This window comes from Pseudoxanthomonas sp. GW835-FHT14C01 (assembly GCF_058793715.1).
Genome location: NZ_JBXAGB010000002.1, coordinates 986451 through 1100634, shown reverse-complemented (window position 1 = coordinate 1100634; position 114184 = coordinate 986451). Strand labels below are relative to the sequence as shown.

Annotated in this window: 101 protein-coding genes (1 of these 101 running past the window's edge); 50 read left to right on the top strand and 51 right to left on the bottom strand. The window is 67.4% G+C overall.

All coding sequences use genetic code 11. From position 1 onward, the window contains the following. Nucleotides 1–3 precede the first annotated feature (3 nt). The 5 genes from AC1Q5B_RS12010 to AC1Q5B_RS11990 form a co-directional block, all read right to left on the bottom strand. The gene (locus AC1Q5B_RS12010; protein ID WP_492631888.1) at nt 4–912 is read right to left on the bottom strand and encodes a 5'-nucleotidase; all 909 of its coding nucleotides are present in this window, start codon (nt 910–912) and stop codon (nt 4–6) included. 43 nt (nt 913–955) lie between these two features. Then, nucleotides 956–1444 carry a hypothetical protein gene (locus tag AC1Q5B_RS12005; RefSeq protein ID WP_492631887.1) on the bottom strand — a complete coding sequence of 163 codons (489 nt, stop codon included), beginning with the start codon at nt 1442–1444 and terminating at the stop codon, nt 956–958. A gap of 119 nt (nt 1445–1563) precedes the next feature. After that, the gene (locus AC1Q5B_RS12000) at nt 1564–2331 is read right to left on the bottom strand and encodes an NAD kinase (protein ID WP_492631886.1); all 768 of its coding nucleotides are present in this window, start codon (nt 2329–2331) and stop codon (nt 1564–1566) included. 29 nt (nt 2332–2360) lie between these two features. Then, complete coding sequence (locus tag AC1Q5B_RS11995; protein WP_492631885.1) at nt 2361–2966, bottom strand: hypothetical protein; 606 nt, start codon at nt 2964–2966, stop codon at nt 2361–2363. Between the two features lie 74 nt (nt 2967–3040). Beyond that, a complete protein-coding gene (locus AC1Q5B_RS11990; protein WP_492631884.1) occupies nt 3041–8116 on the bottom strand; it encodes an NAD-glutamate dehydrogenase in 5076 nt (1691 codons plus the stop codon). A 310-nt stretch (nt 8117–8426) separates the two neighbouring features. Here AC1Q5B_RS11990 and AC1Q5B_RS11985 point away from each other — a divergent pair, with 310 nt between their 5' ends. The 5 genes from AC1Q5B_RS11985 (at nt 8427) to AC1Q5B_RS11965 (ending at nt 18177) form a co-directional block, all read left to right on the top strand. After that, nucleotides 8427–9134: a TetR/AcrR family transcriptional regulator gene (locus AC1Q5B_RS11985; protein ID WP_492631883.1), complete on the top strand. Its 708-nt coding sequence runs from the start codon at nt 8427–8429 to the stop codon at nt 9132–9134. Further along, complete coding sequence (locus tag AC1Q5B_RS11980; RefSeq protein ID WP_492631882.1) at nt 9131–10312, top strand: efflux RND transporter periplasmic adaptor subunit; 1182 nt, start codon at nt 9131–9133, stop codon at nt 10310–10312. Before AC1Q5B_RS11985 ends, AC1Q5B_RS11980 begins: the two co-directional genes overlap by 4 nt. Before the next feature lie 12 nt (nt 10313–10324). Continuing rightward, nucleotides 10325–13492, top strand: a complete 3168-nt coding sequence (locus AC1Q5B_RS11975) for a multidrug efflux RND transporter permease subunit (protein ID WP_492631881.1) — start codon at nt 10325–10327, stop codon at nt 13490–13492. 341 nt (nt 13493–13833) lie between these two features. Next, nucleotides 13834–14979 carry an efflux RND transporter periplasmic adaptor subunit gene (locus tag AC1Q5B_RS11970; protein ID WP_492631880.1) on the top strand — a complete coding sequence of 382 codons (1146 nt, stop codon included), beginning with the start codon at nt 13834–13836 and terminating at the stop codon, nt 14977–14979. A gap of 12 nt (nt 14980–14991) precedes the next feature. Further along, a complete protein-coding gene (locus AC1Q5B_RS11965; RefSeq protein ID WP_492631879.1) occupies nt 14992–18177 on the top strand; it encodes an efflux RND transporter permease subunit in 3186 nt (1061 codons plus the stop codon). A 147-nt stretch (nt 18178–18324) separates the two neighbouring features. Here the strand turns inward: AC1Q5B_RS11965 and AC1Q5B_RS11960 are convergent, their stop codons facing one another. Continuing rightward, nucleotides 18325–18708 carry a winged helix-turn-helix transcriptional regulator gene (locus AC1Q5B_RS11960; protein WP_492631878.1) on the bottom strand — a complete coding sequence of 128 codons (384 nt, stop codon included), beginning with the start codon at nt 18706–18708 and terminating at the stop codon, nt 18325–18327. A gap of 128 nt (nt 18709–18836) precedes the next feature. On the opposite strand from AC1Q5B_RS11960, the gene AC1Q5B_RS11955 reads away from it, so the two are divergent. Continuing rightward, nucleotides 18837–19739, top strand: a complete 903-nt coding sequence (locus tag AC1Q5B_RS11955; RefSeq protein ID WP_492631877.1) for an SDR family oxidoreductase — start codon at nt 18837–18839, stop codon at nt 19737–19739. A gap of 57 nt (nt 19740–19796) precedes the next feature. Here AC1Q5B_RS11955 and AC1Q5B_RS11950 read toward each other — a convergent pair whose 3' ends face one another. Both AC1Q5B_RS11950 and AC1Q5B_RS11945 read right to left on the bottom strand, forming a co-directional pair. Then, nucleotides 19797–21674 carry a DUF885 domain-containing protein gene (locus tag AC1Q5B_RS11950; protein WP_492631876.1) on the bottom strand — a complete coding sequence of 626 codons (1878 nt, stop codon included), beginning with the start codon at nt 21672–21674 and terminating at the stop codon, nt 19797–19799. Nucleotides 21675–21835: 161 nt separating this feature from the next. Further along, entirely contained in the window at nt 21836–22984 is a 1149-nt protein-coding gene (locus tag AC1Q5B_RS11945) for an acyl-CoA dehydrogenase family protein (protein WP_492631875.1), read from the bottom strand. 126 nt (nt 22985–23110) lie between these two features. On the opposite strand from AC1Q5B_RS11945, the gene AC1Q5B_RS11940 reads away from it, so the two are divergent. The 4 genes from AC1Q5B_RS11940 (at nt 23111) to AC1Q5B_RS11925 (ending at nt 29352) form a co-directional block, all read left to right on the top strand. Beyond that, on the top strand, nt 23111–24040 hold the full coding sequence (locus tag AC1Q5B_RS11940) for an ArsR/SmtB family transcription factor (protein WP_492631874.1): 930 nt from the start codon (nt 23111–23113) through the stop codon (nt 24038–24040). Continuing rightward, the gene (locus tag AC1Q5B_RS11935) at nt 24037–25122 is read left to right on the top strand and encodes a homocysteine S-methyltransferase family protein (RefSeq protein WP_492631873.1); all 1086 of its coding nucleotides are present in this window, start codon (nt 24037–24039) and stop codon (nt 25120–25122) included. Before AC1Q5B_RS11940 ends, AC1Q5B_RS11935 begins: the two co-directional genes overlap by 4 nt. After that, nucleotides 25119–27806 (top strand): methionine synthase, encoded by a 2688-nt coding sequence (gene metH / locus AC1Q5B_RS11930; protein ID WP_492631872.1) that lies wholly within the window; start codon nt 25119–25121, stop codon nt 27804–27806. Before AC1Q5B_RS11935 ends, metH begins: the two co-directional genes overlap by 4 nt. A 328-nt stretch (nt 27807–28134) precedes the next feature. Next, nucleotides 28135–29352, top strand: a complete 1218-nt coding sequence (locus AC1Q5B_RS11925; RefSeq protein ID WP_492631871.1) for an MFS transporter — start codon at nt 28135–28137, stop codon at nt 29350–29352. Here the strand turns inward: AC1Q5B_RS11925 and AC1Q5B_RS11920 are convergent. The 6 genes from AC1Q5B_RS11920 to AC1Q5B_RS11895 form a co-directional block, all read right to left on the bottom strand. Further along, the gene (locus AC1Q5B_RS11920; RefSeq protein ID WP_492631870.1) at nt 29282–30040 is read right to left on the bottom strand and encodes an alpha/beta fold hydrolase; all 759 of its coding nucleotides are present in this window, start codon (nt 30038–30040) and stop codon (nt 29282–29284) included. The genes AC1Q5B_RS11925 and AC1Q5B_RS11920 overlap by 71 nt on opposite strands. Beyond that, nucleotides 30037–30666, bottom strand: coding sequence for a DUF2058 domain-containing protein (locus AC1Q5B_RS11915; RefSeq protein ID WP_492631869.1), 630 nt, complete (start codon nt 30664–30666; stop codon nt 30037–30039). The genes AC1Q5B_RS11920 and AC1Q5B_RS11915 overlap by 4 nt, the downstream gene beginning before the upstream one ends. Nucleotides 30667–30701: 35 nt before the next feature. Continuing rightward, complete coding sequence (locus tag AC1Q5B_RS11910; protein ID WP_492631868.1) at nt 30702–30938, bottom strand: SlyX family protein; 237 nt, start codon at nt 30936–30938, stop codon at nt 30702–30704. Continuing rightward, entirely contained in the window at nt 30928–32280 is a 1353-nt protein-coding gene (locus AC1Q5B_RS11905; RefSeq protein WP_492631867.1) for a UDP-glucose dehydrogenase family protein, read from the bottom strand. Before AC1Q5B_RS11905 ends, AC1Q5B_RS11910 begins: the two co-directional genes overlap by 11 nt. A 40-nt stretch (nt 32281–32320) precedes the next feature. After that, nucleotides 32321–33256, bottom strand: coding sequence for an FKBP-type peptidyl-prolyl cis-trans isomerase (locus AC1Q5B_RS11900; RefSeq protein WP_492631866.1), 936 nt, complete (start codon nt 33254–33256; stop codon nt 32321–32323). An 82-nt stretch (nt 33257–33338) separates the two neighbouring features. Then, on the bottom strand, nt 33339–33902 hold the full coding sequence (locus AC1Q5B_RS11895) for a glutathione peroxidase (RefSeq protein ID WP_492631865.1): 564 nt from the start codon (nt 33900–33902) through the stop codon (nt 33339–33341). A 135-nt stretch (nt 33903–34037) separates the two neighbouring features. Here AC1Q5B_RS11895 and AC1Q5B_RS11890 point away from each other — a divergent pair, with 135 nt between their 5' ends. The 8 genes from AC1Q5B_RS11890 to AC1Q5B_RS11855 all read left to right on the top strand — a co-directional run bounded on the left by AC1Q5B_RS11890 (nt 34038) and on the right by AC1Q5B_RS11855 (nt 39543). Then, nucleotides 34038–34292, top strand: coding sequence for a hypothetical protein (locus AC1Q5B_RS11890; protein ID WP_492631864.1), 255 nt, complete (start codon nt 34038–34040; stop codon nt 34290–34292). A 3-nt stretch (nt 34293–34295) separates the two neighbouring features. Beyond that, nucleotides 34296–34658, top strand: coding sequence for a GntR family transcriptional regulator (locus tag AC1Q5B_RS11885; protein ID WP_475495988.1), 363 nt, complete (start codon nt 34296–34298; stop codon nt 34656–34658). Next, nucleotides 34658–35533, top strand: a complete 876-nt coding sequence (locus AC1Q5B_RS11880; RefSeq protein WP_475495987.1) for an ABC transporter ATP-binding protein — start codon at nt 34658–34660, stop codon at nt 35531–35533. Before AC1Q5B_RS11885 ends, AC1Q5B_RS11880 begins: the two co-directional genes overlap by 1 nt. Continuing rightward, nucleotides 35530–36528, top strand: a complete 999-nt coding sequence (locus AC1Q5B_RS11875) for an ABC transporter permease (RefSeq protein ID WP_492631863.1) — start codon at nt 35530–35532, stop codon at nt 36526–36528. Before AC1Q5B_RS11880 ends, AC1Q5B_RS11875 begins: the two co-directional genes overlap by 4 nt. 58 nt (nt 36529–36586) lie before the next feature. Continuing rightward, on the top strand, nt 36587–37249 hold the full coding sequence (locus AC1Q5B_RS11870) for a YggN family protein (protein ID WP_492631862.1): 663 nt from the start codon (nt 36587–36589) through the stop codon (nt 37247–37249). Between the two features lie 62 nt (nt 37250–37311). Next, entirely contained in the window at nt 37312–37986 is a 675-nt protein-coding gene (locus AC1Q5B_RS11865) for a hypothetical protein (protein ID WP_492631861.1), read from the top strand. A 57-nt stretch (nt 37987–38043) separates the two neighbouring features. After that, on the top strand, nt 38044–38880 hold the full coding sequence (locus AC1Q5B_RS11860) for a hypothetical protein (RefSeq protein WP_492631860.1): 837 nt from the start codon (nt 38044–38046) through the stop codon (nt 38878–38880). 18 nt (nt 38881–38898) lie between these two features. Then, nucleotides 38899–39543 (top strand): YggN family protein, encoded by a 645-nt coding sequence (locus tag AC1Q5B_RS11855; RefSeq protein ID WP_492631859.1) that lies wholly within the window; start codon nt 38899–38901, stop codon nt 39541–39543. A 7-nt stretch (nt 39544–39550) separates the two neighbouring features. Here the strand turns inward: AC1Q5B_RS11855 and AC1Q5B_RS11850 are convergent, their stop codons facing one another. Continuing rightward, nucleotides 39551–41002, bottom strand: a complete 1452-nt coding sequence (locus AC1Q5B_RS11850) for a class II fumarate hydratase (protein ID WP_492631858.1) — start codon at nt 41000–41002, stop codon at nt 39551–39553. A 138-nt stretch (nt 41003–41140) separates the two neighbouring features. Between AC1Q5B_RS11850 and purB the strand changes: the two genes are divergently transcribed. The 12 genes from purB to pilH all read left to right on the top strand — a co-directional run bounded on the left by purB (nt 41141) and on the right by pilH (nt 54714). After that, nucleotides 41141–42508: an adenylosuccinate lyase gene (gene purB, locus AC1Q5B_RS11845; RefSeq protein WP_492631857.1), complete on the top strand. Its 1368-nt coding sequence runs from the start codon at nt 41141–41143 to the stop codon at nt 42506–42508. Nucleotides 42509–42530: 22 nt separating this feature from the next. Continuing rightward, entirely contained in the window at nt 42531–42929 is a 399-nt protein-coding gene (locus AC1Q5B_RS11840; protein WP_492631856.1) for a VOC family protein, read from the top strand. Next, nucleotides 42926–43831 carry a subclass B3 metallo-beta-lactamase gene (gene bla, locus AC1Q5B_RS11835; RefSeq protein WP_492631855.1) on the top strand — a complete coding sequence of 302 codons (906 nt, stop codon included), beginning with the start codon at nt 42926–42928 and terminating at the stop codon, nt 43829–43831. Before AC1Q5B_RS11840 ends, bla begins: the two co-directional genes overlap by 4 nt. Before the next feature lie 85 nt (nt 43832–43916). Next, nucleotides 43917–45164 carry a ribosomal protein uL16 3-hydroxylase gene (locus AC1Q5B_RS11830; RefSeq protein WP_492631854.1) on the top strand — a complete coding sequence of 416 codons (1248 nt, stop codon included), beginning with the start codon at nt 43917–43919 and terminating at the stop codon, nt 45162–45164. Then, the gene (locus AC1Q5B_RS11825) at nt 45161–46072 is read left to right on the top strand and encodes a GNAT family N-acetyltransferase (RefSeq protein ID WP_492631853.1); all 912 of its coding nucleotides are present in this window, start codon (nt 45161–45163) and stop codon (nt 46070–46072) included. The genes AC1Q5B_RS11830 and AC1Q5B_RS11825 overlap by 4 nt, the downstream gene beginning before the upstream one ends. A gap of 180 nt (nt 46073–46252) precedes the next feature. After that, complete coding sequence (locus AC1Q5B_RS11820; protein ID WP_492631852.1) at nt 46253–49081, top strand: 2-oxoglutarate dehydrogenase E1 component; 2829 nt, start codon at nt 46253–46255, stop codon at nt 49079–49081. 50 nt (nt 49082–49131) lie between these two features. Beyond that, nucleotides 49132–50355, top strand: a complete 1224-nt coding sequence (gene sucB, locus AC1Q5B_RS11815; RefSeq protein ID WP_492631851.1) for a dihydrolipoyllysine-residue succinyltransferase — start codon at nt 49132–49134, stop codon at nt 50353–50355. 101 nt (nt 50356–50456) lie between these two features. Continuing rightward, nucleotides 50457–51893, top strand: a complete 1437-nt coding sequence (gene lpdA / locus AC1Q5B_RS11810; protein WP_492631850.1) for a dihydrolipoyl dehydrogenase — start codon at nt 50457–50459, stop codon at nt 51891–51893. Between the two features lie 98 nt (nt 51894–51991). After that, entirely contained in the window at nt 51992–52585 is a 594-nt protein-coding gene (locus AC1Q5B_RS11805) for an LOG family protein (RefSeq protein WP_192268412.1), read from the top strand. Nucleotides 52586–52819: 234 nt separating this feature from the next. Beyond that, complete coding sequence (locus AC1Q5B_RS11800) at nt 52820–53113, top strand: GIY-YIG nuclease family protein (RefSeq protein WP_492631849.1); 294 nt, start codon at nt 52820–52822, stop codon at nt 53111–53113. A gap of 110 nt (nt 53114–53223) precedes the next feature. Beyond that, nucleotides 53224–54219 (top strand): YhdH/YhfP family quinone oxidoreductase, encoded by a 996-nt coding sequence (locus AC1Q5B_RS11795; RefSeq protein WP_492631848.1) that lies wholly within the window; start codon nt 53224–53226, stop codon nt 54217–54219. Nucleotides 54220–54321: 102 nt separating this feature from the next. Beyond that, nucleotides 54322–54714, top strand: a complete 393-nt coding sequence (pilH, locus tag AC1Q5B_RS11790) for a twitching motility response regulator PilH (RefSeq protein WP_055942820.1) — start codon at nt 54322–54324, stop codon at nt 54712–54714. A gap of 67 nt (nt 54715–54781) precedes the next feature. On the opposite strand, the gene cfa is transcribed toward pilH, so the two are convergent. Genes cfa through AC1Q5B_RS11775 form a run of 3 tightly spaced genes read right to left on the bottom strand, consistent with a single transcriptional unit; the run spans nt 54782 to nt 57111 of the window. Further along, a complete protein-coding gene (gene cfa, locus AC1Q5B_RS11785) occupies nt 54782–55900 on the bottom strand; it encodes a cyclopropane fatty acyl phospholipid synthase (protein WP_492631847.1) in 1119 nt (372 codons plus the stop codon). Between the two features lie 5 nt (nt 55901–55905). Further along, complete coding sequence (locus AC1Q5B_RS11780; protein WP_492631846.1) at nt 55906–56754, bottom strand: DUF3298 and DUF4163 domain-containing protein; 849 nt, start codon at nt 56752–56754, stop codon at nt 55906–55908. 60 nt (nt 56755–56814) lie between these two features. Then, nucleotides 56815–57111: a GNAT family N-acetyltransferase gene (locus AC1Q5B_RS11775; protein WP_492631845.1), complete on the bottom strand. Its 297-nt coding sequence runs from the start codon at nt 57109–57111 to the stop codon at nt 56815–56817. Nucleotides 57112–57309: 198 nt separating this feature from the next. Here AC1Q5B_RS11775 and AC1Q5B_RS11770 point away from each other — a divergent pair, with 198 nt between their 5' ends. Then, nucleotides 57310–57513, top strand: a complete 204-nt coding sequence (locus AC1Q5B_RS11770; protein ID WP_492631844.1) for a hypothetical protein — start codon at nt 57310–57312, stop codon at nt 57511–57513. Nucleotides 57514–57658: 145 nt separating this feature from the next. On the opposite strand, the gene AC1Q5B_RS11765 is transcribed toward AC1Q5B_RS11770, so the two are convergent. From AC1Q5B_RS11765 to AC1Q5B_RS11755, 3 genes are all read right to left on the bottom strand, one after another. Further along, the gene (locus AC1Q5B_RS11765) at nt 57659–58354 is read right to left on the bottom strand and encodes a hypothetical protein (protein ID WP_492631843.1); all 696 of its coding nucleotides are present in this window, start codon (nt 58352–58354) and stop codon (nt 57659–57661) included. Between the two features lie 80 nt (nt 58355–58434). Beyond that, entirely contained in the window at nt 58435–59049 is a 615-nt protein-coding gene (locus AC1Q5B_RS11760) for a rhomboid family intramembrane serine protease (RefSeq protein WP_492631842.1), read from the bottom strand. A 9-nt stretch (nt 59050–59058) separates the two neighbouring features. Then, on the bottom strand, nt 59059–60675 hold the full coding sequence (locus tag AC1Q5B_RS11755; RefSeq protein ID WP_492631841.1) for a POT-type proton-dependent oligopeptide transporter: 1617 nt from the start codon (nt 60673–60675) through the stop codon (nt 59059–59061). A gap of 118 nt (nt 60676–60793) precedes the next feature. On the opposite strand from AC1Q5B_RS11755, the gene AC1Q5B_RS11750 reads away from it, so the two are divergent. After that, nucleotides 60794–62578 (top strand): M14 family metallopeptidase, encoded by a 1785-nt coding sequence (locus AC1Q5B_RS11750; RefSeq protein ID WP_492631840.1) that lies wholly within the window; start codon nt 60794–60796, stop codon nt 62576–62578. Nucleotides 62579–62690: 112 nt separating this feature from the next. Here AC1Q5B_RS11750 and AC1Q5B_RS11745 read toward each other — a convergent pair whose 3' ends face one another. Both AC1Q5B_RS11745 and AC1Q5B_RS11740 read right to left on the bottom strand, forming a co-directional pair. Beyond that, a complete protein-coding gene (locus AC1Q5B_RS11745) occupies nt 62691–63443 on the bottom strand; it encodes a glutathione S-transferase family protein (protein ID WP_492631839.1) in 753 nt (250 codons plus the stop codon). A gap of 51 nt (nt 63444–63494) precedes the next feature. Beyond that, entirely contained in the window at nt 63495–64376 is an 882-nt protein-coding gene (locus AC1Q5B_RS11740) for a ZIP family metal transporter (protein WP_492631838.1), read from the bottom strand. Nucleotides 64377–64831: 455 nt separating this feature from the next. On the opposite strand from AC1Q5B_RS11740, the gene AC1Q5B_RS11735 reads away from it, so the two are divergent. From AC1Q5B_RS11735 to dbpA, 5 genes are read left to right on the top strand one after another with little or no spacing between them, the layout of a single operon-like run. After that, nucleotides 64832–65023: a hypothetical protein gene (locus AC1Q5B_RS11735; protein ID WP_492631837.1), complete on the top strand. Its 192-nt coding sequence runs from the start codon at nt 64832–64834 to the stop codon at nt 65021–65023. Between the two features lie 38 nt (nt 65024–65061). Continuing rightward, the gene (locus tag AC1Q5B_RS11730) at nt 65062–65841 is read left to right on the top strand and encodes a YbaY family lipoprotein (RefSeq protein ID WP_492631836.1); all 780 of its coding nucleotides are present in this window, start codon (nt 65062–65064) and stop codon (nt 65839–65841) included. A 7-nt stretch (nt 65842–65848) separates the two neighbouring features. Beyond that, the gene (locus tag AC1Q5B_RS11725; protein WP_492631835.1) at nt 65849–66421 is read left to right on the top strand and encodes a guanyl-specific ribonuclease; all 573 of its coding nucleotides are present in this window, start codon (nt 65849–65851) and stop codon (nt 66419–66421) included. After that, nucleotides 66418–66852 (top strand): barstar family protein, encoded by a 435-nt coding sequence (locus tag AC1Q5B_RS11720; RefSeq protein ID WP_492631834.1) that lies wholly within the window; start codon nt 66418–66420, stop codon nt 66850–66852. Before AC1Q5B_RS11725 ends, AC1Q5B_RS11720 begins: the two co-directional genes overlap by 4 nt. A 41-nt stretch (nt 66853–66893) precedes the next feature. Then, complete coding sequence (dbpA, locus tag AC1Q5B_RS11715; protein WP_492631833.1) at nt 66894–68270, top strand: ATP-dependent RNA helicase DbpA; 1377 nt, start codon at nt 66894–66896, stop codon at nt 68268–68270. 182 nt (nt 68271–68452) lie between these two features. On the opposite strand, the gene AC1Q5B_RS11710 is transcribed toward dbpA, so the two are convergent. Further along, nucleotides 68453–68662: a cold-shock protein gene (locus AC1Q5B_RS11710; RefSeq protein ID WP_055942770.1), complete on the bottom strand. Its 210-nt coding sequence runs from the start codon at nt 68660–68662 to the stop codon at nt 68453–68455. Nucleotides 68663–68973: 311 nt separating this feature from the next. On the opposite strand from AC1Q5B_RS11710, the gene AC1Q5B_RS11705 reads away from it, so the two are divergent. From AC1Q5B_RS11705 to AC1Q5B_RS11695, 3 genes are all read left to right on the top strand, one after another. Then, on the top strand, nt 68974–69531 hold the full coding sequence (locus AC1Q5B_RS11705; RefSeq protein ID WP_492631832.1) for a YaeQ family protein: 558 nt from the start codon (nt 68974–68976) through the stop codon (nt 69529–69531). Between the two features lie 4 nt (nt 69532–69535). Next, entirely contained in the window at nt 69536–70717 is a 1182-nt protein-coding gene (locus tag AC1Q5B_RS11700; RefSeq protein ID WP_492631831.1) for a BaiN/RdsA family NAD(P)/FAD-dependent oxidoreductase, read from the top strand. A 69-nt stretch (nt 70718–70786) separates the two neighbouring features. After that, nucleotides 70787–72397 carry a carboxylesterase/lipase family protein gene (locus AC1Q5B_RS11695; RefSeq protein ID WP_492631830.1) on the top strand — a complete coding sequence of 537 codons (1611 nt, stop codon included), beginning with the start codon at nt 70787–70789 and terminating at the stop codon, nt 72395–72397. 117 nt (nt 72398–72514) lie between these two features. Here the strand turns inward: AC1Q5B_RS11695 and AC1Q5B_RS11690 are convergent, their stop codons facing one another. From AC1Q5B_RS11690 to AC1Q5B_RS11670, 5 genes are all read right to left on the bottom strand, one after another. Further along, a complete protein-coding gene (locus AC1Q5B_RS11690; RefSeq protein WP_492631829.1) occupies nt 72515–73498 on the bottom strand; it encodes an LLM class flavin-dependent oxidoreductase in 984 nt (327 codons plus the stop codon). A gap of 87 nt (nt 73499–73585) precedes the next feature. After that, nucleotides 73586–74842: a threonine synthase gene (locus AC1Q5B_RS11685; protein WP_492631828.1), complete on the bottom strand. Its 1257-nt coding sequence runs from the start codon at nt 74840–74842 to the stop codon at nt 73586–73588. 91 nt (nt 74843–74933) lie between these two features. After that, nucleotides 74934–75605, bottom strand: a complete 672-nt coding sequence (locus tag AC1Q5B_RS11680) for a glutathione S-transferase (protein WP_492631827.1) — start codon at nt 75603–75605, stop codon at nt 74934–74936. 186 nt (nt 75606–75791) lie between these two features. After that, complete coding sequence (locus tag AC1Q5B_RS11675) at nt 75792–77351, bottom strand: protein adenylyltransferase SelO (protein ID WP_492632092.1); 1560 nt, start codon at nt 77349–77351, stop codon at nt 75792–75794. A 5-nt stretch (nt 77352–77356) separates the two neighbouring features. Continuing rightward, complete coding sequence (locus AC1Q5B_RS11670; RefSeq protein ID WP_492631826.1) at nt 77357–78106, bottom strand: sulfurtransferase; 750 nt, start codon at nt 78104–78106, stop codon at nt 77357–77359. Nucleotides 78107–78156: 50 nt separating this feature from the next. Here AC1Q5B_RS11670 and AC1Q5B_RS11665 point away from each other — a divergent pair, with 50 nt between their 5' ends. Then, entirely contained in the window at nt 78157–78555 is a 399-nt protein-coding gene (locus tag AC1Q5B_RS11665; protein WP_492631825.1) for an ArsR/SmtB family transcription factor, read from the top strand. Continuing rightward, nucleotides 78552–79019 (top strand): SRPBCC family protein, encoded by a 468-nt coding sequence (locus tag AC1Q5B_RS11660; protein WP_492631824.1) that lies wholly within the window; start codon nt 78552–78554, stop codon nt 79017–79019. The genes AC1Q5B_RS11665 and AC1Q5B_RS11660 overlap by 4 nt, the downstream gene beginning before the upstream one ends. 25 nt (nt 79020–79044) lie before the next feature. Here AC1Q5B_RS11660 and AC1Q5B_RS11655 read toward each other — a convergent pair whose 3' ends face one another. Continuing rightward, entirely contained in the window at nt 79045–79407 is a 363-nt protein-coding gene (locus AC1Q5B_RS11655) for a DUF6164 family protein (protein WP_492631823.1), read from the bottom strand. A gap of 83 nt (nt 79408–79490) precedes the next feature. On the opposite strand from AC1Q5B_RS11655, the gene AC1Q5B_RS11650 reads away from it, so the two are divergent. Next, nucleotides 79491–79925: an FKBP-type peptidyl-prolyl cis-trans isomerase gene (locus AC1Q5B_RS11650; RefSeq protein ID WP_492631822.1), complete on the top strand. Its 435-nt coding sequence runs from the start codon at nt 79491–79493 to the stop codon at nt 79923–79925. Nucleotides 79926–80081: 156 nt separating this feature from the next. Here the strand turns inward: AC1Q5B_RS11650 and AC1Q5B_RS11645 are convergent, their stop codons facing one another. Continuing rightward, nucleotides 80082–81680: a serine hydrolase gene (locus tag AC1Q5B_RS11645; RefSeq protein ID WP_492631821.1), complete on the bottom strand. Its 1599-nt coding sequence runs from the start codon at nt 81678–81680 to the stop codon at nt 80082–80084. 97 nt (nt 81681–81777) lie between these two features. Here AC1Q5B_RS11645 and AC1Q5B_RS11640 point away from each other — a divergent pair, with 97 nt between their 5' ends. Then, entirely contained in the window at nt 81778–83040 is a 1263-nt protein-coding gene (locus tag AC1Q5B_RS11640) for a TIGR03862 family flavoprotein (RefSeq protein ID WP_492631820.1), read from the top strand. Nucleotides 83041–83215: 175 nt separating this feature from the next. On the opposite strand, the gene AC1Q5B_RS11635 is transcribed toward AC1Q5B_RS11640, so the two are convergent. The 3 genes from AC1Q5B_RS11635 to AC1Q5B_RS11625 are packed head-to-tail and all read right to left on the bottom strand — an operon-like array spanning nt 83216 to nt 84467. Beyond that, the gene (locus AC1Q5B_RS11635) at nt 83216–83428 is read right to left on the bottom strand and encodes a hypothetical protein (protein WP_492631819.1); all 213 of its coding nucleotides are present in this window, start codon (nt 83426–83428) and stop codon (nt 83216–83218) included. A 2-nt stretch (nt 83429–83430) separates the two neighbouring features. Further along, complete coding sequence (locus tag AC1Q5B_RS11630) at nt 83431–83775, bottom strand: RidA family protein (protein ID WP_492631818.1); 345 nt, start codon at nt 83773–83775, stop codon at nt 83431–83433. Between the two features lie 29 nt (nt 83776–83804). Further along, entirely contained in the window at nt 83805–84467 is a 663-nt protein-coding gene (locus tag AC1Q5B_RS11625; protein ID WP_492631817.1) for a DUF998 domain-containing protein, read from the bottom strand. A gap of 173 nt (nt 84468–84640) precedes the next feature. Here AC1Q5B_RS11625 and AC1Q5B_RS11620 point away from each other — a divergent pair, with 173 nt between their 5' ends. Next, nucleotides 84641–85729 (top strand): diguanylate cyclase, encoded by a 1089-nt coding sequence (locus tag AC1Q5B_RS11620; RefSeq protein ID WP_492631816.1) that lies wholly within the window; start codon nt 84641–84643, stop codon nt 85727–85729. Nucleotides 85730–85738: 9 nt separating this feature from the next. On the opposite strand, the gene AC1Q5B_RS11615 is transcribed toward AC1Q5B_RS11620, so the two are convergent. The 5 genes from AC1Q5B_RS11615 to trxC form a co-directional block, all read right to left on the bottom strand. Next, the gene (locus AC1Q5B_RS11615; RefSeq protein WP_492631815.1) at nt 85739–87550 is read right to left on the bottom strand and encodes a tetratricopeptide repeat-containing diguanylate cyclase; all 1812 of its coding nucleotides are present in this window, start codon (nt 87548–87550) and stop codon (nt 85739–85741) included. Between the two features lie 51 nt (nt 87551–87601). Further along, nucleotides 87602–87877: a hypothetical protein gene (locus tag AC1Q5B_RS11610; protein ID WP_492631814.1), complete on the bottom strand. Its 276-nt coding sequence runs from the start codon at nt 87875–87877 to the stop codon at nt 87602–87604. A 138-nt stretch (nt 87878–88015) separates the two neighbouring features. Beyond that, complete coding sequence (locus AC1Q5B_RS11605) at nt 88016–88819, bottom strand: SAM-dependent methyltransferase (protein ID WP_492631813.1); 804 nt, start codon at nt 88817–88819, stop codon at nt 88016–88018. Further along, nucleotides 88816–89364 (bottom strand): GNAT family N-acetyltransferase, encoded by a 549-nt coding sequence (locus AC1Q5B_RS11600; RefSeq protein WP_492631812.1) that lies wholly within the window; start codon nt 89362–89364, stop codon nt 88816–88818. Before AC1Q5B_RS11600 ends, AC1Q5B_RS11605 begins: the two co-directional genes overlap by 4 nt. 61 nt (nt 89365–89425) lie before the next feature. Next, nucleotides 89426–89866, bottom strand: a complete 441-nt coding sequence (gene trxC / locus AC1Q5B_RS11595) for a thioredoxin TrxC (protein ID WP_492631811.1) — start codon at nt 89864–89866, stop codon at nt 89426–89428. A gap of 86 nt (nt 89867–89952) precedes the next feature. Between trxC and AC1Q5B_RS11590 the strand changes: the two genes are divergently transcribed. Continuing rightward, nucleotides 89953–91026, top strand: a complete 1074-nt coding sequence (locus AC1Q5B_RS11590; RefSeq protein ID WP_492631810.1) for a tetratricopeptide repeat protein — start codon at nt 89953–89955, stop codon at nt 91024–91026. A gap of 9 nt (nt 91027–91035) precedes the next feature. On the opposite strand, the gene thpR is transcribed toward AC1Q5B_RS11590, so the two are convergent. The 4 genes from thpR to AC1Q5B_RS11570 form a co-directional block, all read right to left on the bottom strand. Then, on the bottom strand, nt 91036–91620 hold the full coding sequence (gene thpR / locus AC1Q5B_RS11585; RefSeq protein WP_492631809.1) for an RNA 2',3'-cyclic phosphodiesterase: 585 nt from the start codon (nt 91618–91620) through the stop codon (nt 91036–91038). Between the two features lie 75 nt (nt 91621–91695). Then, entirely contained in the window at nt 91696–91881 is a 186-nt protein-coding gene (locus tag AC1Q5B_RS11580) for a hypothetical protein (RefSeq protein ID WP_492631808.1), read from the bottom strand. An 89-nt stretch (nt 91882–91970) separates the two neighbouring features. Then, nucleotides 91971–94097 carry a M13 family metallopeptidase gene (locus AC1Q5B_RS11575; protein ID WP_492631807.1) on the bottom strand — a complete coding sequence of 709 codons (2127 nt, stop codon included), beginning with the start codon at nt 94095–94097 and terminating at the stop codon, nt 91971–91973. A 200-nt stretch (nt 94098–94297) separates the two neighbouring features. Beyond that, entirely contained in the window at nt 94298–100321 is a 6024-nt protein-coding gene (locus AC1Q5B_RS11570; RefSeq protein WP_492631806.1) for an autotransporter domain-containing protein, read from the bottom strand. A 332-nt stretch (nt 100322–100653) separates the two neighbouring features. On the opposite strand from AC1Q5B_RS11570, the gene AC1Q5B_RS11565 reads away from it, so the two are divergent. Continuing rightward, nucleotides 100654–102726, top strand: a complete 2073-nt coding sequence (locus AC1Q5B_RS11565) for a putative bifunctional diguanylate cyclase/phosphodiesterase (protein WP_492631805.1) — start codon at nt 100654–100656, stop codon at nt 102724–102726. Nucleotides 102727–102742: 16 nt separating this feature from the next. On the opposite strand, the gene AC1Q5B_RS11560 is transcribed toward AC1Q5B_RS11565, so the two are convergent. Both AC1Q5B_RS11560 and AC1Q5B_RS11555 read right to left on the bottom strand, forming a co-directional pair. Next, nucleotides 102743–103333: a DUF6151 family protein gene (locus AC1Q5B_RS11560; protein ID WP_492631804.1), complete on the bottom strand. Its 591-nt coding sequence runs from the start codon at nt 103331–103333 to the stop codon at nt 102743–102745. Nucleotides 103334–103440: 107 nt separating this feature from the next. Further along, complete coding sequence (locus AC1Q5B_RS11555; protein WP_492631803.1) at nt 103441–104379, bottom strand: HDOD domain-containing protein; 939 nt, start codon at nt 104377–104379, stop codon at nt 103441–103443. Between the two features lie 204 nt (nt 104380–104583). Here AC1Q5B_RS11555 and AC1Q5B_RS11550 point away from each other — a divergent pair, with 204 nt between their 5' ends. Then, the gene (locus AC1Q5B_RS11550; RefSeq protein WP_492631802.1) at nt 104584–105039 is read left to right on the top strand and encodes a PA2169 family four-helix-bundle protein; all 456 of its coding nucleotides are present in this window, start codon (nt 104584–104586) and stop codon (nt 105037–105039) included. 94 nt (nt 105040–105133) lie between these two features. Here the strand turns inward: AC1Q5B_RS11550 and ligD are convergent, their stop codons facing one another. From ligD to AC1Q5B_RS11525, 5 genes are all read right to left on the bottom strand, one after another. Further along, nucleotides 105134–107671, bottom strand: a complete 2538-nt coding sequence (gene ligD / locus AC1Q5B_RS11545) for a DNA ligase D (protein ID WP_492631801.1) — start codon at nt 107669–107671, stop codon at nt 105134–105136. A 72-nt stretch (nt 107672–107743) separates the two neighbouring features. Next, nucleotides 107744–108352, bottom strand: a complete 609-nt coding sequence (locus tag AC1Q5B_RS11540; protein ID WP_492631800.1) for a GIY-YIG nuclease family protein — start codon at nt 108350–108352, stop codon at nt 107744–107746. 24 nt (nt 108353–108376) lie between these two features. Continuing rightward, a complete protein-coding gene (gene ku / locus AC1Q5B_RS11535) occupies nt 108377–109297 on the bottom strand; it encodes a non-homologous end joining protein Ku (protein WP_492631799.1) in 921 nt (306 codons plus the stop codon). 86 nt (nt 109298–109383) lie between these two features. Continuing rightward, nucleotides 109384–109650 carry a DksA/TraR family C4-type zinc finger protein gene (locus AC1Q5B_RS11530; protein ID WP_492631798.1) on the bottom strand — a complete coding sequence of 89 codons (267 nt, stop codon included), beginning with the start codon at nt 109648–109650 and terminating at the stop codon, nt 109384–109386. 96 nt (nt 109651–109746) lie between these two features. Next, a complete protein-coding gene (locus tag AC1Q5B_RS11525) occupies nt 109747–110673 on the bottom strand; it encodes a M14 family metallopeptidase (protein ID WP_492631797.1) in 927 nt (308 codons plus the stop codon). Nucleotides 110674–110803: 130 nt separating this feature from the next. On the opposite strand from AC1Q5B_RS11525, the gene AC1Q5B_RS11520 reads away from it, so the two are divergent. Next, nucleotides 110804–111646 (top strand): class I SAM-dependent methyltransferase, encoded by an 843-nt coding sequence (locus tag AC1Q5B_RS11520; RefSeq protein ID WP_492631796.1) that lies wholly within the window; start codon nt 110804–110806, stop codon nt 111644–111646. A 9-nt stretch (nt 111647–111655) separates the two neighbouring features. On the opposite strand, the gene AC1Q5B_RS11515 is transcribed toward AC1Q5B_RS11520, so the two are convergent. Then, nucleotides 111656–112246: a hypothetical protein gene (locus AC1Q5B_RS11515; protein ID WP_492631795.1), complete on the bottom strand. Its 591-nt coding sequence runs from the start codon at nt 112244–112246 to the stop codon at nt 111656–111658. Between the two features lie 304 nt (nt 112247–112550). Here AC1Q5B_RS11515 and AC1Q5B_RS11510 point away from each other — a divergent pair, with 304 nt between their 5' ends. Further along, nucleotides 112551–114184 carry the 5' portion of an extracellular catalytic domain type 1 short-chain-length polyhydroxyalkanoate depolymerase gene (locus AC1Q5B_RS11510; protein ID WP_492631794.1) on the top strand. 193 nt of this gene lie beyond the right edge of the window, so 1634 of the gene's 1827 nt are visible here — the first part of the coding sequence; it begins with the start codon at nt 112551–112553; its stop codon lies off the right edge, out of view.

Below are 114184 nucleotides of genomic sequence, written 5' to 3'. Positions count from 1 at the left end.
ATGTCACGGATTGGCGACGCCGTGCGGAACATGGCCGGCGGCGACGTGGTGTCGCGCGCTGTCGATGTTGTGTTGCGAGTCGTCGAAGAAGATGTCGGCGCCGAAGGCTTCCAGGAACGGCCCCTTGTGCCGCCCGCCCAGGAACAGGGCCTCGTCCAGGCGCACGCCCCATTCGCGCAGGGTACGGATCACCCGCTCGTGCGCAGGCGCGGACCGCGCGGTGACCAGCGCGGTGCGGATCGGCGACCGTTCGTCGGCAGGGAACACCTGCTGCAACTGGTGCAGGGCCGAAAGGAAGTTGCGGAAAGGGCCACCGGACAGCGGTTCGCGCGCGCGCTCCTGCTCATGCTTGCCGAACGCCTCCACGCCCTGTTCGCGCGAGATGCGCTCGCTCTCGTCGCCGAAGATGACCGCGTCGCCATCGAAGGCGATCCGCAGCTGGTGTTCGTGGCGCAGCTGCGGTGCCCCGGCGGGCAGGATGGTCGCCGCCGCGATGCCGTGTTCGAGCGAACGCCTCACCGATTCCGGATTGGCCGACAGGAACAGGTCGGTGCCGAACGGCTTGACGTAAGGCCAGGTGGGCTCGCCCGCCGTGAAGGTGGCGCGCACGATGCCCAGGCCGTAGTGCTGGATGGAGTTGAAGATGCGCAGGCCGGTGTCGGCCGAGTTGCGCGACAGCAGGATCACTTCGACCCGGGGTGCCTCCGGCGAGGCGCCCGCATTGAGCGCCAGCAGCTTGCGTACCACCGGATAGGCGATGCCCGGCGCCAGCACGTCGTCCTCGTGATGGCGCTGGTAGTCGCTGTACGCCTTCACGCCCTCGCGCTCGTACAGGGCGTGGCTTTCTTCCAGATCGAACAGGGCACGCGAGGTGACGGCGACCGTCAGGAGGCGGGGGGTGTTGTCAGCCATGCGCACAGTATCGGTGATCCATGGCGCAGGAGGCGAGACGGGGCTAGCCGCCCGGCGCAGCGACGATGCGCAGTTGCGCGGGCGGTCCACGGCGGTTGTCCGCGGTCACCGCGCGGACTTCCACGATCAGGTCGATGGCTACCTGCCGGGAGGGCGGCCCATCCGTCCACAGGAAAACGAACTCGCTCCGATGGCCATCCACCCTTCCTGCCACGGGCGCGCGAGGGAAGATCGCCAGCGCATCGTCCCCGATCACGCGGAATTCGAAGCCGAGATCGCGCAGCCTGACATCGGTGCCGCGCGGCCATTCCACATTCAACGTCAGCAAGCCACTGGCGTCGCAGGCGGCACGACCATCCACGCCACGGGTCAGGCTGACCAGTTCGAGCACCGGCGGCTTCAATCCGGCGTCGTCGACGGCGGACGTTCCCTGGCCTCCGGCGAAGGGCGTGATGCCGGTAGACAGGTTGCAGGTCGGCGCATCGGCCATGACCAGCAAGGCGCATAGCGCCACGGCGCACTTCAATGGCATCGAAACCCCTCCTTGGGTGGATGCGAACCGAACCGCTACGGGGCGCTGGATAACATGCGTGACATGACGGAGCAAGCCGCAGCGCGGCGAAGCCACGCTGTCTTCCGGGACATTGCGACTCAGGTCATGAACTGCTCGCTGAGGATGCGCTCTTCGAGATTGTGTTCGCGATCGAACAGCAGGGTAACCGTGCGGTCGCGCGATTCTCGGATGGTCACCTCGACCACGTCGCGCACCTCGTGCGAGTCGGCGGTAGCGCTGACGGGACGCTTGTAGGGGTCCAGCACGCGGAAGCGCACTTCGGTATCCGCCTTCAGGATGGCGCCACGCCAGCGGCGCGGCCGGAATGGCGCGATCGGGGTCAACGCGATGGTGTGCGAGCCGAGCGGCAGGATGGGACCATGCGCGGAGAAGTTGTACGCGGTGCTGCCGGCGGGCGTCGCCGTCAGCACGCCGTCGCAGATCAGTTCGTCCAGGCGGGTTTCGCCATTGAGGTCGATGCAGAGATGGGCGGCCTGCCGCGTCTGCCGCAGCAGCGACACCTCGTTGTACGCCAGCGACGAGGTGGTCGTGCCGGACTCGGTCAGCACCTGCATCTCCAGCGGACGCAGTTTGGCCGGTTCGGCGGCGGCGATGCGCTCGACCAGATCGTCGGAGCGGTAGTGGTTCATCAGGAACCCGACGGTTCCCAGCTTCATGCCGAATACCGGCTTGCCCAGCGCCCCATGCCGGTGCAGCGTCTGCAGCATGAAACCGTCGCCCCCGAGCGCGCACAGCACGTCCGCCTGATCGGGCGCATGCGCGCCGTGTTCGCGTTGCAGCGTCGCCAACGCTTCCTGCGCTTCGGGCGTGGGACTGGCGAGAAAGGCGATGCGCGGGTCGGACATCCGTGGCTCCAGGTCGGCGGCGCGGGCGATCAGGCGGGACAGCGGGCGATCGATGATGTCACGTCGAGGGCCTCCGCGATCCTGCCGGGGTCGGTGATCATGAACGCGCCGTGGTCGCGGGTCCAGTAGTCATAGGCCAGCGCCCTGACATCGGGGTCGGTGATGGCGAACCGCCCTTCCGCCTCGCGTGCCTCGATCATCCTGCGCATCGCGTCGAACGCTTCGACGCTGGCCTGCTGGAACAGCAGGCGTCCACCGCCGTAGGCGTCGTACAGGTACTTCTGCAGTTTCACGTTGCCCACCAGCATCGTGAGCACCGCGTCCTTCTGCGCGGTATCGTCGGGCAGCGTGTAGCCATTGCCGCTGCACGCCGCATACGCGGCGATCGCCGTCGCGGCGCGCTGCTTCTCCGCTTCCGTTGGACGGGTCGCATCGCCGTGTTCCCGCATCCACTGGCGCACGACCGGCGCGATGAACACCTCGCTCGCGCTGTCCGCGCGCGCCTGCGGACTGCTCCCCACGATCTGGTCGGCATAGACCGCCTGGCCATCGACCTGTCCGATCTGCCGGCGTGGCTCCGCCGCATTCGCCACGAGCGCCCACGACATCAGCACCAGTCCTGCGATCCTGCGCATATCCGGTTCTCCACGAAAAGAAAAAAGGCGGCCACGGGGGCCGCCTCGATTCTAGCCAGCTTCCGGCGCCTGCATCAGCCTTGCGACGCGAGCTGCCCCAGGCGCTGCACCGCCACCGACGCAGTCGGGTAGTCCAGCGTCTTCTGCGCCGCCAGTTCGTTGAGCATGCTCAACGTGAAGCGCAGGCCCGCATCATCGCGGCCCAGCCATGCCTTGACCTTGGCATCGGCGTTGGCGCCCGGCAGCGACAGCACCTGGTCGGCCAGCGTGCGCTGGTGCGCGGCGAGTTCGTCGCGCAGCACGCCACGGGCCACCGCGTGCCAACGGCCATCCACCTTCAGGGCCTCGATCTGGTCCTGCAGCCACGGCAGGTGCAGGGCCTCGCCCAGGCGGTAATGGACCTTCGACACCTCGACCGGCTTGAGCTTGCGCGCGCGCGCCAGTTCGATGATGTCGCAGGACGGTTCCAGATACGGCAACGCCGCGATCTGGCCGGCCAGTGCGGGCGGCAGGCCCTTGTCCTTCCACTGCTGCAGGGCGGCGTTGTACGCCGGGCGCAGCGAGTCCGGCAACACGCCTTCGGCGGCGCGGATCTCGTTGAACCCGTCGTGGTAACGCTCCACTGCGGTGGCGATGGCGGGGATCGGTCCCTGCCGGGTCAGCAGCCAGCGGGTGAAGTTGCGCTGCACCTGCCAGATCACCTGCAGGGCATCGATCTGCACCGACTCCGGCACCTGGCCGTCCAGCGCGTCGATCTGGTTCCACAACGCCCGCGCATCCAGTGTCTCGCGGGTGATGGTGAAGGCCTTGGCCACTTCCGCCGGCGAACGGCCGGTGTCTTCCTGCATGCGCAACAGGAAGGTGGCGCCCATGCGGTTGATGGTGGTGTTGGTCACCGCCGTGGCGATGATCTCCCGCTTCAGGCGGTGCTTCTCCATCTCCGAGGCGTACTTCTTCTGCAGCGGCTGCGGGAAGTAGCGCTGCAGCTCCTTGGACAGGTACGGATCCTCGGGGATGTCGGACTCCAGCAGCTGCTGGAACGCCACCAGCTTGGAGTACGACAGCAGCACCGACAGCTCCGGCCGCGTCAGGCCCTGGCCGCGCGCCTTGCGTTCGGCCAGTTCGGCGTCGGACGGCAGGAACTCGATCTGGCGGTCCAGCAGGCCCTGCGATTCCAGCGTCTGGATGAAGTGCTGCTTGGAGCCCAGGCGCGATACGCTCATGCGCTCCATCAGGCTGATGGCCTGGTTCTGGCGGTAGTTGTCCCACAGCACCAGGTCGGCGACTTCATCGGTCATGTCCGCGAGCAGCTTGTTGCGCGCGTCCATCGACAGCTTCTTCGCCTGCACCACGCCGTTGAGCAGGATCTTGATGTTCACCTCGTGGTCCGAGGTATCCACGCCGGCGGAGTTGTCGATGAAATCGGTGTTGAGCAGCACGCCATGCTGGGCGGCTTCGATGCGGCCCAGTTGGGTCAGGCCCAGGTTGCCGCCCTCGCCCACCACCCTGCAGCGCAGGTCGCGGCCGTCGACGCGCAGGCCGTTGTTGGCGCGGTCGCCGACGTCGGCGTGGGTCTCGCTGGCGGCCTTGACGTAGGTGCCGATGCCGCCGTTCCACAGCAGGTCGACGGGCGACTTCAGGATGGCGCTCATCAGCTCGTTCGGCGTCATCGACTTGACGCCATCGGCGATACCGAGCGCGGCGCGCACTTCCGGCGTGATCTCGATCGACTTCGCGCTGCGCGGATGGATGCCGCCGCCCTTCGAGATCAACGTGGCGTCGTAGTCCGCCCAGCTGGAACGCGGCAGCTTGAACATACGGGCGCGTTCCTTGAACGACCTGGCCGCATCCGGATTCGGATCCAGGAAGATGTGGCGGTGGTCGAAGGCGGCCAGCAGGCGGATGTGCCCGGACAGCAGCATGCCGTTGCCGAACACATCGCCCGACATGTCGCCGATGCCGACGCAGGTGAAATCCTCGCGCTGGCTGTCGCGGTTCATCGCGCGGAAGTGGCGCTTGACCGACTCCCATGCGCCGCGGGCGGTGATGCCCATGCCCTTGTGGTCGTAACCGACCGAGCCGCCCGAGGCGAACGCATCGCCCATCCAGAAACCGTGCGCGATGGCCAGGCCGTTGGCGATGTCGGAGAACGTCGCCGTGCCCTTGTCGGCGGCGACCACCAGATACGGATCGTCCTGGTCATGGCGCACCACGTCGACCGGCGGCACGATCCTGTTGCCGACGATGTTGTCGGTGATCTCCAGCAGGCCCTGGATGAACAGCTTGTAGCAGGTGATGCCCTCGGCAAGCACGGCATCGCGGTCGCCGCCCACCGGCGGGCGCTTGACGAAGAAGCCGCCCTTCGCACCGACCGGCACGATGACGGTGTTCTTCACCATCTGCGCCTTCACCAGGCCCAGCACCTCGGTACGGAAATCCTCGCGGCGATCGGACCAGCGCAGGCCGCCGCGGGCGACGGGACCGAAGCGCAGGTGCACGCCTTCCACGCGCGGACCATAGACGAAGATCTCGCGGTAGGGACGCGGCTTCGGCAGGTCGGGCACCTTGGCCGAATCGAACTTGAAGCTGATCGTGTGCGCCGGCTGACCATCCTTGCCGGTCTGGTAGAAGCTGGTGCGCAGGGTCGCTTCGATGGCCCCCATGAAACCCCGCAGGATGCGGTCTTCGTCCAGGCTGGAGACGCGGTCCATCAGCTTCAGCAGCGCCTGGTGCGCCGCATCGACCTGCTGCTCGCGCTTGCCGCCGCGCGCGCCGACCAGCGCAGCCAGCGTCTTCTGCGCCGCCTCGTCGCTGCCGGCCAACGGCTTCAGCTGCGCCGCGAAGCGCTCCTGGCCTTCCTTGATCTGCGCCTTGCTCTCGCTGCCGGTCGCCGGATCGAAGCGCGCCTCGAACAGTTCCACCAGCAGGCGGGCGAGCAGCGGATAACGGTTGAGCGTTTCCTCGACATAGCTCTGCGAGAACGGCACGCCGGTCTGCAGCAGGTACTTGCAGTAGCCGCGCAGCAGCGCGACCTGCCGCCAGGCCAGGCCCGCACCCAGCACCAGCTTGTTGAAACCGTCGTTCTCGGCATCGCCGTGCCACACGCGGGCGAACGCGTCTTCGAACGTGGGCGCCAGGCGCTCCACGTCGAAGTCGCCGCCTACCGGCTCGACTTCGAATTCCTGGATGTAGCGCGCACCCTGCGCCGTCTCCAGGCGGAACGGATGCTCAGAGATCACGCGCAGGCCCATGTTCTCCATCAGCGGCAGCGCGTCGGACAGCGGGATGTCGGACTCCTGCTTGTACAGGTTCAGACGCAGGCGCCCCTGGCCGGGACGCTTGCGGCGCGACTCGTGCAGGCTCAGGCGCAGGTCGTCGGCGCCGGACAGTGCGGCCAGGTGTTCGACGTCGCGCGCGGCGCCTTCCGGCGACACGACTTCGATGTAGCCCGCCGGCAGCGCGCGGCCATAGCCCCCGGCCAGCAGCAGGCCCTTCGATTCGCCATGGCGGCCGATCAGGGTCTCGCGCAGGTCGTCCTGCCAGTTGCGCAGCAGGTGCGCGATGTCGCCTTCCAGCGCCGAGGTGTCGACTTCGACCTGCTCGCCGGCCTTCGGACGGATGGTGATGTGCAACTGGGCCAGCGGCGATTCGCCGAGCAGCACGCTGCTGTCGACGTACTCGCCGCGCATGGCGTCCTTCAGCAGCGACTCGATGCGCAGGCGCACGTCGGTGTTGAAGCGTTCGCGCGGGATGTACACCAGCGCCGAGTAGAACCGGCCATAGCGGTCGCGGCGCAGGAACAGCTTGCTGCGCACGCGCTCCTGCAGGCCGAGGATGCCCATCGAGGTGCGGAACAGTTCCTCGTCACTGGACTGGAACAGTTCCTCGCGCGGCAGCGTCTCCAGGATGTGGCGCAGCGCCTTGCCGCTGTGGCCGCTCGGCGACAGCCCGGACTTCTGCATGACGTACTCGTGGCGCTCGCGCACCAGCGGGATCTCCCACGGGCGGCGGTTGTACGCGCTGGACGTGTACAGGCCGATGAAGCGCTGCTCGGCGATCGGATTGCCCTGCGCGTCGAACTCCAGCACGCCGATGTAATCCATGTTGCCCGGGCGGTGCACGGTGGAGCGGCGGTTGGTCTTGGTGAGGATCAGCGCGTCCACCGACCCACCCTGCGGCAGGTAGTGCGCGGCCAGCGTCTTGATGTTGCGCGGCGGCGTGGTGTCGCCTTCGCGCAGCAGGCCCAGGCCGCTCTCCTCGACGGCGGCGAGGATGCCGGTGCCCTTCTCGACGCGGTACTCGCGATAGCCGAAGAAGGTGAAGTGGTCGGCGGCGGCCCAGCGCAGGAACTCCTGCGCTTCGCGGCGTCCGTCGTCGTCCACCGGCATGCGGCGGGTGGCCATGTCGTCGGCCAACGCCAGCATCTTCTCGCGCATGCTGGACCAGTCGCGCACGATGGCGCGGACTTCCTCCAGCACGGTGCGGATGCGCTTCTCGACCTGCGCCATGTCCTCCGGCGGCAGGCGGTCGATCTCCAGCAGCATCAGCGACTCGTGCTTGCCCTCGCCCACCGCGGAGACCTTGCCGGCCTTGTCGCGGGTGAAGCGGACCAGCGGATGGCCGAGTACGTGCACGCCCACGCCCATCTCGGCCAGCGCCATGCTCACCGAATCGACCAGAAACGGCATGTCGTCGTTGACGATCTGCAGCACGGTGTGGGGCGATTCCCAGCCGTGGGTCTTCTGCGAGGCGTTGAAGATGCGCACGTTGGCGGTGCCGGACTTGCGCGTGCGCGCGAACGCCAGCGTGTCGGCGGCGATCGCCGCCCAGCCGTCCGCGCTGTGATGCGGGTACTCGTCCTCTTCCATGCGCTTGTAGAACGCTTCGGCGAACGTCCGTGCCTCCGCCTGGGCGGTGGCGCCGGAGACCCGCTTGCGGATCGCATCGAGGATGGGCGACAGCGAGAACGCCTCACCCGCCTTCACTACCTGCTTGCCCTGCTGCACCCCCGCGGCCTTCGCCGCCTTCTCCGGTCGGGCCGCCACCTTCTTGGTCGGCGTCGCCTTCGGGCTCACCGACTTGGCGGCCTTGGCGGCTTCCGGTTTGGACGACGGTTTCGGGGCTTTTTTCGGGCTGCGTGCAGCGTTCATGCAGGAAGTGACTCAACGATTGGTAGTCGAATGGTCATTGTATCTCCCGACGCCACGACAAAACTTGCTGCGAGGCGTCATTGGCATGGCTTGCAATCGCATGCGGGATTGTCTAGCGCGAGCGCAACGGAGCGCCTGTCGTGATGCCGCTCGGCGGATCGACGAGAACCGCTGCAACATTCGGCAGCGCACGGAACAGCACAGGGTTTCGTCACGCGCCCTTTACAAGTACGCCGCCGGCTTTGTACACGGAAATGCCGTGTTTTCAAGCCTGTCAAAATTCTGAACTGGACGGTATAGTCCAAATCCGATGTGTCCGTCCCCCGCCCTCTCCGCATCCGACCAGCGTCGCGCGCGCGTCCACCAGGCCGTGCGCGAACTCATGTCGGAACAGGGGTTCCGCATGAGCATGGACACCGTCGCCGCGCGCGCCGGCTGTTCCAAGCAGACGCTGTATGCGCATTTCGGCAGCAAGCAGGAACTGCTGCGCAGCGTGATCGCCGAACACCAGGACCTGGCCACCGTGCCCCTGTCGCCTGTCGTGGAAGATCCGCGTGCCGCCCTGCTCGCCTTCGCCATGGAGCACCTGCGGCACCTCGGCGATCCCGTCATCGTGTCGACCAGCCGCCTGCTGACCGCAGAAGCGCACCAATTTCCCGATGAAGCACGCGATCTGTTCCAGCAAGCCTGCGATACTCTCGTCCGGCGCCTCGCCACCTGGCTGCAGCACGCGATGGACCAGGGCCAGCTGGGGCATGACGATCCGCACTACGCCGCGGAGCTGTTGCTCAGCATGATCGTGGGAATGGACTTCGACCGTCAGCGTTTCGGCGTGGCCCACCGCGCAGGCGACCGTGCGCGCCGCCGCTGGGCCGAATTCGCGGTCGACGCGTTCCTGAAAGCCTTTGCACCCCGCCCCGACGACGGCCCGCCGCCCGCCGCGCCTGCGGGCCGCCGCATCCGCTCACCCCTTTCCTCTCCCACGTCTCCAAGAAAAAGAAACGGAGCTTCCCCATGACGTCCCCCGTCCGTTCCCTCGCCCTGGCCAGTGCGCTGCTGGCGATCCTCGCAGCCTGCAGCAAATCCGAACCGCAGCAGATGCCGCCCCCCGAAGTGGTGGTGCAGAGCGCGACGCCGCAGGACGTACCGCTGCAGCGCGACCTGGTGGGCCGCCTCTCGCCCATCCGCAGTTCCGACGTGCGCGCCCGCGTGCCGGGCGTGGTGCAGAAGCGCGTCTACAAGGAAGGCAGCGACGTCAAGGAAGGCCAGACGCTGTTCCTGATCGATCCGGCGCCGCTGCAGGCGTCGCTGAGCGGGGCGCAGGCCACGCTGGCATCGGCGCAGGCGACGTACGCCAATGCGAAGGTCGCGGCGGATCGCGCACGCCAGCTGGCGCCACAGAAGTTCGTCTCCCGCTCCGACCTGGACAATGCCGAAGCCGCCGAGCGCAGCGCGGCCGCCGCCGTGCAGCAGGCCCGCGCCAACGTCGAGAGCGCCCGCATCAACCTGGGCTACGCCTCCGTCACCGCACCGATTTCCGGCCGCGCCGGCAAGCAGCAGGTCACCGAGGGCGCGCTGGTCGGCCAGGGCGACGCGACGCTGCTGACCACCATCGACCAGATCGATTCGCTGTACGCCAATTTCTCGATGAGCTCCAGTGAGCTGCAGACCCTTCGCCAGGCCCAGGGCGATGGCAAGGTGCAGCTGGCCGGCGACGGTCAGCGCACGGTGCAGGTGATCCTGCCCAACGGCCAGGCCATCGACCAGACCGGCACGCTGGACTTCTCCGACACCGTCGTCGATCCGGCGACCGGCAGCGTCTCGCTGCGCGCCACCGTGCCGAACGCGGACCGTACGCTGCTGCCGGGCACCTTCGTCACCCTGCGCGCGACGCTGGGCGAACAGAAGGGCGCGTTCCTGATCCCGCAGGGCGCCATCCAGCGCGACACCGTCAGCGCCTACGCGATGGTGATCGGCAAGGACGGCAATGTCGTGCGCAAGAACGTCACCACGCAGCAGGCGATCGGTGCCAACTGGCTGGTCACCGACGGCCTGGCGGCGGGCGACCAGGTCATTGTCGAAGGCCTGCAGAAGGTCAAGGAAGGCGCGCCGGCCAAGGGCATCACTGCCGAACAGGCCGCTGCGGCCAAAGCCCAGCAGGCCAAGGCCGCGCCGGCGCAAGGCAAGGCCGAGTAAGGACCCTTCCCCATGCCCAAGTTCTTCATCAACCACCCGATCTTCGCCTGGGTCGTGTCGATCCTGATCTCGCTCGCTGGCGTGATCGCGATCCTCAACCTCGGCGTCGAATCCTATCCTTCCATCGCGCCCCCGCAGGTCACCGTCAGCGCGACCTACCCCGGCGCCAGCGCCGAGACCACCGAACGATCGGTCACCCAGGTGATCGAGCAGCAGCTCACCGGCATCGACAACCTGCTGTACTTCAGTTCCAGCTCCAGTTCGGCTGGCCAGGCGTCGATCACCCTGACCTTCCAGACCGGCACTGACGCCGACATCGCCCAGGTGCAGGTGCAGAACAAGGTGTCGCTGGCGACGCCGCGCCTGCCCAGCGAAGTCACCGCACAGGGCGTGGTGGTCGCCAAGGCCAACGCGGGCTTCCTGATGGTGGTGGGCCTGCAGTCCGACAACCCGAGCATCGACCGCAACCGCCTGAACGACATCGTCGCCTCGCGCGTGCTGGACCAGATCTCGCGCGTGCCCGGCGTCGGCAGCACCCAGCACTTCGGTTCCGAGTACGCCATGAACCTGTGGCTGGACCCGGGCAAGCTGCAGGGCTACAACCTGTCGGCCACCGAAGTGCTGACGGCCGTGCGTGCGCAGAACGTGCAGTTCGCCGCCGGTTCGGTCGGTTCCGATCCTGCGCCGGAAGGCCAGGCGTTCACCGCCACCGTATCGGCCGAGGGCCGCTTCACCTCGCCTGAGCAGTTCGAGCAGATCATCCTGCGCGCCAACAACGATGGCTCCACCGTGCGCCTGAAGGATGTGGCCCGCGTCGAGTTCGGCGCGCAGAACTTCGGCTTCGACACCCAGTTCAACGGCAAGCCGGTCGGCGCCTTCGCCATCCAGCTGCTGCCGGGCGCCAATGCGCTCAACGTGGCCGAGGCCGTGCGCGCCAAGATGGACGAGCTGGCGCCCAGCTTCCCGCCGGGCGTCAGCTGGTTCTCGCCGTACGACACCACCACCTTCGTCAAGATCTCGATCGAGGAAGTGGTCAAGACCCTGATCGAGGCGGTGATCCTGGTGTTCCTGGTGATGCTGGTGTTCCTGCAGAACTTCCGCGCCACCATCATTCCGACACTCGTCATTCCGGTTGCCCTGCTGGGCACGTTCTGGGGCCTGAGCCTGATCGGCTTCACCATCAACCAGCTGACGATGTTCGCCCTGGTGCTCGCGATAGGCATCGTGGTGGACGACGCCATCGTGGTGATCGAGAACGTCGAACGCATCATGGCGGAGGAAAAACTGCCGCCGCGCGAAGCGACGATCAAGGCGATGGGCCAGATCACCGGCGCGGTCATCGCGATCACCGTGGTGCTGGCGGCGGTGTTCATCCCGTCGGCGTTGCAGGGCGGTGCCTCCGGCGAGATCTACAAGCAGTTCGCGCTGACCATCGCCATCTCGATGGCCTTCTCGGCGTTCCTTGCCCTGGGCTTCACGCCGGCGTTGTGCGCGACGTTCCTCAAGCAGCACGAGCACGACAGCCACGAGAAGAAGAACATCGTCTTCCGCACGTTCGAGAAGTACTACGGCAAGATCGAGAAGACCTATGTCGGCCACATCGGCTCGGCCATCAAGCATGCGCCGCGCTGGATGATCGTCTTCGCGTTGCTCACCGTGCTGGCGGGCTTCCTGTTCACCCGCCTGCCCAGCAGTTTCGTGCCCGAGGAAGACCAGGGCTACGCGCTGGCCATCGTGCAGCTGCCGCCCGGCAACTCGCTGCAGAAGACCAAGGAGGTGTTCAACCAGGTGCGCGGCACGCTGCAGCAGATGGACGGCTTCGACGGCGTGATGGAGGTGGCGGGCTTCAGCTTCCTGGGGCGCGGCGAGAATGTCGGCATGGCCTTCATCCGGCTCAAGCCCTGGGACGAGCGCGACATCACCGTACCGGAGTTCATCCAGCAGGCGAACCAGCGTTTCTACGGCATCAAGGGTGCGCAGATCTTCGTGGTGAACCTGCCGACGATCCAGGGCCTGGGCCAGTTCGGCGGCTTCGACATGTGGCTGCAGGATCGCGCCGGCCTGGGCGAGGACGCCCTGATGGCGGCGCGCAACCAGTTGCTGGGTGCGGCGGCGCAGGACAAGAGCCTGATGGCCGTGCGTCCCAACACGCTGGAGAACGCACCGCAGCTGCAGCTGCACGTGGACCGCGTGCAGGCGCAGTCGATGGGCATGTCGCTCAGCGACATCTACAACGGCATCCAGCTGATGCTGGCGCCGGTGTACGTCAACGACTTCTTCTACGAGGGCCGCATCAAGCGGGTGAACATGCGCGCCGACGCGCCGTACCGCACCGGCGCGGAGTCGCTGGCGAGGATCTACTCGCCCAGCAGCCAGCAGACCGACGCCAGCGGGGGCCGCGCGATGATCCCGCTGTCGAACGTCGTGCAGTCTTCGTGGTCCTCGGTACCGCCGTCGCTGTCGCGTTACAACGGCTACTCCGCGGTGAACATCAACGGTTCCGCCGCACCCGGCAGTTCGTCCGGCCAGGCGATGACGACGATGGAGAACATCGTCACTGGACAGCTGCCGCAGGGCTTTGGCTACGACTGGAGCGGCATGTCGTACCAGGAGATCCTGGCCGGCAACAGCGCCACGCTGCTGATGGTGCTGTCGATCGTGGTGGTGTTCCTCTGCCTGGCGGCCCTGTACGAGAGCTGGTCGATCCCCGTGGCGGTGCTGCTGGTGGTGCCGTTGGGCGCCCTGGGCGCGGTGCTGTTCACGATGCTGCGCCCGGGCCTGTCGAACGACCTGTTCTTCAAGATCGGCCTGATCACCATCATCGGCCTGGCCGCGAAGAACGCGATCCTGATCGTCGAGTTCGCCGTCATGGAGCGCAAGCAGGGCAAGACCCTGCGCGACGCCGTGATCACCGCATCGCACCTGCGCTTCCGCCCGATCCTGATGACCTCGTTCGCCTTCATCATGGGCGTGCTGCCGATGGCGATCTCGACCGGTGCGGGCGCCAATGCCCGCCACGCGATCGGCACCGGCGTCATCGGCGGCATGTTCTTCGCCACCTTCCTCGGCCTGCTGCTGATCCCGGTGTTCTTCGTGGCGGTGCGCCGCGTGCTGGGCGACAAGATGGACGAGCCCTCGAAGGAATACCTGCTGGAACAGGAAAAACCGGCGTCCCGCTGAGCCGGGCCGCGATCCCGCACCTTCAACAGCCCCGACCGGTGTCGGGGCTGTTTTCGTTTCGGGCCGCATCCTGCATCGCCACCACAGCAGCGTAACGGAAGTTTCGCCGGCACCCGGGTTCGGGCGAGGCCGGAAACGACGTTTACCCACCGGTCTCTTGGCCACGCAAGGGCCTGATCGCACTACTGGCCCGCGTCTCAAACCGTGATAATCGTCCGCGACATGCTGTCGAACCGGCGCCTGCCCGCTCGTCGCTCTCCCGACTCCCCCGCATCGAAGACCCACCGACCATGACACGGAAAGATCCCCTCGCACGGAAAACGCCCTCCACCACCAAACGCATGATCCTCATGCTGATTGCGGTCGTCGTGATCTTCGGCGGCGTGTTCGCCGTCAAGGCGATCATGAGCAAGGGCATGAACGACTTCTTCGACACCATGCCGCAGCCGGCCGCCGCCGTGACCGACTGGACGGCCAAGCAGGAGGAATGGGTCGATGCGCAGCAGGCCGTGGGTACGTTCGTGGCCATCAACGGTACCGACGTCACCACCGAGGCCGGCGGCGTCGTGCGCAGCCTGTCGATCGACGTCGGCAGGCCGGTCAAGGCCGGCACCGTGCTGGCCCAGCTCAACACGGCCAATGAGCTGGCGGTGCTGAAGTCGCTGGAAGCCTCGTCGAAGCTGGCCTCCGTGCAGCGCGACCGCTGGCAGGCGCTGGCGCGCGACAAACTGGTCTCGCAGGCCGAAGCCGAGGAGCGCGCCACGGTGGCCGCGACCTCGCTGGCGCAGGTCGAGGCGCAGCGCGCCCTGATCGCGCAGAAGACGATCCGCGCGCCGTTCGACGGCGTGCTGGGCATCCGCAGGGTCAACCTGGGCCAGTACCTCAGCCCGGGCGACGCCATCGTCAGCCTGCAGGCGCTGGACCCGATCTACCTCGACTTCACCCTGCCCGAGCAGCGCGTGGGCCAGGTGCTGCCGGGCGCGAAGATCCGCGCGACCGTCGATGCCCTGCCCGGCCAAGTATTCGAGGGCGAGGTCACCGCGGTCGAGCCGCAGGTCGACCCCGCCACCCGGAACTTCAAGGTGCAGGCGACGCTGGCCAATGGCGAGTACAACCTGCGGCCGGGCGCGTTCGCCCACGTCGGCTTCGACACCGGCGATGCGCGCAAGGTCGTGGTGGTGCCGCAGACCGCGATCAGCTTCAACCCCTACGGCAATGCGGTGTACGTGATCCAGGAGGTCGATCGCGCTGCTGGCGAGAAGGACATGCAGGGCAAGCCGCTGACCGGCAAGAAGCTGATCGTGCGCCAGCGCTTCGTCAAGACCGGCGCCACCCGCGGCGACCTGATCGCGGTCACCGAGGGCCTGAAGCCCGGCGAGCGCGTGGCGACCAGCGGCCTGCTGAAGCTGCGCAACGATGCCGAGGTGACGGTCAACAACAAGGTGCAGCCGGTGACCGAGGCGCAGCCCAAGCCCGAAAACCGTTGACGGAGCGCCGGCATGAAATTCACCGACATCTTCATCAACAAACCGGTGCTGGCGATCGTCGTCAGCCTGTTCATCCTGCTGTTCGGCCTGCGCTCGTTCACCGAATTGAACGTGCGGCAGTATCCCGAACTGCGCAACGCCGTGGTCAACATCAGCACCACGTATTACGGCGCGGACGCCGACCTGATCCAAGGCTTCATCACCACGCCGCTGGAACGTGAAGTCGCCAGCGCCGAGGGCATCGAATACCTCAGCTCGACCAGCTCGGCCGGCGTCAGCATCATCCAGGCCTACATCAAGCTGGACCAGGATCCCAACGAGGCGCTCACCCAGATCGCCGCGAAGGTCAACAAGATGCGCGGCCAGCTGCCGCCGGAATCGGAAGACCCGGTGATCGACCTGCAGCAAGGCCAGCAGATCGCGGCGATGTACGTGTCGTTCGCCAGCGAGACGCTCGACAACAACCAGATCACCGACTACCTGACCCGCGTGGTGCAGCCGAAGCTGGTCACCGTGTCCGGCGTGCAGCGCGCCGACATCCTCGGTGCGGGCACGTTCGCGATGCGCGTGTGGCTGAAGCCGGACCGCATGACGGCGCTGCAGGTCACCGCCAGCGACGTGTCGACGGCACTGTCGTCGAACAACGTGCTGGCCGCGGTCGGTTCGACCAAGGGCCAGATGGTCGCGATCGACATGACCGCGCGCACCGACCTGCGCAGCGCCGAGGAATTCCGTCAGCTGATCATCCGCGAGCAGTACGGCGCCATCGTGCGGCTCGGCGACGTCGCCGACGTGCAACTGGGCTCTGAAAGCTACGGCACCTCGGTGCGCATCAACGGCGAGGCGGCCACGTTCATGGGCATCTTCGTGTCGCCGGACGCGAACTCGCTGGACGTCATCAAGAACGTCCGTGCCCTGTGGGACGGCGAGATCGTGCCGCAGCTGCCGGAAGGCATCAAGGCGACCATCCCGTACGACAGCACCGAACAGATCCAGGACGCCATCGACGAGGTGGTCAGCACGATTGTCGAAGCGGTGATCATCGTGATCGTGGTGATCTTCCTGTTCCTGGGTTCGCTGCGCAGCGTACTGATCCCGGCGGTGACGGTCCCGCTGTCGCTCGTGGGCGCGCTGTTCCTGATGCTACTGATGGGCTTCACCATCAACCTGCTGACCCTGCTGGCGATGGTGCTGGCGATCGGCATCGTGGTCGATGACGCCATCATCGTGCTGGAGAACATCCACCGGCACATCGAGGAGGGCATGTCGCCCTACGAGGCAGCGATCAAGGGCGCGCGCGAACTGGCCTGGCCGGTGGTCGCCATGACCACCACGCTGGTCGCGGTGTACCTGCCGATCGGCTTCCAGGGCGGCATGACGGGCGTGCTGTTCACCGAATTCGCCTTCACCCTGGCCGGCTCGGTGCTGCTGTCGGGCGTCATCGCGCTGACGCTGACGCCGATGATGTGCGCCAAGATCCTCAAGCCGCATGGCGACGGCGGCAAGGGCAAGCTGGAGAAGTGGCTGGACGAGCGCTTCGACAAGCTCAACGCCGGCTACCAGCGCCGCCTGCACGGCACGATGGAAACCAAGGCGGTCGTCGGCGTGTTCGGCATCCTGGTGCTGGTCGCGTGCGCCTTCCTGTACATGACGGCCCCCAAGGAGCCGGCACCACTGGAAGACGAGGGCTTCATCTTCTCGGTCGCCAGCGCCGATCCCTACTCCACACTCGACTACGTGGAACGCTACACCGAAGAAGTCACGTCGATCGCCAAGGGCGTGCCGGAAGTGCAGGACTACTTCCTGTTCAACGGCGGTTTCGGCGGCAGCGGCGGCGGCGCCAGCCCCAGCGCGATGGCCGGTTTCGTGCTGAAGCCGTGGAGCGAGCGCGACCGTTCGACCAACGCGGTACTGCAGCAGGAACTGCAGCCGAAGATGAGCCAGGTCAGCGGTTTGAACATCTTCGCGCTGGTGCCACCCTCGCTGCCCAGCGCGGGCGGCGACGGCGGCGGCGGCGAGTTCGTCATCGGCGGCGTCGGCGAACTGAGCCAGCTGAACGAGCTGGCCGAGCAGATCGTCGTGAAGGCGATGGAGAGCAAGCGCTTCATCTTCCTCGACAAGGACCTGAAGATCGACAAGCCGCGTATCGAGGTCAACATCGACCGCGAGAAGGCTGCCAGCCTCGGCATCGACATGCGCACGCTGGCCGCCGACATGGCGGCGATGCTGTCCGGCGGCTACACCAACCGCTTCGCGATGCAGAACCGTTCGTACCTGGTGATCCCGCAGGTGCAGCGCAGCGACCGCCTCAACGCCAGCGACCTGGAGAACTACTACACCCGCACCCGCGACGGCGAGCTGATCCCGCTGTCGACCCTGGTGACGCTGAAGGAAACCGCACAGCCGCAGTCGCTGAAACGGTTCCAGCAGCTCAATGCAGTGTCGATCATGTTTGCGCCGCGCCCCGGCGTGAGCAAGGGCGAAGCGCTCGCGATCCTCGACCAGGCCGCCAAAGAGGTCCTGCCGCAGGGCTATTCGGTGGACTACGCCGGCGAGTCGCGGCAGTTCAAGCAGGAAGGCGCCGCCATGCTGGTGACGCTGGCGCTGGCGCTGATCGTGATCTTCCTGGTGCTGTCGGCACAGTTCGAGAGCTTCCGCGATGCGCTGATCATGCTGCTGACGGTACCGATGGCGATCTGCGGCGCACTGCTGACGGTCAACGTGCTGGCGATCCTCAGCGGCATCCTCGGCATGATGCAGATCGAGGCCTTCCCCGGCATGAGCATCAACATCTACACGCAGGTGGGCCTGGTGACGCTGGTTGGCGTGATTTCCAAGCACGGCATCCTGATCGTGGAGTTCGCCAACAAGCTGCAGATGGAACGCGGCCTGTCCAAGCGCGAAGCGATCGAGGAAGCCGCCGCCATCCGCCTGCGCCCGGTGCTGATGACCACCGCAGCACTGGTGTTCGCGATGATCCCGCTGCTGATCGCCAGCGGCCCGGGCGCCGCGTCGCGCTTCTCGATGGGCGTGGTCATCGCCTCGGGCATGACCATCGGCACGCTGTTCACGCTGTTCGTGCTGCCGGCGTTCTACCTGTACCTGGCCCGCGACCATGCGCACGACCGCGATCGCGAGAACGTGTCGCAGCACGACGATGGCGACGGACTGCCGCCGGAGCCGGCGACCGGCCACTGACCGGCGGGCAACGCTTTCGCAAGACCCGAAACCCCGGCGATGCCGGGGTTTCTTTTTTACTTCGAGGTACGCTTTTTGCAGGCAGGGTTGCGGACACGATGCTTCGCGCAGGGCGTCGGGGCTGAAGCCTCTTCTGCAGCCACACGCTCAAAGCGGCGCATTGGCGGCCGGCGCCACATACGCATGGCGCGCGGCGCGCACTTCGTCGTGGTGGTCGGACGCCCATTGCGCGAGCATCTCGATGCGTTCGAAGAACGAGGTACCCAGCGGCGTCAACGCGTAATCCACGCGCGGCGGCACCGTGGGGAACACCTCGCGCCGCACCAGTCCATCCTGTTCGAGACGACGCAAGGTCTGCGCCAGCATCCGCGGCGAGATGTCCGCGATGCGCTTGCGCACTTCGGTGAAGCGCAACGTACCCCCGGCTAGCTCATGCAGCACCAGGACGGTCCAGCGGTCGCCCAGCCGGTCCAGCACGTCGCGGATCGGGCAGTTCTCGGTAAGGATCAGGGATTGGCGGTGCAGCGTCATGGTCGATCTCCGGCCCATGGTTACCTGGCGGTAACCGGGTTACTTGGGGCTCCCTGCTTGTGGGCGCGGCAGCCATTACTACCATAGCGTAACCAACATCCTTTCCATTACCACACACAGGAGCCGTCATGAACACGCCCGCCCCCACCCTGCTGGTCACCGGCGCATCCGGGCACCTCGGTGGTGCCGTCGTCCGCCACCTGCTGGACACGCTGAAGGTTCCGGCCGGACGCATCATCGCCACCAGCCGCTCCCCTGACGGCCTCGCCGACCTGGCTGCCCGCGGCGTCACCGTGCGTGCCGCCGACTTCGACCAGCCCGGCACGCTGGCCCCTGCCTTCGCCGGTGCCGACCGCCTGCTGCTCGTCAGTACCGATGCGCTGTTGGAACCCGGCAAGCGCCTGACCCAGCATCGCGCCGCCGTGCAGGCCGCGGCCGATGCCGGGGTGACGCATGTCGTCTACACCTCGCTGCCATCCGCCGACACATCGCATGTGTCGTTCGCGCCGGACCACTGGGGTACCGAACAGTCGCTGTCGGCATCACTGCTGGGCTGGACCGTACTGCGCAACGCCTGGTACTTCGAGAACCTGGCCTATTCCCTGCCCGGCGCGCTGGCATCCGGCGAGTGGGCAACCGCGTCGGGCGAAGGCCGCATCGCCTACATCGCGCGCGACGATCTGGCGCGCGCTGCGGCGGCCGCCCTCGCGTCCGACGAGACGTCCAACGGGGTGCTCACGCTGACCGGCGAACAGGCATGGTCGGCGCGCGACATCGCCGCCCGCGTCTCCGCACTCGCCGGCAAACCCCTGACCGTCATCGACATCACCCCTGAGCAGTTGGTCGAAGGCCTGAAAACGCACGGTTTCCCGCCGGCGCTGGCCGATGTGTTCGCCTCGTTCGATGCCGCCACCGCCGCAGGCGACCTGGGTGAAGTCACGGGAGACTACGCACGTCTTACCGGCCAGTCGCCCACCCCGCTGGACGCCTGGTTGCCGGCGAACCTCGGCCTGCTGACGCAGACGCACTGACCCTGAAACGAAGAACCCCGGCACAAGGCCGGGGTTCTTGATACACCTCGCGGAAGCTCAGGCCGGCTTGGCCGCCTTCTGCTTCGCGATCCACTGGTCCACGCGACGCTCCAGCAGCGTCAGCGGCAGCGCACCGCCGCCGAGCACGGTGTCGTGGAAGCCCTTGATGTCGAACTTGTCGCCCAGTTCGGTTTCGGCCTTCTTGCGCAACTCCTGGATCTTGATCATGCCGATCTTGTAGGCCGTGGCCTGGCCCGGCATGATCAGGTAGCGCTTGATCTCCGACTCGATGGCCGCACGCGGCACCGCGCTGTTGGCGTCGAAGTACTCCACCGCCTGCTGCTCGGTCCAGCCCTTCGCATGCAGGCCGGTATCCACCACCAGGCGGATCGCGCGCCACATTTCCGAGCTCAGGCGACCGAACTCGGAGTACGGGTCCTGATAGGTGCCCGGCATCTCCTTCGCCAGCCATTCCGAGTACAGGCCCCAGCCTTCCGCATACGCGGTGACGTTGTACTGGGTACGGAACTTCGGCACGCCGGTCAGCTCCTGCGCGATCGAGATCTGCATGTGGTGGCCCGGCAGGCCCTCGTGGTACGCGATGACCTCGAGCTCCGGCTTCGGCATGGCGTTCATGTCGGACAGGTGCGCGTAGTACACGCCCGGACGCGAACCGTCCGGCGTGCCGGGGAAGTAGTGCTGGGCGGCGCCATCCTGCTCGCGGAACGACTCGACGCGCTTGACCACCAGGTCCGCCTTCGGCAGCAGGCCGAAATACTCCGGCAGCACCTTCTTGATGTTGTCGATGGCGCGGGTGGCGTCGTCGATGTAGGCCTGGCGGCCAGCGTCGGTGTTCGGATACTTGAACTGCTTGTCGGTGTCGATGAAGGCGAAGAACGCTTCCAGGTCGCCCTTGAAGCCGACCTTGTCCTTCAGCGCGGTCATTTCGCCCTTGATGCGCTCGACTTCCTTCAGGCCCAGCGCATGGATCTCCTCGGCGCTCATGCCGGTGGTCGTCATCTGCTTCAGCTGGTACTCGTAGTACGCCTTGCCGTTCGGATGCGTGGTGCCCACCCCGGTGGCGTTGACGGCCGCCTTCGGCAGTTCCTCTTCGCTCCAGGCGATCACGCCGTCGTAGGCCGGCTTGAACTGCTCCAGCAGCGCCTTGCGCGCCTCATCCTTCAACGCGGTGGCGCGGGCGGCGTCGATCTTGCCGGCCTTCACCAGCGCATCGGCCTTGGCCTGGGCATCGGCCCAGATCGCCGAGTCCTTGCCGGCGGTGAACGGCGCGCCGGTCACGACCTTCTTCGCCTGGTCGATCACGCCCTCGTAGGCGAACTTCGGCGGACGGATGTTCTGCGCAGCCGAGGCGCGTGCGCGCTCCAGCAACTGGCCGAACGCGCGCTGGGTGGCCTTGAGGCGTGCGACGTAGGCGGTGTAATCCGCTTCGTCGTCGACCTTGTGGAAGCTGATCAGGAAGGTCGGCCAGAAACCCTGGGCGCCGTTCATCTGGTCGAAGGCGTAGCCGTCCTGCATGAACGGCAGGCCATCGCGCGCGTTCTCGTACTGCAGCTTCCACAGGTCATAGGAGAACTTGGTCTCGTCGTCGAGCTTGGCGTAGTCAAAGGACTTCTCCATCTCCTCGACGCTGGCCTTCTGCCAGGCGACCTGGTCGCGCGAGGCCTGTTCGGACATGTCGTCGACCTGGTCGTACAGGTCCTTGCGGCCCTGGAAGGTCAGCTGGATCGGGCTGAACTTGAGCTGCTCCTCGTACTTCTTCTCGAACCATTCGTTCAGGCGCTTGCTCTCGGCAGCGACATCGGCGGCGGACGCCACCGGCGCCGCGGCATCGGCGGCTGCGCCGGCGGGAGCATTGCCCTTGTCGCAGGCGGCCAGGGCCAGCGTGAGGGCACAGACGATCAGGGTTTTACGCATCGGGGTCTCCAGGGAGGAAAACGGGGGACGGACCCCCGCATCGCGACACTCTAGCGGACCGCCGCCCTCGAGGTCCCATGACCAAAGACGGGGGTTGGAAGACCCGCACCCGGAATGAAGAACGCCGCCTGGCGGCGGCGTTCCCGGGCATCACGACGGACTCATCGCAGGCCGGTTTCGTTGCGCGCGATGACCAGGCGCTGGATCTCGCTGGTGCCTTCGTAGATCTCGGTGATCTTGGCGTCGCGGAAATACCGCTCGATCGGCATTTCCTTCGAATAGCCCATGCCCCCGTGGATCTGCAGCGCCTGGTGGGTGATCCACATGGCGGCCTCGGACGCGGTGAGCTTGGCGATGGCGGCTTCGTTGCTGAAGCGCTGGTCTTGGCCCTTCACCCATGCCGCACGCAGGGTCAGCAGCGTAGCGGCGTCCAGCTTGCACTTCATGTCGGCGATCTTTGCCTGGGTCATCTGGAACGTGCCGATCGGCGCGCCGAAGGCCTTGCGTTCCTTCACGTAGGCGATGGTCGCCTCGTAGGCGGCGCGGGCGATGCCGATGGCCTGCGAGGCGATGCCGATGCGGCCCGCGTCCAGTACGCTCATCGCGATCTTGAAGCCTTCGCCCTCGTTGCCCAGCACGTCGGCGGCAGGCGCCACATAATCGTTGAACTCGATCTCACAGGTCGCCGAGGCGCGGATGCCCAGCTTCGGCTCGGTCTTGCCGCGGTGGAAGCCGGCCTTTTCCGTGTCGATCATGAAGGCGGTGATGCCACGCGCGCCCTTGTCCGGTTCGCTCATCGCGAACAGCACGATGTACTTGGCCACCGGACCGGAGGTGATCCAGCTCTTCTTGCCGTTGATGACGAAGCTGCCGTCGGCCTGCTTCACGGCGCGGCAACGCATCGCGGTGGCATCGGAACCCGACTGCGGCTCGGTCAATGCGAACGCGCCGATCTCGCGGCCCTCGGCGATGGCGCGCACGTAGGTCTGCTTCTGCGCTTCCGTGCCGAACTTCAGGATGCCGTTGCAGAACAGCGAGTTGTTCACCGACACGATGGTGGAATGCGCAGCGTCCGCGGCGGCGATCTCGATCATCGCCAGCACGTAGGCGACCGGGTCCATGCCTGCACCGCCGTACTCGGCCGGCACTTCGATGCCCATCAGGCCGTTCTCGCCCAGCAGGCGGATGTTGTCCAGCGGGAACTCGCCGGTCCGGTCGTGGTGTTCGGCGCTCGGGCCGATCTTCTCCTGGGCGATCCGGCGCGCGACGTCCTGGATCATCAACTGCTCTTCGGTGAATGCGAAATCCACGGGTACCCCTCGACCAAGTATTAGATACCAATTGTAACCCGCGACCATCCGTAGGCGTATGCCACGGGTTGACCTCGGACAGGCTCAGTCGTCAAAATATCTCTATATCGCGATAGGAAGATATTTATGGATCTGGAGGCCTGGTCGACCCGGCTGAAAGTGTTCGCCGATCCCACCCGCGTGCGCCTGCTGGCGTTGTTGGCAAGGGAGGAGCTTACCGTGGCCGAACTCTCGGCGATTACGCAGCTGGCACAGCCGCGCGTTTCGACCCATTTGGCGAAACTGAAAGAGGCAGGCTTGGTAAGAGACCGGCGCGCAGGCGTATCGGCCTATTACCGGTTCGGCGAGGACAATCTGGACGGCGTTCAGCGCGAGCTATGGCAGAGTCTACGTGATGGCAGCGATGATCCTCTGCTCCGTCAGGACGCTGAACGCATCGCCGGCGTGCTGGCGAACCGTGCCGCCGATCAGAACTGGGCAGACAGCGTAGCCGGCGACATGGAACGTCATTACTCACCCGGGCGCACCTGGGAAGCATTGGCCCGTACCGCCCTGCCGCTTTTAGAGACAGGTGACGTGCTGGATATCGCCTCCGGCGACGGCGTGCTGGCCGAACTGCTCTCACCGCACTCGAAGCGCTATGTCTGCATCGATACGAGTACGCGCGTGGTCGCCGCCGCCGGCGAGCGCCTGCGCCGCTTTCCGAACGTGGAAGTCCGCGAAGGTGACATGCATGCGCTGCCATTCAAAGACGGAAGTTTCGACCTCGTCGTGCTAATGCATGCACTCACATACTCGGCCAAGCCTGCGCAGGCCGTAGCGGAGGGCGCGCGCGTGCTACGCCGAGGGGGCCGCCTATTGCTCAGCAGTCTCGGCAAGCACGAGCACCGCGCCGTGGTCGAAGCATACGGGCACGTCAACCTTGGCTTCACCGAGAGGGAACTACGAAAATTCGCTGAAAGGTCCGGCCTGGAGATCGCCAATGCCGAGATGGTTACGCGCGAGCGTCGTTCTCCCCATTTTGAAGTTCTGTCCCTGACAGCCGTCAAGCCATGAAGGCCCTCCCCTGGCTCAACCCCGCACGCGCCAAGCAGCTGGAGGATGCACTGGAACAGCGCATCCTGATCATCGACGGCGCCATGGGCACGATGATCCAGAAGCACGGGCTGCAGGAGGCGGACTATCGCGGCCAGCGTTTCGCCGACGGCTGCGATGGCAACCATCCCCATGAGCACGGTCCCGGCTGCGACCACGACCTGAAGGGCAACAACGATCTGCTGCTGCTGACCAGGCCCGAGGTCATCGCGGGCGTGCATACCGCCTATCTCGAAGCGGGCGCGGACCTGGTCGAGACCAACACGTTCAACGCCACCTCGATCAGCCAGGCCGACTATCACCTCGAACATCTGGTGTACGAGTTGAACAAGGCTGGCGCGCAGGTGGCGCGGCAGTGCTGCGACGCCATCGAGGCGACCACGCCCGACAAGCCCCGCTTCGTCATCGGCGTGCTCGGGCCGACCAGCCGTACCGCCTCGATCAGCCCCGACGTCAACGATCCGGGCTTCCGCAACACGAATTTCGACGAACTGCGGACCACGTACCGGGAGGCGATCGAAGGCCTGATCGACGGCGGTGCCGACACGCTGATGGTCGAGACCATCTTCGATACGCTCAACGCCAAGGCAGCGCTGTACGCGATCGAGGAGGTGTTCGACGCGCGTGGGGGCCGCCTGCCGGTGATGATCTCCGGCACCATCACTGATGCTTCCGGCCGCACGCTGTCCGGCCAGACGGCCGAAGCGTTCTACACCTCGGTGGCGCACAGCCGTCCGCTGTCGATCGGGCTGAACTGCGCGCTGGGCGCGAAGGACCTGCGCGAGCATGTCGAGACGCTGGCGACGGTCGCCGATGCGTACGTCAGCGCGCACCCGAATGCAGGCCTGCCGAATGCCTTCGGCGAGTACGACGAAACGCCGGAGGAAATGGCGGCCACCCTGAAGGAATTCGCGCAGTCCGGCCTGCTCAACCTCGTGGGCGGGTGTTGCGGCACCACGCCCCCGCACATCAGGGCGATTGCCGAGGCGGTCGCCGGCATCCCGCCGCGCCGGCTGGCCGCCCGCCTGGAGCAGGCCGCATGAGCACGCCCGCGCTCCATACCCGCCTTTCCGGCCTGGAGCCGCTGGTCATCACGCCGGACCTGCTGTTCGTCAACGTCGGCGAGCGCACCAACGTCACCGGCAGTGCACAGTTCCGCAAGCTGATCAAGGAAGAGCGCTACGAGGAAGCCGTCGAAGTCGCGCGCCAGCAGGTCGCCAACGGCGCGCAGATCCTCGACGTCAACATGGACGAAGGCCTGATCGATTCCGAGAAGGCGATGGACCGCTTCCTCAACCTGATCGCGTCCGAACCCGACATCGCCCGCATTCCGGTGATGGTCGACTCGTCGAAATGGAGCGTGATCGAAGCCGGCCTGAAATGCCTGCAGGGCAAGGGCGTCGTCAACTCGATCTCGCTGAAGGAAGGCGAAGAGGCGTTCATCGACCACGCCCGCAAGGTGTTGCGCTACGGCGCCGCCGCGGTGGTCATGGCGTTCGACGAGACCGGCCAGGCCGACACCTGCGCACGCAAGGTCGAGATCTGTACCCGCGCGTACCGCATCCTGACCGAAGAAGTCGGCTTCCCGCCCGAAGACATCATCTTCGACCCGAACATCTTCGCCGTCGCCACCGGCATCGAGGAGCACGACAACTACGCCGTCGACTTCATCGAGGCGACCCGCATCATCAAGCGGACGCTGCCGCACTGCCACGTCTCCGGCGGCGTGTCCAACGTATCGTTCTCGTTCCGCGGCAACGAGCCCGTGCGCGCGGCGATCCATTCCGTGTTCCTGTACCACGCCATCCAGGCCGGCATGGACATGGGCATCGTCAACGCCGGCGGCCTGCCGGTCTACGACGACCTGGACGCCGACCTGCGCGAACGTGTGGAGGATGTGATCCTCAACCGTCGCAACGACGCCACCGAGCGACTGCTCGAGATCGCCGACCGCTACAAGGGCAAGAAGGGCGAAGCGCGGGTCGAGAACCTGGCCTGGCGCGAGAAGCCGGTGCGCGAGCGCCTGACGCACGCGCTGGTGCATGGCATCGATGCCTTCGTCGACCAGGACACTGAAGAAGCGCGCCAGCAGGCCACGCGTCCGCTCGACGTGATCGAAGGGCCCCTGATGGACGGCATGAACGTGGTCGGCGACCTGTTCGGCGCCGGCAAGATGTTCCTGCCGCAGGTGGTGAAGTCGGCGCGGGTGATGAAGAAGGCGGTGGCCTACCTGCTGCCCTTCATCGAGGCGGAAAAACTGCGCACCGGCGACGTAGGCAAGTCCAACGGCAAGATCGTCATGGCCACGGTCAAGGGCGACGTGCACGACATCGGCAAGAACATCGTCGGCGTGGTGCTGGCCTGCAACAACTTCGATGTCGTCGACCTGGGCGTGATGGTGCCCACGCAGAAGATCCTCGACACGGCGAAGGCGGAAAATGCCGACCTGATCGGCCTGTCCGGACTGATCACGCCGTCGCTGGAGGAAATGACCCATGTCGCCCGCGAGATGCAGCGCCAGGGATTCGAGATGCCGCTGCTGATCGGCGGCGCCACGACCTCGCGCGCGCACACGGCGTTGAAGATCGATCCCCACTACACCGCACCGACGGTCTGGGTGAAGGACGCCTCGCGTGCGGTCGGCGTCGCCCAGTCGCTGATTTCGCGCGACATGCGCGCGGCCTTCGTCGCCGCCAACGATGCCGACTACGCCGAGATCCGCGAGCGCCACAAGAACCGCGGCGACGCCAAGCGACTGGTGTCGCTGGAGAAGGCCCGTGGCCAGCGCTTCGACGGTGGATGGGCCGGCTATGTTCCGCCCGCACCGCACCAGCCCGGCCTGCACGTGTTCGACGACTACCCGCTGGCCGAGCTGGTGGACTGCATCGACTGGACGCCGTTCTTCAACGCCTGGGAGTTGTTCGGCAAGTATCCGGCGATCCTGACCGACGATGTCGTCGGTCCCCAGGCCAGCGAGCTGTACCGCGACGCGCGCGCGATGCTGGTGAAGATCGTCGACGAGAAATGGCTGAAGGCGAAAGCCGTGTTCGGCCTGTGGCCCGCCAACAGCGTCGGCGACGATGTCGAACTGCAGGTCGATGGCGCCATGGAGCGCCTGCACTTCCTCCGCCAACAGGTCGACAAGCCGGTCGAGCGTCCGGATTTCTGCCTGGCCGACTTCATCGCACCCAAGGACTCCGGCCGGCAGGACTGGATCGGCATGTTCGCCGTGACCGCCGGCATCGGCATCGATGCGCATGTGGCCCGCTTCGAAGCCGACCATGACGACTACAACGCCATCCTGCTGAAAGCGTTGGCCGACCGCCTCGCCGAAGCGCTGGCCGAACGCCTGCACCAGCGCGTGCGCAAGGAGTTCTGGGGCTATGTGCCGGACGAGTCGCTGGACAACGAGGCGCTGATCGCCGAGCGGTACGTCGGCATCCGCCCCGCCCCGGGCTATCCGGCCTGCCCGGAGCACAGCGAGAAAGGCACGCTGTTCCGCCTGCTCGATGCCGGCCGGAACGCCGACATGTCGCTGACGGAAAGTTTCGCGATGCTGCCCACGGCGGCGGTCTCCGGCTACTACTTCAGTCATCCGCAGAGCCAGTATTTCGTGGTCGGCCGTGTATCGAAGGAACAGGCCGCCGACTACGCCAAGCGCAAGGGTGTGGAGCTGCCGCAGGTGGAGCGCTGGCTGGCATCCAATCTCGATTACGATCCCGAATAACAAGGACGCACCGAGCACCTGGAGCCGCGGGCCCACCAGCGCGCATGGCGAACCCGCACGGCACCGTCCTCCTCTCCCTCCGGGCGAGGACAAGGGGTGAGGGCGAACCGCCGCGATCCCGCTTCCTCCCGAGAATGCATGCTCCAGCCGCTTGCGCCCGCCCGTCACGCGGCCCGGCTTGAAGGCCGATGCCACCGAATTCGATCGGGCGAATCCGGCGACAAGGGAACGTCGTCGAACCGGCTTCCCACCGCCGGAACGGCGTGCTGAACCCAGCGTGCGCCATGCGCGCGACTCAGCCGACCATGGCCCACCGCTACAATGCGCCATGACACCGCCCGGCGCCGTCCCTCCGCATCCCTACCCCGCCGTCCGCCTGTCCAGCTTCTACTGCTTCTATTACGCGGTGTTGGGCGCGTTCACGCCGTACTGGAGCCTGTACCTCGAGTCGCGCGGCCTGGGGGTGGCCGCGATCAGTGTCCTGATGAGCCTGTGGTACGCCACCCGCATCGTTTCTCCCAGCCTGTGGACCGCGCTGGCGGCGCGCTCCCCGCATCCGATCCGCTGGCTGCATGCGGGATGCGCCCTGGCGCTCGGCTGCTTCGCGCTGTTCCTGCTGCCTCTGGAGCACGCCGGCCTGTTCGCGGTGATGCTCGGCTTCTGTTTCGCCTACAACGCGGTGATGCCGCAGTTCGAATCGATCACCCTCTCGCATCTGGGTGCGCGCAGCGATCGCTACGGCCTGATCCGTGTGTGGGGATCGATCGGCTTCATCGTCGTGGTGGCGTCGTTCGGCTGGCTGATCGACGAGCGCCGGCTCGGCGTCGGCGCACTGCCGTGGCTCATGCTGCCCGTGCTGGCGGGCGTGATGGGCTCCGCGCTGCTCAATCGGTACGCGCATGATCCCAGCACCCGGACGCACGACACCGACGACAGTTTCCGGGTACGGCTGCGGCAGCCGCAGGTGATCGCCTTCTTCGTCGCCGCGTTCCTGACCCAGGTCTCGTTCGGGCCGTTCTACACGTTCTTCTCGATCTACCTGTCCGAGCATGGCTACCCGACCGCGACGCAGGGCGCGCTGTGGACGGTCGGGGTATTGGCGGAGATCGGCGTGTTCTTCCTGTCCAGCCGCATCTTCCGACGCTGGGACGCCACGCGCGTGCTGATGGTGGCGCTGCTCAGTGCATCGCTGCGCTGGCTGGTCACCGCGCTGTTCCCCGACAGCGTGCCGGTGATGGTGGTGGCGCAGCTGACGCATGCGTTGAACTTCGGCGCCTTCTTCGCGGCCGCCATGCAGTTGCTGGTGCGCTTTTTCCCGGGCCGCATGAACGGACACGGCCAGGGCGTCTTCTACGGCCTGTCGTCGGGCGTCGGCGGCGTATGCGGCGCCCTGCTCGCCGGCCAGCTGTGGCGCATCGGCGGCGGCGGCGAAGCCGCGTTCCTGTGCTCGTCCGTCATCGCGCTGGTGGCCGCTCTCATCGTGTGGCGGTGGCTGGTGCGAAGTCCCGCGCCGGCGGCTCGCGTGGATCTCGACGCAACCCGGTGATCAGCCGACCGATCTCGATGGCGGCCGGCGCCGGCGCCATCTGGAACAGGAAGTGCGGTGCGTCGATCACGACATGGCGCGCATTGCCCGCCAGACGCATGACCTCCCGACCCGCTTGCGGCCGGATCAACCTGTCGTGCCTGGCCTGCAGATAGAGCACCGGCATGTTCAGCGCGGCCATTTCCTCCGTCACGTCCACGCTCAGCGCCGCCATGGCGCGCTGACGCAGCACGTGCGGCGGAACACTGGCCAAGATGGCCTCGAATTCGGCACGCAAGGCGGGCGGCAGGCTCTTACCCGCGAGCAAGCGCTCCAGGGCGAACAGCGGCGGAGCGACAGCCGGCGCCCACTGCAGGAGCGCTGCCGCGACCCTGCTGAAGGGCAGCGGCGAACGGACGAAGCTGGCCGCCATCACCAGGGCGCGAATCCGGGCGCCATGGCGGTAGGCAAGCAGCGCGCCCAGCGGCCCAGCGAAGGATTCCGCCACGAGCACCACGTCATCGTGACGTCGCAACGCCGGCGCCAGCGCATCGGCGAGCGCGGAGTAGTCCAGGAACCGCGTGTCGTCGTAGGCCAGCACGTCGACATCGGCCATGTCCGCCAGTGCGGCCACCAGCGGTGCGTACAGGCGTCCGGTCCCATCCAGTCCCGGCAGCAGGCAGAGCCGTGGCCGGTCAGGCGTTTTCACCAGACCAGATCGTCGGGTACCTGGTACTGCGGATCGGCGTAGGGATCGTCTCCCGAAGGCGCATCCGGGTCGACCTTCAGCGCGACGGCCGGAGCGAAGATGGATTCCGCCTCGGCGAGCACCGCTGCCGTGACCAGCAGATAGCGGCCGTTCTGCTGCACCACGCCGAGTTCGCCCGCGTTCAACGCTTTCAACTGGTCGGCATCGACGTAGATGCGCTTGATCTTGCCGCCATACGGAAAATGCCGCGCGATATCGGCGTCGGCGATGTTGAGCGCCTTGTCCTTGAGGAAAGCTTCGAGCTTGGCCTTCGCCTCGCGGCGCACGCGGGCCTCTTCCTGCTTTACGCGTTCGGCTTCGATGCGCTCGTCCTTCTCGCGCTGCGCGCGGATGGCGTAGGCCTTGGCCAGGTCGATGTCTTCCTGGCTGCGCTTGGGTTTCGGCTTGGCGTTGCCCTGCGGCGGACGCGGCTTGCCGCCCTGCCCCGGCTTCGGGTGCACGCCGGCCTTGCCCGCCGGCTTGTGGGCGTCGCGACGCGGGTCGGGACGGCGTTCGGGCTTGCGCTCGGGCTTGGGCGCAGGCTTGAAGCCAAGGCCCAGGAGCTGGTCACGGAGTGAATCGGTCATCGGTCTTTCAAGGGGACTGCTGAGCCCCAAGCGTATCAATAATGCGGCGGCGGAGGCTCGTTGGCGGGATCTTCGAACAGTGATGTCCGCACCTTGCCGAGTTCTTCCACCATATGGCGCAACAGCAGCGCCGTGCGCTGGTTTTCCGCACGGGCATCGGCGAGCGCCTCGCTCAGCTCGTTGAGGGAATGCTCCTGGAATGCCAGCCGTGTCTCCAGTTCGACGAGGCGACGCTCCAGGGTGTCGCCCGACAGAGGCAGGTCAGTCTGCACGCACGGACCTCCCGCGCCCGATGCCGTAATAAGCCAGGCCGGCGGCTTCGACGTCGCCGGGATCGTAGAGGTTGCGGCCGTCGAAGATCACGGCATCGCCCAGCGTTTCCTGCAGGCGGGCGAAATCCGGGCTGCGGAACTGCTTCCATTCGGTCACCACCACCAGCGCGTCGGCGCCGTCGACGGCGGCACGCGCGTCGTCGCACAGCATCAGATCGTCGCGCTCGCCGAAAATGCGCGCCGCTTCCTCGCGCGCCTCCGGATCGTAGGCCCGCACGCGGGCACCGGCTTCCCACAGTTCGGCCAGCAGCCGGCGGCTGCTCGCCTCGCGCATGTCGTCGGTGTTGGGCTTGAACGACAGGCCCCACACCGCGAAGGTCTTGCCGCGCACGCCCTCGTCCTCGCCCCGGTCGTAGTGGCGCTGGATCAGCTCGAACAGGTGGCCTTTCTGGCGCTCGTTCACCGACTCCACCGCCTGCAGCAGTTCCGCCACGTAGCCATGCTGCTGCGCCGTGCGGGCCAGCGCCTGCACGTCCTTCGGGAAACAGGAGCCGCCGTAGCCGGCGCCTGGATAGATGAAGTGCCAGCCGATACGCGGATCGGAACCGATGCCCTGGCGGACCTGCTCGACGTCCGCGCCCACGCGCTCGGCGATGTTCGCGATCTCGTTCATGAAGCTGATCTTCGCCGCCAGCATCGCGTTCGCGGCGTACTTGGTCAGCTCCGCCGAGCGCACGTCCATCACCACGATGCGTTCGTGGTTGCGGTTGAACGGCGCGTACAGGCGACGCAGCTTCTCCACCGCCTGCGGACTGGACGCGCCCACGACGATGCGGTCCGGACGCATGCAGTCGTTGACCGCATCGCCTTCCTTGAGGAATTCGGGATTCGACGCGACCTCGAACGCGACGTCGGCGCCACGGGCCGCGAGTTCCGCCTCGATCGCGGCGCGCACCTTGTCCGCGGTACCGACCGGCACGGTGGACTTGTTGACCACCGTGCAGGCGCGATCGATGTGGCGACCGATGGTCCTGGCCACGGCGAGCACGTACTGGAGGTCGGCGCTGCCGTCCTCGTCGGGCGGCGTACCCACGGCGATGAAGATGATCTCGCCGTGGGCGATCGCCTGCGCGGCCTCGGTCGTGAAACGGAGGCGACCGGCCGCATGATTGGCCTTCACCATCGGTGACAGGCCAGGTTCGTAGATCGGCACGATGCCGTTGTTGAGACCGTCGACCTTGGCAGGATCGATGTCGATGCACATCACGTCATGGCCTACCTCGGCCAGACACGTACCCGTGACCAGACCGACATAGCCGGTGCCGAAAATCGCGACGCGCATTCGGGAGCTTCCTCGTGGGATGACCGATTGGAGCAGCGATTTATTGCAGGACGCCCATCAGTTCCACGTCGAACGTGAGCGTCGCATCCGGACCGATCTTGCCGCCCGGCGCACCATTGGGGCCGTAAGCGAGGTTGGACGGGATCCAGAAACGGTACTTCGCACCCACCGGCATCAGCGCCACGCCTTCGGTCCAGCCGGCGATCACCTGGTTCAGGCCGAACTCCGCCGGCTCGCCGCGCGCGTACGAGCTGTCGAACACGTCCCCGTTGAGCAGCTTGCCTTCGTAGTTCACGCGGACGCGGCTGCTGGCCATCGGCCGCTGGCCGTTGCCCGGGCGCAGCACCTGGTACTGCAGGCCGGACGCCGTGGTGATGACGCCCGGCTTGACCTTGTTCTCGGCGAGGAATTTCGCGCCCTCGTCGCGGTTGCGCTGGCCTGCCGTCGCCTGCCGCTTGGCGAGATACGCCTGCATTTCCGCCTGCGCCTGCTCCAGCGACAACAGCGGCGTGCCGCTCTTGGTGGCCACGGCCTTCACGGCCTGCGTCAGCACGGCGGTATCGATCTCGTCCTTGAACGGCAGCAGCGACGGGCCGATCACGTAGGTACCGAGGAACAGGCCCACCTTCGCCTTGTCCACCGGCGGCGGCGTGGAACCCGGCGGCATGCCGGGGATCGGCTGGCCGTCCGCGACCGCCAGATTCACCCGCAGCAGCTGGTCGGTGGCCTGCGCTTCCTGTTCGGTCATGGCCTTCGGCTTGCCGGCGAACGTATCGGTGATCGCCTTCTCGAACGCCGCCATGTCCATGAAGGGACCGACCGGCTGCAGCGAGTTGCCCACATCCACGCCGATGGCGTAGCTGACCTTGTCGCGCTCGGACGACAGCGCGGTTTTTTCCTGTGCAGACACGCTGCCTCCCAGCATCGAAAACGAGATTGCTAACAACACGGCTGCGCCGCGGACCGACCGCTTCATCCTTTCTGCTCCTGGAACCTGCGCCACGGCGGTGGCGCCAAACCGATATTGTGGCATGCCGGCCACCTGCGAAGGCACTGCATCAACGCGTCGCGCGCGGCTTCTTCAGTTCGTGCTCGATCGCTTCGACCACCGAAGGATCGTCCGGCTTCACCTTGCTGGGGAAATTCGCCACCACGCGCCCATCCCGGCCGATCAGGTACTTGTGGAAGTTCCAGCCGGGCGCGGTACCGGTCGCCTGCGCAAGCGACCTGTACAGCGGCGTCGCGTTGTCGCCGGTCACGGTCACCTTCTCGAACATCGGGAATTTCACGCCATAGGTCAGCGTGCAGAACTCCTGGATCTCCTTCTCGCTGCCCGGCTCCTGGCCCTTGAAGTCGTTGGACGGGAAACCGAGCACCGCAAAGCCCTGCGACGCATAGCGCTGATGCAGCGCTTCCAGTCCTTCGTACTGCGGCGTGTAACCGCACTTGCTGGCGGTATTGACGATCAGGAGGACCTGGCCCGCGTACTGCTGCTTCAGGTTGACCGGCGCCTTGCCCGCCAGTGGACGGTAGCTGACATCCAGTAACCCGGCCGCCAGCGCCAGCGCCGAAGCCCCGAGAAGCGCGACAAACGCAATGAATTTCAACGACTTGTGCTTCACGGGAACGCTCCACTAGGTCGAACATGACAAGTATGCCTTCAGTTGGGTGACAAAACCTTGCAGGGGAGTTGACGGCCTGTGTTTCGGTGTTATAGTTGAATACAACACCACTCACCCAACTCACGGGGAGATGCCATGAACCAGAAACTGACCCACACCCTGCCCAGCCTGGCCGTCGGCGGCCTGTTGCTGGCAGCGGGCGCCTTGGCGGCCATGTCCAGTGGCCGCTCGGCCGAGGCGGAGTCCGCCGCGCTGGTGGGCGCACTGGAGTCCGACGTCCGCGAGATCACCGGAGACGACAGCGCTCCGGCCCAGCCCAAGCGTCGTGCGCGGGCCTCGCTGGCCATGCCGTACTTCTCCTTCGGCCAATCCCTGCGTCCCAGGAGCTGAACCATGGCGCCCATCCAATGGAGCGACGGTGCTCCCATCTACCGTCAGTTGAAGGACCGCGTGATCGCCATGATGCTGGACGGCATCCTGAAGCCGGGCGACGCGCTGCCCTCCGTCCGCCAGGTGGCGGCCGAGTACCAGCTCAATCCGATCACCGTTTCGCGCGCTTACCAGGAATTGGCGGATGAAGCCCTGGTCGAGAAGCGCCGCGGCCTGGGCATGTTCGTCACCGACGAAGCCGCCCGGAAGCTGCGCGGCAGCGAACGCGAACGCTTCCTGACCGAAGAGTGGCCGGCCGTCGCCGAGCGCATCGAGCGCCTGGGCCTGTCCATCGAAGAGTTGCTGCAATCCAAGGGGACCAAGTGATGAATGCTGCAATCGCCAACGCCGTGGTGTCGGCCCACGGCCTGCGCAAGGCCTACAAGAACAAGCTTGCGCTGGACAACACCAGCTTCGAGATCGAAGCAGGCAAGATCATCGGCCTGATCGGCCCGAACGGGGCCGGCAAGACGACCGCGCTGAAGGCCATCCTGGGCCTGACGCCGTTCGAGGGGCAGTTGAAGGTGCTCGGCCTGGATCCGCGCAAGGATCGCGACGAACTGATGAAGGACGTCTGCTTCATCGCTGACGTCGCCGTGCTGCCGCGCTGGATGAAGGTCAAGGAGGCCATCGACTTCGTCGCCGGCGTGCATCCGCGCTTCGACCGCGCCAAATGCGAGCGCTTCATCGCCAATACCCAGCTCAAGCCCAACCTGCGCGTACGCGAGATGTCCAAGGGCATGATCGTGCAGTTGCACCTGGCGCTGGTGATGGCCATCGACGCCAAGCTGCTGGTGCTGGACGAACCGACGCTCGGCCTGGACATCCTGTACCGCAAGCAGTTCTACCAGCGGCTGCTGGAGGACTACTTCGACGAGCAGAAGACGATCATCGTCACCACCCACCAGGTGGAGGAGATCGAGCACATCCTCACCGACGTGATGTTCATCCGCGACGGCAAGATCGTGCTGACCTCGCAGATGGAAGAGGTCGCGGAGCGCTACACCGAAGTGCTGGTGAGCGGCGATGCGGTCGAACAGGCCCGCGCCCTCAAGCCCATCGACGAGCGCGCCCTGCCCTTCGGCAAGACCGTGCTGCTGTTCGACGGCGTGCCGAAAGGACACCTCGCCGCTCTCGGCGAAACCCGCACCCCTGGCCTGGCCGACCTGTTCGTCGCCATCATGAAAGGAACCTACGCATGAACGCCGTGACTTCGACATTGGGCAAATCCTCCAAGCCGGGCGCGTTCACATGGTTGCTGAAGCGCGAGTTCTGGGAGAACCGCGGCGGCTTCTTCTGGGCGCCGGTGATCACCGGCAGCATCTTCGTGGTGCTGAACCTGATCCTGGCCATCGTCGGCAGCATCGCCGCGCGCGGCAAGCTCGACGGCGGCGGCTTCAGTATCGAGGAAGCACCCGAGAAGGCCCACCAGATCGTCGGCGGCATCGGTGACGGCATGCTGCTGGGCGGCGTGATCCTGGCCTGCGTCGTACTGGCCTTCGTGGTCTTCTTCTACGCACTGGGTACGCTGTACGACGACCGTCGCGACCGCAGCGTGCTGTTCTGGAAGTCGTTGCCGGTCTCCGACACGCACATGGTGCTGTCCAAGCTGGCGTGGGCGCTGGTGCTGGCGCCGCTGCTGGCGGTGGGCGTCGGCATCCTGATCGGCCTGGCGCTGTGGCTGATCTCGGCGCTGACCCTGTCGATCAACGGCCTGCCGGCGGGTGGCGCGGTGTTCACCCACTCCCATCCGCTGCGCATCATCGGCGGGGTCATCGCGTCGCTGCCCGTGTACATGATGTGGGCACTGCCGGCGATCGGGTGGCTGATGTTCTGCTCGGCGTGGGCGCGCAGCAAGCCGTTCCTGTGGGCGGTTCTGGTGCCGGTGCTGGCCTGCGTGATCATCAGCATGACCGACATCCTGCCCGGCCTGGACGTCCGCCACGATCTGATCTGGTACACGGTGGTCTACCGCGGCCTGCTGAGCGTGCTGCCGGGCACTTGGTTCCCGACACTGCCAGGCGGCGCGGCCAACCCGCACGCGGCGATCAACACGCCGGACGACCTGGCCAGCGCCATCGATCTGACCCGCAGCTGGCAGGCGTTCGCCTCGGCCGATCTGTGGATCGGTGCGGTCGTCGGTGTCGCCCTGATCGTCGGCGCGATCTACCTGCGCCGCTGGCGCGAGAGCGAATAAGCGCACCGCCCAACTTCCAGCGGGCCGCCTGCGGCCCGCCTCCACCCAGGACATGGACATGCAGACTCCTCTTTCCCTGATGCGTCCTCTTCTCGTCGTCGGCGTGCTGTCCCTCGCCGCCTGCCAGCCGGCGGACAAGGACAGCAGCCCTACCGGCGTCGCCGCGAAAGCGATGGACGAAGTCGCCAACGGCCTCGGCGAAGCCAGCCAGGAAATGGAAAAGGCGCGCCAGGACGTGGCGAAAGCCCGCGATCGCCTGGCCCGCGAGAACATCTCCATCAATCGCGACGGCAAGCAGGATCTGCCGAAGGCGGAGATCACGCCCACCGGTGAACTCTTGATCGAAGGCAAGCCGGTCGCCACCACGCCGGAGCAGAAGGCGCTGGTACTGGCGTACCGCGGTGAGCTGCTCGGCGTGGTCGGCGATGGCATGGCCATCGGCATGGAAGGGGCGCGCGTCGGCATCGATGCCGCCGCATCCGCCCTGAAGGGCGTGCTGTCGGGTCAGAACGGCGACGATATCGGCAAGCAGGTCGGCGAGCAGGCCAAGGCCAAGCTCAAGCCGATGGTCGCGCAGTTGTGCACGCGCATGCCCGGCCTGCTCTCGGCGCAGCAGGCGCTTGCGGCCGCGCTTCCCGAGTTCGCCCCCTACGCCACCATGGACCAGTCCGACGTGGACGACTGCGGCGACGCGAACGGCGACGGCAACTGGACTTTCTGAGCGGGCGTAGTCGCCCGCTTCCATCAACACCCTGCCAGTTCCGCCACGGAGAGGAACCGAACATGCGTATCTTGCGTCTCCACCCCGTCCTGATGCCGCTCTTGCTGGCCAGCGTGCTGCCGCTGACCACGCCGGTCGTCAATGCCAAGGACACGCGTATCCGCAGCGAGATCAGCGCGGACCTGGCCGAGGCGCGCGAGGAAGTGCGCACCGAACTCGCCGCGGCCCGTCGCGAACTGGAAACCGGCAACCTGCGACTGGGTTCCCACGTCCACTTCGGCAAGTCCGACAAGCGGACCTCCGACCCGGATCGCGCGTTGCCGAAAGCGGAAATCACGCCGCACGGCGATTTCCTGATCGAGGGCGAGCCGGTCGCCATCGACAGTCGCCAGCGTCGCGACCTGCTGCTCTACCGGCGCCAGGTGATCGATGTCGCCAAGGCCGGCATCGACATCGGCGAGCGCAGCGCGCAGGTGGCGCTGGAGGCCGTGGACCGCGGCGTACTCAGCCTGCTGTTCGGTGCCATGACGGGCAATCTGGAGCGCCGTGTCGAGAAGACCGTACGCGAAACCATCGAACCGGGCGTACGGCAGATCTGCCGCACCCTGCCCGCACTGAGGGACAGCCAGCAGAGCCTGTCCGCCAGCCTTCCGCAGTTCCGCCCCTACGCCACGCTGGGAGTCGAAGATGCGGAGAATTGCGAGAACGATATCCGCCAGGAGTTCGCGGCACGCTAGCCGCCCGCTACCTGCATGACACGCGCCCCCGATAGCCCCATCTGGAGAGACACGACGATGCGCACCGCCCTGACCTCTGTCCCGCTGCTGGCCCTGCTGGCGTTGTCCGCGCCCGCGCTGGCGTCGGACCGGTACTGCAAGCACGAGGCGCCGCGCCAGCTCACGCTCGATGTCGGCGATGCCAAGACTGTGGTGTTCGACATCGGCCCCCACGACCTGACCGTCGCATCGCGCGCCGGGTCGACGGCAGCGATAAGCGGCAGGGCCTGCAGCAGCCATGCCGAACGACTCGAACGCCTGAAGATCGAACAGCGCCGCTCGGGCGACAAGCTGATCGTGCGGATGTATCAGGAAGGCAGCATCGGCGGCCTCTCGTTCGGGGGCAACTACGCCTACATGAACCTGACGGCGAGCCTGCCGGACCACGTGGCCGTGCAGGTAAAAGTCGGTTCGGGCGAAGCCGAGGTCACCGGCGCACCGGTGTTCAGTGCCGACGTCGGCTCCGGTCACGCCGTGGGACGCAGCATCCGCGGACTGGCCGCCGTTTCGGTCGGCTCGGGCGACATCGACATCCATGGCGCCGGCAGCCTGAAGGTCGTATCGATCGGCTCGGGCGACGTGGAAGCCGACAACATCCGGGGGGCCACCAGCGTCGGCAGCATCGGCTCGGGCGGCTTCGATCTGTCGACCGGCGGCAGCGTCGAGATCGGTTCGATCGGCTCCGGCGGTGCCGAACTGCGCGACATCAGCGGTGATGTGGTCGTCGGCTCGGTGGGCTCGGGCGGCGTGGAGGTGCGCAATGTCAGCGGCGGACTGAAGGTCCGCTCGATCGGCAGCGGCGACGTCGACCACGCCGGCGTGAAAGGCACGATCGACCTTCCGAAGCGTCGCTGACTTCCAAGGAGCCCCATGATGATCCGTCCGTTCGCGCTCGCCCTTTCCGCCACCCTGCTGCTCGCTGCCTGTTCGAAGGGCGGCGATGACGACGGTGACGCCGTCCGGTCCAGCGCCCTGTGGGGCCAGAACCTGAAACTCAACGCCAGCGGCCATCCGCGCGCCGAGATATCCGCCCAGGGCGATTTCATCGTCGGCGGCAAGCCGGTGGCCGTCACCGACGCGCAGCGCGCGCTGCTGGTCGCCTATCACCGCGAGCTCGGCGGCATCGCCGATGCCGGCATCGCGACCGGAAAGGAAGGAGCGAAGCTCGCAGGCAAGGCCGTCGGCGCCGTCGTGAAGGGCATCTTCAGCGGCAATCCCGACCAGATCGACCGGGAAATGGAAGCGGAAGGTAAAAAGGTCGAAGCCCAGGCCATGAAGATCTGCGATCGCCTGCCGGGCCTCTACAAGGCGCAGCAGGACCTGGCGGCGGCCCTCCCCGCCTTCCAGCCCTACGCCGGCATGGAGCCGGATGACATCCAGGAGTGCCGCGCCTCGAACCGGGACAGCCACGACGCCGGCAAGGACGTCGGGCGCGCGGTCGGACGCGCACTCAAGGGCGAGGACGCGGCGGCGGAAGCCGACGCCGCCGCGGGGCAGGCAGACGCGCCGTCCCGTTGAGGCGGCCTCAGCCGCCCCCGCCTCCCGGCTTGCCGTGGATGCCGCCCTTCGCCAGCACGGCCGGGTCCAGCAGCGGCTTGAGCGTTTTCTCGGGTAATCCGGTGACCTCGCGCGCGACGTCCAGCACCGGCCGGTTCTGCTTGTAGGCTTGCTTGGCGATGGCGGCGCCTTTTTCGTAGCCGATCACCGGATTCAGCGCGGTGACCAGGATCGGATTGCGGTCCAGCGCTTCCTGCACGCGGTCGCCGCGCACCCTCAGCCCGTCGATGCAGTCGTCGGCCAGCAGGCGCGACACGTTCGCCAGCAACCGGATGCCGTCCAGCAGGTTGTGCGCGATCAGCGGCAGGGTGACGTTGAGCTGAAAATTGCCGGTCTGCCCGGCGACGGTCACCGCCGTGTGGTAGCCCATCACCTGCGCGCACACCATCACCGTCGCTTCCGGGATGACCGGATTCACCTTGCCCGGCATGATCGAACTGCCCGGCTGCAGCGCCGGCAACTCCACTTCGCTCAGCCCCGCGAGCGGGCCGGAGTTCATCCAGCGCAGATCGTTGGCGATCTTGGTCAGGGCGACCGCCAGGGCACTGAGCTGGCCGGAAAGTTCCACGGCATCGTCCTGCGCGGCGAGGCCTTCGAACTTGTTGGCGGCGCTCTCGAAACGTGTTTTGGTCGCCGTCGACAGCGCCTTGGCGACCCGCGCACCGAAGCGCGGGTCGGCATTGATGCCGGTGCCGATGGCGGTGCCGCCCAGCGGCAGGCGGCGTATGCGCTTCAAGGTGTCTTCGAGGCGCGCCTGCGCGGAAGACAGCTGCGCCGACCAGGCCGAGAACTCCTGGCCGAAGGTGAGCGGCATGGCGTCCATCAGGTGCGTGCGGCCGGTCTTGACCACCTTGCCCAGCGCCTTGCCGCGCGCATCAATCACCTTGCGCAGGTGCGCGATCGCGGGGAGCAGGTCTTCCACGACGGCCAGTTGCGCGGCCACGCGGATCGCCGTCGGGATGACATCGTTGGAGCTCTGCCCCAGGTTGACGTGGTCGTTCGGGTGCACCGTCGTCTTGCCGGTGTCGTCCTTGGACGCGCGCGACGCCAGGGTGGCGATCACCTCGTTGGCGTTCATGTTGGACGAGGTGCCCGAGCCGGTCTGGTACACGTCGATCGGGAAATGCACGTCGTACTCTCCGGACGCCACGGCCTGCGCGGCTGCCTGCACCGCTGCCGCGATGCCTTTCGGCAGCAGGCCCAGGCCCGCGTTGACCTCGGCGGCCGCCCCCTTCACAAGGCCCAGCGCGCGGATGAAGCCGCGCGGCATCGGCCGTCCGGAAATGGGGAAATTCTGCACGGCGCGCTGGGTCTGTGCGCCCCACAGGGCGTCGGCGGGCACCTTCAACTCGCCCATGCTGTCGTGTTCGATGCGGGTGCGCGCGCTGCGGGGCTTGCCCACGGGCTTCTTGCTGGTCATCAACCGTCTCCTGGAGGGATTCACGGCGTGCGCGCCGACACGGGCCGGCGGCTGGCGGGGCCCACAGGATACGCCAGGCCGGATGGCGGCCTTCCCGGGGTAAAATGGAACGCTCCCTTTCAGGCATTCCCCGCGCCCATGTCGGATTCGTCCCTGCTCGCCCTGTCACCGCTCGATGGCCGCTACGCCGGCAAGGTCGACGCCCTGCGCCCGATCTTCTCCGAATACGGCCTGATCCGCGCCCGCGTGAAGGTCGAAGTGGAATGGCTGCTGGCCCTGGGCGCCGAGGCCGGCATTACCGAGCTGCCTGCGTTCTCCGCCGCCGCGACGACGAAGCTGCGGGCACTGGCGGATGGTTTCAGCGTCGCGAACGCCGCGCGCGTGAAGGAGATCGAGCGCACCACCAACCATGACGTCAAGGCGGTGGAATACTTCATCAAGGAGCAGCTGAAGGACGACGCGGAACTCGCGCCTGCGCTGGAGTTCGTCCACTTCGCCTGCACCAGCGAGGACATCAACAACCTGTCCTATGGCCTGATGCTGGAACAGGCCCGCCGCGAGGTGCTGCTGCCGTCGCTCGACGGCGTCACTGCGACGCTGCGCACGCTGGCCCACGCGCAGGCCGCGCAACCGATGCTGTCGCGCACCCACGGCCAGACCGCCTCGCCGACCACGCTGGGCAAGGAGATCGCCAACGTGGTGGCGCGTATCGAACGGCAGCGTGCCCAGATCGCCGCCGTCGAACTGACCGGCAAGATCAATGGCGCCGTCGGCAACTACAACGCGCACGTCGCCAGCTATCCGGACGTCGACTGGCCGGCGTTCGCGCAGCGCTTCGTCGAGGGCCTGGGCCTGGTGTTCAATCCGTACACCACCCAGATCGAGCCGCACGACAACGTCGCCGAGATCGGAGACGCCGCGCGCCGCACCAACACGATCCTGATCGATCTGGCCCGCGACATCTGGGGCTACATCTCGCTGGGCTACTTCAAGCAGCGATTGAAGGAAGGCGAAGTCGGCTCGTCGACGATGCCGCACAAGGTCAATCCGATCGACTTCGAGAACGCCGAGGGCAACTTCGGCATCGCCAACGCACTGTTCGAGCACTTCAGCGCGAAGCTGCCGATCAGCCGCTGGCAGCGCGACCTGACCGATTCCACCGTACTGCGTGCGCTGGGCACGGCGTTCGGCCATACGCAGGTGGCGCTGGATTCGCTGGCCAAGGGCCTGGGCAAGCTGGAAGTGAATCCGCAGCGCCTGGACGCCGATCTCGACGCCGCCTGGGAAGTACTGGCCGAAGCCGTGCAGACGGTCATGCGCCGCCATGGCCTGCCGAATCCCTACGAACAACTGAAGGTCCTGACGCGTGGCCAGGGCATCACCGCCGACTCGATGCGCGCCTTCGTCGAGACGCTCGACCTGCCGGCCGACGACAAGCAGCGCCTGCGCGACATGACGCCGGGCCGCTACACCGGCCTCGCCGAGCGGCTCGCACGCGGCATTTGATTCCGGGCACGGGGGAACCGCGATGCACCTGCTGATCAACATCGACGTTCCCGACCTGCCTGCCGCGGAAGCGCTCTACACCCGCGCCTTCGGACTGACTGCCAGCCGTCGCTTCGGCGATGGCGGCGTCGAGCTGCTTGGCGCACAGGCACCGATCTATGTGCTGCAGAATCCGGCCGACTCCCTCGCCGCCGCCGACGCGCGCCGCGACTACGCCCGCCACTGGACACCCGTGCATCTGGACGTAGTGGTGGACCCCCTTGAGCCTGCCCTCGATCGCGCCTTGCAGGCCGGTCTGGTGCAGGAAACCGACATCCGCGAAGCGAACTGGGGCCGCATCGTCCGCCTCGCCGACCCCTGGGGCCATGGCTGGTGCCTGCTGCAGTTCGTCAACCGCGGCTACGACGAGATCGCCACATGACGCTCCCCTCTGCGCTGCTCGCCAGCCTCCTCATGCTTTCGTCTTCGGCCAGCGCATTTGCCGCCGATGCGCCGGCCGCCAAAGCCTGCGCCGACGATGCCGGCTGGAACGATCCCGGCACGCCACTGAAGGTCTACGGCAACACCTGGTACGTCGGCACCTGCGGCATCAGCGCATTGCTGGTGACGTCGGACGAGGGCCATATCCTGATCGACGCCGCCACCCCGCAGGCCGGCCCGCAGATCCTCGCCAACATCCGTACGCTCGGCTTCAAGCCGGAGGACGTGCGCGCCATCGTGTTCTCGCACGAGCACTTCGACCATGCAGGCAGTCTGGCGGAACTGCAGAAGGCCACGGGCGCACCGGTATATGCGCGCGCGCCGGCCGTCGCCACGCTGAAGCGCGGCGCCAGCGACCGCAGCGATCCGCAGCACGAGGTGCTGGAACCGTTCGCGCCGGTCGATCGGGTGGTCGTGCTCGATGAGGATGGCGTGGTGCGCGTCGGCCCGCTCGCCCTGCATGTCGTTCCCACGCCGGGGCACACGCCCGGCGGCACCAGTTGGACCTGGCGCTCATGCGAAGGCGGCGATTGCCGGCAGATGGTCTACGCCGACAGCCCGACCGCGATCTCCGACGACGTGTACCGCTACAGCGACGAAGCGGCGCATCCCGGTTACGTGGCCGCGTTCCGCGACACGCTGGCGCGGGTCGCGGCGCTCGAGTGCGACATTCTGGTCACTCCGCATCCATCCGCCAGCCAGCTGTGGTCGCGTATCGGGCCGAACGCGGACGCGCCGCTTGCGGACCGCGGCGCCTGCCGTGCCTACGCGCAGAAAGCCTCCGAGCGGCTGGACAAGCGCCTGGCCGACGAAGCCGCGACGGACGCGCCCGCACGCCCTTGATCGGCGTCAATGTCGCCGGTGCCGCCATCGGCGACGCTGCCCCACCCCTCTCCTGCACGGCGCTACGCCACGCGAACCCGACCCGATGACCAAGAAGACGTCCCCCCGCGCCGCCTCGCTCCCGTTCGAGATCGACGCCACCCGCGACCATCCCCTCGGCATGCCGGCCGACCGCTTCCTGCGCGATTACTGGCACAAGCGCCCGCTGCTGATCCGCAACGCGTTCCCGGGGTTCGAGACACCGGTGCAGCCGGAAGACCTCGCCGGCCTCGCCTGCGAAGAGGGCGTGCTGGCGCGCATGATCAGCCTGGACAAGGCGACCGGCGTGTGGGACGTGCGTACGGGACCGTTCCAGGAAGAAGACTTTCCCGGACTGCCGGACCACGACTGGACGCTGCTGGTGCAGGACGTCGACAAGTGGGATGCCGATGTCCGCCGGGTGCTCGACCAGTTCCGCTTCCTGCCGCGCTGGCGCGTGGACGACATCATGATCAGCTTCGCCGCCACCGGCGGATCGGTCGGCGCGCACGTGGACCACTACGACGTGTTCCTGCTGCAGGCGCAGGGCGAGCGGCGCTGGATGATCGACGCCAGCGTGGCGATGGGCAAACCGGCGCCGGACCTGGGGTTCCAGGACGACGTGGCGATCAAGCTGCTGCGCCGCTTCGACCCCACGCACGAGTGGGTGCTGTCGCCGGGCGACATGCTGTACCTGCCGCCGCTGGTACCGCACCACGGCGTAGCGGAGAACCCGTGCCTGACATTCTCGGTCGGCATGCGCGCGCCATCCTCGGCGGAGTTGATCGGCGACTACCTGGACACGCTGATCGCCGAAGCCGACGAGGCTATGCGCTACCACGACGAAGACCTGACCGTGCCGCAGGATCCGAACGAAATCGATGCCCGCGCGATGGACCGCGCGGTCGAGGCCCTGAACGCGCTGCGCATGAACGATCCCGACCTGGTCGGCGACTGGTTCGGCCGCTTCATCACCACCTACCGCGCCTCGGGCGACGTGATGCCGGCCCCGGACGCGCCATCGCGCATCGAGATGGAATGGGACCTGCAGCAGGGCGCGCAGTTGCTGCGCCACCCGTTCTCGCGCTTCGCCTGGCGGCGGCGCAGCAAGGGCGCGACCCTGTTCTGCAATGGCCAGGATTACCTGCTGCCGGTCAAGGAAGCGCAACTGCTGGCGGCGCTGGAAAGCCTCGATGGCGCCACTTACAGCGCGCTCGGCGGGGCGGGCCGGGACGCGGTGATGGCGCTGGCGGCCCAGGGACACTACCAGTTGGCCTTCGACGACGATCCGGACGCCGGGGACGAGGACGCATGAACGCCCTGGGGGACCCTGTCGCCGAAGCGGTGCAGTACGCCACGGACGCGCGTCTGGTCCACCAGGTCCGGGATGCGGTGTTCGTGCAGGAACAGCAGGTGCCGCGCGCGCTGGAACGCGACGCGCTGGATCCGCTCAGCCACCACGTGCTGGTCCGCGATCCGGCGGGAACGCCCATCGGCACCGCGCGACTGACGCCCGAACACCGGATCGGCCGCATGGCCGTGCTGGCGGCCTGGCGCGGCCGCGGCGTCGGCGACGCCCTGCTGGTCGCCCTGCTGGACGAAGCCCGTCGGCGGCAGTGGCCCGCCGTGTCGCTGCACGCGCAGGTCGGCGCCGAGGCGTTCTACGCCCGGCATGGCTTCCTGCCGGAAGGCGACCGCTTCATCGAGGCCGGCATCGAGCACCAGGCGATGCGGCGCGTGCTGGCGGGCCCCGCCGGCATCGCCCATCGCGTGGAAGCCGTGGCGATCACCACCGCCGTCATCGCCCAGGCCCGCCGATCGCTGGTGATCTACAGCCGGGTACTGGATCCCGGCCTGTGGGACGCGCCTGCCGTCGTCGACGGACTGCGCCGCTTCGCCACGCGCCAGACCGGTGCGCAGGTTCACGTGCTGCTGCAGGATGCGGCCACCCCACAACGGGCATTGGCGCCGCTGATCGGCCTGGGGCAGCGACTTCCCAGCGTGTTCGCCTTCCGCGAAGTGCACGATCCGGTCGACCTGCCCTACACCGCCGCCTTCGTCGCCAACGACCACCACGGGTACTACTTCCGGCCGCTCGGGCACCGCTTCGATGGCGAGGCGGGCCTGGCGCATGGAGGCCGCGCACGCCAGCTGCGCGAGGAGTTCTCGCAGATCTGGGAGCGGTCGCGACCCGTCAGCGAATACCGCGCGCTGGGTCTCTAGCACGCCCCGCGCGCCGTCGCGTCCGACGGCGCCACGCGCCCGCACCCTGCGTCTTTAGTCCAATCCGGTTACGCCCGCTTCCCGGCATGGGGGTATAATTTCCGGGTTTTCGTCCATGTCCGTGGGACATCGCACGACATGGACCGCAAGCGCCCCTCGACTACCCCACCGAATCCCATCGTGGACAATCTCCTGAAGCAGTTCGCGCAATCCTCGCAGCTCAACGGAGGCAACGCCTCCTACGTCGAAGACCTGTACGAGCAGTACCTCGTCGCCCCGGACAGCGTGGGCCCCAAGTGGAAGGCCTATTTCGACGGATTCAAGGGCCGCGAGGCCGGCGATGTCCCGCATTCGGTGGTCATCCAGCAGATCACCGACGCCGCCCGCCAGGCCGCCAACAATGGCCATGCCGCAGCGGCGGGCGGCGACGAGCGCGAACGCAACGTGGGCCGCCTGATCACGGCGTACCGGTCGCGTGGCCACCTCGGCGCACAGATCGACCCGCTGGGCCTGACCCCGCCGCTCAATCCGCCGGATCTGGACCTGGCCTTCCACGACCTGTCCGACCGCGACCTCGACAGCGAATTCAGCACGGGCAACGTCGGCGGCCACTCGCGCATGAAGCTGCGCGACCTGCTCGCCCGCCTGAAGGCCACCTACACCGGCCCGATCGGCGTCGAGTTCATGCATATCTCCGAGGTCGAGCAGCGCCAGTGGCTGTACCAGCGCCTGGAGACCGCCGGCGGCCAGTTCGGTCTGTCGGAAGACGCCAAGCGCCGCACACTGGAGCGCCTGACCGCCGCCGAAGGCCTGGAACGCTACCTGCACACCAAGTACGTCGGCCAGAAGCGCTTCTCGCTGGAAGGCGGCGACGCGCTCATCCCGCTGCTCGACACCATGATCCGCAACGCCGGCGAAGGCGGGGTCAAGGACATCGTGGTCGGCATGGCCCACCGCGGCCGCCTCAACGTACTGGTCAACACGCTGGGCAAGAGCCCGCGCAAGCTGTTCGACGAGTTCGAGGGCAAGTTCGAGCACGACAACAACCTGGCGCACGCCGGCGACGTGAAGTACCACATGGGCTTCTCCGCCGACATCGCCACCCCGGGCGGTCCGGTCCACCTGGCGCTGGCCTTCAACCCGTCGCACCTGGAGATCGTCGACCCGGTCGTGGCCGGCAGCGTGCGTTCGCGCCAGGAGCGTCGCACCGACGCCGCACGCCAGACCGTGCTGCCGATCATCATCCACGGCGACGCGGCGTTCGCGGGCCAGGGCGTGGTGATGGAACTCTTCCAGATGTCGCAGGCGCGCGGTTTCGCCGTCGGCGGCACGCTGCACATCGTCATCAACAACCAGATCGGCTTCACCACCAGCAACAAGGAAGACGCGCGCTCCACGCTGTACTGCACCGACGTCGCCAAGATGGTCGGCGCGCCGGTGTTCCATGTGAACGGCGACGATCCGGAAGCGGTGGTGTTCGTGGCGAAGCTGGCGTACGACTTCCGCCAGCAGTTCAAGAAGGACGTGGTGATCGACCTCGTCTGCTACCGCCGCCACGGCCACAACGAGGCCGACGAACCGGCCGCGACGCAGCCGGTCATGTACCAGACCATCCGCAAGCACGCGACCACGCGCGAAATGTACGCCGCCAAGCTGGAAGGCGCGGGCGTCATCCCGGCCGAAGGCGGCAAGGCGCTGGCCGATGCCTATCGCACCAAACTGGATTCCGGCGAATACACCACCGAGCTCGCCAAGCAGAAGGACGACGAACTGGCGATCGACTGGTCGAAGTACCTCTCCGGCAAGCTCAGCGATCCGGTCGACACCCGGGTCAAGCGCAAGGCGCTGGACGCGCTGGCCAAGATCATCACCACCATCCCGGCTGGCGTCGTTCTGCATCCGCGCGTGGCGAAGATCTACGAGGACCGCGTGAAGATGGCGGCGGGCGACCAACCGGCCGACTGGGGCTTCGCCGAGAACCTCGCCTACGCGACGCTGCTGTCGGAAGGCAATGGCCTGCGCCTGGTCGGCCAGGATGCCGGCCGCGGCACGTTCTTCCACCGCCACGCGATCCTCCACGACCAGAAGACCGACAGTTATTACCTGCCGCTGCGCCAGCTGGTCGAACAGCCGGAGCAGGCCACCATCATCGACTCGCTGCTCAGCGAGGAAGCGGTGATGGCGTTCGAGTACGGTTTCTCGACCACCGATCCCAACACCCTGTGCATCTGGGAAGCGCAGTTCGGCGACTTCGCCAACGGCGCGCAGGTGGTGATCGACCAGTTCATCGCCGCCGGTGAAGCCAAGTGGGGCCGCATCAGCGGCCTGACCCTGCTGCTGCCGCACGGCTACGAGGGCCAGGGCCCCGAGCACAGTTCGGCGCGCCTGGAGCGTTTCCTGCAGCTGTGCGCGCTGGAGAACATGCTGGTCTGCGTGCCCACCACGCCGGCGCAGTGCTACCACATGCTGCGCCGGCAGATGCGCATGACCACCCGCAAGCCGCTGGTGGTGATGACGCCGAAGTCGCTGCTGCGCCACAAGCTGGCCGTGTCCACGCTGGACGAACTGGCCAACGGCGAGTTCCAGCACCTGATCCCGGACGCCACCGCCGACGCCAAGCAGGTCAAGCGCGTCGTCGTGTGCTCGGGCAAGGTCTATTACGACCTGCTGGAAGATGCGCAGAAGCGTGGCCAGAACGATGTCGCCCTGCTGCGCGTCGAACAGCTGTATCCGTTCCCGCGCGAACAGCTGGCCGCCGAACTCAAGCGTTACGGCAAGGCCACCGAGGTGGTCTGGTGCCAGGAAGAACCGCAGAACCAGGGTGCGTGGTACCAGATCAAGCACCACCTGCAGGCCTGCCTGGCCGACAAGCAATCGCTGCACTACGCGGGTCGCCCGCGCTCGCCTTCGCCCGCTGCCGGCCATTTCGCCGAGCACGTCGAGGAGCAGCTGAAGCTGGTCGCCGACGCATTGGTCAACAAGCTCGGCAACGACAACGTCGCCGAGTAAGCCAACCTCTTTCTCTTTACGCACAACAACACACCAGGACGCCCCATCCCATGGCCACTGAAGTCAAAGTTCCGGTTCTTCCCGAGTCCGTTTCCGACGCCACCATCGCCGCCTGGCACAAGAAGGTGGGCGACGCGGTCAAGCGCGACGAGAACCTGATGGACCTGGAAACCGACAAGGTCGTGCTGGAAGTGCCCTCGCCCGTCGACGGCGTGCTGAAGGAAATCAAGTTCAAGGAAGGCGACACGGTGACCAGCCAGCAACTGCTGGCGATCATCGAGGAAGGCGCAACGGCGGCCGCCGCGCCTGCCGCCGCCGAAGAGAAGAAGCCCGCCGCCGGTGCGCAGGAAGTGCAGCCGAAGGCCGAGGCCGCCAAGGCCGACGCCGCTGCGCCGTCCAGCACCAAGCTTGCCCCGGCCGGTGCCGATGCGCTGCCCCCGGGCGCGCGCTTCACCGCCATCACGCAGGGCATCGACCCGTCGAACGTGGAAGGCACCGGCCGTCGTGGCGCAGTCACCAAGGAAGACCTGGTCAACTACGCCAGCGGCAAGACCGCCGGCGTCAGCGGCGGCGCGCGTCCGGAAGAGCGCGTGCCGATGACCCGCATCCGCACGCGCATCGCCGAGCGCCTGATGCAGTCGAAGAACTCCATCGCCATGCTGACCTCGTTCAACGAGGTCAACCTGGCCAAGGTCATGGAGATGCGCAAGGAACTGCAGGACGACTTCGTGAAGGCCAACGGCATCAAGCTCGGCTTCATGAGCTTCTTCGCCAAGGCCGCCGCCAACGCACTGCAGCGCCACCCGATCGTCAACGCCTCGGTCGACGGCAACGACATCATCTACCACGGCTATTCCGACATCTCGATCGCCGTCTCCACCGAGAAGGGCCTGGTCACGCCGGTGCTGCGCAATGTCGAGCGCATGGGTTTCGGCGACATCGAGAAGGGCATCGCCGAGTACGCCAAGAAGGCGCGCGACGGCAAGCTCGGCCTGGAAGACCTGCAGGGCGGCACCTTCACCATCACCAACGGCGGCACCTTCGGCTCGCTGATGTCCACCCCGATCGTCAACCCGCCGCAGAGCGCCATCCTCGGCATGCACGCCATCAAGGACCGCGCCATCGTCGAGAACGGCCAGGTCGTCGCGGCGCCGATGATGTACATCGCGCTGTCCTACGACCACCGCATCATCGACGGCAAGGACGCGGTGCTGTTCCTGGTCGACATCAAGAACCAGCTGGAAAACCCGCACCGCATGCTGCTGGGCATGTAAGAGCGAGGAGCGAGTGATCAGGAGTGCGGAGTGAGAGCCATGGCTCTTGTTCTTCCTCACTCCTCACTTCTCTCCACTCACTTCTCCTTTGAGCGAATGAAATGAGCGAACAATTCGACGTCGTCGTCATCGGTGCCGGCCCGGCCGGCTACCACGCCGCCATCCGCGCCGCGCAACTCGGCATGAAGGTCGCCTGCATCGACGCCGCGCTGGGCAAGGACGGCAAGCCCGCGCTGGGCGGCACCTGCCTGCGCGTCGGTTGCGTGCCGTCCAAGGCGCTGCTGGATTCCTCGCGCCAGTACTGGAACATGAGTCACCTGTTCGGCGACCACGGCATCACCTTCAAGGACGCCAAGATCGACGTCGAGGCGATGGTCGGCCGCAAGGACAAGATCGTGAAGCAGTTCACCGGCGGCATCGCGATGCTGTTCAAGGCGAACAAGATCACACCGTACTACGGCTTCGGCCAGCTGCAGCCCGGCAATGTGGTCAAGGTGAAGCAGCACGACGGCAGCGAGGTCGAGCTCAAGGGCACCAACGTCATCATCGCGTCGGGCTCGGATTCGATCGAACTGCCGTTCGCCAAGTTCGACAACGAATACATCGTCGACAACGTCGGCGCGCTGGACTTCACCGAAGTGCCCAAGCGCCTGGCCGTGATCGGCGCCGGCGTGATCGGCCTGGAGCTGGGCAGCGTGTGGAAGCGCCTGGGCGCCGAGGTCGTGATCCTGGAAGCGCTGCCGGACTTCCTGGCCGCCGCCGACACCGAGATCGCCAGGGTCGCCGCCAAGGAATTCAAGAAGCAGGGCCTGGACATCCGACTGGGCGCCAAGGTCAGCAAGACCGACATCACCGGCAAGGGCAAGAAGAAGGAAGTCGTGGTCACCTACAGCGACGCCGACGGCGAGAAGACGCTGACCGTCGACAAGCTGCTGGTCGCGGTGGGCCGCAAGGCCGCCAGCAAGGGCCTGCTGGCCGACGGCACCGGCGTGAAGCTGACCGAGCGCGGCCAGATCGAGGTCGACGACCATTGCCACACCGGCGTGGACGGCGTGTGGGCGATCGGCGACTGCGTGCGCGGCCCGATGCTGGCGCACAAGGGCTTCGAGGAAGGCATCGCGGTGGCCGAGCTGATCGCGGGCCTGCCGGGCCACGTCAACTTCGACACCGTGCCGTGGGTCATCTACACCGAGCCGGAAATCGCCTGGGTCGGCAAGACCGAGCAGCAGCTCAAGGCCGAGGGCGTGCCATACAAGGTCGGCACCTTCCCGTTCGCCGCGATCGCACGCGCCGTGGCGATGGGCGAGCCGGCCGGCCTGGTCAAGGTCATCGCCCACGAGGAGACCGACCTGATCCTGGGCCTGCACGCCGTCGGCGTGGGCGTCTCGGAACTGGTGCACGAAGGCGTGATCGCGATGGAGTTCAAGGGCTCGGCCGACGACCTGGCACGCATCTGCCATGCGCACCCGACGCTGTCGGAAGCGATCCACGACGCGGCGATGGCGGTGCACAAGCGCTCCATCCACAAGGCCAACTGAGGCCCGCACGGCGGCGCCAATGCCGCCGTGACACGCATGCGCCAGGCGATGCCTGGCGTTTTGCGTTTCAGACAACTGGCAAGACAGGACCTACGACCATGAAGAGCATCTGCGTCTACTGCGGCTCGAACGCCGGCAACAAACCCGCCTACGCCGAACGCGCCATCGCGCTGGGCGACCGCATCGCGAAGGAAGGCCTTCAACTGGTCTACGGCGGCGGCAACGTCGGCCTGATGGGAATCGTGGCGGACGCCGTGCTCGCGGCCGGCGGCGAGGTGATCGGCGTGATTCCCGAACAGCTGGTCAACTGGGAGGTCGCGCACAAGGGCGTAACCAAGCTGGAGGTCGTCGCCAACATGCACGAACGCAAGAAGCGCATGTTCGACCTGTCCGACGCCTTCGTCGCCCTGCCCGGCGGCTTCGGCACGCTGGACGAGATGTTCGAGATGCTGACCTGGCGCCAGCTCGGCATCGGCGACAAGCCCTGCGCCTTCCTGGATGTCGAGGGCTTCTATTCGCCGCTGATGGGCATGATCGACCGCATGGTCGAAGAACGCTTCCTGCACCCGGAACAGCGTGCGGACCTGTGGCACGGCGACGACATCGACGCGATGGTCGCATGGATGCGCGCCTATGCGCCCGCGCAGGCGGACAAGTGGATGGACGAGAAGCGGCGGAAGTCGCTGCGGTGAACCTTGATGCAGCGAGGGTTGAAGTCGCTGGGTCCCGGCTTTCGCCGGGATGACGGGTGGGCAGGTCGTGCTACCTGATATAGCCCTCACGGGCGCACAAAGACGAGGCTATTCCATCACGCGAATGGATTTCATCGTCATCCCGGCGAAAGCCGGGACCCAGCGACTTCGCTTGAACGTGACATATGCATGAGAGCAGGATCGCGTTGACTCTCCGCAGGGCAAGGAGTGCCCATGCGCAAACGCAATCCATGCGTTTACATCCTTGCGAGCCAACGCAATGGAACGCTCTACATCGGCGTCACCTCCGACCTTACCGCGCGCATCTGGCAGCACAAGAACGATCAGGTTTCCGGCTTCACTCGCCGCTATCGTGTCCACATGCTGGTCTGGCACGAGGTCCACGAGACGATGGAATCCGCGATTGCGCGGGAGAAAGCGCTCAAGCAGTGGAAGCGAGACTGGAAGGTCAAGCTCATCGAGGACACGAATCCATACTGGCATGATCTTTATTGCGAAATCGCATGAACCTGCATGTCGTACCAAAGTCGCATGCCGACGCTTTGGCTTTTACGCGGCAATGACCGCAGAATCCGAATGCTAGGTCCCGGCTTTCGCCGGGATGACGGAGTAGACGCATGACCCTGCCCACCCCCTTCAACGCCTTCCGCATCCACAACGACGACGCCGGCTACCGCAGCGGCCTCGAAACCATCGCGCTGGATGCGTTGAATCCCGGCGAAGTCGTCATCAGGACGGCCTACTCGTCGGTCAACTTCAAGGACGCGCTGGCCGGCACCGGCGAAGGCAAGATCCTGCGGCGCTTTCCGTTGGTCGGTGGCATCGACGTGGCCGGTCATGTGGTGGCGTCCACCGATCCCGCCTTCAGGGAAGGCGACGCCGTGCTGGTCACCGGCTCGGGCCTCAGCGAAACGCGCGACGGTGGCTATGCCGAGTACGCACGACTCGATGCGAAGTGGGTCATTCCCCTGCCCGCCGGGCTGAGCCTGCGCGAAAGCATGATCCTGGGCACGGCCGGCTTCACCGCCGCGCTGGCGTTGTACCGCATGCGCGAGAACCGGCAGACGCCGGCGCTCGGACCGCTCGCCGTCACTGGCGCCACCGGTGGCGTGGGTTCGCTGGCCGTCGACATCTTCAGCAAGGCCGGCTTCGAGGTGCACGCCATCAGCGGCAAGCCGGAGAACACGGACTACCTGACGTCCATCGGCGCCAGCGAAGTGCTGGGCCGCGATGCGCTGGCGACCCTGCGTCCGATGGAGTCCGCACGCTTCGGCGGTGGCCTCGACAATGTGGGTGGTCCGATGCTGGCCAGCCTGCTGGCGCAGACGACGCCCTACGGCAATGTCGCTAGCGCCGGCCTTGCCGCTGCGGCCGACCTGCCCATAACTGTGATGCCCTTCATAATTCGGGGCGTATCGCTACTCGGCGTGGCGTCGGCGGGTACCGCACGCGATATCCGCGAACAGGTCTGGCAGCACCTCGCCAGCGACTGGAAACCGCGGCACCTCGATACGATCTGCACGCGCGAAACCACGCTGGACGGGCTTCCCGAGGTGTTCCGCACCATGCTGGCAGGGCGCTCGTTCGGGCGCACGCTGGTACGAATGGGATGAACGGCATCGGCGGTACGACGGGCGTCGTCCGTTGGCCGCCAACCCCATTGTGTTGTCACCGACAAGGTCTAAAATCGGTGACGGGGAACACTGGGGACATCCATGGCAAAGATTCTGATCGTCGACGATTCACCGTCGCAACTGCTGGGCATCCAGCGCATCGTCGAGAAACTGGGGCACGAATCCATCACCGCCGAAGACGGCGCCGCGGGCGTGGAAGTCGCCAAGCGCGAACTGCCGGACATGGTGCTGATGGACGTGGTGATGCCGAACCTCAACGGGTTCCAGGCCACCCGCACGCTGAGCCGCGAGGCCACGACCAAGCACATCCCGGTGATCCTGGTGACCACCAAGGACCAGGACACCGACCGCATGTGGGGCCTGCGCCAGGGCGCCAAGGCCTACCTCACCAAGCCGTTCTCCGAGGACGAACTGGCCGAGGTGATCGAGCGCATCTTCAACGCGCGCGAGCTGCCCTCCGCGCCATCGGCCTGACTGACACCGGCCGAAACCGCACGATGAAGAGCAGGCTATGGCCTGCTCTTTTCCTTTGTGCCTCCCCTCAACGCGGCGCGACGTACCCGCCCGGCACCCCGCGCGGCGACAGCACGAGTTGCCATAGCTGCGACCGACGGCTACGGAACGTGGCCATCGAAACCGCCAGGTAGAACCGCCACATCCGCCGGAAGCGCGCGTCGTAGCGCGGATCCAGGCGCTCCCACGCCGCCTCGACGTTGTCCCGCCACGCCTGCAGGGTACGGTCGTAGTCGGCACCGAAGTTGTGCCAGTCCTCCAGCACGAACCGCCCTTCGATCGCCTGCGCGATCTGCGCCGCCGATGGCAGCATGGAGTTGGGGAAGATGTAGCGCGCGATCCAGGGATCGGATCGCTGCACCGAACGTTCGCCGCCGATGGTATGCAGCAGGAACAGGCCGTCGGGCGGCAGACAGCGCCGCGCCACGTCGAAGTACCCGATGTAGTTCTTCGCGCCCACGTGCTCGAACATGCCCAGCGAAAACACCGCGTCGAAGGGTTCGTCCAGTTCGCGATAATCCTGCAGGCGGATCTCGACCGGCAGGCCATCGCACACGCGACGCGCATAGTCGGCCTGCTCGCGGGAGATGGTGATGCCGACACCGCTGACCCCATAACGCTCCGCCGCGAACTTCAGCGCCTCGCCCCAGCCGCAGCCGATATCGAGCACGCGCATGCCGGACTGCAGGCGGAGCTTGCGGCAGACCAGATCGAGCTTGGCTTCCTGCGCGGCATCGAGGTCGCCGGCGTCGCGCCAGTAGCCGCAGCTATAGACCAGCCGCCGGCCCAGCATGGCGGCATACAGATCGTTGCCCAGGTCGTAGTGGCGCCGCCCGACCTCACCACTGCGCCGCGGCGACTGCAGGTTGGTCAGCCGGGCCCGCAGTGCGTCGAAGACTTCGCCTGCGCCGTGCACGCGTTCGTCCACCCGCGCCGCGAGCAGATGGAACAGCAGACCGTCGAGCGACGCCGCGTCCCACCACCCGTCCATATAGCTCTCGCCGAGTCCCAGCGAGCCCTGCCCCAGCACGCGCGCATGGAAGCGCGGGTCATGGATCTGGATATCCCATGGCCGGTCGCCGCCGATCCGCACATCCGCTCCGGCCAACAGGTCTGCGATCCTGCGTTCGAAGCGGACGTGCGGCATGGCGGTCAGCGGGCGAACAGCTCCGCGTACGCCGGGGCGACGTGGGGCAGCAGTAGTGTGGCGGGCACGTCCACCGTCTGCGTGCCATCGGCGTACGGACCCACCTGGTACGGCGGGAACACGAAACGCAGTGCGGTGATCCGCCCCGATGCATCGAGCACCGGCACGAACTCGCTGAAGTTGCCGGCCTTGGGCTCGGTGCCTTCGTCGATCATGCGGAACGTGCTCTTGATCAGCGCGGCGCGATCGGTCGGTTCCAGTTCGTCTTCGTCGGCCCTGTTCACGACCGCGGTGTGCAACTGCTCGCGCACGTAGTCGCTGACGGCCTGCCAGCCCTTGGCGTCGGGAATCAGCGCGTCGGCCGTCAGCCGGGTGTCCTGCTGCGGCAGCCAGACGAAGCGTGCGATCAGCGGCTGGCCATGCGCGCCGCCGGTGTATCGGCTGCCGTCGGCCGCCACCGCGACGATCTTCGGTGTGTCCACCACCTGCTCGAACGCCAGCGACAGTTCGTAGGGTGCGGTCGGCTTGTCGTTGCCGAACGCCTCGACGGCCTCCATCAGTTCGGCACGCTCGGCTTCGGTGTAGGCCGACAGTGCCCTGGCCAGGCCCGGATACCGGTTGACCGCCGCCGGATAGCTGATCCCCACGACATACCGGTCGTTGGTCTCGATGACGTCCTTCAGCTCGACCGGAGCCTCCGGCGTTTCGACGGGCACGGCGGCCGCCGGCTGCGACTCGCCCGAGGCCACCGGGGCCGGCGTGGATTCGCGCTTGCAGGCCGCCAGCGCCAGTATCGTGACCAGGACAAGGCCCGCCCGGCGGGCCGCGAGACGGGACAGGGAGGGGGATGACACGTTCGGACTCCTTCCGCGTGTGAGGGACGTCATTCTAGGACGCGTCGCCGCGCGTCTCCATCACGCTGCATCCACCAGATCGGCGTACTCGGGGTGCCGCTGGACGTAGGCCGCAGAATAGGAACAGGCCGGCACCACCCGCCAACCCTGCGCGCGCGCGTAGTCCAGCGCCGCCCTCACCAGCGCAGCCGCCACGCCCCGGCCGCCGATCGCCTCGGGCACGCCGGTGTGGTCGATGACCATGCGCCCGTCGCGCAACGAATACACAAGTTCGGCCTCGGATCCCTCCAGACGGGTGGAAAAACGGCGGGCCGCCGGGTCGTGATGCAGGTCGAAGGAAGTCAGGTCGCCGGTCATGGCGGCTCCGTGGTAGGGGACACCCCGACAGTGTGACGCAATGCCCGGCTGGCCGCGTGGCAGAACTGGACGCAGCGCGTCACATTCACCCTTGTGAAAAGACGGTCGCGATGCGCCAGCGTGACCGGGTTCGCAATTCCAGAGTTGGCACGATTACTGCGTCGTACGGACCATAGACCAGCATCTCGGAGTTCCGCCATGAGCCTGATCGACGCACTGCCCGATGTCTCCAACGCCAGCGACTTCACCTTGCTGGAAGGCCTGTACCAGCTCACCGTCACCGGCCATACCGATGCGTGGGAGTTCGAGAAACTCAACAACGCCGTGTACGAACGTTTGCTGTCCACCTACTCCGGCAGCGAAACCGCAGGCGTGCATGCCGTGCACTCCCTGATGGACTGAGCCCACCCAGTACGACTTCCATCGGGCGCTCCGGCGCGGCGCAGGGGTCCGCCTTCGGGTGTGACTGCCGCGCCGGAGTCCCGTCCCACCTGCACGCAACGTGCAGGCAGAACGAAACCCTTCTCATCGACACGAACGGCGCGCGTCACTCGCCGCGATGATCGCGCTTGCCCTGGTTGCGCCGATCCTGCGTTCCCGCGCTGCCCTGGATGGCCTTCATGCGGCTCTCCGCCGCGTGCAGTTCCATCGCCTTGACCGCCGCCTCGTTCGACACGAAGCCCGTATCCGACGCGCCCGCCTGACCGCTCTGGTCCAGCTGCTGCCACGCCGCCGGCTGGCGACCGTGCTCCTGCTTCTGTTCAAGCAACGCACGTGCGTTCGCGAGCGCCTGCGCTGGCGTGAGGCTCCGCGCAGCCGGTTTCCGGGAGGCGGACTTCTTGGCTGGCGTCTTGCGTACCGCCGTATGCGGGGTGACGATCTTCCTCGCTGCGGGCTTCTTTGCTGCGGGCTTTCTGGCTGTGGTTTTCCTGGTCGCGGCCTTCTTCACCGCCTTCTTCGCGGCCTGCTTGGCGACCTTGCGTACGGTCGTCTTCGTGGCGGCCTTCTTGGTCGCCTTGCGTGGCATGGCAGACCTGCCGCTCTTCTTCGCGACCTTCGTGGCCGCCTTCTTCGTGATGGATTTTTTCGTGTCGGACTTCTTCGCCACGGCTTTCTTGGTCGCGGCCTTCTTCGTCGCCTTCTTCACCGCCTTGCCGACCGGGCTTTTCCGGGTCGCCACCTTCTTCGCTTTCTTCGCGGCTTTACTGACTGCCTTCTTGGCTGTTGCCTTGCGGGTCGCCATGCGTTCCTCCACGGATAGGACACGGCACCGGGATAGCATGGCCCACCTTCAATGCAGGTGAGCAAAGCCGCAATGGCGGCTTAACCGAAACTCGGGCGAGACAGTTCCTGCAGGAAGTGTTGCACCACGCCGGTGTCCATCACCACCAGGAACAGCACGCCGTAGGCCGCACCTGCGAGGTGCGCGCCGTGGTTGATGTTGTCGCCGCCGCGCTTGTCCATCCAGATGCTGTAGGCGATGTAGAGCACCGCGAACACGATGGCGGGCATCGGGATGAAGAACACGCCGATCGTGGCCCATGGCGCCAGCATGATGAAGGCGAACAGCACCGCCGACACCGCGCCCGAGGCGCCGAGGCTGCGATAGTTGGGGTCCTTCTGGTGCTTCAGGTAGGTAGGCAGGATCGACACCACCAACGCCGAGACGTAGAACAGCGGAAACACCCACGGGCCTTTCTGCGCCGCCATCCAGCCTTCGATCTGCCGGCCGAAGAAGAACAGCGTGAACATGTTGAAGAACAGGTGCCAGAAGTCGGCATGGATGAACCCGTACGTCACCAACCGGTCGTACTGCCGATGGCGGTCGACCGCCGGGGGCCACAGGATCAGCCGCATCAGCAGCGCCGGCGTGCGGAAGGCGATCAGGCTGACCACGCAGGTCGCCGCGATGATCAACAGGGTGATGGGAGCGCCCATGTATCGTCCTCAGGCCGCGGTGCGGTAGTTGTCCTGCATCGGATAGGTCCTCGCATACAGCGCGAACGCCAGTGCCGCCACGAAGGCGAACCCCGCGAAGAAGAACATCAGGAAGGCATTCTCGGTCCAGCCCTGCGACTGGATCCAGCCGATCACCGCCGGGTCGCGGACGCTGGCGTTGGTCAGCAGCACCCACAGGCCGCCGAACGTGCTGGTCAGGTACCAGAACGCCATGATCACGCCCTTCATCGCCATCGGCGCCTGGCTGTAGGCGAACTCGAGCGCCGTCGCCGAGACCAGCACCTCGCCGAAAGTCAGCAGCAGGTACGGCAGCGTCTGCCACGCCAGCGATACCTGTTCGCCATCATCCATCTGCAGCTGCAGCATGCCGGCCACGATCCACGACAGCGCGGAGATGGCGATGCCCCAGCCCATCCGGCGCAGCGCGGTGACGTTGAAACCCATCTTCCGGAGCGCCGGGTACAGCACCAGGTTGTTGAACGGGATCAGCAGCATGACCATCAGCGGGTTCAGCGCCTGCATCTGCGTGGCGTCCTTCACCAGCCAGCTCGGCCACCACCACAGATCGTGCGGGATCACCATCGCCTTGCCCTGGATGACCCAGGTGGACGCTTTCTGGTCGAACAGCGACCAGAACGGGGTGACCAGCGCGAACACGATCAGGATGCGCAGCACCGAACGCACGCCTTCGATGGCGGCATCCGGATGCAGCCCGCGTGCGCGCTCCAGCTGCAACGAGGCGCCGAAGCCGACACCCGCGATGATCGCGCCCAGGGCAAGGCAAGCGGTGATGACGAACCCCCATGCCTCGGGCCAGATCCCCACGTCCGCGAACTTCAGCGCCCACAGCGCCAGCATCACCACCGCACCGACCATGCCCACGGCCGCGACCAGCGTGCCGGGGCCGAAGCCTTTGACCAGCAACGCACTGCGCACGATGTTGAGGAAAGAATCCGGATCGTCGCCGCGCGACGGAGGCACGTTGACGTACTTCTTGCGCCCCAGCCAGAAAATGAAGGTCGCGATGAACATCAGGATGCCCGGGATACCGAACGCCCACGCCGGCCCCCAGCTTCTCAACACCAGCGGCATCAGCAGCGAGGCGAAGAACGAACCGAAATTGATGATCCAGTAGAACGCGTCGAAGACGAGCTTGGCCTTGCTCTTGTTGCTCTGGTCGAACTGGTCTCCGCAGAACGTCACCACCAGCGGTTTGATGCCGCCCGACCCCAACGCGATCAGGAACAGGCCGGTGTAGAAGCCAGTGGCATTGCTCTCGAACAACGCCAGGCACGCGTGGCCGGCGCAGTAGATCAGCGAGAACCACAGGACGGTGTTGTACTTGCCGAAGTAGCGGTCCGACAGCCAGCCGCCGAGCAGCGGGAAGAAATACACGCCGATGACGAAGCTGTGGAACAGGTCCTTGGCGGCGCCCTCGCGCGCGGCCTGGTCCGGCAGATAGGCCAGCAGCACCGAGCTGATCAGGAATGGCACCAGGATGTTGCGCATCCCGTAGAAGCTGAACCGCTCGCAGGCCTCGTTGCCGATGATGTAGGGAATCTGGCGGGGCATGCGGCCCTGGCTGGCTTCTGCGGTCGTGCTCATCCGATCTTCCGGTGAAAAAGTCCTGGAAGGTTACCGTATCCGCCTGCGCAGGGTCGAACCACGGCGTCGTTGCGACCGCGCGAACGGGGACTGGGACTGACCGCGATTGCCGGGCATCATGCGGCCCTGCCCTGTTCAGGAATTTCCCGTGCTGCGACCGCTCTGCGCCACCCTGCTGCTGGCCCTGATACCGCTGGCGAACGCCCAGTCCGCCTTGACGACGGTGTCCGAACGCTCGGGCTTCATCGAGACCGGTCGCTACGAGGAAGTGGCCGCACTGTGCGACGCCTTCGCGCGGCAGTATCCGAAGGCGGTGCGCTGCGCCACGTTCGGCACTACGCCGGAAGGCCGCCCGATGAAGGCGCTCATCGCGTCCACCAGCGGCGCACTGACGCCAGAGCAGGCGCAGCGCCGTGGCGTGCCGGTCGTGCTGATCCAAGGCGGTATCCACGCGGGCGAAATCGACGGCAAGGATGCAGGCTTCCTCGCATTGCGGGAGGTACTGGAAGGCAAGGCCGCGGCCGGCGCGCTCGACAGGCTGGTCTGGGTATTCGTACCGGTATTCAACGTCGATGGCCACGAACGCTTCGGCGCGTGGAACCGCCCGAACCAGCGCGGCCCGAAGGAAATGGGCTGGCGTACCACCGCGCAGAACTACAACCTCAACCGCGACTACCTGAAGGCCGACACGCCCGAGATGCAGGCGATGCTGCAGTTGGTGCAGCGCTGGGATCCCCTGGTGACCGTGGACCTGCATGCCACCAACGGCGCGCAGTTCGAGCACGACATCTCGATCCAGGTGGAGCCGGTGCATGCCGGCGATGCGGGCCTGCGCCAGGCGGGACTGGCGCTGCGCACGGGCGTTATCGATGACCTGGCGAAACAGGGATCGCTGCCCCTTCCCTACTACCCGTCCTTCGTCGTGCAGGACGATCCCACCTCGGGCTTCGAGGACAGCGTACCGCCGCCGCGCTTCTCGCATGGCTACTACCTGCTGCGCAACCGCATCGCCATGCTGGTCGAGACGCACTCATGGAAGGAATATCCGGTGCGCGTGCGGATCACCCGCAACACGGTGGTTTCCGTGCTGGAGCATGTCGCGCGCGACGGCGCGGCCTGGCAAACCGCGGCGAAACAGGCGGATATCGCCGCCGCCGGATTGGGCGGCCAGCAGGAGCCGCTGACGTATGTCGCGGGGCCGACGGCGCGTACGGTGGATTTCCGCGGTTACGCCTACACGCGAACGACGTCCGAGGTCTCCGGCGCGCTGATGACGCGCTACGACGAGAACACGCCGCAGGTGTGGAAGGTGCCGCTGAAGGACGACATCCGCCCCGGCGTGGTCGTCGAAGCACCCCGCGCGGGCTATCTGGTACCCGCCGCCGAAGCCTCCTGGGTGGCGGCGGTGCTGAAGACGCACGGCGTGGAGTACCGCCTGCTTGGCAAGCCATGGCGGGGCGACGCCGAAGCCTTCCGCGCCGGCAAGAGCAGCTTTGGCGCCGGCTCGGTGGAAACCCACCAGCGGCTGGCCGTGGAAGGCAGTTGGCAACCCGAGGCCCGCGCCGTGCCGACCGGCTCGCTGTTCGTCCCGATCGCGCAGGCGAAATCGCGCCTGGTGATGGCATTGCTGGAACCGCTGGCACCGGACTCGCTGCTCGCGTGGGGACGTTTCAACAACGCCTTCGAACGCAAGGAGTACATGGAAGACTACGTCGCCGAGAGCGTGGCCCGCGAGATGCTGCGCGACCCGGCGGTCAAGGCGGAATTCGACCGCAGGGTGCGCGAGGACAAGGCGTTTGCGGCGGATCCCCATGCGCGGCTGGAGTTCTTCTACCGTCGACACCCTTCGTGGGACGAGCGTTACCAGCTGTATCCGGTGCTGCGCGTGGACGCGACGCCCTGATTGTCCGTTGTTCGGGCAGGAGCGACGTGAGTCGCGACCGCATGCCCACGGCAACCGATGATTTCAGCTCGCGACTCACGTCGCTCCTGCAGAGAAACCGCAAGTCCGCCGTTCAGCCCAGTCGCATCAGCCCGTATCGGGGAGACGCATTGCCGTAGGTCGTCTCGGTGAGCGGCGCCCCCATCGCCGCCAGCAGGTCGCGTTGCTCCGGCAGCGGCGTGCGCAGCATGCTGTCCTCGTACACGGACAGAGTGCGGAACGCCGGCAATGCCCACGCGCGATCGAGAAACGCTGCCATGCGCGGCCAGTGCGCCGCGTCGACCTGGTACCGCACGAACACGGCATTCCGAAAAAACGACGCGATGCTGATGTCGGCGATGGAAAGCTCGCTGAACAGCCAGCCCTCTTCCGGCAGTTGCGGCTCCAGGTAGTCCAGTCCCACGGGAAGTTCCTCTTCGCGCGCCCTGCGCACGACATCCTCGTCGGTGCCTTCGTTGAACAGGAAACGACGCACGCCCTTCTGGAAGAACATCCGCCAGACGATGACGTCGCCGAGGTAGGAGTCCGCATATTCCTCCAGCCAGCGCGCCTTCGCACGCCGGACGGGATCGACGGGATAGAGCGAAACATCGGGGAACCGGTCCTGCAGGTACTCGCAGATGACGGTGGAATCGTTGAGCACCAGATCGCCGTCGATCAGCACCGGAATGCGTCGCAGGGGACTGAGCCGGCTGAACGCCTCGTTGCCCACGAATGGCGCGATCGGGTCGATCCGGTACGGGATGCCCTTCAATTCCAGGCACACCAGCACCTTGCGCACGTACGGCGACAGGTAGTTGCCGATGATGGTCAGCGGTTCGCTCATGGCTCTGTTCCGTCGGGGACGGAGGCAGACTGCGCATCCTGCGCCGCGCGGTCAACCCAGCGCGGTGTCCAGCGCCATCATCAGGCAGAAGCCGACGGCCAGGCCGAGCGATGCCGTGGTGCCGTTGCCATGGCGGTTGGATTCCGGGATCACGCTATGGCCGACCGCGATCAGCATGGCCCCGGCGGCGAACGCCAGGCCCCACGGCAGCAGCAGCGAGGAAATACCTACCGCCCACGCACTGAGGACCGCAGCAACCGGTTCGGCAACGCCGGACAGCGCACCGATGAAGACTGCCTTGCTGCGCGCCATGCCCGCGCCGACGAGGATCAACGCCACCACGAGGCCCTCCGGGATGTCCTGCAGGGCAATGCCCATCGCCAACCCTTCCGCGCCGCTCAAGCCACCCCCTGCCGCAACGCCGACCGCCATGCCCTCCGGCACGTTGTGCAGCACGATGGCGAGCACGAACAGCATCACCCGCGACGGCACGAGGTGCCGGTTCGCATCGCGCGGATCGTCCATCGCTACGCGATCCAGCGCCAGCAGGGCGAGCGCACCCAGCATCACGCCGGCGCTGATCAGGCCAGCGGCACGCCAGGCCGAGTAGCCGGCGCGCCCTGCCGCGTCCAGCCCCGGCAATATCAGCGAGAATGCCGTGGCGGCGAGCATCACGCCGGCACCGAACCCCAACAGCCCGTCCGACAACTGCTGCGGCAGCCGCTTGACCACCCATACCGGCGTCGCGCCGATCGCCGTGGCCAGTGCACACAGGGCACCGCCTCGCAACGCGCGGCTCAGGCCGCCGTCGTTCTCCACCGGCAGCACCGCCACCAGCCACAGCGCAACGACCACGATCACCAGCGTCGCCGCCACGTACGGCCAGGCGAAGGTGGTGCGGGTATAGGCGAAAGGCAGCAGGACGCGGTTCATGCCCTCGGGCTCCGTGCTCGGTGCGGCGTCGGGCCGATACTAGTCTGGCCCGCGCGGATCCTCATCGCAAAACTGAATCGCCACGATCAGCAACACTGCCGGCTCGCCTCGCTCCGGCGCAGTTCCCGCAATGCCCGTGCCACCCTGCGCTCCACCCTCCCTGCGATAGCCTGCTCCAGACGGCGGGTGTGCATATTCGCGCTTGCCCTCGGTGATCCACGCGGTGTCGCCGCGACGCATGGCATAGCCCTCGACCGTCCCTGTGGCCGGCCCCTGCCCCGTGGAAATCGGTCGACACTCTTCGATGCCGAGCGTGCGGCGGGCGCGCCCGGTCGTCGACGAGACAGTTCCGGCGTCGAGGGACGAGCTCGCCTTGCGCGGCGACGCCGCCGGCAGGCTGCCTGTGCCGTTGCGTGCCTGAGCATCGATACTCCGGCGTCCTGCCAGAAAGCCGCATGCGCCATGGCGCGCAGGTGTTCGAACAGCGCATGCGCGACGTCGGAGAACGTTCGGGTAAGCGCATCCATGCCCAGAAGCGCGACGGCACGCATCCGGCGTCGCATCACTGCAGCGCGCCAGAGATCCGCATCGCAGGCCGCAAGCGATCGCTTCCCGCGTTGACGAACCATTACGTCCGCCATCGCTAAGCTGGCGGCCCGCCACCGCCACCCCAGGAGCGCGCGCGATGTTCCGTCCCCTGCTCACTACCGTCTGCCTGCTCGCGCTCGCGGCCTGCCAGTCGCCGGCCACCGCACCGGCAACGGGCGATGCGGTGGCCACGGCTTCGAACGAGGCCACGATCCAGGGCCGCGCGGTCTATCTCGAACGCATCGCGCCGCCACCCGGCGCCATTCTGAGCGTGCAGTTGGTGGACAACCAGTTGGCCGACACCTCGGCGGCCGTCGTGGCCAGCGCTGACTTCGCCGATCTCAAGGGACCGCCGTTCGCGTTCACCCTGTCCTACGATCCCGCCAAGCTGCGGCCGGACGGCCTTTACGGCCTGCATGCCGGACTGCGCGATGCGCAGGGCGTGCTCTGGTTCGTCACCGACACGCGCGTGCCGGTGACGCCGGGCTCATCCGCGCCGGTGGAGTTCCGCATGGTGCGTGCCGGCGGCGATCCCGTGGCACCGGCCGCCGGCACGCCGTGGGAGCAGGCCAAGGCGCGCGGCAGCGTATTCCGGGGCATCGGTACCGAGCCTGGCTGGTCGGTGGACGTCGGCAGTGGTACGACACCGCGCCTGTCTGCCGACCTGGATTACGGCGAGCGCAAGGTCGAGGTCGCCCGGACGCGCAGGACCGCCGACGGGTATGCCGGCACCACCGCCGATGGCCTGTCCGTAACACTGACGACGAAGAAGGAACCCTGCAGCGACGGCATGAGCGACACCGAGTACCCCGCCTCGGCGATCCTGACCATCGCCGACAAGACCTACCGCGGCTGCGGCCGCTTCCTGACGGAATGATGCACGCATGAGTCGACGTTCCCGCGCACGCCGCCAGAGCCGCCAGCGCCTTCCCCTGTTCGCCCTCCTCGCGCTGCTTGTCCTGGGCGCGGGCGCGTGGTGGTGGTGGTCGCAGCGCGACGAGGCGCCAAGCACGCCGGTCGCCACCAGCGAACACGCCCCCGATCCGAAGCACACCAGCGCGGAGCTGGCGCTGCCGCCGGTGGAGCAGACGCGCCCCGGCGAACTCGCCGGCGAGGTGCCCGACGTCGCACCCACCGCAGCGCCGTCGCCGTCGCGCAGCATCGAAGCGCTGCCCGCCTTCCTGCCGGCGGAGGCACGGCAGACACTGGCGCTGATCGAGCGCGGCGGACCATTCCCGCATCGTCAGGACGGCAGTGTCTTCCAGAACCGTGAGGGACGCCTGCCCAGGCAGGCGCGTGGCTACTACCGCGAGTACACGGTCGACACGCCCGGGCTGGACCATCGCGGTGCGCGTCGCATCGTCACCGGCGGCGAACCGCCCCGCGAGTATTACTACACCGACGATCACTACGAGCGTTTCCGCCGGTTCGAGATCGGCAACGGAGCGGCGCGATGAGCGAATCCGGTTTCGATCCCGGCTTGGCCGATCCCGCGCGAGCCGGCGTGTTCTTCGTCACCGAGGACGATCTGGATCCGTTGTCCGCCGTCGGTCGGGATGCAGGCCTGCTCGCGCGCCGCATCGACCTGTCCGGTTGCGACAGCAAGTCGGCGTTGCTGCTGCGCATCGCGACGGTGCTGGATTTCCCGCAGACATCGGGCCGCAACTGGGATGCGCTGTCCGACAGTCTGCGCGACCTGTCCTGGCTGGAGGCCCCGGGCTACGTGCTGTTGTTCGAGCAGGCGCACGAACTGCGCGACCGCGCCGAAGCCGACTTCGACACCCTGCTCGATATCCTCGACGAGGTGTCGCAGGCGTGGGCCGCAGACGAGGTGCCGTTCTGGGCGTTCATCGCACTGCCTGACGAGGATTTCCCCGACCTGCAGTAGCCACTCCAGGCAGCGGCGGCGCCGATCTGCGAAAATGCCGCATGCTCGATTTCACCTCTCTCCCGCTAGCGCCCGGCCTGCAGCAGGGCGTCCAGGCGCTCGGTTACACGCGCCCCACGCCGATCCAGGCCCGCAGCCTGCCCGCCATTCTCGACGGTCGCGACGTCATCGCGCAGGCGCCGACCGGTAGTGGCAAGACTGCTGCCTTTGGCCTTGGCCTGCTGCACAAGCTGGACGTCGCCACGGTCCGCACACAGGCGCTGGTGCTGTGCCCGACGCGCGAACTGGCCGACCAGGTGGCGCAGCAGTTGCGCAAGCTCGCCGTCGGCATTCCCAACCTGAAGGTGTTGACGCTGTGCGGCGGCATGCCGCTGGAGCCTCAGCTGCGCTCGCTGGAAGCGCACGATCCGCATGTGGTGGTCGGCACACCCGGCCGCATCCAGGAACTGCTGCGCAAGAAGGCGCTGCATCTCGGCGGCGTGCGCACGCTGGTGCTGGACGAAGCGGACCGCATGCTCGACATGGGCTTCGAGGAGCCGATCCGTGAGATCACCGGCAAGACGCCGAAGGACCGGCAGAGCCTGCTGTTCTCGGCCACGTTCACCGATGCCATCCGCGTGATCGCCCGCAACACGCTGCGCGATCCGCTCGAAGTCACCGTCGATGCGCCGCAGGAACAGGCGGTGATCGAGCAGCGGTTCGTGCAGGTCGATCCCGCCCGCAAGCAGACGGCGCTGGCCGGTCTGCTCGCGCAGCACCGCGTCGAGTCCGGTGTGGTCTTCTGCAACATGCGCAAGGACGTCGACGAAGTCGCCGGTTCGCTGCAGCACTTCGGTTTCTCCGCCCTCGCCCTGCACGGCGACATGGAACAGCGCGATCGCGACGAGGTGCTGGTGCGCTTCGCCAACCGCAGCTGCAACGTGCTGGTCGCCAGCGACGTCGCCGCACGCGGACTGGACATCGAAGATCTGGCGCTGGTGGTCAATTACGACATGCCCAGCGACGCCGACACCTATGTGCACCGCATCGGCCGTACCGGCCGCGCGGGTCGCGACGGCCTGGCGATCAGCCTGTGCACGCCGCGCGAACTGCCGCGCGCCGACGTCATCCAGGAACGGCTGGGCGCGCCGCTGCTGTGGGACCGCCACGTGCCCTCGGCACCCAAGGCGCATGCGGCACCGCCTGCGGCGATGACCACGCTGCGCATCGATGCCGGCAAGACCGACAAGCTGCGTCCCGGCGACGTGCTCGGCGCGCTGACCGGCGACGCCGGCCTGTCCGCCTCCGCCATCGGCAAGATCAATGTCTTCGCCACGCGGACGTACGTGGCGGTGGCGCGCGACAAGGCAGGCGCGGCGCTGGCGCGACTCAACGCCGGCAAGATCAAGGGCCGCAGCTTCCGCGTCCGCAAACTCTGACGCTTCCATCCTGCTGCGTGGTGTGGGAGCGACGTCAGTCGCGATGACGCGCCGACATCGTCTGCAGGTCCGCGATCGCGACTGACGTCGCTCCCACGGCAAGAAAAAAACAAGACCACACAAACAAAAACGCCGGCGCTTGCGCACCGGCGTTTTCTTGAACCGTCGGGTTCAGCGCTGGATTACAGCGGCTGCACCTGGTCGGCCTGCATGCCCTTCTGGCCCTGCACGGCGACGAAGGAGACCGCTTGGCCTTCCTTCAGCGACTTGAAGCCATTGCCCTGGATCGAGCGGAAGTGCACGAACAGGTCGGGGCCGCTCTGCGGGGTGATGAAGCCGAAGCCCTTGGCGTCGTTGAACCACTTGACGGTACCGGTCTGACGATCAGACATCTTTACTAACTCCTGAAACATGGATGAAAGGACCACAACCCCGGCATGTGACCGGGACGGGACTGGGTTTGCAGGCGTTGGTAAAGCGGGAAGATGTAGCAGATGTATCTACCGCATCAGGCTCACGATTCACGGTGACCCTGGCAAGCACAGTGCCGCGCACTCTACCGGGGTTTTGGCGTAAAAGCGAATCCCTGTCCGCCAGAACCTGAACAGGGGTCCCGCCCGTTCCTCTGTAATCGTTTGCGGCTGCCGCCCGGTGCTCCGTGGCCGCCAGCGTATGATGGCGCCCCTTTTGCCGAACCCCCGCCATGGCGCTCAAGTCCACCGTCGTCAAAGCCGAACTGCAGATCAGCGACATGGACCGGCACTACTACGGTACCCACGCCCTGACCCTGGCCCAGCACCCTTCCGAGACGGATGAGCGGCTGATGGTCCGGCTGCTGGCGTTCGCCCTGTTCGCCGCCGACCGCCTGGAGTTCGGCAAGGGCCTGAGCAACGAGGAAGAACCCGACCTGTGGCGCAAGGACTACACCGGGCTGATCGAACAGTGGATCGATCTGGGCCAGCCGGACGAATCCCGCATCCGCAAGGCCTGCGGGCGCGCCCATGAGGTGGTGGTCGTCAACTACGGTGGTCGCGCCGCGGACCTGTGGTGGGACAAGAATGCGGCGCTGCTCGCGCGCCATCGCAACCTGACCGTGCTCGACATCGCCACCGAATCCGTGGACGCGCTGACCGCCCTGATGGTGCGCAGCATGCGTTTCAGCGTGATGATCCAGGACGGAGAGATGCAGTGGATGACCGACGACCAGCTGGTCGCCATCACCCCTTCCATCCGTCAGGCGGGTCTCGCCCGCGCTGCCTGACCCGATGCTGCCCAGCCACGACGTACTGGTCATCGGGGCCGGCGCGGCCGGCCTGATGGCCGCGCTCACTGCCGGCCAGCGCGGCCTGCGCGTGCTGGTCATCGAGCACGCCAACAAGGTCGGCAAGAAGATCCTGATGTCGGGCGGCGGGCGCTGCAACTTCACCAACACCGGCACCTCGCCCGCCAATTTCCTGTCCGCCAACCCGCACTTCTGCAAGTCGGCGCTGGCGCGCTATACGCCAGCGGATTTCATTGAGCTGGTAGAGCGGCATCGCATCGCCTACCACGAGAAGGAACTGGGCCAGCTGTTCTGCGACGTGTCGTCCAAGCTCATCGTCAAGCTGCTGGTGGACGAATGCGGGGCCGCCGGCGTGCGCATCGAAACCGGCTGCAGCGTGGCGCGGGTGGAACAGGCCGACGGCGTGTTCCGGCTGGAGACGGCACTGGGCCGCTTCGCCGCCCCTTCGCTGGTCGTCGCCACCGGCGGCCTGTCGATCCCCAGCATGGGCGCCACCGGTTTCGGCTATGAACTGGCGCGCCAGTTCGGCCACGAGGTCCTGCCTACCCGCGCCGGCCTGGTGCCGCTCACGCTGAGCGGCAAGCACCAGGAACGCCTGGCGGACCTGAGCGGCGTCGCGTTCCCCGTCGAGGCGCGCTGCGGCAAGGCGCGCTTCCGCAACTTCATGCTGCTGACGCACCGCGGCGTCAGCGGGCCATCGATCCTGCAGATCTCGTCGTACTGGCAGCCCGGCGACGACCTGCGCCTGGACCTGCTGCCCGACCGCGATGTGCGGGAGTGGCTGCAGTCCCAGCAGAAGCAGCGCCCCGATGCCGAACTGAAGACGGTACTGTCCGACGCCCTGCCGCGCCGCTTCGCCCAGCGTCTGTGCGAGGTCTGGCTGCCCAATCGGCCGATGAAGCAGTTCAATGCCCCACAGTTGAAAGAAGCCGCCGCGCTGTTGGCGGACTGGCCGCTCGTCGCAAGCGGCACCGAAGGCTACCGCACCGCCGAGGTCACGCTGGGCGGCGTGGACACCGATGGCGTGTCCAGCAGCACGATGATGTCGAAACGCGTGCCCGGCCTGTTCTTCGTCGGCGAAGTGCTCGACGTCACCGGCTGGCTGGGAGGCTACAACTTCCAGTGGGCCTGGGCCTCGGGCCACGCCGCGGGCGTGGCCGCCTGACGCACTGCGGCGTTCCCGAACGGCCCTGCTTTGCTAGCCTATGGAAACCGGTGTCATCCGAAGGTTTCCATGAGCGCATCCGCTGAAGTCGCACGCCGCCATTTCCTCCGACAGCTTGCCGGTACGAGCGCGTTCGCCGTGCTGGCGACGGCCCTGCCCGCCACCGCGACCGCCCGAAGCGCCGCCCTGGCGACCACCCGCAGCGGCCGCATCGCCGGCATCGTCGATCGGGGCGTGCACGTCTTCCGCGGCGTTCCCTACGGCGCCGACACCGCCACGCGACGCTTCCAGCGTGCCCTGCGCGAAACCGGCTGGACCGGCGTCCGGGAGGCCTCCCGCTTCGGTGCGTCGGCCCCCCAGCGGGGCGATGCCGATGGCCAGCCGGTCAGCGAGGACTGCCTGTTCCTCAACCTCTGCACCCCGGCCCTGCGCGATGGGGGGAAGCGGCCGATCCTGTTCTACATCCATGGCGGCGGCTACGCCAACGGCTCCGGCTCGCATCCCCTGTACGACGGCGTGAATCTCTGCCGTCGCGGCGATGTCGTCGTGGTGACCGTCAATCACCGCCTCAACGCCTTCGGCTACCTGTATCTGGGCGAAAGCGGCGACGAGCGCGTGAAGGATTCCGGCAACATCGGCCAGTTGGACCTGATCGATGCGCTGCACTGGGTGCGTGAGCATGCACACGAGTTCGGTGGCGACGCCGGCAACGTCACCGTGTTCGGCCAGTCGGGCGGCGGCGCCAAGATCGCCACCCTGATGGCGATGCCGGAGGCCGATAGCCTGTTCCACAAGGCGATGACGATGAGCGGGCAGCAGGTGACCGCTGCCGGCCCGCGCGCAGCCGCGCAACGGACCGCACTGTTGCTGGCCGGACTCGGCCTCGGTCCGCACGATGTCGATCGCCTGAGAGCGATGCCGATGGCACGACTGCTCGACGCCATCAGCATCCACGATCCGTCGCGCGTGGAAGACACCGCGCTCTACTTCGGTCCGGTGCTGGACTCGCTCAGCCTGCCGCGCCATCCCTTCTATCCGGATGCACCCGCACGGTCGGCCCGCATTCCGATGGTCATCGGCAACACGCGCGACGAAACGCGCGCCTTCCTCGGCCACGATCCGGCGAATTTCGCCCTGACATGGGAGCAGTTGCCGCAGAAGCTGCGCGAGCAGCAGTTCGTCGACCTGTCGCCGGAGGTGGTGATCGCCGAGTACCGGCGACTGTATCCGGACTACACGCCGTCCGAAGTCTTCTTCGCTGCGACCACCGCGGGGCGCTCCTGGCGCGGCGCCGTCATCGAGGCCGAGGAGCGCGCGAAACAGGGCGCACCGGCCTGGGTCTACCAGTTGGACTGGCGATCACCCGCAGAAGGCGGACGGCTGCGCGCGCTCCATACGCTCGACATTCCGCTCGTCTTCGACAACACCGGTGCGGAAGGATCGAAGACCGGCGCCGATGCGCGCGCCCGCGCGATGGCCGCGCGCATGAGCGCCGCATTGATCGCCCTCGCCCGCCACGGCGACCCGAACCACGCAGGTCTTCCCGCCTGGTCGCCGTACACGCTGCCACAACGGCAGACGATGGTGTTCGACGATGAATCCGGCATGCAGGACGATCCGCGCGGAGAAGAGCGGCGACTCTACGAGCGCGTGCCGTTCGTCCAGCGAGGCACGATGTAGGGCGGGCCCAGGCCCGCCATTGCCATCGATCGCCTCGCATCGACAAAAATCGAAGTCGATGCGATTCCGCCAAGCATCCCACCACCGACACCATGCGACGGCGGGCCTGGGTTCGCCCTACGACCGCATGACCTCGGCCGCGATCTCGAACGAGCGCAGGCGTTTGGCGTGGTCGAAGATGTTGGCCGTCAGCATCAGTTCGTCCGGACGATGGCGCTGGATGAACTCGGCGATGCCCTTGCGCACGGTGTCGGGGTTGCCGATGACCGCGCAGGCCAGCGCCTGTGCGACGCCGGCCTTTTCGTGCGGCTGCCAGAACGCTTCGATGTCGTCGATCGGGGGCGGCACCAGGCCGGCGCGGCCGCGGCGCAGGTTGACGAAGGCCTGCTGCTGGGTGGTGAACAGGTGACGGGCTTCCTCGTCGGTCTCGGCGGCCACCACGTTCAGCGCGAGCATCGCATGCGGCTTGGCCTGCCGCTTCGATGGACGGAAATCGCGGTGGTAGACGAGCAGGGCCTGGTCCATCGCATCCGGCGCGAAGTGCGACGCGAACGCGTACGGCAGGCCGAGCGCAGCCGACAGTTGGGCGCCGAACAGGCTGGAACCCAGCAGCCACACCGGCACGTCGAGTCCGGCACCCGGCACGGCCCGCACGGCCTGCCCTTCCTGCACCGGTTCGAAATAGCGCAGCAGTTCCTGCACGTCCTGCGGGAAGCTGTCGGCACCGTCGAAATAGCGGCGCAGCGCGCGTGCGGTCGGCTGATCGGTACCGGGCGCGCGGCCAAGGCCCAGGTCGATGCGGCCGGGATACAGCGAGGCCAGCGTACCGAACTGTTCGGCTACCTGCAGCGGCGAGTGGTTGGGCAGCATGATGCCGCCGGCGCCGACGCGGAGGGTCGAGGTCGCACCCGCGACATGCCCGATCAGCACGGCGGTCGCCGCGCTGGCGATGCCCGGCATGTTGTGGTGTTCGGCCAGCCAGTAGCGCGTATAGCCCCAGCGCTCGGCGTGCTGCGCGAGATCGCGCATGTGGACGAAGGCCTGGGTGGTGTCGCTGCCTTCGCAGACGGGGGCCAGGTCGAGGAGCGAATACGGAATCATGGGATCACCGGCGATGACGATGACATCGTCATGGGGACGTGGCGCGCCGGTCACCAGCCGCCGCGACGGGATGCTGCATCCCGCCGTTCACTGGAACAGGTGACGCAGGTCCGGCAGGTACTTCTCCGCCGATCCGGTATTCACGGCGACGACGCGCTCGCCGCGCTTCAGCAAGCCACGATCCAGCAGTTGCGGCAGTGCCGCCAGACAGGCGGCGCCTTCCGGGCCGACCCAGCCCTCGGGGCGCATGCGCCACAACCGTGCCGACTCCGCCGCGATGTCGGCTTCCTCGACCGCGACCGCGGCACCGCCGCTCGCACGCAGGATCTGCAGCACGCGGAAATGACCGACGCCGCCCGGCACGTTGAGTCCGACCGCCAGTGTCGCGCCGGCATCCCGTGCGGTGGTGTCGTCGGCGCCGGCTTCGAACGCCCGCACCAGCGGCGTGGTCGCGGCGCTCTGCACGCAGATCATGCGCGGCCGCCGGGCGCCGATCACGCCCAGCGCCTGCAGCTCGTCCCAGGCCTTCCACATGCCGAGCACTCCGGTGCCGCCGCCGGTGGGATAGACCACCGCATCGGGCAACGACCAGCGTCGCTCGCCGGGTGCGGGCTCCGCGAGCTCCAGGCCCAGCGACTTCTTGCCTTCGATGCGCCACCCCGGTTCCTGGAACGTCGCCACCGAGAACCAGCCCTGCGGCAGGTACCGTTCCTTGAGGAAGGCGCCGGCCTCGCGGATCGTCGGTCCCTTGAGGACCAGCGTTACCCGCTCGGGATGCCGATGCGCGGCCGCCGCGACGCTGCCGACGATGGGCGCGGGCGTATCGTCCGGCATCGCCACCACGACCGACAGCCCGCCGGCCAGCGCATACCGCACCAGCGAGTCGCCGGCATTGCCCTGCGTGGGTACCGCCAATCGCGACAGTCCCAGCCTGCGGGCTTGCGCAGCGACCATCGCCATGCCGCGATCCTTGAAACTCTGCGTCGGGTTGGCGCCGTGCCCCGGGTGCGCCCTGCCTTCATCCTTGAGCTGCAGCACCAGCCCCGCCTGCCTCGCCACCGGATGGTCGCGGTAGTCCAGCAGGGGCGTGGCGCCCTCGCCCAGCGGCACCAGATGCGCCGCATCGGCAGGGTCGCTCGCGTCCAGCGCCATCAATGCGCCGAACCGCCACATGTCCCGGCGCACCGGCCGGTACCACGCGAAATCCGGCCGCTCGGCGGCCAGACGCTCCAGATCGAGCACCATCTCCACGGGCCGGCCATCGACCGGATCCAGGTTCATCGGTCGATCGGCCGGGTATTCGATGCCCGACCCCAGTCCCCGCAGGCAGCGCACGTAGGACATCGTCAATCCTGCAACAGAGATGCCTGCAGCATAGCCCCGCGACGTGCGCATGGGTCATGACCGTGGTGCATGACGCTCAGCCGACGGCGCTTCAGCCCAGCAGGTCGAACGGACCGCCCTGTTCCAGTGCCCGCTGGTAGGCCGGTCGCGCGTGGATACGGGAAAGGAAGGCGGCCAGGTTCGGATACTTCTCCAGTCCCGCGCGTACGGCGGCGGCCTCCACCGGGAAGCTCATCTGGATATCGGCCGCGCTGAACGCGTCGCCGGCGAACCACGCGGCTTTCCCCAGTTCGGCCTCCATGTAGTCCAGGTGCAACGTCACTTGAGGGCCGACGAAGGTCCTCATCGCCTTGTCGGCGATGCCGCGTGCCACGGGTCGCGCGAAGAACGGCATCGGCGCCTTCTTCAGGCGAGAGAAGACCAGGCTGAGCAGCATCGGCGGCATCGCCGAACCTTCCGCGTAGTGCAGCCAGTAGCGGTAGCGCAGGTGTTCCGCGGTGCCCGGCGAGGGCGCGAACCGGCGCGCGGCGTCGTAGCGTTCCACCAGATACTCGAGAACCGCGCCGGATTCGGCCAGCACATGTTCGCCGTCGACCACCACCGGCGACTTGCCGAGCGGATGGATCTTCTTCAGTTCCGGCGGCGCCAGCATCGTCTTCGGGTCGCGCTGGTAGCGCACCACCGTGTAGTCCAGGCCCAGTTCCTCCAGCAGCCACAGCACGCGCTGGGAGCGGGAGTTGTTGAGGTGGTGGACGGTGATCATGGGAGCGCTCCGCAGGGGATTCGCCATCCTACCGCGCACGCTCCTCTTCCGTAGGAGCGACGTCAGTCGCGATCGGAAATGGCCGCAAGCGACACCAGAACGGTGCGGCGCATCCACCAACCCACCCATGGATGCGGGCCGTGCGGTCGCACTTGACGTCGCTCCTACACAGAAGCACCCTCCGACTCAGGAGCTACACGACAGCATCGAACATCCCGCCCGCTGGCGCGCCCAGTCCGGCCGTCGCTGAGCGAACCGCTCACGCCCCGGCTGGTCGTCGTACGGGCGGCGCATGACGTAGAGCAGGTCGTGCACGCCGGTCAGGTCGCCCGCTTCAGCGGCATCGATCGCCTGTTGCGCCAGGTAGTTGCGCAACACGTAGCGCGGGTTGGCCAGCCGCATGCGCTCACGGCGGGTGGAAGCGTCGAGCGCATCCTCTGTCTGCCGGCGCGCGTAGGCCGCCAGCCAGTCGAGCAACCGGGGAGCGATGGCCTCGCGCCTGGCCGGATCGTAGAAGGCGTCGTCGAAGGCCGACAGCGACGCATCCGACAGGTCCGCATCGATCAGGGCGCGGAAGAACAGCGTCATGTCGACCTCGCCTTGCTGCAGCAGACCCTGCAAGGTCTCGATGCGTTCGACATCGTCGTCGCGGCAGGACACCAGTCCCAGCTTGCGAGCGGTCATGTCGCGGTCCGCCCGCGCGTAGCCGTCGGCGAACCGCTGCAGGCCCGCCTGCAATGCCTCCACGCCCTCGAACAGCGGCGACAGCGCCTGCGCGAAACGGCTCAGGTTCCAGCCCGCCACGCATGGCTGCCACCCGAAGCGGTAGCGCCGGCCGTGCGCATCGGTGGTGTTCGGCGTCCAGTCCGGATCGTAATCGTCGATCCAGCCATAGGGGCCGTAGTCGATGGTCAGGCCCAGCACCGACATGTTGTCGGTGTTCATCACGCCATGCACGAAGCCCACCCGCATCCAGTGCGCCACCATCACCGCCGTGCGTTCGCAGACCTCGGCGAACCACGCGGCGTAAAGGGCCTCGCCCTCGCCCGACAGATGGGGAAAGTCGCGCTGGATCGTGAAGTCCACCAGCGCGCGGAGCAACTCCACCTCGCCCCGTGACGCCGGCAACTGGTAGTGGCCGAAGCGCAGGAACGACGGCGCCACGCGGCAGACCACCGCACCCGGCTCGGGCGTCGGGTGGCCGTCGTAGAACATGTCGCGCACGACCTGCTCGCCGGTGCCGACCAGGCTGAGCGCGCGCGTCGTCGGTACGCCGAGATGGTGCATCGCCTCGCTGCACAGGAACTCGCGGATCGAAGAGCGCAACACCGCGCGCCCATCCGCGGTGCGCGAGTACGGCGTCGGGCCTGCCCCCTTCAGTTGCAGTTCCCAGCGCTCGCCGGCTGCATTGACCGCCTCGCCCAGCGTGATGGCGCGGCCATCGCCGAGCTGGCCGGCCCAGTTGCCGAACTGGTGGCCGCCGTAATTGCCGGCGAAAGACTGCATGCCCGGCAGCAACGCGTTGCCGCCGAAGACCTGGGCGAAGGCGGGAGACGCGACATCGGCCTCGTCCAGCCCAAGCATCGCGGCGACTTCACGCGAATGCGCCAGCAACGTCGGTGCGGCGACCGGCGTGGGCGCGATCGCCGACCACAGCGCGCCACGCACCTCGCGACGCCGGAATCCCTGCTCCGGATCGCCCGGCAGCTCGCGTACGAAGCGGTTGTCGAAACGCAAGGCATCCAGGCCGCTCATGCGGCGTCCGCCGCCCCGTCCACCAGCGGACTCAGGTCGGGGCGCAGCGCCACGCGTTCGTCGAACACGAAGCAGGCGCCGTCGTAGCCGAATCCGCCGACCTGCTCGAAGTAGCCGAGGATGCCATCGTCCAGCTGCAGCACGTTGTCCATGCCCTCGGCCTGCATCCACAGCGCCGCCTTCTCGCAGCGGATGCCGCCGGTGCAGAAGCTGACCACCGTGGCGTCCTTCAGCTCGTCACGATGCGGTTCCAGCGCCGCCGGCAGGTCGGTGAACCTGTCGATGGGCAGCGTCAGCGCACCGGCGAAGGTGCCGTGTTCGATTTCCTGCCGGTTGCGGGTGTCCAGCATCACCACGCGGCGGCCGTCGTCGTCGTGGCCCTGTTCCAGCCAGCGCGCCAGCGTGCGCGGCGCGACGACAGGGGCACGCGCATCGTCGGGCGTCGTGCCGGGACGGCGGAAACTGATGATCTCCGGCTTCACCTTGACCTTGAGGCGCGCGAACGGAATCCCTCGGCTCTGGCTGTATTTCACCCGCAACCCCGCGAAGCGCGCGTCCTCGTGCAGGGGCGCGAGGAAGGCAGCGATCGCGTCGTCATCGCCGGCCAGGAACAGGTTCAGCCCCTCGCCCGCCACCAGCACGGACCCGCGCAGCGCCAATGCTTCCGCCCGCGCATGCAGCGTGGCGGCAAACTCGGCGGGCGCCTCGATCGGCGTGAAGTGATAGGCGGCGATGTTGGTGACCATTGCGCGATTTTACCGCCCGTCGGCCTGTCACCTTTCATTCAACCAGATGGTTGACAGTCACCAAGAAGGCCGAGATACTCAACCACATGGTTGAACATGACTCGCCGAAGCTCGACGCCGTTTTCCACGCCCTGGCGGACGGCACCCGCCGGCGCATGCTCCGCAGCCTGGGCGGGCAGCCGCGCAGCGTCGGCGAGTTGGCGGCGCCCTTCCAGATCTCGCTGGCCGCCGCCTCCAAGCACATCAAGGTGCTGGAGCGCGCGGGCCTGGTGACCCGACAGATCCAGGGCCGGACGCACCTGTGCCATCTGCAGCCTCAGGCGCTGGCCGAAGGCGAGGCGTGGCTGCGGCAGTACGAACGGTTCTGGACCGTTCGTCTCGACGCCCTCGACGCGGTCGTGCAGGCGGACACCCCTTCCCTCGCTTCCCCGACCCGGAAACAGCGATGACGACACCTCACACCCTCGACACGGTCGATGTCACCGTACGCCGCGCTTTCGCCGCACCCGCCGAGCGCGTGTTCGACGCCTGGCTGACGCCGCGCCTGCTCGGCCAGTGGATGTTCGGCCCGGATATCCGTGAGGAGAAGCTGCTGCGCCTGGACGTGGATCCGCGCGTCGGCGGCAGTTTCTCGATGCTGGTCGAACGCGAGGGCGAGCGCATCGACCACGTCGGCGAGTACCTCGTCATCGACCGCCCGCACCGGCTGTCCTTCACGTGGACCATCGCCGGCGAAGCCGACCAGGACGGCAGCCGGGTCGATATCGTCATCACGCCGACGGCCACAGGCTGCGAACTGCGCCTGACCCACGCCCTGCCGCGCGCCTGGGCCGACTACGCCGATCGCACGCAGCACGGCTGGAGCAAGATGCTCGACGCCCTGCACGCCCTGTTCTCACCCGCGAACGGGTAAAGCGGGACGCGCATGCCACGCTGGGTCAGAGCAGCAGCCAGGGCAAGGCCAGGGTCAGGGCGATGATGGTGATCATCGCCGCCAGCATGCCGATGACGTACCACGGCCGCGCCTGCAGCAGTCCGGCGAAGGTTTCCGCACGCCCCTCCCGTTCGTCCACCGCCTGCTGCGCGCGGGCGCGTTCACGGCGCGTGGACTGGTAGTCCGCCATCAGCGCCTTGGCGCGGACAAGCTGGTCCGCGTCCTCGATCCACAGACCGCCTGCGGAAATTCCCCACGGGCTGGGCTGCGTTTCGTAGAAATCGATCGCGTGCGTGCGCAGCAGCTCACGCACCTCGTCGGCTTCGTCGCCGGGTACATTGCGCAGGTTCGGGAAAAGTTTCGCCATGCGCGCAGTGTACCCCTGCACCACGGCACCCTCCGGCTGATGGGTTACCCTGCCGCCCTCCCGACAGACGGATGACCTCGCCCATGCGCTCCCTGCTGCTCGCTGTTTCGATCGCCCTGATCGCCGCCTGCGCTCCCGCCGGCCCACCGCCCGGCGGCAGCATCGCAGAACTCGAGCGCACCGATACCCAAGCGGGCACCGGCGCCGTGGCCACCAGCGGTAACGACGTCACCGTGCACTACACCGGCTGGCTGTACGACGAGAACGCCCCGCAGCAGCGTGGCATGAAGTTCGACAGCTCCGTCGATCGCGGCACGCCCTTCACCTTCCTGCTCGGCGCCGGCCAGGTCATCCGCGGCTGGGACGAAGGCGTGGCGGGGATGAAGGTCGGCGGCAAGCGCACGCTGAAGATCCCCGCCGACCTCGGCTACGGCAGCGACGGCGCCGGTGGCGTGATTCCGCCGAACGCCTCGCTGGTGTTCGACGTCGAACTGATCGACGTCAAACCGCACCAGTGACCGCAACGCTCTTCCCGTAGGACGGAAGGCTGTTGTGGGAGCGACGTCAGTCGCGAGCTTTGACGGGCAGGGTATGGCGTGCCGGCGTCAGCACGCGTGGACACGTCCATCGCGACTGACATCGCTCCCCCACCTGCCACGCCGACGGAGCTCCCGTCACTCCACCGGCGCCAGCCGCAGGTCGTGGAAGTCGAAACTGAAGTCGGTCAGCGGCGAGATCGCCTCCATCCGTGCCTCACGGATACCGCCGTCCGGCTTCAGCGAATACGTCAGGAACGCGTCCGCGTTGAGCCAGCGCTCGCGCCAGCGCACGACGAAGGTGTCGTGCTGCCATGGCTGGAGGTCGCCGACCAGTTCCGGCGTGCGACTGAAGCGCAACACCAGGCCTTCCCCCTCCCGCGCTACGACGACATCGCCGTACCACGGGTCGCGCAACGTGCCGGCGTACTTCGCCAGCGGCAGCGATGGCTTGGCGCCGGCATCGCGCGCGGCGAGCAGCTTCCGCCAGTGTTCGTCGGCGTTGTCCTTCGCCTGCGCCACCTGTGCCTGGTAGGCCGCCAGCCAGTCGGTGCCGCTGTTGGCGAGGTAGGCATCCAGTACCTTCAGCGTGATCGCATTGAAGGCTGCGCCCACTTCCTGGTTGGTCAGCACCACCACGCCCAGCTTCTGCTCCGGCACCAGCGTCACCCGCGAGACCATGCCCGGCCAGCCGCCGGTATGCCACACGAGCTTCCGACCCTGGAAGTCGGACACCATCCAGCCCTCGCCGTAGCCCAGGAAGTTCGGCTTCGCGGCCTTCAACGCCTCGATCTTCGGCTCCGCGATCAGGATCGGCGTGACCAGCGACCACATGGCCTTCTGTCTGGCCGGCGTGAACAGCGCCTGCTCGCGGCCCTTGGCATCGCGGTACGTGCCGCCGGCGAGCTGGGCTTTCATCCATTTCGCCATGTCGGTGACGCTGGAATAGATCCCGCCTGCGCCGGCGACATTGCGCCACGTCATCCGAGGCGCGGGCTGCAGCGTGGTGAAATCGGCCTTCGCATGGCCGGTGGCCACGTTGTCGCCGGATTCCAGCGCATCGCTGTTGTAGCGCGTCTCGCGCATGCCCAACGGCTGGAAGAAGCGCGTGCGCAGGAACTGGTCGTACGACTGCCCGCTGGCCTGTTCGACGACCAGCTGCGCCACGCCGTAGAGAATGTTGTCGTAGGCGTAGCGCTCGCGGAAGCCGCCGGTCAGCGGCACATCGCGCAGGCGCTCGGCGACCTCGCGGTTGCTGTAGGTGGTGGTGGGCCAGAACAGCAGGTCGCCCGCGCCCAGGCCCAGGCCGCTGCGGTGTACCAGCAGGTCGCGCAGCCGCATCTCGCGGGTGACGTAGGGATCGGCCATGCGGAACCACGGCAGATGGTCGATGACGCGGTCCTCGAGCGTCAGCTTGCCCTCGTCGGCGAGCATCGACAGCGATGCTGCGGTGAAGGCCTTGGTGTTGGACGCGATGGCGAACATCGTGTGCGCGTCGACCTGCGCCGCCCGGCCCCTCTCGCGCTCGCCCCAACCCTTCGCCAGCACCACCTCGCCGTCCTTGACCACGGCCACCGCGATGCCCGGCACATCGAAGGCCTCGCGGACGGATTCGACATAGGCGTCGATGTCCTGCAGCGCGGGCGGCGGTGCCGCTTCTGTCGCCACTGCAGCGGAGGCGAACAGGCAGAGCAGCCAGAGGACGCGACCCGTGGTCGCCGGCAGGTTCGAACGCATCGTGTATTCCGTGTACTGGGGCCTGCGCGACGATACCGCATGCCATGCACGCGCCGCGCCTGCCGGAAGCGCGCAGCGGACACGGCATACTATGCGGATGCCTGCGCAACACCCCGAGACTCCTGGCCCCGCACATACCGTCGCCGTCATCGGCGGCGGCCCCGCCGGCCTGATGGCGGCCGAAACGCTGCGCGCCGCAGGCGTGCACGTGGACCTGTACGACGCCAAGGGCTCGGTGGGACGCAAGTTCCTGATCGCGGGCAAGGGCGGCATGAACCTGACCCACTCCGATCCGTTCGATGTGTTCGTCACCCGCTACCGCGCCCGCGCGCCGGAGGTCGCCGGCTGGCTGCGCGACTTCGATGCCGAAGCCCTGCGCACGTGGGCGCGTGGACTGGGCGTGGAAACCTTCGTCGGCACTTCGGGCCGCGTGTTCCCGTCCGACCTGAAAGCGGCGCCGCTGCTGCGCGGCTGGGTACGCCGGCTGCGCGAACAGGGCGTGCGCTTCCACGTGCAGCATCGCTGGATCGGCTGGCGCGGGGATGGGAGGCTGCGCTTCGCGACGCCGGACGGTGAGATCGCCGTGCGGGCCGACGCCACCGTGCTGGCGGTGGGCGGCGGCAGCTGGCCCGAGCTCGGTTCCGACGGCGCCTGGGTGGACGCGCTGGAGGCCAGGGGCATCCATGTCGCACCGCTGCTGCCGTCGAACTGCGGCTTCGATATCGGCTGGAGCGGGCACCTGGCCACACGCTTCGCCGGCGAACCGCTCAAGCCGGTCGTTGCGCACTGGCAGGACACCGACGGCGCCGCACAGCAGCGCCAGGGCGAATGCGTCGTCACCGCCACCGGCATCGAAGGCAGCCTCGTCTATGCGCTGTCGCCGATGCTGCGCGACGCGATCATGCGCGATGGCGAGGCCACGCTGGTGCTGGACCTGCTGCCCGGACGCGACGAAACGGATCTCGCCCGCCGCCTGGCCAAACCGCGGGGATCGCGCAGCCTGAGCGAACACCTGCGCCGCGAGGCGGGCGTCACGGGCGTGCGCGCCGCGCTGCTGTACGAAGTCCTGGACAAGGCGGCGCTCGCGGATCCTGCGCGCATCGCGCGTGCGCTGAAACGCTTTCCTTTCCGGCTGCAGCGTCCACGGCCCATCGCCGAGGCGATCAGCAGTGCCGGTGGCATCCCCCTGGAAGCGCTGGATTCGCGCCTGATGCTGCACGCACTGCCCGGCGTGTTCGCCGCCGGCGAGATGCTCGACTGGGAAGCCCCCACCGGCGGCTATCTGCTGACCGCGTGCTTCGCCAGCGGCCGGCACGCCGCACGGGGCGTGATCGACTGGCTGGCGGTTCGCGGCCCCTGAGTGGTCGTCCGCAGGGGCCGCGGCGCGCACCCGGGAAGTGCGTGCCGCAGCGGCTGCGGAACGTGGGCGCACGATACACGCGCCATTGTTGACGGCCGGTTAGCGTTTCAAAGCAGTTTTATTACAGCTATTTACCGCCGGATGTGCATGCTTGTCCTCAACCGGCATGCGCACGTCACTCCGCCTCGTCGTTCGCCTGCGTTAGGGCGTCCGGCGCGCGCCGCGCCTTTGCCGCCACGTACATGTTGTCGACCAGGTTGGGATAGCGTCGGCCCGCCGCCATGGCACGGGCGCGCGCTTCCTCCACCTGTGCCGGCGTCAGCTTCAACGCGCCGCCACGACGTTTCGGTGCGGGGCGCTGCCAGGGACCGGGCTTGCGGGTCGCCATGGTCAGACCGCGGCGGTCACCACGATCTCGATCAGCCACGCCGGACGCGCGAGGTTGGCCTGCACGGTCGCACGCGGCGGCGCATTGCCCTCCGGCACCCACGCATCCCATACGCGGTTCATCGCCTCGAAGTCCTGCAGATCCTTGATGAAGATCTCGGCACGCAGGATCTTCGATTTGTCGGTGCCTGCCCGTGCCAACAGCGCGTCGATCTCGCCAAGCACCTGCTGCGTCTGGCCCGAGATGCCCTGGGTGGCGTCTTCGGCGATCTGGCCGGCCAGATACACCACGCCATTGTGGATGGCCATCTCGGACAGCCGCGGACCTACGTCGAACCGCTGGATCATGGGGATTCCTCCATTGTGGGACCGGCAGCTTAGCGCTGCGGCCCTGCCATCGCACCGGATGCGGCACGCCACAGCCACAGGCCGCCCAGCCACATGGCGACGACGATCAGCGCGATCAGCAGCTTCTGCACCCAGCCCTGCCCCGCCGGCGGCCACAGCGCATGCAGCCACAGCAGCGCATGGCAGGCCACCGCCCAGGTCGCGGCCAGCGGAAAGTGGCGTCGCCACGCATCGTCCAGACGGAAGCGCCACGCCTGCAGCAGCATCCCGGTGGTGACGCACAGGAACGCGGTGATCGCGCAGGTGTGATGGAACCAGGGATGGAAGTCCGGCGCCGACTGCGGCAGCCAGGAGTCGCCGATCGCCACGCCCGCCAGCGCGAGCGCACCGATGCAGAACAGCAGCAGCGGTGCCGCACTGCGCGCCTTCGCCGACAGCTGTGCATGCAGTCCGAGCGCCAGCGCTACGATGGTCGCGGCCAGCACGCAGTAGGTGGCCCGCAACAGCAGGCCCCACGGCCCCAGCAGGTATTGGCTCAACGTGGCCCGCTGCCAGTTCAGGTCGCCGCGCACCAGTTGCAACGATCCCGCGACCATCAGAAACCCTGCCGCCCCCAGCATCGCCGCCAGGGCGGCCAGGCGGATCGGGGTCCGAGGAGAACGGCCATCGGCAGCAGGTCGGGGATCGGACATCGGGAAGTCGCGGGCGGGAAGACGCCGGATTATCGTCCGGCCGCTAAAGAATCCGCGCTTGTTGCCGCTCTGCTGGCATGGCTCTGCAGCGTGCCCGCCATCACGCTTTGGCCTACACTCGGCCTCCCCCGCCCCCGGGGATGGCCGCCACGAGCAAGGGGACTCCAGCGCCGATGCCGTCCAACCTGCCGCCACCCGGTACCGATCCGGCGCGCCACACGCAACGCCTGCCGCGCCGGATCCACCGCCTGCGTACGCTCGGCATGGGCCTGGCAGCGTTGCCGACGGGCATGGTGTTGCTGGAAAACCAGGCCGGTGCGGGTGCGTGGGCCTTCCTCGTGTTCACCACCGTGGTGTGGCCGCAACTCGCGCTATGGCTGGCCCTGCGTCATCCGGTGCCATTCCGTGGCGAGATCCGCAACCTGCTGGTGGATTCGATCCTGGCCGGCATGTGGGTCCCGGTGATGGCGTTCAACCTGCTGCCCAGCGTTCTGCTGGTCACCCTCACCACCGTGGACAAGATCAGCACCGGCATCGATCGGCTCTGGTACTGGTCGCTGCCGCTGATGGCGGCGGGCGCCGTGGTGGTCGGCACCGCCACCGGCTTCGAGATGCAGCCGATCACCAGCATGGCGGTGATGGTCGCGTGCCTGCCGATGCTGATGATCCATTCGATCGCCGTCAGCCAGGCCAGCTACCGCCTGGTACGCAAGGTGAAGCGGCAGAACCGCCAGCTGGACGAACTGAGCCGGCGCGACGCGCTGACCGCACTGGACAGTCGCCGTCATTGGCAGGAGCAGGCGTCGTTGCTGCTGGACCAGTGCGCGGCGACCGGCGAACCGGCCACGCTGCTAATGATCGACATCGACCATTTCAAGGCGATCAACGACCGCCATGGCCATGCCGCGGGCGACGACGTGCTGCGGGCGACGGCAGACGTGATCCGCCGCAGCATCCGCAGCCAGGATGCCGCAGGACGACTGGGCGGCGACGAGTTCGCGGTATTGCTGCGCGGTACCGATGTGGATGCGGCCGGTATCGTGGCGCAGCGGATCCGCGAAGGTGTGCAGGCGCTTCAACTGGAGAGCGCACCCGGGCTGCGCCCCACCGTCAGCCTGGGATTGGCGAAGGCGACCGGCGTGGCCAGCGGTCTGCGGACATGGCTGGAAGCCGCGGATCGGGCGCTTTACCAGGCCAAGAGCCGCGGCCGCAACCAGTTGGCGGTCGACGAGGGCCTGCGGCCGCTGGTCGATACGCCCTGATCCCGGGACTCAGGCGCCGAGGTGTTCGGCCCGGTCGCGGTGCGGCATCTCCAGCACGTTGCTGGCTGCGCGGACGTTTTCGTGCTCGCCGTCGTGCACGCAGACGCGGTTGCGGCCGGCGTGCTTGGCGCGGTACAGCTGCTTGTCGGCGTGCGAAAGCAGCTTGGCGAGGCTGTAGCCAGACTGCTGGCTCGAGGTCACGCCGAAGCTTCCGGTGATGGCGAACACGTGGCCGGTGTCGCGCGTCTCGATCTGCGCCAGGCGCACGCGGCAGTCTTCGGCCACGCGGGACGCCGCGCGCAGGTCGCAGCCGTACATGAGGATGGCGAACTCTTCGCCACCGAGGCGACCCAGCACATCGATGCGGCGGCAGAAGCCCCTGCTGGCCTCGGCCACTTCCTTCAGCGCCCAATCGCCGGTGCCATGGCCGAAGCGGTCGTTGATGTTCTTGAAGTGGTCCAGGTCGAACATGATCAGCGAGGCCTGCTCGCCATTGCGCGCGCACTCTGCCAGCGCGCGCTCGGCGCGGATGGTGAAGTGGTGGCGGTTGCAGATGCCGGTCAACGCGTCGGTCTCGGCCATCTTCTTCAGCGACAACTGCACGCGCTTGATCTTGAACGCCCAGTAGCCGATGGAGGCGATCAGCAGCACCAGCAGGATGACGATCAGCCGGGTGTTCTGGGCGGCCTGCTGGTCGACTTTACGCTGTAGTTGAAGGACCTGGTTTTCCTGATCCAGCAGACTGATCTGCTGGGTCTTCTGGAGGATCTGCTGCCGTACGATCTGGTAAGCGAGCTGACGAGTTTTTACATCGTTGAGATACGCCTTGTCGGCGTCGGCGTACTGCCGGTAACGGACCAATGCTTCCGCCGAATCGCCTTGCATCTGCGCGATCTCATACAACGTTCTGTAAGCCACGACCAACGGCAATGAGGTCATGCCTGCACCGCGCTCGACGGCTTCGTTGGCGTGCATCTTTGCCGTGCGCATGTCGCTCAATTTCAGGTACATGCTCGCCAACATCGCGTGATACTCGCTGATGACGAGGGGATATCCGGTCGCCGTAACGGTAGGCAGATACCGTTCAAGGAGTTCGATGGCCTGATCGACCTTGCCGTCCTCAACCCATTTGCGAGCGAGGTAGGTGCGGGTCAGGCCGCCCAGAATGGGTTCTTTCTGTTCCTCGCAGACCTTGATATTGCGGAACACCATCTCTTCCGACGGCGCCTGTTTCAGCCCCAACGCCGCTTCGGCCACCAGGTTGCCGGCGGCGCACTGATTGCGGCCATTGGGCGCATCCGCCAATACCTGCTTGGCGTACTGGTCTCCGAGCGTGTACTCGCCTACTTGGTTATAGAGCAGTCCGGCGACCAGAAGCCCACGATGCCGCACATCCTTTTTCTCCACTTTGGCGGCGAGAGGCAGGATGTCATTGAGCGTAGTCAGCCCCTCCTCGAACTTCCGGGTGAGTGCATACGTGTTGACGAGCAAGGACCCTGTCCAGAACAGCATCTCCGGATCCTGGGTCTCCTGCTGGATCTGGCGGAGCTCCCTGATCGCCTGCTCAGACTTTCCCTTCATGAGGAAGCCGTGCGCTCTGAGCAGGCGCAGTTTGAGTCGTTGCTCAGGAGAGGCTTCCTCCACGCGCTTCTCGAGCCGATCCAGCACTTCATAGAACTTGGCGGGCTGCGACGTCTTGATCGCCTCCGCCTGTTCGATCATCACATCGATCCCCGGAATTTCCTGGGCATGCGCGGGCACGACGAAAGCGCATGCCAGCGACAAGACCAGCCACAGGGCACGTCCATTTCCGAGGCTCATTCCTTTATCTCCCGATCAATCGACACAACCGGAGCACAACAACCCCGGAGGTTACTCCTTTTCGTCCTGCTGCTCGTCCCCATCCGTCTGCTCATCGGACTGCTCCCTGGACTGGTCCTCCTTGCCCTCGTCCGGGGCCAGGATCATGCAGAACATGGTTGGACGGGCATCCAGCAGGTGAGCGAGCGATGCGACGTCACGATCGAGTAGCGCCGCTTTCTGCGCAGGCTCGATTTCCAGAGCGGCTACCCTGGCGGCATAGTCCGCTGCGGCCTGAAACGACGCAGACGCTCCAATGGACTCCAAAAAACGGATTGCATTCGACACGCAGATTCCCCAGATCTAATGATGATTGCCGCTTCTTTGCCCTCCCCACAGCACCCTTCGGGCATAAAGGGACGGCCCCCAAGCATGACAATACTCACTTTTCCCCGAGCTTGCCACGGCTGCCCGCGGCTATTCAGCTTAGCTCTCAAGCAAGCTCAATCGCGCCAGCAAGTGCTCGTTTCGCTTCAGGGGCGCGGAGGGCGGGATCACCAGCGTGGCGGCCGCCGAGAGGTCTGCCGCCGGGAGGCCATGGAGAGGCATCCGCTGGATGCGTGGAGACGCAATGGGAAGGGTCGCGGCCTCATAGACGATCACTTCATGCTGGGCCGGATAGTCCGCAGACAACAGATCCACGAGCAGTTGTCGAGTCTGGGCATCGGTGGTGAGACGACCGGTCGATCGGTCGCCTGCCACGCCTATCTGCCACAGGATCAGGTAAGCGGAAGGATCCACCCGTCGCTCGTAGAACATGAACTGGCTAGCCTCGAAGTGCTGGCAACCCACCGCACCGGGGTCGATTCCCAGGTCAGCATAAAGGCAATCCTCGGCCGACACGGCCGCCTCCATCGAGGCCTCATAGCCCTCCTCGCGTGCCTGCGCCACCGCCCTGTGCGGTACCTGCGCGAATACGCCCGGATGGCCGTAAAAGGCACCGCATACGCGACGTCCCTGCCGGACCTCGCCCATCATCGCATTGACCATCTCCCGATATGTCTCGCGGCGGGGTTTGCCCTCTCGATAAAGCGGCTGGAGGCTTCTGACATCCGAGTTCATGCCCTGCACCCACAGCTCGACGATCGGGTCGGACATGGCGCTGAAGACGACGTCCGCCTGTTCTATGTGGCTGCGTGCGCGGGGCGCCAGGTGCGCACCGAGCGTCATGCCTACACCCACGCAGACCAGCGATCCGCGTCCCGACTCCTTTTTACGCTGTTCCTTCATTTCGCAACTCCTGATGCTGCAGTCTTGCGCCGCATCCACTCGTATCGCGCCAACTCCCAGCCCCGGAACCCTTCTCCCCCGGGCACACGCAGCATCTCGTGGAATCCGAGTTTCCGCATCACGCCCGCACGGGCTTCATTGGCTCGAACGTGCCGACTGAACGTGCGTGACCATATCGCCTGCTCGAACACATGGCCGGAAAGGAATCCGATGGTTTCCTGCGCCACCTTCCTGCTCTGCCAAGGCATCAGGATCATGACTCCGATCTCAGCCGCATCCGGATGTGGCGTTAGTGCGAGAAGCCCGACGGTTTCCGCGTCCTCCACGGCGTGTTCGATCACCCAGCAGCACGCTCTCCGGAGATCACCATGCTGGTTGGATCGCAGAAAGGCGTGGCACGCACGTCGAGCGTCCGATATCGACACCGGGTCACCCACGTAACGCATCAACGTCTGGTCCGTGTAGATGGCAATGTAGAGTGCTTCGTCCTGCGCGGCCAATGGCCGCAGACGGAAGCGCTCAGTTTCCAGCGTGGGCAGCGTCATGCGATCGCTACCCCATACATCATGTTTGCTTGGTCAACGGCGGCGCACAGCTCCACGCCCGTCATCCGCCTCGTCCCCTCGCCCACCGCACGATCCCCTCCGCCTGCATCGCCCCGCTCTGCCGCGCGATTTCGCGGCCGCCCTGCAGCAGCACCATCGTCGGGATGCTGCGGATGCCGAAGCGGTTGCCCAGCCCGGGGCTGGCGTCGGTGTCGACCTTGGCCAGTCGCATCGCCGGTTCCAGCAGGCTGGCCGCGCGTTCGAAGTGCGGCGCCATCTGCAGGCACGGCCCGCACCACGGGGCCCAGAAATCGACCAGCAGCGGCAAGGTGCCGCGCAGCGCATGGCGGTCGAAATCCGCCTCGCCCAGCGCCAACGGCGTCCCGGTGAACAAGGCCAAGTGGCATCGGCCGCACTGCGGGACCCCGGCCAGCCGCTCCGCCGGCACCCGGTTCATCGCGGCGCAGTGGGGACAGGCAATCAGGTGGGCGATGGGGTCCATGCGCACATCCTAACGCCCGCAATGCGTCCATGCTGCATCGCCACAGCGCATAGACTGCGGGCATCGCCGCTGCGGGACGCTCGCCCATGATCGCCACCCTGATGGCCGCCACGCTGGCCCTGGCCGGCCTGGCACCTGCCCCCGTTGCCGTCGCCGAGCCACCCTCGCCGGTCGAGGTGATGGCCCTGCCCGAGCCCCTGCGCCAGGAATTCCATGCCAAGGTGCTGTCCACCCCGCGCGGGTCGGAACAACGCCTGCGTCGGATGGTCGAGTTCCTGTTCTCGCCCGACGACCTCGGCATGAGCTACGACATCGGCGCCAACCACACCGTCGCCGAAGCCTATGCCACCCGGCAGGCCAATTGCCTCAGCTTCACCCTGCTGGCCATCGCCCTGGCGCGCGAAGCCGGCCTGCAGGCCTACGGCCAGCAGATCGACGAGACCCTTGCCTGGCGCCAGGAACAGGACACCCTCTACCGCACCCACCACGTCAACGCCGGCGTGCGCATCCAGGATCGCCAGCTGACCGTGGACGTCGCCTGGGACCAGGTGATCGCGCGCAAGCCGCCGCGCCAGATCAGCGACGCGCGCCTGCTGGTCCATTACTACAACAACCGCGCCGCCGACCTGCTGGAAGCCGGCCGGCTCGACGACGCCCTGCGATACGCCGGCGTGGCGAAGACGCTCGACCCCGAATACGCGGTGACCTGGAGCAACACCGGCGTCCTGCACCTGCGCAGCGGCGACCCGGTGCAGGCCGAACAGCACTACCTGCACGCGCTGCGCTTGAATCCGCAGGACCCGGGCGCCCTGTCCAACCTGTCGGCGCACTACCAGCGCACCGGCAATACCGCAGCGGCGGCGCGGCTGCAGGCACGCCTGCGGCGCGTGCAGGCGCTGGACCCCTTCCACCACTTCCTGCAGGGCGTCAGGCACGAGCGCGAAGGCGACTTCGACCTCGCCGTGCGCGATTACCGCCAGGCGATCAAGCTGTTCCCGGACGAACACCGCTTCCACTTCGGACTGGCGCGCGTGTACTTCCAGAGGGGCGACAACCGCCGCGCAGGCAAGGCGCTGGCGCGCGCCGAACGCCTCAGCGAAGGCGACAACCGGCAGCTCTACCACGCCAAGCTGGACGCATTGCGCCGGCTGGCGCACTGACGCCGTGCATTACCCCAGCGGCCATTCGCCCAGCATGCCGTAGTCGGCTTCGCCCTCGATACTCTGCAGCAGGTGCACGGCCTGCGGGTGCAGGACCACGGGGGGCACATCCACCGGCGCGGTGCGCGGCGGGACATAGGCCAGGGTCAGATGCGGCACGAAACTGCGCCCCACGTGCTGCTTGAAGCCGGCGCGGAGCAGGCGCTGCTGCAGGCTGCGCCAGAACGCCACCACCGCCGGCGACGGATGCAGCGCCGCCAGCGTCAGCGCCGGATGCTTCGGGTTGCCCAGGCACAGCAGGTGGTCGAGCGTGATGCCGACCGGCTCCGGCTGCCAGTCCTGCATGGCGTCGTGCGCGGTACGGATCATGTCCTCGCGCGGTCCGTCGCTCTCGCCGAGAAAATGCAGGGTCAGGTGATAGCGCTCCGGATGCACCCAGCGCGCCTGCGGAAAAGCCGCCTTCAGGTCCTCGGCGCGATGGCGCAGCCCCTCGCGCTCGCCCGCCGAAGGCACCAGCGCGAAAAACAGCCGGTGCAACCTGCCCGGCTGCGGGCCGCCGAACAGATCGCCTTGGGAATGGATCGCGGAAGACACCAGAAACGCGACGTGAAGCGGGGAGTGCCCCCATGATGGGTGCGCCGGGCCGCAGATTGCAACCGCGTGCATCACTCAGGGGCGATGCCATCCTCGTCGGACCATGCAGGTTTCCAGCAGCGTCGACCGCTCGGCGCCTGCACTTTTCGCCGCCTCGGCCTCGCACGCGCGCAAGGCGCCGTCGAACGGCTCGGCGCCTGCCCCTGTCCAGCCCGGGTCGCCGGGCGTGCTGGCGCACCCCGCCGCCAGCACCATGATCATGGCCACGATCGCAGGCCGCATCGCCTGCCTACCCCGCCTGGACGTCGATGCCCGGCGCCACGTCCCTGCGACCCCGGGCACGTGTTGCATCACCAGATCCGCACGCGGTCCTGCGGGGCGATGTACAGCGGGTCGCCCTGCTTGATGCCGAAGGCGTCGTACCACGCGTCGATGTTGCGCAGTGGCGCGAATGCACGGATGTGGCCGGGCGAATGCGTGCCGTTGACGAGCTGCTGGCGCAAGGCATCGTCGCGCCACAGCGTGCGCCAGATCTGGCCCCACCCAATGAAGAAACGCTGGTCGCCGGTGAAGCCGTCGATCACCGGCGCGGGCTTGCCGTCCAGCGAACGGTGGTAGGCCTCCAGCGCGATCGTCAGGCCGCCGAGGTCGCCGATGTTCTCGCCCATCGCCACGCGACCGTTGATGTGCATGCCGGGCAGTTGCGGGAATGCGTAGGCCTCGTACTGCGCGCCGAGCTTGGCGGCCTGCACCTCGAACTTGGCCGCGTCTTCGGCCGTCCACCAGTCGCGCAGCAGGCCCCTGCCGTCGGACTTGCGGCCCTGGTCGTCGAAGCCATGGATGATCTCGTGGCCGATCACGCCGCCGATGCCGCCGTAGTTCACCGCGGGATCGGCATCGGGATCGAAGAACGGCGGCTGCAGGATCGCGGCCGGGAACACGATCTCGTTCTTCACCGAGTTGTAGTAGGCGTTGACGGTCTGCGGGGTCATGCCCCACTCGCCCTTGTCCACCGGCTGGCCGATACGCTTGCGGCGGTAATCCCACTCGAACTGGCCGGCACGCTGCGCGTTGCCGAACAGGTCGCCGTTCTTCACCACCAGCGCGCTGTAGTCGCGGTACTTGTCGGGGTGGCCGATCTTCAACCCGAAGCCGGCGAGCTTGGCGTGCGCCTCGGCCTTGGTGGCCGGACTCATCCACGCCAGCGTGTCCAGGCGCGCGCCCATCGCGGCCTTCACGTTGGCGACCAGCGCATCCATCTTGGCCTTCGATTCCGGTGGGAAGTACAGCGCCACGTAGTCGCGGCCGATCGCCTCGCCCATCGCCGATTCGGCGAACGACACACCGCGCTTCCAGCGCTCGCGCTGCTGCGGCTGGCCCGACAGGAACTTGTCGCGGAATTCGTACTGCGCCACCGAGAAGTCCTTCGACAGCAGCGGCGCGGCGTTGTCGGCGGCGTGGAAGGCCTGCCATGCCTGCAGCGTGGCGAGGTCGGCATCGGCGAAGATCGCGGCGATCTTCGGAATGGCGCTGTCCTGGCGGATCACCGCTCGGCCTGCGCCGTCGACACCCGCCGCGGCGAAGAACGGCGCCCACGGAAAGCCCGGCGCGTTCGTGGCGAACTCCGCCATCGCCCGCGGGTTGTAGGTCTTGTCGCGGTTGCGGCTTTCGGCGCGCGTCCAGTGCGCGTCGGCGATGCGGGTCTCCAGCGCGAGGATCGCCTTGGCGTTCTCCTGCGGCTTGTCCCACCCGGCCATCTGCAGCAACTGCGCGATGTAAGCCTCGTAGCGCTCGCGCTGGGGCTTGAAGGTGTCGCGCAGGTACATCTCGCGGTCACCCAGGCCCAGACCGCCCTGGCTCAGGTACAGCGTGTAGCGATCCGGATCCTTCTGGTCGTCGCTGACGCTCAGGTTGAAGAAGCTGTCGTAGAAGCCGCCCCGCTGGCCCATCAGCCTGGCCAGCGCTTCCTTGTCCTTCGCAGCGCGGATACCGGCCAGCACCGGCTGCAAGGGTTTCGCACCAAGGGCGTCTACGGTCTTCTCGTCCATGAAACCCCGGTACAGCGCCGCGATCTTGGCGGCATCGCCGCCGGTCGCCGGATCGCCCAGCGCATAGCCTTCCACCAGCACGCGCAGGCGCGCCTCGGACAGGTCGCGCAGGATGGCGAAACCGCCATAACTGGAGCGGTCGGCCGGAATCTGCGTGGTGTCGGCCCAGGTGCCGCTCACGTAGCGGAAGAAGTCGGTCCCGGGCTTGGCGTTGCGGTCCATGCCGGCGGTATCCAGGCCCCAGCTGCCGAAGCGCTGGGCGGCGATCGTCGATCCGCCCGCAGTCGCGCCGCCGGCATCGGTATCGGCGAACAGCGACTGCAGCGTGCAGCCGTCATCCAGGCAAACGTGGTCTTCGTGGGCCGCCAGCGGAGCGGCGGTGGCGAGGGCCAGCAGAGTGGCGGCGGACAGCAGGGTCTTCTTCAACATTCATCTCCGGAAGCAGGACAGGCGCGCGTCGCGCGCGGGCGTGCCTGTGAGGGTATCGATGCCACACCGCGCATGACCGTGCCAAAGGTGCTGGGCCGAAGGTCGAACGCCCCGAGGCCGTGATCCGGGTCGCAAAAAAGCCCGGCGATCGCCGGGCTTCGGTGGCACTGCGAGCCGTCGACGACCCGCCGATCGCAGGCTCAGCGGGGAGCCTGCGCCGCGTCCGCGCAGCGCCTGCCGCGGCAACGCGCTGCATCGTCGGACAGACCACTGTCGGCGGAAGGCGTGCCGCCACTCGACGGTTGGCCGTACGACAGGCGCAGGCCGAGGCGGCTGCCCTGCGTGCTGTTGCTGGCCTGCTCGTGACCGAACAGCAGCGACAGCAGCCAGCCCGGGCGCAGCTTGACGTCGAGGCCCGCCGACAGGGACAGCGCGTTGTCGTTGTAGCTCTGCATGCCCAGTCGGTAGTCGGTCGGATGCGGCCACACCACGTAGTTCATCGCGGCTTCGCCCTTGTCCTCCAACGCCTGGCGGTATTCCAGCGTCCAGAACGGACGGAAGCGGCCGGCGTCGCCACCGAACTGGTAGCTGCCCTCCACGCCGACGGCCACCGCACTGTTCTCGACCACCTGGCGACGATAGGCCAGGTCGTAGATGTCCAGCCCGACCTCGCGATAGGCCTCCAGCGTGGTCCGGCTCGCGTCGACGCGCCCATACCCCGTCAGCGCCATCCGCTCGCCGCGGTGTTCGTAGCCCAGCCCCAGCGAACCGAACCACTGATCGCCGTCGCGCGCCGCCGTACCCGTCGCCCCGGCATCCTCGCTCCAGCGACGGATGTCGAAGTCGAGCCGACCGGTGGCCAGCATGCCGTCGACGAACAGGTGATCGCCGTTGCGCCACAGGCCATACACCGCCAGTGAGCGCTGGTCCGCCTTCAGGCGCGAGGTGGACCCGTTGAGGTCGCTGTCGTTGCGCGCCAGGCTGCCCGCCACGCCGACCAGCAGGTTCTCGCCGATCGCACGATCGGCACCCAGCGTGAGGCCGTCGGTCTGGAAGTCGTAGCCCGCCGCACGACCGCTCTTGCCGAACGTCGCGGTACCGGACGCCCAGGCGCCCCACCCCGGCGGCAGCGCCGGCATCGCGCGGCCCGCTGCGGACCCCACGGGCACCGACACGCCTTGGCGGTCGTCGCTGCCCGCATAGTTCAGGGTCAGGGTATTGCTCGACGCATTCGCGCCACTGCGCACCTGGCGCAGGCGGTCGCGGATATTGGACTGCTGTGCGCTGGCGAAGCGGACGCTGGCATCCACCTGCGCCTGCAGCAGGCCGACGACGCCGGCGTCGCGGGTCGGATCGGGACGCACGTCCACCCGCAGGCGCATCTCCACGCGCGCGGCGGCGTAGTTGCCCGAGGCCGCCTGCGTCGCGGTGATGACGGTCTCGCCTCCTGCATGCAGGGTCACCGTGCGGCCGCTGATGCTGGCCACGTCGGGATCGCTGCTGGTGAAGGTGAAGGCTCCGGCACTGGGACTCTGCGGATTCGCCAGCTCGAACGCGGGCTCGCCGTAGACCTTGCGCAGCGTTTCAGGCCACACCAGCGTCGGTACGGCGGCGGCGATATCGACCTCCAGGCTGACCTGTGGAGCGGCTTGGTGGTTCATGTCGCCGGCCTGGTCCGCGGTCAGCGCGCAGCGGCCCGCCGACAGCATGGTGACCGTCGCGCCGTTCACCTGGCACACCTGCGGCGTCGTGCTGGCGAACGCGACCGGGTTGCCGGACGCGCCGCCCGTCGCCACCAGGGCGAACGTGCCGTTCGGCGCGAATACCGGCGCCGCGGGATTGGCGGAGAAGCCGGTAATGGCCTGGGCCGCCTGCGCCACGGTCAGTTCGTACGCCTGCGTACCGCTGAATCCATTCGCATCGCGCACTTCGATCGTGAACGCGAAGCTGCCCGCCTGCGACGGTGTTCCCGACAGCACGCCGGCGCTGCTCAACGACACGCCTTGCGGCAGGCTGCCCGCCGTCACGGTGTAGGCATACGGCGCGGTGCCGCCGGTAACGCTCAGCGTCTGGTTGAACGCACCGGCGTGCGTGGCCTGCGGCAAGGCGGGCAGCGCGAACACGATCTGCGGCGCCGCGACCAGCAGCGTGTACTGGCGTTGTGCCGTGAACGGTCCCACGCCGGTGCTGCTGTCGGTGACCTCGACCGTCAGCGTGAAACTGCCGGCTTCCGTCGGCGCACCGGTGATGCGACCGTCGGTCCCCAGCACCAGCCCGGCCGGCAATGCGCCACCCAGCAACTGGAACGTGTACGGCGCTGCGCCGCCGCTGGCCGCGAAGGCGTGCACGTACGTGCTGCCACCGGTGCCGTTGGACGGATTGGCGGCCTCCAGCGCAACCGTGGGCGCAGTGACGGTGATCGTCACCATGGCCGCCGCGGTGGTCTGGTACGCATCGCTGGCCGTGTAGGTGAAGCTGTCCGGACCCGCGTAACCGGGGGTCGGCTGGTAGCTGATCGTCGTGCCGCTCACCGTCGCCACGCCGTGCGAAGGCGCCGTGCCTACCGCGACTGAGGTCGCCGTGCCGGTGATCGACAAGGTCACCGGCGTCGCCGGCGCGCCGTAGGGCAAGGACACGCTCACCGGAGCCGCCGTCAGCGCCGGCACGGGCGTGATGGCGTTCGAGGCGGCCGATGCCACGCCCGTTCCCACGCCGTTGGCCGCCTGCACGGTGAAGGTATAACTCGAACCCGTGCCCAGACCGGAAAAACGGATCGGACTCCCTGCACCCGTGGTGGTTGCGCCACCCGGGTTCGCGGTCACCGTGTAGCCGGTGATCGGGGTGCCGCCGTTGCTGGCGGGCGCCGTGAAGGAAACATCCACCTCGCCCGGCCCCGCCAGCGTAGCCGTGCCGATCGTCGGCGCGCCCGGCAGCACCGCGTTGACCGTGAACGAACGGGTCACCTGCGTCGCGGCCAGGTAGCTGCCGTTGCCCGGCTGGTCCGCATTGATCGTGCAGGTCCCCGCCGTGGTGAAGGTCACCGCGCCCCCGGACGTGATCGTGCAGACGCCGGTCGTGGACGAGGTGAACGTCGGCACCAGGCCGGCATCGGAGGTCGCGCTGAAGGTCGGCGTGGTGCCGAAGTTCTGCGGACCGGGATTGACGAAGGTGATGGTCTGCGCCGCCTTCGGCGTGATGCTGTTGGACGCCGACGACGCCGGACCGGTGCCGGCGGCGTTGTCCGCCGTCACCGTGAACGTGTACGACTGCCCGTTGGTCAGGCCGCTCACCACGATCGGCGAAGACGCCCCGCTGACGGGCGCGACATCCGCGGGACTGACGGTCACCGTGTAGCCTGTGATCGATGCGCCACCGTTGCTGGACGGCGCCACGAACGCGACGCTCGCCTGTGTGTCGCCCGCGGTCGCGGTGCCGATGGTCGGGGCGTCCGGCACCACCGGAACGACGATGAAGGAGCGACTCACCTGCGGGGCCGGCAGGAAACTGCTGTCGCCGGCCTGGTCCGCGTTGATCGTGCAGGTGCCGCCGGCGACGAACGTCAGGATGCCGCCGGAGGTGACGGTGCAGACGCCGGTGGTCGATGAGGTGAACGTGACTGCCAGTCCCGATGTCGACGAGGCGCCACCGCCGAGGACCGACAGGTTCGGCGCGGTGCCGTAGCTCTGCGACCCCGGATTGGCGAACGTGATGGTCTGCGGCGACGCGGGCGTGATGCTGTTCGACACCGACGACGACGCACCCGTACCGGCCGAGTTGGTGGCCGTCACCGTGAAGGTGTACGCCACGCCATTGGTCAGTCCGGTCACCGTGATCGGCGAACCGGCCCCGATGGCGGTGAAGCCGCCCGGATTGGATGTCACGGTGTAGTCGGTGATCACAGCGCCGCCGTTCGAAGCCGGCATCGAGAAGGCGACGTCCGCTTGCGCGTCGCCCGCCGTCGCCGTGCCGATGATCGGTGCACCGGGGGCGATCGCGTTGACGGTAAAGGTACGGCTGACCTGGATGGCGGCATTCCACGCGCCGTTGCCGGCCTGGTCCGCGTTGATGGTGCAGCTACCGGCGGTGACGAACGTCAGCATGCCCCCCGACGTGATCGTGCAGACGCCGGTGGTGGAGGAACTGAAGCTTACCGTCAGGGTGGACGTGGCGGTCGCCGACAGCGTCGGCGAACTGCCGTAGCTTTGCGCCCCCGGGCTGGCGAAGGTGATGGTCTGGTCGCCCTTGGGCGTGGCGCTGCCGCTGGCGCCGGACGCCGTGCTCGTACCCACCGCGTTCGTGGCGGTCACAGTGAACGTGTACGGCGTGCCGTTGGTCAGCCCCGTGACCGTGATCGGCGACGTGGTGAAGCCGGCGCCGCCGGCGGTAATGCCGCTGGGGTTGGAGGTCACGGTGTAGCCGGTGATGGCCGAACCGCCATTGCTCGAGGGCGCGGTGAACGACACCGACACCTGGCCGTCGCCGGGCGTCGCCGCGCCGATGGTCGGTGCCCCCGGCGCGCTGAGGATGTTGACGGTGTGGGTGCTGCCGCTGCTGTAGGCGGCGATACCGTTGCCGGCGGCGTCCACGATGTTGGTGGCGCCGTTGAGATTGACCTTCAGCGTGCCGGTGCCACCGATGCCCGCGATATTCACGTTCACCGCGGAGCCGGAACTGGCGGACACGCTGGCGATACTGCCGCTGGCGCTGCCCGTCCCGACCAGTGTGAAGTCGTCGGTGGAGACATTCGCCACCGACTCGGTGAAGTTCACCGTGAATGCCATCGAGGTGTCGCCCGAGGCAGGCGAACCACTGACGACGATGCTGCTGACGCTGGGCGCCACGCCATCGATCACCAAGGCCTTGTTGGCGCCCAACGAGCCCGCTGCGCCCGGCGCCGGAAGCGTCAGGGTGGCATTGTTGCCCGAGGCATCGCGGATGGCGCCCCCGTTGAGTGCGAGCGCACCGGTGGAGGCATAGTCCAGATCGGCGCTCTGGTCTCCCGCCTGCACCGTGTAACTGAACGTCAGCGTGCTGGTGCCGCTTCCGCTGCTGTAATTGACAGTCCGGTCGGTAGCCCCCGTCTCCACCGTCAGCTGCGGCGTCCCGGTTACCGTCACCGTCTCGCTGAAGTTGACCTGGAGGCTGATCACGTCACCCAGCTTGTAAGTACCGTTCGCCGTCGACGACGTCACGTTGCTGACCGTGGGCACGATGCCGTCGATCACGAGATTCTTGTTGGCACCCAGGGAATTAGCCGCACCCGGCGCCGGCAGCGTCAGGGTCGCGTTGTTGCTGGCGGCGTCGCGGATCGAGCCGCCATTGAGCGTCAGTGCGTTCGTCGAGACGTAGTCGAGATCGGCCGCGGTGTCGCCGGCCTGCACGGTGTAGGTGAAGGTCAGCGTGCTGCTGCCGCTGCCACTGGCGTAGTTGACGATGCGGTCGATGACGCCAGTTTCCAGTGTCAGCTGCGGCGTGCCGGTGACGGTGACGTTCTCGCTGAAACCCACCTGGATGCTGATGACGTCGCCGACCTTGTACGTGCCATTCGCCGTGCTCGAATTGACGCCCGTGACGGTCGGCGGCGTGGTGTCCGGCGGAATCGCAGGATCGATGACGATGTTGTTCATCGAATGCCAGGTACCCACCCCGTTATGCATGCCATCGGCTGACACGTACATCCGGACATCGTCGACGTACTGGAAGTCGTTGCCCAACGACACGGTCATCGGCATCCCGCTGGGCGCATACCCCTGGAACGTCATCGAAGCGACCAGCACACCGTCGCGATAGCCCGCCACCGTGTTCGTCAGGTTCTGCGTCTCGCCCCAGTTGTAGTAGCGGAAGGACGTCAGCTTGAACTCGGCGCCGGTGGCGGAACGGATGGCCATGCCTTTCGCGAAGCCATTGGCGCCGTCGTCGTAGGTAAGGCCCGAGTAGGTAGGGTCGGCACTGAATATCCAGTCGTTGTCGCGCCAATGGATCGCACCCAGGCTCGACCCGGCGGTGTCGTTGATGTTGTAGACCTGGATATCGAGGCCGGCGATGTCGCCGCTGCCCCCATCGCCGTCCGAAGCGATACCGTCCCCCAACCCGACGTTGCTGGTGAACGTCAGCGTCGCGGCACCCGCGTTGGTCACGGCGGCGGCCGTACCTGCCAGAAGAATGACGCCAAACAACCGGCGCAGCAGACGGACACGGCGCGAAGCGCCGGTGAGCATGGACATGTAGCCCCCTGGCAAACGTGAAAGTGTGTCGCATGACGGCACTCCACGCAGGCTGCCGTTCCCTGGCCACGCATGTCAGCCCCGCCTCGCGGCGTGACGTCCCCGACATGCATGATCGAGCACTATTGCGGGTCGCATCGGCGTCCCGTGCTGGTGCGACATGGTAACGAACGAACGCTACCTCCTCCAGCACGCATCTTCCGCGCCCGCATGCCAGCCGATGCAAGACGTGTGCCGCTTGCCGCTCCGGCGCACGCACACGGCCTCAAGACTTGCTGCGCAACGCCGATAGTAATGACTGATACGCCTTCGCCTGGGCAGCGATGCACGCCATGACCGGCACTTACAACGAGATCCTCGTTCTCTCCTCCCTGCTGGTCGCCATCCTGGCGTCGTACACTGCACTGGACATGGCGGGCCGTGTTGCGACCACGCACGGCACGGCGGCGCGGTGGTGGCTGGCCGGCGGCGCGTTGGCGATGGGCCTGGGCATCTGGTCGATGCACTTCGTCGGCATGCTGGCCTTCCACCTGCCCATCCCTCTGGGCTACGACATCACCCTGACCCTCTGCTCCATGCTGGCGGCCATCGGTTCGTCCGCCTTCGCGTTGTGGCTGGTCTCGCGCCCGCACCTGCCGCATCGCCGGCTGCTGCTGGGCGCGGTGCTGATGGGCATCGGCATCGCGCTGATGCACTACATCGGCATGGCGGCGCTGCAGATGCAGCCCGGCATCGAATACCACCCCGGCTGGTTCACGCTGTCCATCGTGATCGCGGTCGTCGCGTCCGGCGCCGCCCTGTGGATCGCCTTCCACCTGCGCAACGGCCGCCGCACCTACCTGCTGCGCGTACTCGCCGCGGTGGTCATGGGCTTCGCGATCGTCGGCATGCACTACACGGGCATGGCGGCGGCGCAGTTCCCCGCGGACAGCTGGTGCGGCGCGGCGCGCGACGGCGGTGTTCCCACGCAATGGCTGGCGGTGCTGGTGGTGGTGGCGACCGTGGCCATCATGGGGATCGCGCTGATCGTCTCGGTGCTGGACCGGCAGATGCACGCGCGTACGCACCATCTGGCGCACTCGCTGGCGCGCGCGAACGAAGAGCTAGTGCAGGCCGCGCTGCACGATCCGCTGACCCGCCTGCCCAACCGCATCCTGCTGCAGGACCGCATCGAACAGGCTATCGAGAAGGCGCGCCGCAAGCACGAGCAGTTCGCGGTGATGTTCGTCGATCTGGACGGCTTCAAGGGCATCAACGATGCCTACGGCCACCAGGCCGGCGACGCCCTGCTGGCCGACGTCGCCACCCGGGTGCGCAGCCTGCTGCGCGGCCAGGACACCCTGTCCCGGCTGGGCGGCGACGAATTCGTCCTGGTCATCGCGACGACCGACCCCGAGGACGCCGCGATGGTCGCGCAACGCATCCTCGACACGGTGTCGGCGACCGCCTTGTCCGTGCATGGCGTTGAGCTGAGCGTCACCGCCAGCATCGGCATCGCACTGTACCCGTCCGACGGCGACGGCGAGCGCGACCTGATGGCGCATGCCGATGCGGCGATGTACCACACCAAGGACAACGGCCGGAACGGATACACGTTCTTCGCCCCGTCGATGAACATCAGCGCGCACCAGCAGCTGAAGCTGCTCAACGAGCTGCGCCGCGCGGTGGAACGCAACGAACTGGTGCTGCACTACCAGCCGAAGTTCGCCGCGCCCGACGACCGGATGGTGGGCGCCGAAGCGCTGGTGCGCTGGCGGCATCCGGAACTGGGCCTGCTCGCACCGGGCACCTTCATTCCCGCGGCCGAGCGCAGCGGGCTGATCCTCGCCATCGGCGACTGGGTGCTGGACGAAGCCTGCCGCCAGTTGCGCGCCTGGCGCGATGCCGGCCACGAGATCGTGAACGTCGCGATCAATCTGTCGCCCCTGCAGTTTTCCTCGCCCAACCTCGTGGAGACGGTGGCGGACGCCTTGCAGCGGCATGGCGTGCAGGCGGACCACCTGACGCTGGAAATCACCGAAACCACCGCCATGCGCGATGCCGACGCCAGCCTGGGCATCCTCGAGGAACTGACGAAGATGGGCATCAGGATTTCTATCGACGACTTCGGCACCGGCTATTCCAGCCTGCTGTACCTGAAACGCCTGCCCGCGTCGGAACTCAAGATCGATCGCGCGTTCGTGCACGAACTGGAATCGAACGCGGAAGACGCGGCGATCGTGTCGTCGATCATCGCCCTGGGCAAGACGCTCAACCTGCGCGTCGTCGCCGAGGGCGTCGAAACCCTCGGCCAACGTCAGCAACTGCGGAAACTCGGGTGCGACCTCTATCAGGGCTACCTGATGGGCGAGCCGGTCGGGGCGGATCTCCTGTTCCGCGCGCAGGACGCCAGGCAACCGGCCTGAGCGACGTGCCCACGGTTCATGCGGGCTCCAGACGCGCGGACTGGCGCTCCTGCGGGCTCAGGGGGTGCGCGGTGCGATGCGGCTGGCCGTTGGCGTCGAAGAACAGGGATGGCGCCTGCCCGCGCAGCTTCGCCATCACGATGCCGGCAGCGATCCGGAGCCCACCGGTCGTCACGGCCAACGGCGTGGACGCCACGTCGCCGAGTGCCGAGCGGGCATGCAGCACGATGCGATCGCGCGGACCGAGCGCCGCGTCCACCTCTGCCGTGTTCGGAAGGCATGCGGCCACGATGCCGACATAGGCGACCCGGCCGTCCCGAGGCGCGTTGCCCAGCGGGGTGCGGCAGCACCCCGCGTACCAGCGCAACAGCCCTCCCTCATGCAGGCACAGGCCGGCGATGTTCTCTTCGCCTGCGGTGAACACGACGCCGTCGGGATTCATCGCCACGATATCGGTGCCGCCGTTCGCGTCCATCACCTCCGGCTGGCCCAGATGGCGCGCGTACGCCTGGCAATCGCGGCAGTAGCAGGTGGCGCGCGCATACGCACGCTGCGCCTGCACCTGGCCCCGCACCTTTCCGCATCGGCAACGCAATTCGAGTGTCATGGTATGCCTCATCATGATCTTGCCTGGGCGAGCAATACCGCACGCGATATAAGCATCACGTCAAACAGGAGTGCGTTGCCTGACCGACGGGAAAACACAGGGTCTGTTCAGGCGGCATCGGCCACGGCCGGCGCTTCCATCGCCGCACTGGCGCAGGGAGCCGCCAGCGCGAGTGCGCGGGCAAGCAGGCCCGCCTTCGCCATGTCGTCCACGTCCTGCTCGTGCAACGCCAGCATCACGCGCTCGGACAGCGCCCACTCGCGCGCGACCGCACGACCGATACGGGGCGACCACCGGTGCAGGAGGCGGGCCATGGCCTCGACGTCAGGCAGCCCACGCGCGTCCCGCGCAGCCTCGTCCCGCAGTACCTGCACGACCACGATCGCACCCAGCCCCTGTAGCAGCGCCAGCAGTTGCGCGGCGAACACGTCCTCCCGGCCGGCGGCGCGCACGGCGTCCGCCGCGATCAGCGCGGCGCGCTGGGTATGGTCCCAGAGCAAGTCCGGCAGGCGGCCGAACGCGCCACCCTCCATGCGCATCACCGGCTGCATCAGCGCGACCGCGACCAGATGACGAAGCCCCTCCACGCCGACCATCGCCACGGCGCGGTCCAGGCTTTCCACAGGCGCAACGCTGCGGTACAGCGCGCTGTTCGCCAGCTTCAGCAGGTTGGCGGCCAGCGCGGGATCGCGCGCGATGATGCCGGCGATGTCGCGGCTGGAGGCATCGTCGTCGTTGAGGGTGCTGAGCAGGTGCGGCAGCAGTTGCGGGCGGCGTGGCAGGCGCTGCGGGTCCTCGGCGAACCGTTGCAGTGCGCGCCTGGCGGCGGCGATGACGGGCACGCCGCCTTCCGGAGACGGCGACGTCGCCCTATCCACGCCCGCGAGGCGCAGCAACGGTCCGGCCCAGTCGCGCGACGCCGCTTCCGGCGACAGCGGCGATGCATGCTCCTGTTCCATCTCCGGTGCGGCACGCGCCGACGGCGGCGCGATCGGCGAACGCCGGCTCCTCGACCACCAATCCGTCACTTTCGCAAGCAGCGGCACGCGTACCCGCCCTTCTTCGCTTGTTCGATCTCATGGCATCGGCCGGGCAAGAGAGATCTTTAGCGATCTTCACGGACGCTTCGCAACCTCGCGACGTTCATGAATCCCGTCATTCCGTGGTCACACGATGTTGATCCCGCATGCGCGACGGTGACGTCACGGAAGGCAGACCCACGCGCCTCCCCCATTTCCACAGGAGCTTCCATGAACACCCAGAAAAAGATCCAGCACAGCCTCAACGATCTGATCGAGATCGCTCGCGACGGCCACGGCTTCTACACCGAGGCCGCCGGCAAGGTGAAGGATGCCGAACTCGCCGCGCTGTTCACGCGCATCGCCGGCGTCAAGCAGGACATCGTGGCGCGTCTCAGCGCCACCGTCGCCGCCACGGGCGGCAAGCCCGCCACACACGGCACCCTGGTCGGCAGCATGCAGCAGTTCTACGGCAAGGTCCGTGCCGCGCTAGGCGACACCACGTACGGTTACGTCTCCGAACTGGAGGAGTCGGAAGACCGTCTGCTGAAGGCGTTCAACGAGACCATCAGCGACGAGGATACGCCGGCCGCCGCGCGTGCCGAGGCCCAGGCCCTGCTGCCGAGCGTGCGCGAGTGCCACAACGTGATGCGCGACCGCAAGCAGGTGCTCAAGCACGCCAGCTGAGCCGCATACCGGCCCGCCCGCTACGAAGCCCCGCTGCCGCGGGGCTTCTTCATGGACGTCATGCGAGGTCCAGAACGGGTGCCGCAGCCGCAGGTCAGCGGGACTTCGTGCTGCCCCTGCCCGCCTTCGACAGTCTGGCCGCCACGGCCGCCAGATCCTGCTTCATGCGGGTGTAGTCGCCCCATGGATGCTCGCCGACGCGCGCCATGCGCCGCGGCGCGGATGCCAGCGTGTAGGCGTCGCCGCCCTTGATGCGGCCCAGTTCCTCCCAGCGCAACGGCATCGCCACGGGCGCGCCCTCGCGCGCTCGCAACGAAAACGAGGCCACGCTGGTGGCGCCGCGCCCGTTGCGCAGGTAATCGATGAAGATCCGGCCCTTGCGGAATTTTTTGGTCGCGCTGGCGACATAGGCCAGCGGCTCGGACGCGGCCATCGACTCGGCGAACGCATGCGCGAAGTCCTTAACCGGCGGCCACGGGCATGCGGGTTTCAGCGGCACCACCACATGCAGGCCCTTGCCGCCGGACGTGCGCACATACGACGTCAGTCCAAGCGCGCGCAGGCGCTTGCGCACCAGCCGTGCCGCATCCACCACGCGCGCCCACGCGACGTCCGGCCCCGGATCGAGGTCAAACACGATCCGGTCCGCGAGATCGGGCGCCTGCGCCTGCGCGCCCCAGGGATGGAATTCGATCGCGTTGAACTGCGCCAGCTCCAGCAGGCCGGTTTCGTCGTTCACGACCAGATAGTCCGCGCGCGCGCCGCCCTCTTCCTCCAGCGGCACCACATCGACCCGGTCCATGCCGGGCGTGTGGTGCTTCTGGAAGAAGCACGGCCGTCCGGCGCCCTGCGGACAGCGCACGACGGACAAGGGCCGGCCTTCGATCTCCGGCAGCAACCAGCGCGCCATCGCGCGGTAATAGTCGAAGACCTGCTGCTTGGTGATGCCGCTGTCGGGGAAGACGACGCGCTCGGGGTGCGTCAGGTCCACCGGGTCGGCAACCCTGGACGTGCGGCGTGTGGCAGGCATGGCGGATCCGGTACTGACGGTGGAAGACGAGGGTTCGCGCAGGTCCGCAGGGCGCTTGTCGCGCCGGAGCGTCTTCAGCGAGGGTTGCCGCAGCAGCCCCTGGTTGCCGAGCCCGTGGTGGAAGACTTCCGCCACCAGCGTCGGCGCGACCCAGCGGGCGCGCCGCAGCTCCGGATCGTCGACCTCGACGCGCGCCGTCGGTGCGCTGCGGTCGCGCGGCGCCAGCTGCGTGGCCAGCGTCTCCAGCAGGTCGTGGCTGAAGCCGGTGCCCACGCGTCCCGCATAGCGCCATCCACGCGCGCCCTCGGGCGCGGCCAGCAGCAGCGCGCCCAGCCCGCTGCGGCTGCCTTTCGGTGCGGTGAAACCGACGACCGCGAACTCGTCCGACGCCCGCTGCTTCACTTTGCGCCATGCGTCGCCGCGCCCCGCGTGATACGGCGCGTCCGCGCGCTTGCTGATGATGCCCTCGAGTCCACGCTCCAGCGCCATCGCCAGCGCTTCGTCGCCGCGCCCGACGATGTGCGAGCTGTAGACCAGCCGGTCGGTCGGCGACTTCAGTATCTCCGCCAGCAGCGCCTTGCGCTGGTACTGCGGGCTGCGCGCCAGGTCCACGCCATCGACCTGCAGGATGTCGAACAGCACGTACGACAGGGTCGCGTTCTTCTCTCCCGCCAGGGTCGCCTGCAGCAGGCCGAAGTCCTCCTGCCGCCCGGCGCCGGCCACCAGTTCGCCATCGAGCACGGCATCGTCCAGGTCCAGCGCCTCGAGCGCCGCCACGATCTCCGGCGCACGCGCCGTCCATTCGATCTCGTTGCGCGACCACAGCCGCGCCCTGCCCCTGGCGATCTGCGCGATCAGCCGGTAGCCGTCCCACTTCGCTTCGTGCAACCACGCGTCGCCTGCGGGAACATCGGCCTGCAGCTTCGCCAGCTGCGGCGTGCGGAAGCCGGGGCGCTGGCTGGTGGCGCGCGCACCGTCCAGGCGGGCCGCCCGTTTGGCCCAGCGATGCGTGCCCCGGGAGACATTGGACGTGCGCTTGCGGACCTTGCGGGCGGCGCGGGCCGGCTTCGCACCCGCCGGTAGAGTAACGTCCTGCAGCAGATCGTCGGCTTCCTGCGTTCCGGCGTAGTCGTCGCGCTCCTTGAAGAGCAGCCACTGCGGCTGGCGCGCCGGCTTCTGGGTACGGACCAGGTGCCAGCCACCCTTGAGCTTGTCGCCGAACATGCGGAAGCGCAGATGGCCTTTGGCGAGCTGCGCTTCCGCATCGCCGTCGGTCGTCCACAGGCCCTTGTCGAACGTGGCGACGTGGCCACCGCCGTACTGTCCTTTCGGGATGTCGCCTTCGAAATCGGCGTAATCGATCGGATGGTCCTCCACCTCGGCCGCCAGCCGCTTCACGTCCGGGTCGAAACTGGGGCCCTTGGGCACGGCCCAGCTCTTCAGCGTGTCGCCGACCTGCAGGCGGAAGTCGTAGTGGCGATGGCTGGCGTGGTGCAGCTGGACCACGAAGATAGGCCGCTTGCCGCGCGCGCGCCGTCCCTCCGCCGCCGGTTCCGGCGTGCGGTCGAAGCGGCGCTTGCGGCGGTATTCCTGCAGGCTCATCGGCATCCTCGACTGGATCCCTTATGCCGCGCACGCCGTCAACGGAACGTGCAAGCGCCGCAAGGACGCGACTCAGCGCGGTGCGAGCGTGTTGCGCGCCAGCCAGCCCAGCAGCGCCGGAGACAGCGTGTCGTCAAGCGCCACATCGAGCACCGCGTAGGCATCGAGTGCGTCCCGCAGCGCTGCCAGGGGCGGCCACGCGGCTGCGGCTGGCCAGGCGTCGGGGGCGCCGTAGCGTGCGACGGCCGCCTGCTCGCCCGCCTCCAGCCGCTCGCGCTGCTCCTGCAGGCGACGCGCGACCCACCTGCGCACGGGCGCATGCACCATGAATCCCTGCGCTGCCAGCGCCGCCCTCGCCGCCTCCAGCGTCTCCAGTGCGCCGCGGAACCATTCCGTATGCCCCGCCGCCGTCCCTGGCACCTGCAACGGCGGCGGTGCGGCGTGGTCGCGCAGGGCGCGCTTCCAGTGCGTTTCCCAGCCGCGCGCCTCGCGCATGCTGCCCGCTTCGGCCAACCAGCCGCGATCGAGATCGAAGAACTCGTACCAGCGCGGCGAGAACGCCTGCAGGCGCGCCAGCGGGTCAGTGGCGATGCCGAGCTTGGCGTGGTCCTCGTAGGCGCACGGCAACACGTACAGGCAAGCGCGTCCGCTGGCGCCCGTGCCGACGCCGTCGACCGGCACGATGCGCCGCCCTCCCCCCATGCGTCAGCGCGACGCGGCCTTGCGGGCGCGCTTGGCCGGTGCCTTCTTCGCGGCCTTGGCGGATTTTTTCGTCGCCTTGCCGGCTGGCGCCTTCCTGGCCGCCGTCTTCTTTGCCGGCGTTCGCTTCTTGCTGTCCAGGCTCTTCTGCAGCAGCGACATGAAGTCGACCACGTTGGTCGCGGCATCCTCGTGCTCGGCCTCCTCCTGCTCCACGATCTTCGTGGTGGCGCCGCGGGCCTTGATGCGCTTCTTGATGATCGTCTCCAGGCGCTTGCGGAACTCGTCCTGGTAGTCGTCGGGCTTCCACGTGGCCGACATCGACGCGATCAGCGTTTCGGCCATCTCGCGCTCTTTGGCGGTGATGCGGTAATCGGCCGCCTTCCCGGTCGGCAGCTTGTACTCCTCGGGATCGACCAGTTCCTGCGGATAGCGCAGCATCAGCAATACCAGCGCGTCGCCTTCCGGCACCACGGCGCACAGGTATTCGCGGGTGCGGATCACCACCCGCGCGACGCCGACCTTGCCGGTGGTGGCCAGCGTGTCGCGCAGCAGCACGTAGCCTTTTTCCGCCTTCTTTCCGGGCACCAGGATGTACGGCTTCTCGAAGAAGCGCAGGCCGATCTCGTCGCGGTCGACGAAAGCCTCCACGTCGACGGATTCATGCGTCTGCGGCGCGGCGGAGGCGATGTCCTCCTTCTCGACGACGACGTAGCTGCCCTTGTCGTACTCGAACGCCTTGACGATGTCCTTCCACGGCACTTCCTCGCCGGTGTCGGCATTGACGCGCTCGAACCGGATCGGCTTCCTGTCGCGCGAGTCGAGCATGCGGAAGCTGATGTCCACCTTGCGCTCGCCGGACATCAGCGAGACCGGGACATTGAGGAGGCCGAACGACAGCGTGCCGGTCCAGATGGGGCGTGCCATGGCGTGCCTGCGGGGAACGGGAGGGACCCCCATCGTGTGCAGGCGCGCGGGAAACGGATGTGAAGACATCCGCACCGCGATCCGTCTCAGCGCAGCTGGCTGTCCTTGCTGCCGCGCCGGTTGTACAGGCCGGCGCCCTGTTCCTCCTGATCGGCCGCTTCCTGGCAGACCACACACAGGCGAACGCCGGGCACGGCTTTCTGGCGTGCCATCGGAATGGGTTTACCGCATTCCTCGCAGTGCGTCAGGCTGGGGCCCTGGGGCAACGCGCGGCGTGCGCGCTCGATGCCGTCCTTGACGGTCGCATCGATCTGGTCCTGCACGGCGCCGTCGCCGGCCCACCCGGTTGCCATGGTCCTCTCCTCATCGTGGATCGGTCGCCCGGCAGCTTACGCCGCTGCCGGCCACCGTCGTTTCACGAACAGGAATGGGGTCGGAAGCGCCCCGCTTCAACCGTGCGCGAGCGCGTAGTCGATCGCGGCCACCACCGCCGCCACCTGCGCGTCGTTGCACTGCTGCGGCGTGGCCCTGGCGCTGTCGGGATAGACCTCGGTGATGGTGGTGTAGCGCGCTTCGGTGATGCCCGTGCACAGGCCCAGCGACTTCACCGGGTACTCGATCACGCCCTCGGCGACGACCGGCGAGCCGATGATCTCGCCCCGCGCGTCGGCCGGCGCGATGTGCGTGACGGCGGCGACGGCGGCGATCACCGCACGCTGGAAGTCGGGCTGCCGGCGCTCGCTGTCGTCCACGAGGTAGAACCCGTCCGGGATCTCGCCCGGCGCGTAGGGTTTGCCGTCGCGCGCGGCCAGCGCCGGCCGGAATTCGGTCTCGTCGCTGTCGGTGGTCTCGTGCAGGTCGATGTGCATCAGCACGCGGTCCTTGAGCGGTGCGACCAGCGCGATGAGCGCGGCGGCTTCCTGCGCCGGACTGTCGGCCCGGAAAGAGCGGTTCGGATCCAGCGCGTCGGCATTCCAGCGATGGATGCGCTCGTAACCCCACGGGCTGACGCAGGGCACCACCAGCAGGTTGGCCCGGCCCGCGTAATCGCCGGCGCGCTGTTCCAGGAACTGCAGGGCGCCATGCACGCCACTGGTCTCGTAGCCGTGCACGCCGCCGGTCACCAGCAGGGTCGGCAAGGTATCGCTCCAGTCGCGGCTGCGCACGGCGAACAGCGGATAGGTTTCGCCGGGACCGTAGTCGAGCGTGCCGTACTGATGCACGTCGAACCGGTCGCGCAGTGCGTCGACCGCCACGACGACATCGTCGACATAGCGCCTGCGCACGCGCTGCTGCGCGCGCCACTGCGCTTTTTCCGCCGCGCCCCACGGCTGGCCAGGAGTACCGATGGGATGGAAACGGTCGAACGTGGTCATGGCGATCGCGGCGGCGGAACAAGGGGCCCGCACTATACCAGCGCGGTCCGGCCGCCCCGATCGCGCTCCGCACTGTCCCGGACACGCGATCGCGGCGAAAATACCCCGACATCCTCCGCTCGAACGCCCGATGCCCCGCTACGCCGGCCCCCTGCTGACCCGCGAGACCGCCACCGCCCTGCTCGCCGCCCGAGATCGCGGCGAAGAACGCTGGACGGGTTCGCTCGATCTCGGGCGTTCGCAGGGCGAGGCGGTGCTGGCGGCCGATGGGTGGCAGTGGCACGGCATCACCTATCCGTATCCGGGCAAGCTCAAGGACCGCACGCTGTACTGGTGGGACGGCGAGGACTTCGAGCCGGTATCGCGCTATGCCGGATCGCTGATCAAGCTGGTGCCCACCGAATGGGGCGTGCCGACGTTCGAGATCGACGGCATCAAGATGCTGCCCACGTCGAAGGAATCCCCACTCGACGATGCGCGCCGCAAGGTCGCGCTGGTGGAACCGCGCGGCAAGACCGTGCTGGATACCTGCGGTGGGCTGGGCTACTTCGCGGCGTGCTGTCTCGAAGCGGGCGCCACGCGCATCCTGTCGTTCGAGAAGAATGCCGACGTGCTGTGGCTGCGCACGCTGAATCCCTGGTCGCCGGACCCGGACGACGATGCGGCCACCGGTCGCCTGCAACTCACCCACGCCGACGTGTCCGAGGCGATCGCGCAGGTGCCGGAGGGCGCGGTGGATGCGCTGCTGCACGATCCGCCGCGCTTCGGCATCGCCGGCGAACTGTACTCGCAGGCGTTCTACGACCAGCTCGCGCGCGTCCTGCGGCGGGGTGGCACGCTCTTCCATTACACCGGCAGCCCCAACAAGCTGACCAGCGGCCGCGACGTACCCGGCGAAGTGGCCAGGCGCCTGGAAAAAGCCGGCTTCAAGGCGCAGCGGGCGCTGGATGGCGTCACCGGCGTGCGCCGCTGACGGCGCGCGTCAGTACTCCATCACCACCGCGTACAGCCGCAGGCGCCCGGCATAGCTGCCCTGGCGGTTGATCTCGAAATACCACCACTGCTCGGCGGGAGCGGCGATGTCGCTCTTGGTCAGGATCACCGCGACGTCCTGCATGATCGTCGGCGACTCCGGCACCGCGGCCAGCGGCGTACCGTAGCTGGAATAGGTTTCGAAACCACTGCCGTGCTTCAGCGTTACCGGCGTGACCACGAACTGCAGGTCGCCGCCGGCATCGTCGGTGATCTCGTAGAGGAAGCGCAGGAGGATGCGGGTGCCGGTGAAGTCCGCAGGACGCTTCAGCGTGAAGGACATGGGGCCGGTGTTGCCCGTCCAGTTCACCCCGCGCGTGTGCACGTCGAACGTGCCGAAGGTCGACCGCGACAACGCGTGAGCCGGGACAGTGACGTTGCGGGTGAACCGCGGGCAGCGCGCGGGCTGCTGCGTGCACAGCACCGATACGGCGTCGACCACGGGCGGACGCTTGCGGAGCAGCTCGTCAGGCGGGGGCGCTGCGAGTACGTGCCCGCTGGCGACGACGAACAGTGCCGACAGCATCGAGCGAATGGCCATGGTTCCTTCTCCCTGGATCTGCCCTCGCAGGCTGCGATGGCTTGCATCCAAGGCGAACGCGGCGGCGACGCGGTATCGGACAGCACCGCCCGTCGGTCACGCGGATCCGTCGAGACGCTCGTCCGGACCGCCAGGGCAGGTCCGGATGATGGAGACCATCCGCCGGCGGCGACCGGCCGTCCGCCGCGCATTGCGACCGGCATCACGCCCGCGCGATGGTGCGATGCAGCTTTCCCCTTTGGCCAATGCCGCGGCGGGATGCGCTGTGGCCCACTGCCGCCACTTCACACCGGAGGTGCCGTCGATGTCGATCGCTGCCCTGCTGTCGTGTCCTGCCCTGCGCCACCGTCTCCATCGCCTGGGCGCCGTACTCGCCCTGTCCTGCCTGTTCGCCAGCGGCAACGCGCTGGCGCTGACCGAAGTCACGGGCTTCGGCAGCAACCCCGGCAACCTGCGCATGCACAAGTATGTGCCGAGCGGCCTGCCGGCGGATGCACCGCTGGTGGTCGCCCTGCACGGTTGCGCGCAATCCGCGTCCAGCTACGACGCCGAGACCGGCTGGGAACTGCTCGCGAACCGCTTCGGCTTCGCGCTGCTGCTGCCGGAACAGCAGACCGGCAACAACAGCAGCCGCTGCTTCAACTGGTTCGAGATCGCCGACACCGCACGTGGCCAGGGCGAACCGCTGTCGATCAAGCAGATGGTCGATCGCATGGTCGCCGACCACGGCATCGATCCCGCGCGCGTCTACGTCACCGGCCTGTCCGCAGGCGGCGCGATGACCTCGGTGATGCTGGCGACGTATCCCGATGTGTTCGCCGGGGGCGCCATCGTCGCGGGGCTTCCCTACCGCTGCGCGACGACGCAGACCGCGGCCTTCAGCTGCATGAATCCCGGCAGCGACCTGACGCCCGCGCAATGGGGCGCAAAAGTGCGCGCCGCCAGCAGTTGGACCGGTCCGTGGCCCATCGTGTCAATCTGGCATGGCGATGCCGACTACACCGTGCGTCCCGCCAACCTCACCGAAAGCCTGGAGCAATGGGCCGACGTGCACGGCATCGATACCGTCGCCGATGCCAGCGACACGGTCAGCGGCTACCCGCACAAGGTCTACAAGAACGCCGCGGGCGTAGCGAAAGTGGAAACCTATGTCATCACCGGCATGGGCCACGGCACGCCAGTCGATCCTGGCGCAGGCGAGACGCAATGCGGCACGGCCGGAGCGTACATCCTCGACGTGAACATCTGCTCCAGTTACTACATCGCGCGCTTCTTCGGCCTGGACAACCTGGACGGAGTCGCGCCAACCGTGGCACTGACCTCGCCGGTCAACGGTGCCACCGTCAGTGGAACGGTCACCGTGTCGGCGACCGCCAGCGATGACGTGGGCGTGGACCGGGTGGATTTCCTGCTGGACGGCACGCTGCTCGGCAGCGACAGCAGCGCGCCCTACAGCCTGTCCTGGAACAGCAATGGCGCCAGCAATGGCGCGCATGTGCTGCTGGCACGCGCTGTCGACCTGGCCGGCAATACCGGCACCTCGTCCCCGGTCACCGTCTCCGTGACGGGGGGCACCAGCGGCGGCTCCCCGGTAACGGTGGTGTTCAACAATGAAGACGCCAACGACGGCTACGTGAAGGCCAGCAGCACCGGCGGCAGCGCCTCCGTCGGCACGCTGGAGGCGTACTACGGCCTCGCCGTCGGCCGCGGCACCGACGGCAACTACAACCGCGCCGTGCTGTCGTTCGACACCTCGTCGCTGCCGGACAACGCGATCGTCACCTCGGCGACGCTGACCGTCGCCTATCGCGGCGCCAGCGGCGATCCCTGGAGCAGTCCGGCCGGCAACACGATGGTCGTCGACGTGCGCAACGGGTGCTTCGGTGCCTGCACGATCGAGTCCGCGGACTGGTCGGCGGCGTCGACCGCAGCGGCCAG

Bases quoted from the DNA above. Each gene is read 5' to 3' on its own strand.
- AC1Q5B_RS12010 (WP_492631888.1), bottom strand. From the start codon at position 912: ATGGCTGACAACACCCCCCGCCTCCTGACGGTCGCCGTCACCTCGCGT.
- AC1Q5B_RS11680 (WP_492631827.1), bottom strand. From the start codon at position 75,605: ATGATCACCGTCCACCACCTCAACAACTCCCGCTCCCAGCGCGTGCTG.
- metH (WP_492631872.1), top strand. From the start codon at position 25,119: ATGAGCACGCCCGCGCTCCATACCCGCCTTTCCGGCCTGGAGCCGCTG.
- AC1Q5B_RS11880 (WP_475495987.1), top strand. From the start codon at position 34,658: ATGAATGCTGCAATCGCCAACGCCGTGGTGTCGGCCCACGGCCTGCGC.
- AC1Q5B_RS11550 (WP_492631802.1), top strand. From the start codon at position 104,584: ATGAACACCCAGAAAAAGATCCAGCACAGCCTCAACGATCTGATCGAG.
- AC1Q5B_RS11870 (WP_492631862.1), top strand. From the start codon at position 36,587: ATGCAGACTCCTCTTTCCCTGATGCGTCCTCTTCTCGTCGTCGGCGTG.
- AC1Q5B_RS11980 (WP_492631882.1), top strand. From the start codon at position 9,131: ATGACGTCCCCCGTCCGTTCCCTCGCCCTGGCCAGTGCGCTGCTGGCG.
- cfa (WP_492631847.1), bottom strand. From the start codon at position 55,900: ATGCCGCACGTCCGCTTCGAACGCAGGATCGCAGACCTGTTGGCCGGA.
- AC1Q5B_RS12000 (WP_492631886.1), bottom strand. From the start codon at position 2,331: ATGTCCGACCCGCGCATCGCCTTTCTCGCCAGTCCCACGCCCGAAGCG.
- AC1Q5B_RS11765 (WP_492631843.1), bottom strand. From the start codon at position 58,354: ATGGCGACCCGCAAGGCAACAGCCAAGAAGGCAGTCAGTAAAGCCGCG.
- AC1Q5B_RS11830 (WP_492631854.1), top strand. From the start codon at position 43,917: ATGACCAAGAAGACGTCCCCCCGCGCCGCCTCGCTCCCGTTCGAGATC.
- AC1Q5B_RS11850 (WP_492631858.1), bottom strand. From the start codon at position 41,002: ATGACCAGCAAGAAGCCCGTGGGCAAGCCCCGCAGCGCGCGCACCCGC.
- AC1Q5B_RS11625 (WP_492631817.1), bottom strand. From the start codon at position 84,467: ATGTCCGATCCCCGACCTGCTGCCGATGGCCGTTCTCCTCGGACCCCG.
- AC1Q5B_RS11640 (WP_492631820.1), top strand. From the start codon at position 81,778: ATGCCTGCGCAACACCCCGAGACTCCTGGCCCCGCACATACCGTCGCC.
- bla (WP_492631855.1), top strand. From the start codon at position 42,926: ATGACGCTCCCCTCTGCGCTGCTCGCCAGCCTCCTCATGCTTTCGTCT.
- AC1Q5B_RS11695 (WP_492631830.1), top strand. From the start codon at position 70,787: ATGAGCGCATCCGCTGAAGTCGCACGCCGCCATTTCCTCCGACAGCTT.
- AC1Q5B_RS11710 (WP_055942770.1), bottom strand. From the start codon at position 68,662: ATGTCTGATCGTCAGACCGGTACCGTCAAGTGGTTCAACGACGCCAAG.
- AC1Q5B_RS11720 (WP_492631834.1), top strand. From the start codon at position 66,418: ATGAGCGAATCCGGTTTCGATCCCGGCTTGGCCGATCCCGCGCGAGCC.
- AC1Q5B_RS11955 (WP_492631877.1), top strand. From the start codon at position 18,837: ATGAACACGCCCGCCCCCACCCTGCTGGTCACCGGCGCATCCGGGCAC.
- AC1Q5B_RS11530 (WP_492631798.1), bottom strand. From the start codon at position 109,650: ATGGCAACCGGGTGGGCCGGCGACGGCGCCGTGCAGGACCAGATCGAT.
- AC1Q5B_RS11950 (WP_492631876.1), bottom strand. From the start codon at position 21,674: ATGCGTAAAACCCTGATCGTCTGTGCCCTCACGCTGGCCCTGGCCGCC.
- AC1Q5B_RS12005 (WP_492631887.1), bottom strand. From the start codon at position 1,444: ATGCCATTGAAGTGCGCCGTGGCGCTATGCGCCTTGCTGGTCATGGCC.
- AC1Q5B_RS11660 (WP_492631824.1), top strand. From the start codon at position 78,552: ATGACGACACCTCACACCCTCGACACGGTCGATGTCACCGTACGCCGC.
- AC1Q5B_RS11600 (WP_492631812.1), bottom strand. From the start codon at position 89,364: ATGACGCTGCCCACGCTGGAAACTGAGCGCTTCCGTCTGCGGCCATTG.
- AC1Q5B_RS11740 (WP_492631838.1), bottom strand. From the start codon at position 64,376: ATGAACCGCGTCCTGCTGCCTTTCGCCTATACCCGCACCACCTTCGCC.
- AC1Q5B_RS11750 (WP_492631840.1), top strand. From the start codon at position 60,794: ATGCGGCCCTGCCCTGTTCAGGAATTTCCCGTGCTGCGACCGCTCTGC.
- AC1Q5B_RS11975 (WP_492631881.1), top strand. From the start codon at position 10,325: ATGCCCAAGTTCTTCATCAACCACCCGATCTTCGCCTGGGTCGTGTCG.
- AC1Q5B_RS11635 (WP_492631819.1), bottom strand. From the start codon at position 83,428: ATGGCGACCCGCAAGCCCGGTCCCTGGCAGCGCCCCGCACCGAAACGT.
- lpdA (WP_492631850.1), top strand. From the start codon at position 50,457: ATGAGCGAACAATTCGACGTCGTCGTCATCGGTGCCGGCCCGGCCGGC.
- AC1Q5B_RS11620 (WP_492631816.1), top strand. From the start codon at position 84,641: ATGCCGTCCAACCTGCCGCCACCCGGTACCGATCCGGCGCGCCACACG.
- AC1Q5B_RS11575 (WP_492631807.1), bottom strand. From the start codon at position 94,097: ATGTTGAAGAAGACCCTGCTGTCCGCCGCCACTCTGCTGGCCCTCGCC.
- AC1Q5B_RS11915 (WP_492631869.1), bottom strand. From the start codon at position 30,666: ATGACCGATTCACTCCGTGACCAGCTCCTGGGCCTTGGCTTCAAGCCT.
- AC1Q5B_RS11700 (WP_492631831.1), top strand. From the start codon at position 69,536: ATGCTGCCCAGCCACGACGTACTGGTCATCGGGGCCGGCGCGGCCGGC.
- AC1Q5B_RS11990 (WP_492631884.1), bottom strand. From the start codon at position 8,116: ATGAACGCTGCACGCAGCCCGAAAAAAGCCCCGAAACCGTCGTCCAAA.
- AC1Q5B_RS11570 (WP_492631806.1), bottom strand. From the start codon at position 100,321: ATGTCCATGCTCACCGGCGCTTCGCGCCGTGTCCGTCTGCTGCGCCGG.
- sucB (WP_492631851.1), top strand. From the start codon at position 49,132: ATGGCCACTGAAGTCAAAGTTCCGGTTCTTCCCGAGTCCGTTTCCGAC.
- pilH (WP_055942820.1), top strand. From the start codon at position 54,322: ATGGCAAAGATTCTGATCGTCGACGATTCACCGTCGCAACTGCTGGGC.
- AC1Q5B_RS11590 (WP_492631810.1), top strand. From the start codon at position 89,953: ATGATCGCCACCCTGATGGCCGCCACGCTGGCCCTGGCCGGCCTGGCA.
- ku (WP_492631799.1), bottom strand. From the start codon at position 109,297: ATGGCACGCCCCATCTGGACCGGCACGCTGTCGTTCGGCCTCCTCAAT.
- AC1Q5B_RS11515 (WP_492631795.1), bottom strand. From the start codon at position 112,246: ATGGCCATTCGCTCGATGCTGTCGGCACTGTTCGTCGTCGCCAGCGGG.
- AC1Q5B_RS11855 (WP_492631859.1), top strand. From the start codon at position 38,899: ATGATCCGTCCGTTCGCGCTCGCCCTTTCCGCCACCCTGCTGCTCGCT.
- AC1Q5B_RS11705 (WP_492631832.1), top strand. From the start codon at position 68,974: ATGGCGCTCAAGTCCACCGTCGTCAAAGCCGAACTGCAGATCAGCGAC.
- AC1Q5B_RS11900 (WP_492631866.1), bottom strand. From the start codon at position 33,256: ATGAAGCGGTCGGTCCGCGGCGCAGCCGTGTTGTTAGCAATCTCGTTT.
- AC1Q5B_RS11800 (WP_492631849.1), top strand. From the start codon at position 52,820: ATGCGCAAACGCAATCCATGCGTTTACATCCTTGCGAGCCAACGCAAT.
- AC1Q5B_RS11965 (WP_492631879.1), top strand. From the start codon at position 14,992: ATGAAATTCACCGACATCTTCATCAACAAACCGGTGCTGGCGATCGTC.
- AC1Q5B_RS11735 (WP_492631837.1), top strand. From the start codon at position 64,832: ATGCGCCATGGCGCGCAGGTGTTCGAACAGCGCATGCGCGACGTCGGA.
- AC1Q5B_RS11865 (WP_492631861.1), top strand. From the start codon at position 37,312: ATGCGTATCTTGCGTCTCCACCCCGTCCTGATGCCGCTCTTGCTGGCC.
- AC1Q5B_RS11615 (WP_492631815.1), bottom strand. From the start codon at position 87,550: ATGAGCCTCGGAAATGGACGTGCCCTGTGGCTGGTCTTGTCGCTGGCA.
- AC1Q5B_RS11525 (WP_492631797.1), bottom strand. From the start codon at position 110,673: ATGACCACGTTCGACCGTTTCCATCCCATCGGTACTCCTGGCCAGCCG.
- dbpA (WP_492631833.1), top strand. From the start codon at position 66,894: ATGCTCGATTTCACCTCTCTCCCGCTAGCGCCCGGCCTGCAGCAGGGC.
- AC1Q5B_RS11560 (WP_492631804.1), bottom strand. From the start codon at position 103,333: ATGACACTCGAATTGCGTTGCCGATGCGGAAAGGTGCGGGGCCAGGTG.
- AC1Q5B_RS11670 (WP_492631826.1), bottom strand. From the start codon at position 78,106: ATGGTCACCAACATCGCCGCCTATCACTTCACGCCGATCGAGGCGCCC.
- AC1Q5B_RS11650 (WP_492631822.1), top strand. From the start codon at position 79,491: ATGCGCTCCCTGCTGCTCGCTGTTTCGATCGCCCTGATCGCCGCCTGC.
- AC1Q5B_RS11690 (WP_492631829.1), bottom strand. From the start codon at position 73,498: ATGATTCCGTATTCGCTCCTCGACCTGGCCCCCGTCTGCGAAGGCAGC.
- AC1Q5B_RS11685 (WP_492631828.1), bottom strand. From the start codon at position 74,842: ATGTCCTACGTGCGCTGCCTGCGGGGACTGGGGTCGGGCATCGAATAC.
- AC1Q5B_RS11985 (WP_492631883.1), top strand. From the start codon at position 8,427: ATGTGTCCGTCCCCCGCCCTCTCCGCATCCGACCAGCGTCGCGCGCGC.
- AC1Q5B_RS11520 (WP_492631796.1), top strand. From the start codon at position 110,804: ATGCCCCGCTACGCCGGCCCCCTGCTGACCCGCGAGACCGCCACCGCC.
- AC1Q5B_RS11960 (WP_492631878.1), bottom strand. From the start codon at position 18,708: ATGACGCTGCACCGCCAATCCCTGATCCTTACCGAGAACTGCCCGATC.
- AC1Q5B_RS11605 (WP_492631813.1), bottom strand. From the start codon at position 88,819: ATGAAGGAACAGCGTAAAAAGGAGTCGGGACGCGGATCGCTGGTCTGC.
- AC1Q5B_RS11655 (WP_492631823.1), bottom strand. From the start codon at position 79,407: ATGGCGAAACTTTTCCCGAACCTGCGCAATGTACCCGGCGACGAAGCC.
- AC1Q5B_RS11770 (WP_492631844.1), top strand. From the start codon at position 57,310: ATGAGCCTGATCGACGCACTGCCCGATGTCTCCAACGCCAGCGACTTC.
- AC1Q5B_RS11730 (WP_492631836.1), top strand. From the start codon at position 65,062: ATGTTCCGTCCCCTGCTCACTACCGTCTGCCTGCTCGCGCTCGCGGCC.
- AC1Q5B_RS11775 (WP_492631845.1), bottom strand. From the start codon at position 57,111: ATGACCGGCGACCTGACTTCCTTCGACCTGCATCACGACCCGGCGGCC.
- trxC (WP_492631811.1), bottom strand. From the start codon at position 89,866: ATGGACCCCATCGCCCACCTGATTGCCTGTCCCCACTGCGCCGCGATG.
- AC1Q5B_RS11875 (WP_492631863.1), top strand. From the start codon at position 35,530: ATGAACGCCGTGACTTCGACATTGGGCAAATCCTCCAAGCCGGGCGCG.
- AC1Q5B_RS11925 (WP_492631871.1), top strand. From the start codon at position 28,135: ATGACACCGCCCGGCGCCGTCCCTCCGCATCCCTACCCCGCCGTCCGC.
- AC1Q5B_RS11840 (WP_492631856.1), top strand. From the start codon at position 42,531: ATGCACCTGCTGATCAACATCGACGTTCCCGACCTGCCTGCCGCGGAA.
- AC1Q5B_RS11885 (WP_475495988.1), top strand. From the start codon at position 34,296: ATGGCGCCCATCCAATGGAGCGACGGTGCTCCCATCTACCGTCAGTTG.
- AC1Q5B_RS11935 (WP_492631873.1), top strand. From the start codon at position 24,037: ATGAAGGCCCTCCCCTGGCTCAACCCCGCACGCGCCAAGCAGCTGGAG.
- AC1Q5B_RS11805 (WP_192268412.1), top strand. From the start codon at position 51,992: ATGAAGAGCATCTGCGTCTACTGCGGCTCGAACGCCGGCAACAAACCC.
- AC1Q5B_RS11905 (WP_492631867.1), bottom strand. From the start codon at position 32,280: ATGCGCGTCGCGATTTTCGGCACCGGCTATGTCGGTCTGGTCACGGGT.
- AC1Q5B_RS11630 (WP_492631818.1), bottom strand. From the start codon at position 83,775: ATGATCCAGCGGTTCGACGTAGGTCCGCGGCTGTCCGAGATGGCCATC.
- purB (WP_492631857.1), top strand. From the start codon at position 41,141: ATGTCGGATTCGTCCCTGCTCGCCCTGTCACCGCTCGATGGCCGCTAC.
- AC1Q5B_RS11760 (WP_492631842.1), bottom strand. From the start codon at position 59,049: ATGGGCGCTCCCATCACCCTGTTGATCATCGCGGCGACCTGCGTGGTC.
- AC1Q5B_RS11645 (WP_492631821.1), bottom strand. From the start codon at position 81,680: ATGCGTTCGAACCTGCCGGCGACCACGGGTCGCGTCCTCTGGCTGCTC.
- AC1Q5B_RS11970 (WP_492631880.1), top strand. From the start codon at position 13,834: ATGATCCTCATGCTGATTGCGGTCGTCGTGATCTTCGGCGGCGTGTTC.
- AC1Q5B_RS11580 (WP_492631808.1), bottom strand. From the start codon at position 91,881: ATGATCATGGTGCTGGCGGCGGGGTGCGCCAGCACGCCCGGCGACCCG.
- AC1Q5B_RS11825 (WP_492631853.1), top strand. From the start codon at position 45,161: ATGAACGCCCTGGGGGACCCTGTCGCCGAAGCGGTGCAGTACGCCACG.
- AC1Q5B_RS11795 (WP_492631848.1), top strand. From the start codon at position 53,224: ATGACCCTGCCCACCCCCTTCAACGCCTTCCGCATCCACAACGACGAC.
- AC1Q5B_RS11565 (WP_492631805.1), top strand. From the start codon at position 100,654: ATGACCGGCACTTACAACGAGATCCTCGTTCTCTCCTCCCTGCTGGTC.
- ligD (WP_492631801.1), bottom strand. From the start codon at position 107,671: ATGAGCCTGCAGGAATACCGCCGCAAGCGCCGCTTCGACCGCACGCCG.
- AC1Q5B_RS11755 (WP_492631841.1), bottom strand. From the start codon at position 60,675: ATGAGCACGACCGCAGAAGCCAGCCAGGGCCGCATGCCCCGCCAGATT.
- AC1Q5B_RS11940 (WP_492631874.1), top strand. From the start codon at position 23,111: ATGGATCTGGAGGCCTGGTCGACCCGGCTGAAAGTGTTCGCCGATCCC.
- AC1Q5B_RS11860 (WP_492631860.1), top strand. From the start codon at position 38,044: ATGCGCACCGCCCTGACCTCTGTCCCGCTGCTGGCCCTGCTGGCGTTG.
- AC1Q5B_RS11725 (WP_492631835.1), top strand. From the start codon at position 65,849: ATGAGTCGACGTTCCCGCGCACGCCGCCAGAGCCGCCAGCGCCTTCCC.
- AC1Q5B_RS11745 (WP_492631839.1), bottom strand. From the start codon at position 63,443: ATGAGCGAACCGCTGACCATCATCGGCAACTACCTGTCGCCGTACGTG.
- AC1Q5B_RS11890 (WP_492631864.1), top strand. From the start codon at position 34,038: ATGAACCAGAAACTGACCCACACCCTGCCCAGCCTGGCCGTCGGCGGC.
- AC1Q5B_RS11995 (WP_492631885.1), bottom strand. From the start codon at position 2,966: ATGCGCAGGATCGCAGGACTGGTGCTGATGTCGTGGGCGCTCGTGGCG.